Source organism: Pseudoflavonifractor capillosus, assembly GCF_016902575.1.
Taxonomy (GTDB): domain Bacteria; phylum Bacillota; class Clostridia; order Oscillospirales; family Oscillospiraceae; genus Enterenecus; species Enterenecus capillosus_A.
In genome coordinates, this window is record NZ_JACSNZ010000003.1 from 1 (window position 1) to 115,343 (window position 115,343).

The 115,343-nt window shown below is 57.3% G+C and carries 101 protein-coding genes and 1 riboswitch (1 of these 102 running past the window's edge); of the genes, 34 read left to right on the forward strand and 67 right to left on the reverse strand.

Annotated features, from left to right (window positions below; all coding sequences use genetic code 11):
- Positions 1-150: 150 nt before the first annotated feature.
- Together pflB and pflA are read right to left on the reverse strand one after the other, a co-directional pair.
- Positions 151-2,394, reverse strand: coding sequence for a formate C-acetyltransferase (gene pflB, locus H9X86_RS01700; protein WP_204899865.1), 2,244 nt, complete (start codon positions 2,392-2,394; stop codon positions 151-153).
- Positions 2,395-2,408: 14 nt separating this feature from the next.
- Positions 2,409-3,134 (reverse strand): pyruvate formate-lyase-activating protein, encoded by a 726-nt coding sequence (gene pflA / locus H9X86_RS01705; RefSeq protein ID WP_204899866.1) that lies wholly within the window; start codon positions 3,132-3,134, stop codon positions 2,409-2,411.
- A gap of 58 nt (positions 3,135-3,192) precedes the next feature.
- A riboswitch (ZMP/ZTP riboswitch) is annotated at positions 3,193-3,277 on the reverse strand.
- A gap of 235 nt (positions 3,278-3,512) precedes the next feature.
- Between pflA and H9X86_RS01710 the strand changes: the two genes are divergently transcribed.
- The 22 genes from H9X86_RS01710 to H9X86_RS01815 all read left to right on the forward strand — a co-directional run bounded on the left by H9X86_RS01710 (position 3,513) and on the right by H9X86_RS01815 (position 21,321).
- Positions 3,513-5,006: an LCP family protein gene (locus H9X86_RS01710; RefSeq protein ID WP_204899867.1), complete on the forward strand. Its 1,494-nt coding sequence runs from the start codon at positions 3,513-3,515 to the stop codon at positions 5,004-5,006.
- 213 nt (positions 5,007-5,219) lie between these two features.
- Complete coding sequence (locus H9X86_RS01715; protein WP_204899868.1) at positions 5,220-6,728, forward strand: LCP family protein; 1,509 nt, start codon at positions 5,220-5,222, stop codon at positions 6,726-6,728.
- A 59-nt stretch (positions 6,729-6,787) separates the two neighbouring features.
- On the forward strand, positions 6,788-7,606 hold the full coding sequence (locus H9X86_RS01720; protein WP_204899869.1) for a TrmH family RNA methyltransferase: 819 nt from the start codon (positions 6,788-6,790) through the stop codon (positions 7,604-7,606).
- Between the two features lie 296 nt (positions 7,607-7,902).
- Positions 7,903-8,985 (forward strand): hydrogenase large subunit, encoded by a 1,083-nt coding sequence (locus H9X86_RS01725; RefSeq protein WP_204899870.1) that lies wholly within the window; start codon positions 7,903-7,905, stop codon positions 8,983-8,985.
- Between the two features lie 7 nt (positions 8,986-8,992).
- Complete coding sequence (gene hypA / locus H9X86_RS01730; RefSeq protein WP_204899871.1) at positions 8,993-9,334, forward strand: hydrogenase maturation nickel metallochaperone HypA; 342 nt, start codon at positions 8,993-8,995, stop codon at positions 9,332-9,334.
- Positions 9,334-10,002, forward strand: a complete 669-nt coding sequence (gene hypB / locus H9X86_RS01735; RefSeq protein WP_204899872.1) for a hydrogenase nickel incorporation protein HypB — start codon at positions 9,334-9,336, stop codon at positions 10,000-10,002. The genes hypA and hypB overlap by 1 nt, the downstream gene beginning before the upstream one ends.
- The gene (locus tag H9X86_RS01740; RefSeq protein ID WP_204899873.1) at positions 9,999-10,529 is read left to right on the forward strand and encodes a Na+/H+ antiporter subunit E; all 531 of its coding nucleotides are present in this window, start codon (positions 9,999-10,001) and stop codon (positions 10,527-10,529) included. The genes hypB and H9X86_RS01740 overlap by 4 nt, the downstream gene beginning before the upstream one ends.
- Positions 10,526-10,780 (forward strand): monovalent cation/H+ antiporter complex subunit F, encoded by a 255-nt coding sequence (locus H9X86_RS01745; RefSeq protein WP_087231374.1) that lies wholly within the window; start codon positions 10,526-10,528, stop codon positions 10,778-10,780. The genes H9X86_RS01740 and H9X86_RS01745 overlap by 4 nt, the downstream gene beginning before the upstream one ends.
- A gap of 3 nt (positions 10,781-10,783) precedes the next feature.
- Positions 10,784-11,128, forward strand: a complete 345-nt coding sequence (gene mnhG / locus H9X86_RS01750) for a monovalent cation/H(+) antiporter subunit G (protein WP_204899874.1) — start codon at positions 10,784-10,786, stop codon at positions 11,126-11,128.
- A complete protein-coding gene (locus H9X86_RS01755) occupies positions 11,125-11,388 on the forward strand; it encodes a Na(+)/H(+) antiporter subunit B (RefSeq protein WP_204899875.1) in 264 nt (87 codons plus the stop codon). Before mnhG ends, H9X86_RS01755 begins: the two co-directional genes overlap by 4 nt.
- A complete protein-coding gene (locus H9X86_RS01760; RefSeq protein ID WP_204899876.1) occupies positions 11,385-11,762 on the forward strand; it encodes a Na(+)/H(+) antiporter subunit B in 378 nt (125 codons plus the stop codon). The genes H9X86_RS01755 and H9X86_RS01760 overlap by 4 nt, the downstream gene beginning before the upstream one ends.
- Positions 11,746-12,210, forward strand: a complete 465-nt coding sequence (locus H9X86_RS01765) for an MnhB domain-containing protein (RefSeq protein WP_204899877.1) — start codon at positions 11,746-11,748, stop codon at positions 12,208-12,210. The genes H9X86_RS01760 and H9X86_RS01765 overlap by 17 nt, the downstream gene beginning before the upstream one ends.
- Positions 12,207-12,557, forward strand: coding sequence for a sodium:proton antiporter (locus tag H9X86_RS01770; protein WP_204899878.1), 351 nt, complete (start codon positions 12,207-12,209; stop codon positions 12,555-12,557). The genes H9X86_RS01765 and H9X86_RS01770 overlap by 4 nt, the downstream gene beginning before the upstream one ends.
- Positions 12,557-14,485 carry a proton-conducting transporter transmembrane domain-containing protein gene (locus H9X86_RS01775; protein WP_204899879.1) on the forward strand — a complete coding sequence of 643 codons (1,929 nt, stop codon included), beginning with the start codon at positions 12,557-12,559 and terminating at the stop codon, positions 14,483-14,485. The genes H9X86_RS01770 and H9X86_RS01775 overlap by 1 nt, the downstream gene beginning before the upstream one ends.
- Before the next feature lie 14 nt (positions 14,486-14,499).
- The gene (locus H9X86_RS01780; RefSeq protein ID WP_204899880.1) at positions 14,500-15,462 is read left to right on the forward strand and encodes a respiratory chain complex I subunit 1 family protein; all 963 of its coding nucleotides are present in this window, start codon (positions 14,500-14,502) and stop codon (positions 15,460-15,462) included.
- Positions 15,463-15,475: 13 nt separating this feature from the next.
- Positions 15,476-15,925: an NADH-quinone oxidoreductase subunit B family protein gene (locus H9X86_RS01785; protein ID WP_204899881.1), complete on the forward strand. Its 450-nt coding sequence runs from the start codon at positions 15,476-15,478 to the stop codon at positions 15,923-15,925.
- Positions 15,922-16,389, forward strand: coding sequence for a 4Fe-4S binding protein (locus tag H9X86_RS01790; RefSeq protein WP_204899882.1), 468 nt, complete (start codon positions 15,922-15,924; stop codon positions 16,387-16,389). Before H9X86_RS01785 ends, H9X86_RS01790 begins: the two co-directional genes overlap by 4 nt.
- Positions 16,382-18,598, forward strand: a complete 2,217-nt coding sequence (hypF, locus tag H9X86_RS01795; RefSeq protein ID WP_204899883.1) for a carbamoyltransferase HypF — start codon at positions 16,382-16,384, stop codon at positions 18,596-18,598. The genes H9X86_RS01790 and hypF overlap by 8 nt, the downstream gene beginning before the upstream one ends.
- A 14-nt stretch (positions 18,599-18,612) precedes the next feature.
- Positions 18,613-18,831, forward strand: coding sequence for a HypC/HybG/HupF family hydrogenase formation chaperone (locus H9X86_RS01800; RefSeq protein WP_204899884.1), 219 nt, complete (start codon positions 18,613-18,615; stop codon positions 18,829-18,831).
- On the forward strand, positions 18,821-19,912 hold the full coding sequence (hypD, locus tag H9X86_RS01805) for a hydrogenase formation protein HypD (protein ID WP_204899885.1): 1,092 nt from the start codon (positions 18,821-18,823) through the stop codon (positions 19,910-19,912). Before H9X86_RS01800 ends, hypD begins: the two co-directional genes overlap by 11 nt.
- A gap of 6 nt (positions 19,913-19,918) precedes the next feature.
- The gene (gene hypE / locus H9X86_RS01810) at positions 19,919-20,920 is read left to right on the forward strand and encodes a hydrogenase expression/formation protein HypE (protein WP_204899886.1); all 1,002 of its coding nucleotides are present in this window, start codon (positions 19,919-19,921) and stop codon (positions 20,918-20,920) included.
- A 20-nt stretch (positions 20,921-20,940) separates the two neighbouring features.
- Entirely contained in the window at positions 20,941-21,321 is a 381-nt protein-coding gene (locus H9X86_RS01815; RefSeq protein ID WP_204899887.1) for an NADH-quinone oxidoreductase subunit C, read from the forward strand.
- 313 nt (positions 21,322-21,634) lie between these two features.
- On the opposite strand, the gene H9X86_RS01820 is transcribed toward H9X86_RS01815, so the two are convergent.
- A complete protein-coding gene (locus H9X86_RS01820) occupies positions 21,635-21,919 on the reverse strand; it encodes a putative sulfate exporter family transporter (protein WP_204899888.1) in 285 nt (94 codons plus the stop codon).
- Positions 21,920-21,940: 21 nt separating this feature from the next.
- The gene (locus H9X86_RS01825; protein ID WP_204899889.1) at positions 21,941-24,514 is read right to left on the reverse strand and encodes an FAD-dependent oxidoreductase; all 2,574 of its coding nucleotides are present in this window, start codon (positions 24,512-24,514) and stop codon (positions 21,941-21,943) included.
- Between the two features lie 136 nt (positions 24,515-24,650).
- On the opposite strand from H9X86_RS01825, the gene H9X86_RS01830 reads away from it, so the two are divergent.
- Both H9X86_RS01830 and H9X86_RS01835 read left to right on the forward strand, forming a co-directional pair.
- Complete coding sequence (locus H9X86_RS01830; protein ID WP_204899890.1) at positions 24,651-25,502, forward strand: LysR family transcriptional regulator; 852 nt, start codon at positions 24,651-24,653, stop codon at positions 25,500-25,502.
- Between the two features lie 15 nt (positions 25,503-25,517).
- On the forward strand, positions 25,518-25,772 hold the full coding sequence (locus H9X86_RS01835) for a hypothetical protein (RefSeq protein WP_204899891.1): 255 nt from the start codon (positions 25,518-25,520) through the stop codon (positions 25,770-25,772).
- A gap of 63 nt (positions 25,773-25,835) precedes the next feature.
- Here H9X86_RS01835 and H9X86_RS01840 read toward each other — a convergent pair whose 3' ends face one another.
- Positions 25,836-27,101 (reverse strand): MFS transporter, encoded by a 1,266-nt coding sequence (locus tag H9X86_RS01840; RefSeq protein ID WP_204899892.1) that lies wholly within the window; start codon positions 27,099-27,101, stop codon positions 25,836-25,838.
- 88 nt (positions 27,102-27,189) lie between these two features.
- On the opposite strand from H9X86_RS01840, the gene H9X86_RS01845 reads away from it, so the two are divergent.
- Positions 27,190-27,846: a TIGR01906 family membrane protein gene (locus H9X86_RS01845; RefSeq protein ID WP_204899893.1), complete on the forward strand. Its 657-nt coding sequence runs from the start codon at positions 27,190-27,192 to the stop codon at positions 27,844-27,846.
- Here H9X86_RS01845 and H9X86_RS01850 read toward each other — a convergent pair.
- From H9X86_RS01850 to H9X86_RS02015, 34 genes are all read right to left on the reverse strand, one after another.
- Positions 27,824-28,450 (reverse strand): IMPACT family protein, encoded by a 627-nt coding sequence (locus H9X86_RS01850; protein WP_204899894.1) that lies wholly within the window; start codon positions 28,448-28,450, stop codon positions 27,824-27,826. The genes H9X86_RS01845 and H9X86_RS01850 overlap by 23 nt on opposite strands.
- 6 nt (positions 28,451-28,456) lie before the next feature.
- Positions 28,457-29,746 carry a GTPase HflX gene (gene hflX / locus H9X86_RS01855; RefSeq protein WP_204899895.1) on the reverse strand — a complete coding sequence of 430 codons (1,290 nt, stop codon included), beginning with the start codon at positions 29,744-29,746 and terminating at the stop codon, positions 28,457-28,459.
- A 224-nt stretch (positions 29,747-29,970) separates the two neighbouring features.
- Positions 29,971-30,474 (reverse strand): flavin reductase family protein, encoded by a 504-nt coding sequence (locus tag H9X86_RS01860; protein WP_204899896.1) that lies wholly within the window; start codon positions 30,472-30,474, stop codon positions 29,971-29,973.
- A gap of 107 nt (positions 30,475-30,581) precedes the next feature.
- Positions 30,582-30,782, reverse strand: a complete 201-nt coding sequence (gene rpmE / locus H9X86_RS01865) for a 50S ribosomal protein L31 (RefSeq protein ID WP_204899897.1) — start codon at positions 30,780-30,782, stop codon at positions 30,582-30,584.
- 108 nt (positions 30,783-30,890) lie between these two features.
- On the reverse strand, positions 30,891-34,448 hold the full coding sequence (addA, locus tag H9X86_RS01870; protein WP_204899898.1) for a helicase-exonuclease AddAB subunit AddA: 3,558 nt from the start codon (positions 34,446-34,448) through the stop codon (positions 30,891-30,893).
- Positions 34,438-37,719, reverse strand: a complete 3,282-nt coding sequence (locus tag H9X86_RS01875) for a PD-(D/E)XK nuclease family protein (RefSeq protein WP_243416784.1) — start codon at positions 37,717-37,719, stop codon at positions 34,438-34,440. The genes addA and H9X86_RS01875 overlap by 11 nt, the downstream gene beginning before the upstream one ends.
- 124 nt (positions 37,720-37,843) lie before the next feature.
- Positions 37,844-38,905, reverse strand: a complete 1,062-nt coding sequence (locus H9X86_RS01880; RefSeq protein WP_204899899.1) for a glycoside hydrolase family 25 protein — start codon at positions 38,903-38,905, stop codon at positions 37,844-37,846.
- 318 nt (positions 38,906-39,223) lie between these two features.
- On the reverse strand, positions 39,224-40,699 hold the full coding sequence (gene guaB / locus H9X86_RS01885) for an IMP dehydrogenase (protein WP_204899900.1): 1,476 nt from the start codon (positions 40,697-40,699) through the stop codon (positions 39,224-39,226).
- Between the two features lie 58 nt (positions 40,700-40,757).
- Positions 40,758-41,684, reverse strand: coding sequence for a tRNA glutamyl-Q(34) synthetase GluQRS (gene gluQRS, locus H9X86_RS01890; RefSeq protein ID WP_204899901.1), 927 nt, complete (start codon positions 41,682-41,684; stop codon positions 40,758-40,760).
- 58 nt (positions 41,685-41,742) lie between these two features.
- Positions 41,743-42,813: a cell division protein FtsZ gene (gene ftsZ, locus H9X86_RS01895; protein WP_204899902.1), complete on the reverse strand. Its 1,071-nt coding sequence runs from the start codon at positions 42,811-42,813 to the stop codon at positions 41,743-41,745.
- A 213-nt stretch (positions 42,814-43,026) separates the two neighbouring features.
- On the reverse strand, positions 43,027-43,881 hold the full coding sequence (locus H9X86_RS01900; RefSeq protein ID WP_204899903.1) for an FtsQ-type POTRA domain-containing protein: 855 nt from the start codon (positions 43,879-43,881) through the stop codon (positions 43,027-43,029).
- Positions 43,882-43,903: 22 nt separating this feature from the next.
- Positions 43,904-45,157: a UDP-N-acetylglucosamine 1-carboxyvinyltransferase gene (murA, locus tag H9X86_RS01905; protein WP_204899904.1), complete on the reverse strand. Its 1,254-nt coding sequence runs from the start codon at positions 45,155-45,157 to the stop codon at positions 43,904-43,906.
- A 59-nt stretch (positions 45,158-45,216) separates the two neighbouring features.
- Complete coding sequence (gene murG, locus H9X86_RS01910; RefSeq protein ID WP_204899905.1) at positions 45,217-46,326, reverse strand: undecaprenyldiphospho-muramoylpentapeptide beta-N-acetylglucosaminyltransferase; 1,110 nt, start codon at positions 46,324-46,326, stop codon at positions 45,217-45,219.
- 10 nt (positions 46,327-46,336) lie between these two features.
- Positions 46,337-47,563 carry an FtsW/RodA/SpoVE family cell cycle protein gene (locus tag H9X86_RS01915; RefSeq protein WP_346011409.1) on the reverse strand — a complete coding sequence of 409 codons (1,227 nt, stop codon included), beginning with the start codon at positions 47,561-47,563 and terminating at the stop codon, positions 46,337-46,339.
- 62 nt (positions 47,564-47,625) lie between these two features.
- A complete protein-coding gene (gene mraY, locus H9X86_RS01920) occupies positions 47,626-48,612 on the reverse strand; it encodes a phospho-N-acetylmuramoyl-pentapeptide-transferase (RefSeq protein WP_204899906.1) in 987 nt (328 codons plus the stop codon).
- Positions 48,613-48,643: 31 nt separating this feature from the next.
- Complete coding sequence (locus H9X86_RS01925) at positions 48,644-49,192, reverse strand: hypothetical protein (protein WP_204899907.1); 549 nt, start codon at positions 49,190-49,192, stop codon at positions 48,644-48,646.
- On the reverse strand, positions 49,158-51,566 hold the full coding sequence (locus H9X86_RS01930) for a penicillin-binding transpeptidase domain-containing protein (RefSeq protein WP_243416785.1): 2,409 nt from the start codon (positions 51,564-51,566) through the stop codon (positions 49,158-49,160). Before H9X86_RS01930 ends, H9X86_RS01925 begins: the two co-directional genes overlap by 35 nt.
- Positions 51,567-51,703: 137 nt before the next feature.
- On the reverse strand, positions 51,704-52,237 hold the full coding sequence (locus tag H9X86_RS01935; protein WP_204899908.1) for a hypothetical protein: 534 nt from the start codon (positions 52,235-52,237) through the stop codon (positions 51,704-51,706).
- 24 nt (positions 52,238-52,261) lie between these two features.
- Positions 52,262-53,194 (reverse strand): 16S rRNA (cytosine(1402)-N(4))-methyltransferase RsmH, encoded by a 933-nt coding sequence (gene rsmH / locus H9X86_RS01940; protein WP_204899909.1) that lies wholly within the window; start codon positions 53,192-53,194, stop codon positions 52,262-52,264.
- A 3-nt stretch (positions 53,195-53,197) separates the two neighbouring features.
- Positions 53,198-53,614 carry a division/cell wall cluster transcriptional repressor MraZ gene (locus H9X86_RS01945; RefSeq protein WP_204899910.1) on the reverse strand — a complete coding sequence of 139 codons (417 nt, stop codon included), beginning with the start codon at positions 53,612-53,614 and terminating at the stop codon, positions 53,198-53,200.
- A 258-nt stretch (positions 53,615-53,872) separates the two neighbouring features.
- A complete protein-coding gene (locus H9X86_RS01950) occupies positions 53,873-54,385 on the reverse strand; it encodes a hypothetical protein (RefSeq protein ID WP_204899911.1) in 513 nt (170 codons plus the stop codon).
- A 12-nt stretch (positions 54,386-54,397) separates the two neighbouring features.
- Positions 54,398-54,889 (reverse strand): pantetheine-phosphate adenylyltransferase, encoded by a 492-nt coding sequence (coaD, locus tag H9X86_RS01955; protein ID WP_204899912.1) that lies wholly within the window; start codon positions 54,887-54,889, stop codon positions 54,398-54,400.
- Positions 54,890-54,892: 3 nt separating this feature from the next.
- Positions 54,893-55,438, reverse strand: coding sequence for a 16S rRNA (guanine(966)-N(2))-methyltransferase RsmD (gene rsmD / locus H9X86_RS01960; RefSeq protein WP_204899913.1), 546 nt, complete (start codon positions 55,436-55,438; stop codon positions 54,893-54,895).
- 7 nt (positions 55,439-55,445) lie between these two features.
- Positions 55,446-57,266, reverse strand: a complete 1,821-nt coding sequence (gene uvrC, locus H9X86_RS01965; RefSeq protein ID WP_204899914.1) for an excinuclease ABC subunit UvrC — start codon at positions 57,264-57,266, stop codon at positions 55,446-55,448.
- Positions 57,267-57,381: 115 nt separating this feature from the next.
- Positions 57,382-57,645 (reverse strand): HPr family phosphocarrier protein, encoded by a 264-nt coding sequence (locus H9X86_RS01970; RefSeq protein WP_204899915.1) that lies wholly within the window; start codon positions 57,643-57,645, stop codon positions 57,382-57,384.
- Between the two features lie 175 nt (positions 57,646-57,820).
- Positions 57,821-60,205, reverse strand: coding sequence for an endonuclease MutS2 (locus H9X86_RS01975; RefSeq protein WP_204899916.1), 2,385 nt, complete (start codon positions 60,203-60,205; stop codon positions 57,821-57,823).
- Positions 60,189-60,965, reverse strand: coding sequence for a DNA repair protein RecO (gene recO / locus H9X86_RS01980; RefSeq protein ID WP_204899917.1), 777 nt, complete (start codon positions 60,963-60,965; stop codon positions 60,189-60,191). Before recO ends, H9X86_RS01975 begins: the two co-directional genes overlap by 17 nt.
- Entirely contained in the window at positions 60,956-61,459 is a 504-nt protein-coding gene (locus tag H9X86_RS01985; RefSeq protein ID WP_204899918.1) for a GNAT family N-acetyltransferase, read from the reverse strand. The genes recO and H9X86_RS01985 overlap by 10 nt, the downstream gene beginning before the upstream one ends.
- Before the next feature lie 193 nt (positions 61,460-61,652).
- Complete coding sequence (era, locus tag H9X86_RS01990; RefSeq protein ID WP_204899919.1) at positions 61,653-62,549, reverse strand: GTPase Era; 897 nt, start codon at positions 62,547-62,549, stop codon at positions 61,653-61,655.
- 67 nt (positions 62,550-62,616) lie between these two features.
- Positions 62,617-63,171 (reverse strand): hypothetical protein, encoded by a 555-nt coding sequence (locus H9X86_RS01995; RefSeq protein WP_204899920.1) that lies wholly within the window; start codon positions 63,169-63,171, stop codon positions 62,617-62,619.
- 27 nt (positions 63,172-63,198) lie between these two features.
- On the reverse strand, positions 63,199-63,693 hold the full coding sequence (gene ybeY, locus H9X86_RS02000; protein ID WP_346011410.1) for an rRNA maturation RNase YbeY: 495 nt from the start codon (positions 63,691-63,693) through the stop codon (positions 63,199-63,201).
- Positions 63,686-64,696, reverse strand: coding sequence for a PhoH family protein (locus tag H9X86_RS02005; protein ID WP_204899922.1), 1,011 nt, complete (start codon positions 64,694-64,696; stop codon positions 63,686-63,688). Before H9X86_RS02005 ends, ybeY begins: the two co-directional genes overlap by 8 nt.
- 3 nt (positions 64,697-64,699) lie before the next feature.
- A complete protein-coding gene (locus tag H9X86_RS02010) occupies positions 64,700-65,947 on the reverse strand; it encodes a sporulation protein YqfD (protein ID WP_204899923.1) in 1,248 nt (415 codons plus the stop codon).
- Between the two features lie 4 nt (positions 65,948-65,951).
- A complete protein-coding gene (locus tag H9X86_RS02015; RefSeq protein ID WP_204899924.1) occupies positions 65,952-66,227 on the reverse strand; it encodes a YabP/YqfC family sporulation protein in 276 nt (91 codons plus the stop codon).
- A gap of 130 nt (positions 66,228-66,357) precedes the next feature.
- Between H9X86_RS02015 and H9X86_RS02020 the strand changes: the two genes are divergently transcribed.
- Positions 66,358-67,257 carry an RluA family pseudouridine synthase gene (locus H9X86_RS02020; protein WP_204899925.1) on the forward strand — a complete coding sequence of 300 codons (900 nt, stop codon included), beginning with the start codon at positions 66,358-66,360 and terminating at the stop codon, positions 67,255-67,257.
- Between the two features lie 727 nt (positions 67,258-67,984).
- Here the strand turns inward: H9X86_RS02020 and H9X86_RS12975 are convergent.
- Positions 67,985-68,059, reverse strand: coding sequence for a helix-turn-helix domain-containing protein (locus H9X86_RS12975; RefSeq protein ID WP_204899970.1), 75 nt, complete (start codon positions 68,057-68,059; stop codon positions 67,985-67,987).
- A gap of 4 nt (positions 68,060-68,063) precedes the next feature.
- On the opposite strand from H9X86_RS12975, the gene H9X86_RS02030 reads away from it, so the two are divergent.
- Positions 68,064-68,306, forward strand: coding sequence for a hypothetical protein (locus H9X86_RS02030; protein WP_204899926.1), 243 nt, complete (start codon positions 68,064-68,066; stop codon positions 68,304-68,306).
- Positions 68,307-68,451: 145 nt separating this feature from the next.
- A complete protein-coding gene (locus tag H9X86_RS02035; RefSeq protein WP_204899927.1) occupies positions 68,452-70,344 on the forward strand; it encodes a PT domain-containing protein in 1,893 nt (630 codons plus the stop codon).
- A gap of 105 nt (positions 70,345-70,449) precedes the next feature.
- Here H9X86_RS02035 and rpoD read toward each other — a convergent pair whose 3' ends face one another.
- The 3 genes from rpoD to H9X86_RS02050 form a co-directional block, all read right to left on the reverse strand.
- Positions 70,450-71,667, reverse strand: a complete 1,218-nt coding sequence (rpoD, locus tag H9X86_RS02040) for an RNA polymerase sigma factor RpoD (protein ID WP_243416793.1) — start codon at positions 71,665-71,667, stop codon at positions 70,450-70,452.
- A gap of 102 nt (positions 71,668-71,769) precedes the next feature.
- Positions 71,770-73,548: a DNA primase gene (gene dnaG / locus H9X86_RS02045; RefSeq protein ID WP_204899929.1), complete on the reverse strand. Its 1,779-nt coding sequence runs from the start codon at positions 73,546-73,548 to the stop codon at positions 71,770-71,772.
- Positions 73,549-73,582: 34 nt separating this feature from the next.
- Positions 73,583-74,587 carry a deoxyguanosinetriphosphate triphosphohydrolase gene (locus H9X86_RS02050; RefSeq protein ID WP_204899930.1) on the reverse strand — a complete coding sequence of 335 codons (1,005 nt, stop codon included), beginning with the start codon at positions 74,585-74,587 and terminating at the stop codon, positions 73,583-73,585.
- Between the two features lie 129 nt (positions 74,588-74,716).
- On the opposite strand from H9X86_RS02050, the gene H9X86_RS02055 reads away from it, so the two are divergent.
- Entirely contained in the window at positions 74,717-75,643 is a 927-nt protein-coding gene (locus H9X86_RS02055; RefSeq protein ID WP_204899931.1) for an inorganic phosphate transporter, read from the forward strand.
- Between the two features lie 633 nt (positions 75,644-76,276).
- On the opposite strand, the gene galT is transcribed toward H9X86_RS02055, so the two are convergent.
- From galT to H9X86_RS02090, 7 genes are all read right to left on the reverse strand, one after another.
- Positions 76,277-77,767 (reverse strand): UDP-glucose--hexose-1-phosphate uridylyltransferase, encoded by a 1,491-nt coding sequence (galT, locus tag H9X86_RS02060; RefSeq protein ID WP_204899932.1) that lies wholly within the window; start codon positions 77,765-77,767, stop codon positions 76,277-76,279.
- A 16-nt stretch (positions 77,768-77,783) separates the two neighbouring features.
- Positions 77,784-78,773 carry a UDP-glucose 4-epimerase GalE gene (galE, locus tag H9X86_RS02065; protein WP_204899933.1) on the reverse strand — a complete coding sequence of 330 codons (990 nt, stop codon included), beginning with the start codon at positions 78,771-78,773 and terminating at the stop codon, positions 77,784-77,786.
- A 35-nt stretch (positions 78,774-78,808) separates the two neighbouring features.
- A complete protein-coding gene (locus H9X86_RS02070; RefSeq protein ID WP_204899934.1) occupies positions 78,809-80,101 on the reverse strand; it encodes a galactokinase in 1,293 nt (430 codons plus the stop codon).
- Between the two features lie 80 nt (positions 80,102-80,181).
- Complete coding sequence (locus tag H9X86_RS02075) at positions 80,182-81,240, reverse strand: LacI family DNA-binding transcriptional regulator (RefSeq protein ID WP_204899935.1); 1,059 nt, start codon at positions 81,238-81,240, stop codon at positions 80,182-80,184.
- Between the two features lie 444 nt (positions 81,241-81,684).
- Complete coding sequence (locus H9X86_RS02080) at positions 81,685-83,349, reverse strand: recombinase family protein (protein ID WP_243416786.1); 1,665 nt, start codon at positions 83,347-83,349, stop codon at positions 81,685-81,687.
- The gene (locus H9X86_RS02085) at positions 83,336-83,524 is read right to left on the reverse strand and encodes a hypothetical protein (protein WP_204899936.1); all 189 of its coding nucleotides are present in this window, start codon (positions 83,522-83,524) and stop codon (positions 83,336-83,338) included. Before H9X86_RS02085 ends, H9X86_RS02080 begins: the two co-directional genes overlap by 14 nt.
- A gap of 592 nt (positions 83,525-84,116) precedes the next feature.
- Positions 84,117-84,539, reverse strand: a complete 423-nt coding sequence (locus tag H9X86_RS02090; protein ID WP_087399086.1) for a sigma-70 family RNA polymerase sigma factor — start codon at positions 84,537-84,539, stop codon at positions 84,117-84,119.
- Between the two features lie 502 nt (positions 84,540-85,041).
- Between H9X86_RS02090 and H9X86_RS02095 the strand changes: the two genes are divergently transcribed.
- Positions 85,042-85,347, forward strand: a complete 306-nt coding sequence (locus tag H9X86_RS02095; RefSeq protein ID WP_204899937.1) for a carboxylate--amine ligase — start codon at positions 85,042-85,044, stop codon at positions 85,345-85,347.
- A gap of 64 nt (positions 85,348-85,411) precedes the next feature.
- Here the strand turns inward: H9X86_RS02095 and H9X86_RS12850 are convergent, their stop codons facing one another.
- The 8 genes from H9X86_RS12850 to H9X86_RS02135 form a co-directional block, all read right to left on the reverse strand.
- The gene (locus tag H9X86_RS12850) at positions 85,412-88,540 is read right to left on the reverse strand and encodes a restriction endonuclease (protein WP_204899938.1); all 3,129 of its coding nucleotides are present in this window, start codon (positions 88,538-88,540) and stop codon (positions 85,412-85,414) included.
- Positions 88,541-89,090: 550 nt separating this feature from the next.
- Positions 89,091-90,944, reverse strand: a complete 1,854-nt coding sequence (locus H9X86_RS02105) for a site-specific DNA-methyltransferase (RefSeq protein ID WP_204899939.1) — start codon at positions 90,942-90,944, stop codon at positions 89,091-89,093.
- Positions 90,941-91,597, reverse strand: a complete 657-nt coding sequence (locus tag H9X86_RS02110; protein ID WP_204899940.1) for a hypothetical protein — start codon at positions 91,595-91,597, stop codon at positions 90,941-90,943. The genes H9X86_RS02105 and H9X86_RS02110 overlap by 4 nt, the downstream gene beginning before the upstream one ends.
- Positions 91,597-94,254 carry an SNF2-related protein gene (locus tag H9X86_RS02115; protein WP_243416787.1) on the reverse strand — a complete coding sequence of 886 codons (2,658 nt, stop codon included), beginning with the start codon at positions 94,252-94,254 and terminating at the stop codon, positions 91,597-91,599. Before H9X86_RS02115 ends, H9X86_RS02110 begins: the two co-directional genes overlap by 1 nt.
- A gap of 169 nt (positions 94,255-94,423) precedes the next feature.
- A complete protein-coding gene (locus H9X86_RS02120; RefSeq protein ID WP_087399082.1) occupies positions 94,424-95,965 on the reverse strand; it encodes an endonuclease NucS domain-containing protein in 1,542 nt (513 codons plus the stop codon).
- A 216-nt stretch (positions 95,966-96,181) separates the two neighbouring features.
- Positions 96,182-96,676 carry a lincosamide nucleotidyltransferase Lnu(C) gene (gene lnu(C) / locus H9X86_RS02125; RefSeq protein WP_019543803.1) on the reverse strand — a complete coding sequence of 165 codons (495 nt, stop codon included), beginning with the start codon at positions 96,674-96,676 and terminating at the stop codon, positions 96,182-96,184.
- A gap of 23 nt (positions 96,677-96,699) precedes the next feature.
- Positions 96,700-97,737, reverse strand: coding sequence for an IS1595-like element ISSag10 family transposase (locus H9X86_RS02130; protein WP_002837184.1), 1,038 nt, complete (start codon positions 97,735-97,737; stop codon positions 96,700-96,702).
- 47 nt (positions 97,738-97,784) lie between these two features.
- Positions 97,785-98,540: a hypothetical protein gene (locus tag H9X86_RS02135; RefSeq protein WP_204899941.1), complete on the reverse strand. Its 756-nt coding sequence runs from the start codon at positions 98,538-98,540 to the stop codon at positions 97,785-97,787.
- Between the two features lie 151 nt (positions 98,541-98,691).
- Here H9X86_RS02135 and H9X86_RS02140 point away from each other — a divergent pair, with 151 nt between their 5' ends.
- Positions 98,692-99,024, forward strand: coding sequence for a hypothetical protein (locus H9X86_RS02140; protein ID WP_087399097.1), 333 nt, complete (start codon positions 98,692-98,694; stop codon positions 99,022-99,024).
- Positions 99,025-99,076: 52 nt separating this feature from the next.
- Here H9X86_RS02140 and H9X86_RS02145 read toward each other — a convergent pair whose 3' ends face one another.
- Positions 99,077-99,538, reverse strand: coding sequence for an SLOG family protein (locus tag H9X86_RS02145; protein WP_087399080.1), 462 nt, complete (start codon positions 99,536-99,538; stop codon positions 99,077-99,079).
- Between the two features lie 119 nt (positions 99,539-99,657).
- On the opposite strand from H9X86_RS02145, the gene H9X86_RS02150 reads away from it, so the two are divergent.
- Positions 99,658-99,840 (forward strand): helix-turn-helix domain-containing protein, encoded by a 183-nt coding sequence (locus tag H9X86_RS02150; RefSeq protein ID WP_346011411.1) that lies wholly within the window; start codon positions 99,658-99,660, stop codon positions 99,838-99,840.
- A 255-nt stretch (positions 99,841-100,095) separates the two neighbouring features.
- Here H9X86_RS02150 and H9X86_RS12430 read toward each other — a convergent pair whose 3' ends face one another.
- From H9X86_RS12430 to H9X86_RS02170, 4 genes are read right to left on the reverse strand one after another with little or no spacing between them, the layout of a single operon-like run.
- Positions 100,096-102,333, reverse strand: coding sequence for a C40 family peptidase (locus tag H9X86_RS12430; RefSeq protein WP_243416788.1), 2,238 nt, complete (start codon positions 102,331-102,333; stop codon positions 100,096-100,098).
- A 4-nt stretch (positions 102,334-102,337) separates the two neighbouring features.
- Positions 102,338-104,686, reverse strand: a complete 2,349-nt coding sequence (locus H9X86_RS02160; protein ID WP_204899943.1) for a VirB4-like conjugal transfer ATPase, CD1110 family — start codon at positions 104,684-104,686, stop codon at positions 102,338-102,340.
- Positions 104,683-105,024: a PrgI family protein gene (locus tag H9X86_RS02165; RefSeq protein ID WP_204738791.1), complete on the reverse strand. Its 342-nt coding sequence runs from the start codon at positions 105,022-105,024 to the stop codon at positions 104,683-104,685. The genes H9X86_RS02160 and H9X86_RS02165 overlap by 4 nt, the downstream gene beginning before the upstream one ends.
- A 3-nt stretch (positions 105,025-105,027) precedes the next feature.
- Positions 105,028-105,867 carry a VirB6/TrbL-like conjugal transfer protein, CD1112 family gene (locus tag H9X86_RS02170; protein WP_204899944.1) on the reverse strand — a complete coding sequence of 280 codons (840 nt, stop codon included), beginning with the start codon at positions 105,865-105,867 and terminating at the stop codon, positions 105,028-105,030.
- 107 nt (positions 105,868-105,974) lie between these two features.
- On the opposite strand from H9X86_RS02170, the gene H9X86_RS02175 reads away from it, so the two are divergent.
- Entirely contained in the window at positions 105,975-106,244 is a 270-nt protein-coding gene (locus H9X86_RS02175; protein WP_087399074.1) for a type II toxin-antitoxin system Phd/YefM family antitoxin, read from the forward strand.
- The gene (locus H9X86_RS02180; protein ID WP_087399073.1) at positions 106,225-106,539 is read left to right on the forward strand and encodes a type II toxin-antitoxin system RelE/ParE family toxin; all 315 of its coding nucleotides are present in this window, start codon (positions 106,225-106,227) and stop codon (positions 106,537-106,539) included. The genes H9X86_RS02175 and H9X86_RS02180 overlap by 20 nt, the downstream gene beginning before the upstream one ends.
- Before the next feature lie 45 nt (positions 106,540-106,584).
- On the opposite strand, the gene H9X86_RS02185 is transcribed toward H9X86_RS02180, so the two are convergent.
- The 4 genes from H9X86_RS02185 to H9X86_RS02200 form a co-directional block, all read right to left on the reverse strand.
- Positions 106,585-106,929, reverse strand: coding sequence for a TrbC/VirB2 family protein (locus tag H9X86_RS02185; RefSeq protein ID WP_243416789.1), 345 nt, complete (start codon positions 106,927-106,929; stop codon positions 106,585-106,587).
- Complete coding sequence (locus H9X86_RS02190) at positions 106,904-108,694, reverse strand: VirD4-like conjugal transfer protein, CD1115 family (protein ID WP_204899945.1); 1,791 nt, start codon at positions 108,692-108,694, stop codon at positions 106,904-106,906. Before H9X86_RS02190 ends, H9X86_RS02185 begins: the two co-directional genes overlap by 26 nt.
- Positions 108,695-108,697: 3 nt before the next feature.
- Complete coding sequence (locus H9X86_RS02195; protein WP_204899946.1) at positions 108,698-114,700, reverse strand: SpaA isopeptide-forming pilin-related protein; 6,003 nt, start codon at positions 114,698-114,700, stop codon at positions 108,698-108,700.
- Positions 114,701-114,789: 89 nt separating this feature from the next.
- Positions 114,790-115,343: the 3' portion of a stalk domain-containing protein gene (locus H9X86_RS02200; RefSeq protein WP_204899947.1), read on the reverse strand. It continues 298 nt past the right edge of the window; only the last 554 of its 852 coding nucleotides appear in the window; its start codon lies off the right edge, out of view — the gene reads right to left on this strand; the stop codon is at positions 114,790-114,792.

Sequence of the window (115,343 nt, forward strand, 5' to 3'; positions counted from 1 at the left end):
CGGCCTCTTTTCGTGAATCTTTTCTCCATTGCTCCATAAAGCACACCCCCACATCTGATACCATTTTACCAGATGCGGGGATGTTTTGGAAGTTTTTCGACAGTCTGAACCGTCGTACCCCATGGGGTACGACGGTTTTTTGCGTTTTTCTTACACAGACTCGTGGAAGGTCCGCTTGATGACCTCCAGCTGCTGCTCCCGGCTCAGGCGGTTGAAGTTCACCGCGTAGCCGGAGACACGGATGGTGAGGGTGGGGTACTGCTCAGGGTGCTCCATGGCGTCCACCAGCACCTGGCGGTCCAGCACGTTGACGTTCAGGTGGTGGGCACCCTGGACGAAGTAGCCGTCCAGAATGGACACCAGGTTGGTGGTGCGCTCCTGGGCGCTCTTACCCAGGGCGTTGGGGACGATGGAGAAGGTGTTGGACACGCCGTCCTGGCACACGCTCCGGTAGGGGATCTTGGCCACGGAGTTGAGGCTGGCCAGAGCGCCGTTCTCATCCCGGCCGTGCATGGGGTTGGCACCGGGGGCGAAGGGCTCGCCCGCCTTGCGCCCGTCGGGGGTGGACCCGGTCTTCTTGCCGTACATCACGTTGCTGGTGATGGTCAGGGCAGAGAGGGTGTGGCGGGCGTCCCGGTACAGGGGGTGCTTTTTCAACTCGGCGGAGAAGTAGGCGGCGATCTCCACGGCGATGTCGTCCACCCGGTCGTCGTCGTTGCCGTACTTGGGGAACTCGCCCTCCACCTCAAAGTCCACGGCGATGCCCTGCTCGTTGCGGATGGGGCGCACCTTGGCAAACTTGATGGCGGACAGGGAGTCGGCGGCAATGGACAGGCCCGCCACACCGAAAGCGGCCAGGCGCTCCACCAGAGTGTCGTGGAGGGCCATCTGGCTGGCCTCGTAGGCGTACTTGTCGTGCATATAGTGGATGATGTTGATGGTGTCCACATACAGCTCCGCCACATAGGACAGCACCTTCTTGTAGTTGGTCAGCACCTTGGAGTAGTCCAGCACCTCGTCCTCGTCCCGCTGGATGCCGGGCACCACGTGCAGCCCCTTCTTCTCGTCCACGCCGCCATTGATGGCGTACAGCAGGCTCTTGGCCAGGTTGGCCCGGGCCCCGAAGAACTGCATCTGCTTGCCCACAGCCATGGCGGACACACAGCAGGAGATGCAGTAGTCGTCCCCGTACAGGGGGCGCATGACGTCGTCGTTCTCGTACTGGATGGAGTCGGTGACGATGCTCATCTTGGCGCAGTATTCCTTCCAGCCCTGGGGCAGGTTCTGGCTCCACAGCACGGTGAGATTGGGCTCGGGAGCGGTGCCCAGGTTGGTGAGGGTGTGGAGATAACGGAAGCTATTCTTGGTCACCAGAGTGCGGCCGTCAATGCCCATGCCGCCCAGAGCCTCGGTGATCCAGGTGGGATCGCCGCCGAAGAGCTCGTTGTACTCGGGGGTGCGCAGGTGGCGCACCAGGCGCAGCTTGATGATAAACTGGTCAATGAGCTCCTGGGCCCCCTGCTCGTCCAACAGGCCACGATCCAGGTCCCGCTGGATATAGATGTCCAGGAAGGTGGCGGTGCGGCCCAGAGAGGTGGCAGCGCCATTGTTCTCCTTCACCCCTGCCAGGTAGGCCAGGTACAGATTCTGCACCGCCTCATGGGCGTTCTCAGCGGGACGGGTGACGTCGCATCCGTAGCGGCTGGCCATGTGGGTGAACTCCTTCAAAGCCCGGATCTGGGTGCTCACTTCCTCCCGCAGGCGGATGCGCTCCTCGGTCATGGGGCCGTCCAGCTCGTCCAGATCCTTCTGCTTCTCCTCAATGAGGAAGTCGGTGCCGTACAGGGGCACCCGGCGGTAGTCGCCCACCAGGCGGCCACGGCCATAGGCATCGGGCAGACCGGTGAGCAGGCCAGCGGTACGGGCCAGGCGGGTGCGCTTGGGGTAGGCGTCAAACACGCCCTCGTTGTGGGTCTTGCGGTACATGCTGAAGTGGCGCTTGATCTCCGGGTCCAGCTCATAGCCGTACTCATGGAGGGCGGACTCAGCCATGCGCATACCGCCGTACAAATTCACAATGCGCTTGAGGGGGGCATCGGTCTGCAAGCCCACGATGACCTCGTTGTCCCGGTCGATGTACCCAGGCTCAAAGTTGTCAATGCCGGACACCACATGGGTCTCCACGTCGATGATGCCCTTTTTCAGCTCCTCCACAATGAGGGCGTGGGCCTTCTCCCACACCTTGGCGGTGCGGGGGGAGATGGGGGCCAGGAAGCTGTCATCTCCGGTGTAGGGGGTGTAGTTCTTCTGAATAAAGTTGCGCACATTCACCAGGTGGCGCCATTCGCCGGTGTGAAAGCCCTCCCAGGCGGTGCAGTTGACGTCAATGCTCATATGAAGTAACCTCCTTAATCTATGTGGGGAAACGCTTGGTCAAACTTGTTCTGCCATCCGGCCAGGGCATCCTTGGCCAGCGGCTCCACCCCCTCCAGGGGGTAAGGGATCCCTAATGTGTGGTACTTGTGTACCCCCAGGGTGTGGTAAGGCAGCAGCTCCACCCGGTGAACATTCTTCAGGGTGGAGACAAACTCCAGAAGCTCCTGCAAATGCTCGTCCCCATCGGTGAGCCCCGGCACCACCACATGGCGGATCCACATGGGGATGTTTTGGGCCTGTACAGCTGCCAGGAACTTCTCCCATCCCCCGCTGTCCCGGCCTGTCACGGCACGGAAGCCCTGGGGCGAGTGGTGCTTGATGTCCAGCAACACCAGGTCGGTGTGGGAGAGAATCTCTTCATAGTCCCCCAGCCCGCATCCGGCGGTGTCCAGACAGGTGTGAATGCCCTCCCGGTGACATAGCTTCATGGTCTCCACCAGAAAATCCGGCTGCAACAGCGGTTCGCCGCCGGAAAAGGTGACCCCACCGGTGTCTCCGTAGTAGGGCTTGAAGCGGCGCAGCTTAGCTACCAGCTCCTCCGGCGTCATCTCCTTGGCTGCCGCCCCTCCACACGACCAGGTGTCCGGGTTGTGGCAGTACTGACAGCGCAGCTGACAGCCCTGGAGAAAGACCACCGTGCGAATGCCGGGGCCGTCCACCAGCCCCATGCTCTCCACAGAGTGAATGATTCCCTTCATTGTGAACTCCCTTCTTTTTCCAATTTCAGGATAAAGAAAAGACCGACGCACTGAGCCCTTTCCTTGCCCAGACGGTCGGCCGGTTTCACGATCACACTCCACGTGGTCTGTTCCACTTATTTCCGTCAGTTGTATGATCACCGTGGGTACAGACTACTATATCTTGTGGTGTTTGTCAAGGGTCATCTCAATATTTCATTATTTTCCAGTTTTCTTACGTATTTTTAAGAACTTTGGAAGAAGTTGTATCAGAGTTGTAAATTCTTCTTTAATCCCCCAATTTTAGCGTTGTTTGCCGTTGCCTTTTGCTCTAGAGCATACTATAATGGCCCCCACATAGGGGCTGTGTCCCCGAAACAACAAAGGGGAGAACCAGACATGAGAAAACCCAACCCGGCCCGCAGAAATGGGGGCAGAATTGAAACCGTCATCAACCTCCTGGCCCTGGTGCTGTTTGCAGTCCTGGCTGTGGGCTTTGTGGCCACGGCCATTTCCACCCAGTTTCTCACCCCTGCCCTCATTGTCGTACTGATAGCTGTGGTGTGCCTTCTCCTGGTGGGAGTTTTGTTGCTGCGCCGCAGCCGCCGTGGGGCAGTGCGGGCATGCGGCTCGGTGCTGGCCATGGCCCTGTGCCTGGTTTTTGCCCTGGGCATTGGATATATCCGCATTGGTCTCAACACGCTGGGCCGTATCACCTCCACCGACGCCTCCCAGACCTTGACCATGGCCGTCTACGTCAAGGAAGGGGATGACCGAGCGGTGGAGGACGTGTTGTCTGCGCCCTTGGGCATTCTGGCCACCGACCAGGACAACACCCAGGCAGCCATAACAAAGCTGGAACAGGAGTACAGCGTGACCCTGACCACCCAGCCCTACACCAGTCCCGCTGAGCTGGTTGATGGCCTGGAGAATGGCCAGGTGGATGCCATTTTGGTGGCCCAGACCCGCCTGGGCGTGCTGGAAGATATGGAGGACTATGCTCCCATCCTGGCCGGGCTGCGGGAGGTGAAGACCTTCCAGATCCAGCTGTCCGACAACCAGCAGGCCACCCAGTCCGCTCCCCCTGTGGACACTGTCTTTACCGTATATATCAGCGGCAACGACACCCGCAGCAACGACATCAACGACACCCAGCGCAGCGACGTGAACATCATCGCCACAGTCAACCCCAAGACCCGGCAGGTGCTGCTGCTGTCCACCCCCCGGGACTACTTCATCCCCCTGTCCATTTCCGGCGGAGTCAAAGACAAGCTCACCCACGCCGGCAAATATGGCATTGATGTGAGCATGGACACCCTGGAGATGCTCTACGGCATCAATTTGGACTACTACTTTAAGGTGAATTTCTCCGGCTTTGAGGGTATTATTGACGCCCTTGGAGGGATTGAGGTGGATTCCAAGTATGAATTTTCCTCCAAGATCTCCGACCACCCCATCCATTACAATAAGGGCATCAACCACCTCAACGGTGAGGAAGCCCTCTATTATGTCCGGGAGCGGTACTCCTTCCCCAACGGCGACTTCCAGCGGGGCATTCACCAGATGCAGGTCATCCAGGCGGTCATGGACAAAGTACTCTCCCCCACCATCCTCGTCCGGTACGCCTCCATGATGGATGCCATGGCCGACTGCTTCCGCACCTCCGTGCCCTCCGACCTCATTGCAGCCCTGGTACGGGATCAGCTGGGCAACGGCGGGAACTGGAACATTGTCAGCTACTACGTCAGCGGACATGAGGAAAAGCACACCACTTACTCCGCCCCCAAGTCCAAGGCCTCTGTGATCATTCCCAACCAGTCCACGGTGGAGACCGCCAAAAAGCTCATGGAACAAGTGCGAAACGGGGAGGTCATCTCCCAGCCACAGGCATAATCTCACAGGCAGTTTGGTGCGGTACGCCAAACTGCCTGTAACTTCTCACAAAATCCTCAAACTCCTGGAAATTCCCGAATACTTCCATTGCCATTTCACCCATTTTGTACTATAATGTCGAGAGCTATTTCCTGCGGCCCCGCAGACCGCACAGTACACTTTCACTGTCAACCAAACAGAGGAAGATATGTAAAAGGAAGGAATATTATGTTTATGGGAAAGAAACCGAATAAGACCGGCGGCAAGACCCGTGGTTTTGATTTCTACCTCAATAAGGTAGCCCTGGTGGTCTTTAGCGTATTGGCAATTCTCTTCGTGTACACAGCTGTGTCCTCCCAGATGCTCCCCCCCCTGCTCATTGCCCTGCTGGTGGTGGTGGTGGCCATTCCCGTTGCCCTGGTGTGGTGGCTGAGTTTGCGCCGTGGCAAGGCCATGGGACGGGCTGTGGGCTCGGTGTTGGCTATGGTGTTCTGCCTGCTCTTCGCCGTGGGTACCCGCTACATCCAGATCGGCATGGATGCTCTCCACAGCATCACCAAGGAAGAAGCTGAAACTGCTGCCATGTGCGTGTACGTCCGTGCTGACGACACCCGGGAGATGGAGCAGCTGTTGGACGAGACCTTCGGTGTTCTGGGGCTGACCAGCAGCCACACCCAGGATGCTGTCAACCAGCTCAACAAAGAGTACTCCACCTCCCTCACCACCCAGTCCTTCGATGCCGTCACCGATCTGGTGGATGCCCTGAATGATGAAGATGTGGATGCCATTCTCGTGGATCAGGGCCAGCTGAGCGTGCTGGAAGACCTGGAGGGCTACGAGACTGCCATGGACAACCTGCGGCAGGTCAAGTCCTTCCACGTGGAGGTGCAAAGCGACAATACCCCTGTTCCCGACGATGAGTGGGAGGGGGACTCCGTGGTCACTGTGTACATCAGCGGCAGCGACTCCCGGGACAGCAACATCATGGCCACCGGGCGCAGCGATGTGAACATCATTGCCACCATCAACACCGAGACTCACCAGGTGCTGCTGCTCAACACGCCTCGAGATTTCTACATTCCTCTGGCTCGCAGCGGTCCCAATGACCGGCGCGACAAGCTCACCCATGCCGGTCTCTACGGTGTGGATGAGAGCAAGGACACCCTGGCCCAGTACTACGACATTGATATTGACTACTACTTCCGGGTCAATTTCAGCGGATTTGAGGATATCATTGATGCCCTGGGCGGCATTGAGGTGGACTCCAAGTACGCCTTCTCCTCCACCATCTCCGACACCCCCATCCGCTACAACAAGGGTATCAATCATCTGGACGGCTATGAGGCCCTGTACTACGTCCGGGAGCGCTACTCCTTCCCCAACGGCGACTATCAGCGTGGCGTCAACCAGATGCAGGTCATCGAAGCGGTGATGAAAAAGGCCATGTCCCCCTCCATCCTCACCAGCTACACCTCCTTGATGCAGGCGCTGTCCGACTGTTTCAAGACCTCTGTCCCCACAGAGCTCATCAGCTCTCTGGTGCGAAACCAGCTGGCCAATCCCACTCAGGAGTGGAACATCGTCACCTACTACGTCTCCGGCACTGGCTCCAGTGAGTACACCTACTCCATCCCCAGCCAGAGAGCCTACGTCACCATCCCCGACGAGTCCACGGTGGAGACCGCCAAGGATCTCATGCAGCAGGTGGTGGACGGCAAAACCATTTCTGCCCCCCAGCAGTAATTAACGATAAAAATGGCCGGATGCCCCAGCATCCGGCCATTTTCATTGGAGGAATTTTTATGTCTGACATCACTTACATCCATCGACTGGATCACCCCGGTGTGGACGTGTTTGCACGCCTCACCGAGGCCCAGCTCCGCAACCGCCGGGAACCGGAAAAGGGGATTTTCATTGCGGAGAGTCCCAAGGTCATTGAGCGGGCCTTGCATGGAGGCTATGAGCCTGTGTCCTTCCTCATGGAGGAAAAGCACATCACCGGACAGGCCCGGGAGCTGCTGGAACGCTGTCCCCAGGTGCCGGTGTACACCGGGCCCTCGGAGCTGCTGGCCCAACTGACTGGATTCCCCCTCACACGGGGGGTGCTGTGCGCCATGCGCCGCCCCGTTCTGCCCAGCGTAGAGCAGCTGTGCCGCAATGCCCACCGGGTGGCAGTGCTGGAGGGGATCGCAGACCCCACCAATGTGGGAGCCATTTTCCGCTCCGCCGCTGCCATGCACATGGATGCGGTGCTGGTCACCCCCAACTGCTGCGACCCCCTGTACCGCCGCTCGGTGCGGGTGAGCATGGGCACCGTGTTCCAAATCCCCTGGACCCGCATCCCCCAGTGGCCGGAGGGCGGCCTGGAGCAGCTGAACGGCCTGGGCTTTCGCACTGTGGCCATGGCCCTCACCCCCAATGCCGTGTCCATCGAAGACCCCGCCCTGCACCAGGCGGACAAGCTGGCCATTTTACTGGGTACCGAGGGGGACGGGCTGGCCCGCTCCACCATTGCCCGGTGTGACCACACCGTGTGCATCCCCATGTCCCATGATGTGGACTCCCTCAATGTGGCCGCCGCCAGCGCCGTGGCCTTCTGGGAGCTGCGGTACCGCCGGTGATCTCTGTCTGATCTGTAAAATTTCATACAGTTTCACCGGTTTCTTTTGTTACATTCTTGACAACCACACAGGACGGATTTATAATTTTCATCAAGACCTGATGTGGTGGGCCTGTACGTTTTGCCAAAACTCACAAAGTGCGCCACAGGATTTTCCATATGTTTGAAACATCTGGTTGACATTCCTGTGGGTACGTTCTGGGAATTTGGCTGGCGTTACGGGCCTTTTTTGTACATTACAGCGGCAAACCGCTGACACAATCTCAGGCAGTTTTCTGCCAGCTTCGGGAGGTCATTATGAGTTATACCATTCCCATCGGCCCCTACCATCCCGCCCTGGAGGAGCCCATACACGCCCGTCTCACCGTGGACGGGGAGCGCATTACCGATGCGGAAGTCTTTGTGGGCTACAACCACCGGGGCATTGAGCGTCTGGCCCAGGAGCGCAACTTCATCCAGACCCTGGTGTTGGTGGAGCGGGTGTGCGGCATCTGCTCCCACTCCCACTCCCTGACCTATGCGCTGTGCATTGAGCACATCGCCGGCATGGAGGTGCCCCGTCGGGGGCAGTACATCCGGGTCATCATCGAGGAGCTGGAGCGCATCCACTCCCACCTTCTGTGGCTGGGCATCGCCTGCCACATTGTGGGCCATGACTCCCTGTTCATGCAGTGCTGGAACGACCGGGAGGGCACCATGGACATTCTGGAGGCCCTCACCGGCAACCGGGTCAACTACGGTATGAACATCATCGGCGGCGCCCGCCGGGACTTTCCCGACGACCAGCGACGGGACCTGATGGCTGCCATGGATGACCTGGAAAAGCGGATGGGCCCCATCACCCACTGGCTCACCCATGACAAGACCCTGGCCATGCGCACCAAGGGGGTGGGAGTTCTCACCCGGGAGGACGCCATCCGGCTGGGCGCCGTGGGTCCCCACGCCCGGGCCTCCGGGGTGGATATGGATGTGCGCCGGGACGCCCCCTACTCCTCCTACGATGACTTTGAGTTCGCCGTCCCCGTTCAGGAATCCGGGGACGTGTACGCCCGAGTGGTGATCCGTGTGCTGGAAATTTACGAGAGCATCAAGATCATCCGCCAGGCGGTGGACAATCTTCCTGAGGGGCCCATCAACCTGGGCAACAAAATCCCCAAGGTGCCCGCCGGCGAGTTCATCGCCCGCCACGAGGCACCCCGGGGCCACCTGGTGTACAAGGTGGTCACCGACGGCGGGGTGAACAATCACCGGGTGAGCCTCCATGTGCCCACCTTCAAAAATGCACCTACGGTGCCGGTGATGCTGCGGGGCAACACGGTGGCGGATGCAGGCCTGATCGTGGCCTCCATCGACCCCTGTTTCTCCTGCCTGGATCGGTAAGACCGCCATGCACGAACTCGCCATCACCCAGAGCATTCTGGACATTGCGGAAAAGGTGGCCCGGGAACACGGGGCCATACGGGTGCGGGAGGTGCGCATCAAGCTGGGGGAGTATTCCGGCGTGGTTCCCCAGTGCGTCCAGGATTACTTCGACGTCATCAGCCAGGGCACCATCGCCCAAGGGGCGCATCTGGACATTCAGCGTCTGCCGGTGGTGATCCACTGTGAAGCCTGCGGGCAGGACAGCCAGATCGACCGCCGCCATGTGCGTTGCCCCCTGTGCGGCTCCACCCAGCTGAAGCTGATCCAAGGCCGGGAATTTTACATTGAGAGTTTGGAGGTCGACTGATGGAAATCAAAGTCATGCACCAGGTCATGGCCTGGAACGAAGATGTCAGCGAGGCCGTCAAGGAGGAGCTGGCCCAACACCAGGTATGCCTCATAAACGTCATGGGCTCCCCCGGTGCGGGGAAAACCAGCACCATCGTGGCCCTCATAAAGGCACTGCGCAGCCGCTACCGCATCGGCGTCATTGAAGGGGATATTGCCGGACAGATCGACGCCGACGCCATTCACGCCATGGGCATTCCCGTCACCCAAATCGACACCGACGGGGCCTGTCACATCGAGGCCATGAGCATCCAGAAGATGCTGCCCGAGTTTGACCTTGCAAATCTGGATGTCATTTTCGTGGAAAACATCGGCAACCTGGTGTGCCCTGCCGAGTTCAACATCGGCGAGAGCTTCCGGGTGGCCCTCCTCAGCATTCCCGAGGGGGATGACAAGGTGGAGAAGTACCCCCTGATGTTCGCCACCACCCAGGCCCTGGTGATGAACAAGTACGATTTGAAGGATTACTTTGACTTTGACGATATGCGGGTGGAGCGCAACGCCCGGGAGCAGAACCCGGAGGTCACCGTGTTCCGCCTGTCCAATCGGGACGGGGCAGGCCTGGAGGAGCTGGTCAGCTGGCTGTCCGCCCAAATTGATGCGAGAATTGGGAGGTGTCAGGGATGAAAGGCTTTCGTTTCTCCGCCTGGCTGTCCACCGCCATTTTGTGCTTTTTGTTTTGGATGCTGCTGACCTGGTCGGTGGCCCCACGGGAACTGATTTGGGGCGGCCTGGTATCGGTGGTGGTGGCCGCCTTCGCCAGCCGTTTCCTCATTCATAGCCGGGCCTTCTACCTCTACAACCCGGTGCGGCTGATTGTGCTGGTGTTCTACTGCGTGGTCATCTTTTTCTGGGAGGTCATCAAGGCCAACATGAGTATGGCCAAGATGGTGCTCAGCCCCAAACTTAGCTACAAGCCGGGCATCCTCCGCATCCCCGCCGACCCCAAGCTGAAGAGCCACTACGGCCTGGCCATGGTGTCCAACTGCATTACCCTCACCCCCGGCACCATCACCCTGGAGACCGCCCAGGATGAGGAGGGCCAAAACTATTACTACGTCCACTGGATCGACGTGGCGGAGACCGACCGGGACAAGGCCGGGGAAGCCATCAAGGGAACCATGGAACGCTGGATCGGGAGGATTTGGAAATGACGGTATTTTTGATTGGCGCCATTGTGTGCATCATCCTAGACCTGCTCCTGCTCTACCGGGTGTTCCGTGGCCCTACGGCGGCGGACCGCATCTGCGCCATGGACGCACTGGATCTGGTCACCGCCCTGGCTCTGGTGCTCTACTCCCTGCACACCGGGCGCACCATCTATCTGGACATCGCACTGGTGGTGGCTCTGCTGGGCTTTGTCAGCACCGTGTTTGTGGGGCGCTATCTGGAAAGGAGGCTGTGAGAGATGGACGTTGTGGACATTGTCGTTGCCGTACTCATGGCCATTGGACTGTTCTTCGCCTTCATCGGCACTCTGGGCATTTTACGGATGCCTGACGTATTTGGGCGGCTGCAAGCCTCCACCTGTATTTCCTCCATGGGCACCATCTTTGTGGTGCTCTCCAGCATTGTGTACGTGATTACCCACGGCATGAGCGGCTCGGTGGTGGTAAAGCTGGTTTTCATCCTGCTTTTTGTGCTGGGCACCAACCCGGTGTCCAACCACGCACTGTGCAAGGGCGCTTACCGTTCCGCCAAGCCCAACCCGGAGCCCATCATCGACGACTATAAGGAGGATGATCCCCAATGAATGGTACGTTGGTTTTTCTCCTGAACACCCTGGTGCTCTGCGGCATTGTGGCCTCCGCCATCGTGGCGGTGAAGGCCAAAAAGGTCATTGACTCGGTGATCGCCCTGGCGGCCACCGGCTCCTTTGTGGCCCTGGAGTTTGTGCTCTTGCAAGCCCCCGACGTGGCCATCGCTGAGGCCAGCGTGGGAGCCGTGCTGTCCACCATTCTCTACATCATCGCCCTGCGTAAGGTGTACGGCAGAAAGGGGGAGCAGGAATGAGCGGCACAAAAAAGATGGTTTTAGGCCTTACCCTGGCCGTGCTTTTGGTCTGTGGTGTGTGGGCCGGGTGGCGCATGGCAGGCAGTCCCCCCACCTATGACGGCACAGAGGTGGATTTGGTGGAGCTGTACGAAAACCCCAGCTCCTATGACAACACCACTGCTGACGGTGCCGCCGCCATCATGGTCAATGAAAACCTGGAAAAGACTGCTGCCGACAACGTGGTCTTCTCTGTGGTCTTCAACTTCCGTGGCTACGACACCATGGGAGAGAGTTTCATCCTCATCGCCGCCATTGCCGGCTCCCTGGTGATCCTGCGCAAGACCACCCACTCTGGCAAAAAGGAGGAGCACAACCATGAAGAAAACCTATAAAAAGACCCCCATCATCTCCCGGTGCGCCTCCGACCTGTTCCTCCCCCTGGCCTGCGTGTTCGGCTGCTATGTGGTGCTCCACGGCAGCACCAGCCCCGGCGGCGGCTTCCAGGGCGGCGTGCTGGTGGCCAGCGCCATCTTGCTGGTGTTTTTGGGCTACGGCGGCTGGGGTGTCAAGCGCTCCTTCAACGAGCACATGCTCCACTCCAGTGAGACGGTGGCGGAGATCATGTACGTGGTCATCGCCCTGGTGGGTGTGTTCACAGGTCTGAACTTCTGCGTCAACTTCGTCTTTGCCGGGCAGCAGGTGGACACCAGCATCCTCATGAACGATGCGGTGGGCTACCACGTCATGGCGGGCATCACCTGTCTGCTCATTATGATGCTCAGTGTCTTGGAGGACGACAAGGACAAATCCCCGGAGAACAAGGAGGAGGATGCGGCATGATTTTCACCAACTACCTGGTCTGCTTCTTTCTCATTGCCCTGGGCATTTACTGCATGGTGAGTCAGAAGAATCTGTTCAAAATCACCGTGGGCATGGGCCTGGTGGACTACGGGGTGAACCTGCTCATCGTCTCCGTGGGCTTCCACGACGGCGGCACCGCCCCCATCTTCAACATTGCCGAGCTCAATCGCTCCAGCTTCTTTGTGGACCCCATCCCCCAGGCGCTCACTCTCACCTCCATCGTCATCGGCGCTTGTACCACCGCCATGACCCTGTGCCTCATTATCATGCTCTACAAGCAGTATGGCACCCTGCAATCCGATGAAATCAGGAGGTTGAGAGGCTGATGTACGACTTTATGTATAACTTCCCCGTGCTGGCCATTATGGCTCTGTTCCTGGGGGCATTTCTCAACTCCCTGGTGGGCCGGCGCAATGCCAAGATCCGCAACGCCGTGGTGGTTCTCTCCATGCTCACCGCTCTGGTGATGATGCTCAGCCTGGTCAAACCCATTCTTCTGGATGGCGAGACCCTCACCTACTGGCTGGGCAACTGGGAGCCGGTGGGAGACTGGGCCATTGGCATCAGCCTGGAGGTAGACGCTCTGAGCCTGTTCTTCGCCCTCATTGTGGTGGTGGCGGTGTTCGTCTCCGGCATCTACTCCTTCTCTTACATGAGCCACGACGACTCTCTGGTCAACTACTACACCCTGTTTTTGATGCTCTCCGGCTCGGTGCTGGGTCTGGTACTCTCCGGTGACCTCTTCAATATGTTTGTCATGATCGAGATCATGACCTTCACCGCCGTGGCCCTCACCGCATTCCGCAACAACTACGAAGGGGCACTGGAAGGCGCTTTCAAGTACCTGGTGGTGGGCTCCCTGGGCTCTACCAGCGTACTCATTGGCATTGCCCTTCTCTACTCCCAGATGCACACCTTGAATCTGGCCCAGCTGGCCGCTGCGCTGCCTGGATATGACTCGCCGGTGACCATCATCGCCTTTGCCTTCCTCTTTGTGGGCTTTGGCTCCAAGGCCTTTTTGTTCCCCTTCCACCCCCTGGCCGCCGATGCCCACGCTGTGGCTCCCGCCTCCATCTCCCTGATGATCTCGGGCGTGCTGACCAAGTGCGGCGTGTATGGCATCATCCGGCTGTGCTACTGCCTGTTCCAGAACATCCACCAGCCCTTCGTGCAGTACTTTGTCACCGGGGTGGGTGTCATCAGCATGTTCGTGTGCGTGACCATGGCCTTCAATCAGCACAACTTTAAGCGGCTGCTGGCCTTCCACTCCATCTCCCAGGTGGGGTACGTCATCACCGTCATCGGCCTGGGCTCCGCTCTGGGTCTGTCCGCCGGTCTGTTTCACGCCATGAACCACACCATCTTCAAGGGCCTTTTGTTCCTCACCGCCGGAGCCGTGCAGCACGCCACCGGCAGTCTGGATCTGGACGAGCTGGGCGGCCTTTCCAAGAAGATGCCCGGCACCTGTGCTCTGTTCCTCATCGGTGCGGCCTCCATCAGCGGCCTGCCACCCTTCAACGGCTTTGCCTCCAAGTGGATGATCTATCAGGCGGCCTTCCAGCAGGCCGGGGAGACGGGCAACTTCTTCTTCGTGGTGGTGTGTGTGGCCGCCCTCATCACCAGCGTGCTCACCCTGGCCTCCTTCATCAAGGTGGCTCAAAGCGTATTCTTCGGCCAGCTCAACCCCAAGTTTGCCAATACCCGTGAAGTCTCTCTGGGTATGCGCATTCCCATGTGGATTCTGGCCATTCTCTGCATCCTGCCCGGTCTGTTCCCCGAGAAGGTGCAGCAGTGGCTGCTCACCCCCGCTACCCACGCAGCCCTCAATGCCCCTGGATATATTGACGCCGCCATGGGCAACGGCTATGCCGCCTCCTTCGCCCTGCCCGCCTATCAGGCTCAGCCCATTCCCCTGTCTGGAGCCTGGCAGCCTGTGATGTGGCTGCTGCTGCTCATTTCCGTGACCCTGGCCGTGTGTGTCGTGGCCCTGCTGGGCAGCGATGACAAGGCCACCGTGGTCTCTGAAATCGCCCCTGAGGAGGAGGGCGACCCCAAGTATGACTCCTTCTTCTCCGGCGAGGCCAGTGTGTACTCCCAGGTGGGTGGCAGCGACCTGTTCTGGGGCTTTAAGCACAACTGGAGACATTACTTCTCCTTCATGCACAACTGGCACAGCGGTGTGGTCAACGACTATACCCTGTACGGCGCCGCCGCCATCGCCGTGGCACTGGTGCTGTGTGTCATCTTTCTGTAAAGGGGGTACCTGACATGATAAACTTCCTCTGGACCATCTTCCATGTGCTGGTATTCCCCGGCCTGCTCTTCTGTGTGGTGGTGGGCGTGCTGCTGGCAGGGTTAGACCGCAAGCTGGTGGCCCGGATGCAAAACCGGGTGGGCCCGCCCCTGCTCCAGCCCTGGTATGACTTTCTCAAGTGCTGCGGCAAGGAGACCATCATCCCCCGCCATGCCCGGCGCTCCCTCTTCCTGGCCGCTCCGGTCATCGGCTTTGCCGCTCTCATCACCGTGGCCCTGTTCATCCCGGTGTTCTCCTACTCCGTCTACTCCACCTCCGCTGACCTGGTGGTCATCCTCTACCTGCTCACGGTGGTGGGCGTGTCCATGATCGTGGGCGCTGCCGCCTCCGGCTCCCCCTTTGCCGGGGTGGGCCTGAGCCGTGAAATGGTGGCCATGATCTCCTATGAGCTGCCCTTCGTGCTGGTGATGCTGGCGGTGGGCCGCATGGCCGGGGAGGGCACCCCCCTGGGGGTCACCTTCTCCCTCCAGACCATTGTGAACTGGCAGGCCGTCAACGGAAACCTGCTGTTCCACTGGAGCATGATTCCCGCCGCCCTGGCCATGCTCTTTGTCATCCCCTGCGAAATTGGGATGCACCCCTTTGACATCGCCGAGGCGGAGACGGAGATCTGTGAGGGCACCCTGGCCGAGTACAGCGGCCCTCCCGCCGGACTGTTCCGGCTCACCCACTGCGTGAAGATGTACGTCATGTGCGCCCTCTTCTGCGTGCTGTTCCTGGGCGGCATCTCCACCGGGTACGCCGCTTTGGACGCCCTGGTGATGGTGGGTCTCAGCGTGGTGCTCACCTTTGTCACCATGAGCGTGCCCCACGCCGTGTGTGCCCGGTTCAAGGTGGAGCAAGTGTTCAAATTCTACTGGACGGTGGTGGCCGGACTGGCCCTCATCAGTCTCATTCTGGTCTGGCTGGGCCTGTAAGGAGGGACAAGGTATGTTTCAGAACATGATCGACAAGAGCATGGCCAAAAGTCCCTGGATCTTCCACATCAACGCAGGCTCCTGCAACGGCTGTGACATCGAGCTGGTGTCGGTGCTCACCCCCCGGTACGACGCCGAGCGACTGGGCTTCCGCCTCACCGGAACCCCCAGGCAAGCGGACATCGTGGTGGTCAGCGGCCCCGTCACCTCCCAAACCAAAGATCGCCTGGTGCGCACCCTGGCCCAGGTGCCCGAACCCCGTGTGGTGGTGAGCCTGGGCTCCTGCCCCCGGTCCGGCAACGTGTTTAAGGGCAGCTACTGCGTGGACGGCCCTCTGGAGAAGTACACCCATGTGGACGTGTCCGTGGGCGGCTGCACCCCCAAGCCCGAGGCCATCATGGCCGCCCTGGCCAAGGCCGCCGAAATTCTGGCTGAAAAGCGGAAGGAGATGCGTCAGAAATGATTCCCTATCTCACGAAAGCCCTGGGCAATCTCTTCCGCACCCCCGCCACCGAGAAATTCCCCAAGGGAGAGCCCCCTAAGGCCGCCCCTGGCTATCGGGGCCGCATCATCTATCACCCGGAGAGCTGCATCAACTGCGGGCTGTGTATGCGGGTGTGCGCCCCCCAGTGCATGGAGCGCACCATTGAGCCGCTGCCCAACGGCGATCAAAAGATCACCCTCACCTTCGATATGACCAGCTGCACCTTCTGCGGCATGTGTGCCGACTTCTGTTCCCGTCACTCCATCGAGCTTTCCGACGACTATATGATCGTGGGCACCAAACCTGAAGACTTTTTGGTGTCCGGCACCTTCGTCAAGAAGGCTCCGCCCCCCAAGATGACCCCCGAACAGATTGCCGAGCTGAAGGCCAAGGCGGAGGCCGCCAAAGCCGCCAAGGCGGCAGCGGAGCAGGCCAATGGCTGACCTCTCCCGCATCCGCCTGGAGGTGGAGGGACTGGTGCAGGGGGTGGGGTTTCGCCCCACCGTCCACCGCCTCACCACCCAGTTGTCCCTGTCCGGCTTCATCCGCAACACCCCCCAGGGGGCGGAGCTGGAACTGGAGGGGCAACCGGATCAGGTGGACCAATTCGTTCCCCTCTTGCAGCAACAGGCCCCGGTGCTGGCCCGTATTCGCCGGGTCAGCACCGTTTCCATTCCTCCCACCGGAGAGGTGGGGTTTCACATCCTCCCCAGTGTGGGAGAGCACGCCCCGGACACCCAGGTCAGCCCCGACGTGGGCATCTGTGAAGACTGTCTGCGGGAAATGCGCACCCCAGGGGATCGGCGGTACCGCCACCCCTTTCTCAACTGCACCAACTGCGGGCCCCGGTTCACCATCATCCAAAGCATCCCCTATGACCGGGAGCGCACCGCCATGGGGGCATTCCCCATGTGTGAGGATTGCCAAGGAGAGTACACCGACATCACAGACCGCCGCTACCACGCCCAGCCCACCTGCTGCCCCAACTGCGGCCCCACCCTCACCTATCTGGATGGGGCAGGAAAGGCCGTAGAGGGCGACCCCATCCAGCTGGCCCAAGCGCAGCTGAGACAGGGTGGAATCGTGGCAGTGAAGGGGCTGGGGGGCTTCCACCTGGCCTGCCTGCCCCAGTATGCTTCCCTATTGCGGCAGCGCAAAGAGCGGGAGGGCAAACCTCTGGCCCTCATGTGCGCCGACCTGGATGCCGCCCGGGGTCTGTGTCACCTCTCCCCAGAGGAAGAGACGGCCTTGACCAGCTGGCGGCGGCCCATTGTACTGCTGCGCAAGCGTGACCCCGCCCCGGATGTGCTGAGCCACACCCCGGAACTGGGGCTCATGCTTCCCTACACTCCCTTGCACTACCTGCTCATGGAGGGCTTTTCCGCCCTGGTGATGACCAGCGCCAACCCCTCGGACTGTCCCGTGTTCATTGACAACCAGGCAGCGTTGGAAGGGTTACAGGGGATTGCCGATGGTTTTCTCCTCCACAACCGGGACATCGTCACCCGGTGTGATGACTCCCTTCTGCGGGTCTTCCGGGGCAAGGAATATCCCCTGCGCCGCAGCCGGGGCTATGTGCCCCAGCCCGTGGAGGTGTCCTGCTCCGTCCATGGACTTTTGGCCTGCGGAGCGGAACAGAAGGCGGGATTTGCTCTGGGTAAGGGTAAGGACGCCCTTTTAAGCCAGCACATCGGCGACTTAAAGAACATGGAGACCTTGGACCACTACCAGCAGCAACTGCGCCACTTCCGCACCCTCTTCGGGGTGGAGGTGGAGGGGCTGGCCTGTGATCTCCACCCGGACTATCTCTCCACCCAGGTGGCTCACCAGCTCTCCAAAGAGCTGGGTGTACCCCTGACCCAGGTGCAGCACCACCACGCCCACATGCTCTCCTGTATGGCGGACAATGGACTGGGGGGCCCCTGTATCGGCCTTGTGTGGGACGGCACCGGGCTGGGCACCGACGGCACCATCTGGGGAGCGGAATGTCTGGCGGGAGATGCCCACGGCTTCACCCGCCTGGGTTCCATCTCCCCCATTCTCCTGCCCGGCGGAGATGCCTGTGCCCGAGACCCCGGGCGCATCGCCCACAGTCTGCGCTATGCAGCGGGGCTGGATGCAGATTCCCAGGACATGCTCACCCTCCAGCTGAAAGCGGGGCTCAACTGTCCCCCCGCCTCCAGCATGGGACGGCTCTTTGACGGGGTATATGCCCTGCTGGGCGGCTCCTCTCCCGTCCACTACGAGGGGGAGAGTGCCATTCGCCTGGAGCACATGGCCCAGGCAGGGGTCACTGAGGCTCTGCCTGTGGAGTTGGAGACGGTGGACGGGGTGTGCCGCCTGAATACTCCCACCCTCACCGTTGCCCTCCTGGAGCGGTTGAGGCAAGGCCAATCCCCCCACCATTTGGCGGCTCAGTTTATGAATGCCATGGTGGAGCTGGCGGTGCAGCAATGCCGATGCGCCCGGGAGAGTACCAGCTTAGACCGAGTGGTGCTCTCCGGTGGTGTCTTTCAAAATATGTATCTACTGCCCCGCATCCTGGACGCACTGAGCGCCCAGGGCTTGAGGGTCTATCATCACTCCCGGGTGTCCACCAACGATGAGGGGATCGCCCTGGGACAGCTTATGGCCGCCGCAGCCTGGCGGTGAAAGGAAGGATTCCCATGTGTCTTGCCGTGCCCCTGCGGCTCATTGAAATTCACGACAAAGAGGCCGTAGCAGAAGCAAACGGCATCCGCCGCACCGTCCGGGTGGACTTCATCCCCAACCCCCAGGTGGGGGATTATGTGCTGGTTCACGCCGGTTTTGCCATGGAGCGGCTGAAAGAGGAACAGGCTTTGGCCAATCTGAAAGCCTTGCAGGAGGTGGCCGATGCTCTGTGAAGCGGATTTTCGCCGTCCCCAGGGACTGGAACGGCTGGTACAGGCCATCCAAAGCCCAGACCTGCCCCCCATGCGGCTCATGGAGGTGTGCGGCACCCACACCATGGCTTTGGCCCGCACGGGAGTGCGGCAGCTGCTGCCACCCCAGGTACAGCTGATCTCCGGGCCCGGGTGCCCGGTGTGCGTCACCCCGGCGGGGGTCATGGACGAGGTACTGCGGCTGGCCGCCCTGCGGGGGGTCATCCTCGCCACCTACGGGGACTTGATGCGGGTGCCCGGCTCCAAGCCAGGGTTTGATTTAAGGCGGCAAAAGGCTTTAGGGGCAGACATCCAGGTGGTGTACTCCCCCATGGACGCCCTGGAGCTGGCCCAGTCCCACCCCACCAAACAGGTGATTTTCCTGGGTGTCGGCTTTGAGACCACCGCCCCTGGCACCGCCCTGGCGGTGCTGGAGGCCCAGCGGCGGGGAATCAAAAACTTCTCCCTGCTGTGCCTGCTGAAGGCCACACCCCCCGCCCTCCGGGCGTTGCTGGGGCAAGAGGATTTCCGGGTGGACGGCTTTTTGTGCCCCGGCCATGTGGCCACCATTTTGGGGGCGGATGCCTTTCAGTTTCTCCCCCAGGAATATGAAAAACCCGCCGTGGTGGCGGGGTTTGAGGCGGGGGACTTGGTGGCCTCCCTCCACCTGCTCATCACCCAGGTGAAAGACCACACCCCAAAGCTGGAAAACGAATACACCCGGGCGGTGTCCCCCCAGGGCAATCCAATGGCCCAGCAGGTGATAACCCAGGTGCTGGAACCAAAGGACGATACATGGCGAGGACTGGGGGACATCCCCAACAGCGGGTTCGGGCTAAAAGCGGAGTTTGCCGACTTTGATGCCGCCGCCCGCTTTGGCTTCTCCCCAGTTGCCCAGTCCGCCCCCTCCCCCTGTCGGTGCGGGGACGTGATCTGTGGCCGCATTGGCCCCAGGCAGTGCCCCCTCTTTGGCACCGTGTGCAGCCCAGACACCCCGGTGGGGCCGTGCATGGTGTCCGGGGAAGGGGCCTGTGCCGCCGCCTATCTCTATGGAAGGGAATGACCCAGGATGGACCCACAATACATTACCTTAGACCACGGCAGCGGTGGAGGCCGCACCGCTCAGCTCATTGAAGAGCTGCTCCTCCCCGCCCTCAGCAATTCCCACCTGGCCCCCTTGGGGGACGGGGCGCTGCTGGACCTCTCCGGCCCCCTGGCCTTCTCCACAGACAGCTTTGTCATTGACCCCATCTTCTTCCCCGGCGGGGACATTGGCAAGCTGGCGGTGTGCGGCACCGTCAACGATCTTGCCATGTGCGGTGCTATTCCTAAGTATCTGAGCCTGGGCATGATTTTGGAAGAGGGCTTCCCGGTGGAGGACTTGAAGCGCATCATCACCTCCCTGGCCGCCACCGCCGCCTCCTGCGGGGTTCAGGTGGTCACGGGCGACACCAAGGTGGTGGAACGAGGCCACGGACACGGGATCTACCTCAACACCTCGGGCATCGGGGAGGTAAAATGGCCGGGACTCTCCACCCACGCCATCCAGCCCGGAGATCAAATCCTGGTCAGCGGCACCGTAGGCGATCACGGCACCGCCGTAATGCTCTCTAGAAGCGGGATGCTCCAGGGAGACGAGCTCACTTCCGACTGTATGCCTCTGCACCAGCTGGCAGCGGCAGCCCTGTCCGTAGGCGGTGTGCGGGTGCTGCGAGACCCCACCCGGGGCGGTGTGGCCACGGTGCTCAATGAATTTGTGGAGGGCACACCTCTGTGCGCCCAGGTGCAGGAGGACGCCGTGCCGGTGCGGCCCCAGGTGGAGGCCGCCTGCTCCCTTCTTGGGCTGGACCCCCTGTACTGCGCCAACGAGGGCAAGCTGCTGGCGGTGGTCTCTCCGGAGACCGCCCCCGCTGTGCTGGAGGCCCTGCGTGCCACGCCCGGCGGAGAGAACGCCGCCATCATTGGCTCCATCACCACCCAGTTCCCGGGCCGGGCGGTACTGAAAACGTCTTTGGGTGCCCACCGTGTGTTGTCCAAGCTATCCGGCGCACAGCTGCCGAGAATCTGTTAAAAAAGTGAGGGGATGTCACCATGCAGACCAACCAGAAAATTGAGATCACTCCCGAGGAAATTGTACCCACCGCAGAAAAAATGAGGCAGGAGGGGCGACTGCTCATTATGATCCACGGCCACATGGAAAACGACGGTACCCCTGTGGTCACCTATGACTACGACGACGGTCCCAACGTCCTGAGCTACGAGGTGCGGGGCCACGCCACCGTGCCCACCATCTCCCACATCTACGACGCCGCTGCCCAGTGGGCGGAGCGAGACGTGGCGGAGCTGGTACCCATCACCTTTGAGGGGCTGGATTGCAGCCAGCGCCTGTTCATGCCGGACAACCTGCTCAGCGGCGAGGGGCAGATCACCGTCACCCCCCTCAATGTGCTGCGGAACGAGAACAACCTGTAATTTCAAAGCAAAAGGACTGTCAAAAAACAAAAAAGCCATGACAATCTTGCATAGAAAAAGCCCTCGGCAGAGTTTTCCCGCCCGAAGGCGGGAAAATAAATCTTAATCCGTTTTTTTCGGGGACATGCGCATCGAAAAAAACACTTCTCAGCCCGCCAGTGTGGCCTTGGGTCGTCCTTTGACCCAAGGGTGCATGCAGCGGGCTGCAACCCCTCGAAAAAATGCTTGCATTTTTGAGAAGCGTGTCGAACTTTTTCGACACGCTGAAAAGGACTGTGGGACAGAAGCGACGCTTCTGTCCCACAGTCCTTTTTTACTTGTTGTAGGGAATGGCGGCAAAGCTCAGGGTACCGCCGGTGGCGATGATGCCCCAGTTCAAAAACTGCTTGGAGCAGTAGGTGGTGCCCTCTTTGAAGCCCTTGGAAACGCTGGGCACCAGGTTGCAGACGATCATGGTCACCAGCAGGGCCAGCATGGGACCGCCCATGACGGTGGGGTGAAACCACTGGGCCTGGAGGGTGGTGGACTCATTGGCCAGCACACCCACCACAATGCACAGCACAATGGCCAGCCACTTGTGGGTAGTCTCTCTCTTCATGTTTCGTTTCTCTCTCTTAAATTAGCAAGTAGCGCCGCCCTTGACGGTCTTGTTCAGGATGGCATCCTTGTTGATGGTCTGGTGGAGCAGCTTGTCCTCCACGTACTCCATGCCCAGACGGTCGATGGTGTCGGCAAAGCGCTCGCCGGTGATGCCCTCGTCACGGAAGAACAGAATGGCACGCTCCACCACGTCCAGAACCTCTTCCTCGCTGGTGAAGATCTTGCTGAGGGGGTGGCCATGGGCAACCTTCTTGCCCCAGCGTCCGCCCACGTAGACCTTGTAGCCTTCCGTGTACTCCTCCAGAGCGCCGAAGGGGCACTTGCCCTTACAGCGGCCGCAGTTGTTGCACTCGTTGGGATCGATGACGATCTTGCCGTCCACCACCTTGGCGATCTTGATGGGACAGGCGTTCTCCACCTGGCACACCTTGCAGCCACGGCACTTGGACAGGTTCACCATGGGCATACGCTGGCCCACGATGCCCAGGTCGTTCAGGTCGGGCTTGACGCAGTTGTTGGGACAGCCGCCCACAGCGATCTTGAACTTGTGGGGCAGGGTCACGGTGTGGTAGCCCAGGTAGAAGCGCTCATGGATCTTGTCGCTGAGGGAGAAGGAATCCAGCAGGCCGTACTGGCAGGTGGTACCCTTACAGGCCACCACGGGACGCACCAGAGAGCCGGTACCGCCGGTGAGCAGGCCACGCTCGTTGACAAAGTCGATGAGGGGCTGAATGTTCTCGTACTTCACGCCCTGGATCTCCAGAGTCAGACGGGTGGTCATGGTCACCTCGCCGCTGCCGAACTTCTCAGCGGCCTCAATGACAGTGCGGTGCTCGTCAGCGGTGATCTTACCGTTGCGGGTGATGATACGCACGTTGAACACGTCGGGGTAGCGCTTGTCCTGGAGGCAGCCCAGGCCCTTGACCCGCTTGATCTCAGCGGGGCTCAGAGCGGTGGCGGGCACAGAGATCTTCACAGTGTTGATGAAGGCGCCGCCTTCCAGCACACGGGTGTTGGTGTAGCCCAGAGCCTTCAGACGGTTCTGCAGGAAGTAGCCACGCTTGCCCTTGGCACACACCAGCAGCAGCTTGTCGTCCAGGTTGGTGCCCTCGATGGGAGCGTTGACGGTGGACAGATTCACCCAGGTAGCGCCGGGCAGAGTGGCGGCGGGGTGAGCGTCCAGCACACGGTAGTCCTTGGCCTCGCCAGCAGCGTACTGGGCGGGAGTGAAGGTCTCGAAGGCGCCGGACATCTTATTCTCCAGGATGTAGCAGGCCTGGACAAAGGGGTGAATGGCGGTGGAGAAGGGGGGGGCATAGGCAAAGTCCAGGGTGTCGAAGTCGGAAACCTTGGCGCCCATGGCAATGCCGGTGACGGCGATGTCCACCATCTTGTCCACAGCACCGGCGCCCAGCACCTGAATACCCAGCAGCTTGCCGGAGGTCTGGTCGGCGATGAGCTTGGTGACAAAGGAGGAGGCGTCGGCATAGTAGTGAGCCTTGTCGTCGGTGACGCAGGTCACGGTGACCACGTCGTAGCCCTCAGCCTTGGCCTGAGCCTCGGTGAGGCCGGTACGGCCAGCGTTCAGGTCGTCAGCCAGGCGCACCACACCAGTGCCCATGCAGCCCAGATAGGGGGTATCGGTGCCGGTGAGGTTCTTGGCCAGGCAGCGGCCGGTGATGTTGGCGGTGGAGCCCATGGCGGACCACTGGCCCTTGCCGGTGATGCGGTTGTGTACCATGGCGCAGTCGCCCACGGCGTACACGTCATTGAGGTTGGTGCGCTGATGCTCGTCCACCACGATGGTGCCCTTCACCATCTCCAGGCCGGACTCATTGAGGAAGCCGGTGGCAGGACGGATGCCAATGGCCATCACCACCACGTCAGCAGGCAGCACGCCGGCGCTGGTGTCCACACCAGTGGCCTTTTCGGTGCCCACAATACCCTTGAGGGCGGTGCCGGTGCGGACACGCATGCCCTTACCCTGGAGCTTGCGGCGGACGTAGTCGGCCACCTCAGCATCAAAGATGTTGGGCATCAGCTGGTCAGCCATGTCCACCACGGTGACGGACAGGCCCTTAGCCATCAGGTTCTCGGCGATCTCCAGACCGATGAAGCCGCCGCCCACCACCACAGCGCTGCGGCAGTGATTGTTGTCCACGTAGGCACGCAGACCGATGGCATCGTCGGGGGTGCGCATGGTGTACACGCCGGGCAGGTTCACACCCTCCACGGCGGGCACGAAGGGCTCAGCGCCCACAGCCACCACCAGCTTGTCGTAGCCCACGGTGCTGGTCTCCCCCGTGGCCACATTGCGCACGGTGACAGTCTTGGCACCAGCGTCCACAGAAGTGGCCTCCATACCGGTGCACACCTCCACACCAGTCAGGCCCTTGTACTTCTCATGGGTGTTGACGATGAGCTCGTCCCGGGTCTCGATGCTTCCTCCCACATAGTAGGGCAGGCCACAGCCAGCATAGGAAATGTCCTGGCTCTTGGTGTAAATCGTGACACTCGCATTGCGGTCTTCGCGCTTGAGCTTGGCGGCTGCCTTGGTACCTGCGGCAACGCCACCGATTACGATTACGTTCATGGCTAACTCTCCTTTGTTCAATGTTTCGCATATTGATTATAACATACAAGGGGTGTTATAATTGATTCGACTTAATTATACAATGATTCAAATTCTGAATCACCCACTGTACCTACTAAAGAACTGGGGTATGCCTATGCTGGACTACCGAATGGAAACCTTTCTCATCCTCTGTGAGGAGATGAATTACCGGAAAACCGCACAAATTCTACACCTGTCCCAACCCGCCGTCACCCATCACATTCAGTTTTTGGAGCATGAATACGGGTGCAGCCTGTTTTCCTATTCCGGCCGCCAGCTGGTGAAGACCGACCAGGGCCGTGCCCTGGAGGAATATGCCCGCTCGGTGAAGTACAACGATTTGGAGCTGCGGCGCAGTCTCACCAACCGCCACATCACCGAGGTGAAGATGGGGGCCACCAAAACCATCGGCGACTACGTCATCGGCGACCGGGTAAAAAAGTTCCTCACACGGGAGGACTGCTCGTTGTGCCTGGTGGTGGACAACACGGAGCATCTGCTGCAAAGTCTGGAGGATGGACAGCTGGACTTTGCCATTGTGGAGGGGTACTTTGACAAAAATCGCTTCGCCTGGCAGCTGCTGCGCCAGGAGCCTTTTGTGGGTATCTGCCACAAAGGCCACCCCTTTTGCGGACGGAAGATCAGCGTGGAAGAGCTGATGGGGGCCACCATCATCCACCGGGAGGCGGGCTCGGGCACCCGGGCCATTCTGGAGCAAAAGCTCAAGGGGTACAACGAGTCCCTGGATCGGTTCCACCGCCACATCTGCATCAGCTCCTTCAAATTGATTCTGGAGGCGGTGAAGCAGAATCTGGGGGTCAGCTTCGTCTATGAGACCCTGGCAGATAGCGACGAGGAGCTGGGCAAGTTCTGGCTGGATGACGAGCCCATCATCCGGGAGTTCTCCATTGTCTACCAGAAACACACCAACCCCCAGGAGAAAATACAGCTGTTTCTCTACGAGTAAAGGAGGAAATGTCCAATGAAACCCATACCGTTATCCATTGTCTTCAAGCTATTTATTGCCCTGGTTCTTCTGGGGATCCTTCTGGAGATGATTGGGGCTGCCGTGGGCGATACCGTCGGCCTGGTCATCCTGGCCATGGGATGGTTGTCCATGATTGGCGCCATCGTCATCATGGCCCTCTTTTACCGATGCCCTCACTGCGGCGGTTATCTGGGCAATACATGGTACCACGATCGGTATTGCCCCCATTGCGGGCACTATCTTATTTGATAAAAAACCACACAAACGTCAAACCTCCCTCACGCTTTTCAAGCGTGGGGGAGGTTTTCACTCTTACAGATCTCGATTGTACAGCTTGGACACAAACTTCCGGCCCCCCACCATGAACAGCAGGATGGCCGCCACATCCACCGCCTCCAGCAGAAGGATGACGTGGCGCTCATTCATGCCCTCGGCCAGCACACCTGCAACCAGGGTGCCCACCACACCGCCCAGGGAGCACAGCATCTGGAAGGTGCCGTTGAACCGGGCCCGCTTGGTGTCCGGCACGTAGGACTGGGTGGCAGCGATCCGGATGTTGTAGCTGGTGACTCCCAGCACTCCGGTGACGAAAAAGGCCAGGCCCATCAGGGGGATGGGCAGATACAGCTCAAACGCTGAGTTGAAGGCCACCACAAAATACACCATCACCGCAATGCGGAACTTCCAGTTGGTGGGGAAATGCACTTTATAGTGGATCACACCACCGATGAGCCGCCCCACCACCGAGGTGTTGGAGACAATGGCGTACAGGGTCACCGCCGCCACCGGCCACATGGCATACAGCTGGGCATGGTTGCGGAAAAAGGGCAGGTGCAGGGTGCCGCCACCACTTCCGGCGAAGTTGCTCACCGTGAAGTACAAGGTCACGGCCAGCAGCCCCTTTTCCGAGATGATGTAGGACAGCCCCTCCTTGAAATCCACACCGAACTGGCGCAGGACGTTGCGGCTCTGTACCGGAGCAGCCTGGGCCATGTGGGTCTCCTGATAGCGGATGGTGCGCTCAAAGCAGGCGGCAATGAAAAAACTCACCGCATCAATGGCCAAAAGCGGCAGGATGCTCCCCACCCGGTCATAGATGAGGGCTGCAATGGGTGCAGTCATGGCCGCCAGCGGCCAAATCAGACTGGAAATGGAATAGGCCTTGGAAAAGTTACCCTCCGTAATGAGGTTGGGGTAAAAACTATCGTAGGCTACGGAATATATGCTGTTAATGGCACCTGTAACCAGACAAAAGGTCAAAATCAAGGCATAGTTGTACCAGCCCTTCCACATCAGCAAAAACATCAACAGGTAGAGGAAGGCGGACAAAAAGTCCAGCCGATAAATGGCTTTCTTTCGGCTCATCCGGTCCAGATACGGCCCCGCCAACAGGGGCACCACCAGAACAGGCAGCTGAAAACAGATGTTGAATAGCGCATACAAAAAGGTGGACCCGGTGTAGTCCAGCACCATAATGCTCATGGCAAAGCCGGATAAGGTGCTGCCTACCATAGACACCACACTGCCCAGTGTGATGATGGTAAAATCCCGGGTCCACAGTGTAGACGGGGTACTCAAAACTCTCCTCTCTCGCAGAACAATACGATTGGAAAACGCCGCTCCAAGTGGTATACTGTCAGGGTATTCACCAAGGAGGGGTTCTCCCATGAAACAAAGCAAATTACTCTCTCTTTTTTGGGCGGTCATTTTGGCCCTGGTGGTGCTCACCGGCTCCATTGCCGCCCCCATTTTGTGCCGCCCCTTTTACTATGCCCACATCTCCGGTCTGAATCTATCCCAGCGTGTGGGCCTGTCCGAAAGGGAAATTCGCCGGGCCTATGACGAGATGATGGACTACTGCACCGGCGGGGACCACTTTTCCACCGGCATCCTCCCCTACTCCTCCCAGGGTGCCAGCCACTTTGCCGATGTGCGGGGCCTGTTTTTGCTGGATCTGCGCCTGTTGGCGGCGTCCCTCGGGGCCGGGGTGGTGCTCTTTGTCCTCTCCCGGGTGACAAAACGCCGCTGTGCCCCCATCCTGGGCCGTGGCCCCGGCTTTTGGGCGGGCGTGGGGCTGGGCGGCAGCTTCGCCCTGGTAGGTGTCCTGGCATCTCTGGACTTCAACCGGGCCTTTGTCATCTTCCATCAGCTGTTCTTCCCCGGCAAGGACAACTGGCTCTTTGACCCTGCCACCGACCCCATCATCTTCATCCTCCCCCAGGAGTTTTTCCGAAACTGTGCCCTGCTCATCTTGGGGCTGCTGCTGGGTGGATGTATTTTGATGATCGTGTGGGATTTTCTCAGGCCAAAGGCACGGGTCTGAAACTCTCCCCAACTTCCACAGCGGCAAAGCCTCCTGCGGAAATCTCGGTGATTCTCGCCCCGAAGGGCACCTCCTGCCCCTCGGGCAGCAGGGCATGGACGGTGACGTGGTCGGTGTAGTCCACATCCCCCACCACCCCGTCCAGGGCAGTCACTTCCAGCTTCACCCGCTCGAAGTAGTTGTAGGGGCAGTCCACGGTGACTTCCACCCAGCGGCGCACCACCGAAATACCCGACTCATCCAGGGCCATTTTGGAGGCCTGGGTGTAAGCCCGCACCAGACCCCCGGCGCCCAACAGAATACCGCCGAAGTAGCGAGTGACCACGCAGCAGACGTTGGTCACTCCTTCTTTTTGGAACACCCCCAGCATGGGCTGTCCGGCGGTGCCCTGAGGCTCGCCGTCGTCGGAGTAGCGCACTGGCCCGTCCTTGACGATGTAGCACCAGCAGTTGTGCCGGGCGTCGTGGTACTTCTTTTTCGCCCACTCAATGTGGGCCCTGGCCTCCTCCTCGGTGTCCACCGGCCACACGTGGCCGATGAACTCCGAGCGCTTCTCCACCAAAGTGGCCTGGGCCTCACGGGTGGGGATGAGGTATTCACTCATGGCGTTTCAGTCCTCCCAGTCCTCTTTGTGGGGCTGCCAGCCCTCCACCAAAAGGCCCAGTCGCCCGATGGTCTTGGGGGTACACACTGCCACCACGTCGATGGTGTCGGTGTAGTCCACCTTCTCCACCTTACTCTCCCGGTACAGGGTGTCCAGCAGGCTACCCTGGTCATAGGGCAGGTGGATGGTGACCCGTTTGGCCCCGGTGTCCAGGTGGCGGCCAATGGCCTCCAGCAGCTTGTCAAGCCCCGCCCCCGTGCGGGCGGAGATGGTGACAATGTCCTCCCCGTGGGGTAGGATCTCCGCCGGGGCCAGGTCGCACTTGTTAAAGACCTCCAGCCGGGGGGTCTCGGCGGCTCCCAGCTCCAAAATCAGTTTATCCACCACGTCCGCCTGCTCCCGCCACAGAGGGTCGGAGGTGTCAATGACGTGGAGCAAAAGGTCTGCATAGGTCAGCTCCTCCAGGGTGGCCTTGAAAGCGTCCACCAGCTGGTGGGGCAGCTTGGAGATAAAGCCTACGGTGTCGGAAATGAGCACCGTGCAGGTATCCGATATCTCCAGCATCCGGGTGGTGGTGTCCAGGGTGTCAAAGAGGCGGTTGTTGGCGGGAATGTCCGCCCCGGTAAGGGCATTTAATAGGGTGGACTTTCCCGCATTGGTATAGCCCACAATGGCCACCACCGGCACCTCGTTTTTCTCCCGCCGCTCCCGCTGGGTGGCCCGCACCCGGCGCACGTCCTTGAGCTCCGATTCCAGCTTGGCAATCTTGCGGTGGATGTGACGGCGGTCACTCTCCAGCTGGGTCTCACCGGGGCCACGGGTGCCGATGGCACCCTCCTGCCGCTCCAGGTGCTTCCACATACCGGTCAGCCGGGGCAGCAGATACTTGTACTGGGCCAGCTCCACCTGCAAGCGGCCCTCACTGGTGCGGGCCCGCTTGGCAAAGATGTCCAGAATGAGGGCGGCCCGGTCCATCACCGTCACTCCCAGCTCCTCGGTGAGCACCCGCTGCTGGGAGGGAGAGAGGGGGTTGTCAAAGATGACAATATCCGCCCCCAGGGTCCCCACCAGCTCCTTGACCTCGGCAGTCTTGCCCTCGCCGATGAAGGTGCGAGGCTCGGGGGTGGCCCGGTTTTGCAGCACCGTGCCCAGGCAGGTACCTCCGGCGGTGTCCAGCAGAGCGGCCAGCTCCTCCAGGCTCTCCTCGGTGGCGTTCTCCTCACGGCTCAGGCTGGGTGCGTTGAGTCCCACCAGAATGGCACGGTTGATTTCCTTGACTTGCGTATCTTCGAACATAAAAACTCCTTTGAATGGTTACATCTGGACTGTATCAAAAGCCCTCGGCAGAGTTTCCCCGCCCGCAGGCGGGGAAATCAATTGTAATCCCGTTTTTCCCGAGGACATGCGCATCGGGAAAACACTTCTCAGCCCGCAAGTGTGAGGTTTTGCCCTTTCGGGCAAAACCTTGCGCGCAGTCGGGCTGCAATCCCCTCACCAGCGAATGGGCACAAAATGCCCATTCACTGGTGGATAAGGGCCTCCACAATTTCGCCCAGGTACATGGTGTGGTAATCCCCTTCCGGGTACCACTTCTCCTTCACATCTTCGGGGATATAGGAGGGATTCATCCGCTGGGCCATGCGCTTGCGGCACACCAGCACCATCTCCGCCTCCTCAAAGTAAGGGGCATCCCCCGCCCCGGTGGCCACGGTGAAGCCGCACTCTGCCACCTTGTCCACATCTCTGCCGCTCTTGGCTCCGCACAGGGCCAGCTGCTGGCGGTACTCTTTGCCAAAGAAGGAGAGGGTGAAGTACTCCTCCCGGTCCACAAACTCCTTGGTGTACCGCTGGGGCCGGATGTAGGCAATGGCCATGGGTGCGCCCCACAGAATGCCCATTCCGCCCCAGGAGGCAGTCATGGTGTTGCACTGATCCTTGTCCCCGGCGGTGATGAGCATCCACTGGTCTCCGATGGCGGAAAAGACGTTAAAGTCCAGCTCCTTGGGATCCACTTTTTTCAACATGATGGTAGCCTCCTTATTTCTTTGATACTTTCATTATATGCAGCTTTGGATAAAAAGACAAGGAGACGTTGCACATCGCAACGTCTCCTTGAAAGAAACCATAAGATTTAGCCCAAACCGAACTTCTTATTGAAGCGGCTGACACGTCCGCCGGTGTCCACCATCTTCTGCTTACCGGTGTAGAAGGGGTGACACTTGGAGCAGACTTCCACCTTAATGTCCTTCTTGGTAGAACCAGTCTCGATCACGTTGCCGCAGGCGCAAGTAATAGTGGTCTTCTCATAGTTGGGATGGATGCCTTCCTTCATGGAATTCACCTCTTTCTTTCGAAAATAAGTCCAGGAGCATAATAACTCCATGTAAACGCAACATGTATCTTACCACGCTTAGGGAGAAAAAGCAAGGGTTTTTTCAAATTATTTTATTTCCCAGCTGATTTCTTCCCCCAGCGCAAAAAACCACAGCACACAACGGCCCACAGGCAGCCCTAGGGCCTGGGACAGGGCCCGGCTGTACGCCTCCAGCTGGGGACGGTACTCCCTGGCTCGCCCCGTCACGCTCTGAGCCGTCACCCGGTCCGTCTTAAAATCCAGCACAGTCACCGTGCCGTCCTCCTCCACAAACCAGCAGTCCACCACGCCCTGGAGCAGCACCTCTTCCCCCTCCTCCGCCTGGGGATAGTAGTCCACAGCGGGCACCAGCATGGAGAACTTGAACTCCCGCTCCATCTGGGTGGACTCCACCAGCCGCCTACCCAGGGGGGATTGGAAAAAGCTCAGCACCCGTTCCGGCTCCACCGCCTCCCCCTGCTGGGGGGTGATGAACTGTTTGGCCACCAGCCGGGCAATCTCCTCTTGAATCTCCTCCAGGGAGCCTGTGCGGGAAAAGTCCAGGTACTGCATCACCATGTGCAGGGCCGTGCCCTTCTGGGCGGGGGTGAGGGGTTTTGCGCCGTGGAACACCGGACGGCGCAGGGTCACCGTGGGCTTGGCAGGTACATACTCCACCCCGTCCTGGGCCGCCTCACTGTCTTTGTCCCGGCCTTTGAGCTGGGTGGCGGTGAGCTTGGAGGGCATCTGGGCAGACACTCCATGGGGATAACGCCAGGCCAGAGCCTCCTGCCACCCCTGGGGCAGCTCCACACCCGTGGGTACCTGTCCTTGCCCCTGGGGTTCCTGGGTGTGACTGTCCCGGGCGGGAAGAGGTTTGAGCAGCCGAATGTCCCAGCGATACCCCTGCTGGGGGGCACTGCACGGCCGCTGGAGTCCCAGCTCGTCCCACAGGGGCTGGCTGTCCTCCCGGCACAGGGCGGGGGTGAGGATCCACTCCCCCATGCAGGTGGCCCCAGCCATCTGCCGGGGCGGGGGCGGACACTGGGCCTGGGCTGCCAGCCGCTCCAGCCCCAGATTTCTGCCGTTGACCCCCATGAACATCACCAGCTTGTGCTCTGCCCGAGTCATGGCCACATACAAAAGGCGCATCTCCTCGGCAATGAGCTGCTGACTGAGCCGCAAAGCTACTCCATCCCGGGCAATGGTGGGGTAGCGCAGCATCCGCTGTCGATCCACCCGCTTGGGCCCCAGCCCTAATTCCGGGTGGAACAGAATGGTGGAACGGGTGTCCTCGGTGTTGAACTGGTGCTCCAGCCCACATAGGTACACCACCGGGAACTCCAGACCCTTGGAGCTGTGGATGGACATGATACGCACGCCCCCAGCGCTCTCCCCCTCCACGGGGACGGTGAGTCCGTTTTCCGCCATGCGGGTGAGGTGGATGAGAAAGGCCATCAGCCCCTTGTGCCCCCCGGACTCAAATCGGCGTGCCTCCTCGTACAGCCCCATGAGATTGGCCCTGCGGGCTGTGCCCTGGGGCATGGCGGCAAAGATGGCGGGCAGGTCGGTGCGCTGATAGATGTACCACAGCAGCTTGTGGCTGCTCTCCTCCGCTGCCAGGGCCCGCAGCTCACCCAGCAGGGAGAGAACGTCCATACAGTCCTGCTCTCCCCTCTGGGCACCTGCCTCCACCGCCTCATACACCGAGCCGGAGCACCCCGCCCGCAGCTGGGCCAGTCGGTCGGGGGTAAAGCCCAACACCGGGGAGCGAAGCACCGACAGCAAAGGCACATCCTGCCGGGGGTTGTCCACCACCTGGAGCAGGGAGATGGCCACCGCAATCTCGGTGGTGCCGAAAAACTCTCTGCCCCCATCCGCACTCCAGGGGATGCCTGCCTCGTCCAGGGCGGCGGCATAATAGCGCAGGGTGGAGCCGGGGGAACGGAGCAAAATCACCATGTCGTCGGGGCGCAGGGTGCGATCCCCAATGGGCAGTCGCTGCGCCAACAGCTCCTGCATGTGTCTGGCCACCAGCCTGGCCTGCACCATGTCCTTGCCCGCATCCTCGTCCTCGGGCAGCTCCGACACATCCACGCAGCACAGCTGGGTGGCATAGCGGGGGTCGGGCTGCAAGTCCTGCCGACCGTGGCGCAGGGCCTGGTCTTCGTCGTAGTCCAGCTCCCCCACCGACTGGGTCATCACGTTGCGGAAGACAAAGTTGGTGGCATCCAGCACCTCGGGGCGGGAGCGGAAGTTGTGGGACAGGGGGATGGTTCGACCCTGTCCCGGCTCTGCCTCCTCCCATGAAGCAAAGCGGCGGTATTTGTCCAAAAAGATGGTGGGGTCAGCCAGGCGGAAGCGGTAGATGGACTGCTTCACATCTCCCACCAAAAACAGGTTATCTCCCTGGGACAGGGCATCAAAAATGGCGTTTTGCACTCCGTTGGTGTCCTGGTACTCGTCCACCATGATCTCCACGTACCGCTTGCGCCACTCCTTGGCCAGCTGAGAGGGATTCCCCTCCCCATCGGTGAGCAGAGCGGCGGTGAGGTGCTCCCCGTCGGCAAAGTCGATGAGCCGATGGCGGCCCTTCAACTCCAAAAAGGCCCGGTCAAACTCCGCCACCACATCCAGCAGGGCGGTCATGGCAGGGGCAATGGCCCGCAAGTCCTCCATGGCCTCCGCCCCGGTGATGGAAAACCGACTTCCCAGCTTACCAACCTGTTTTTTGCAGGTCTCCCGCAGTCCCTTGGCCCGCTCCTTCAGAGCCTGGTCGCATTCTCCCCGCTTGGCTTTGGGGCGCTCAAAGGCCACAGTGTTCACCGCCTGGGCCATCTCGTCCCAGCCCTGGGCGCTGGCCACCCGCTCCAGCCCTCCGATGGTGGTGCCCAGCGTGCCCCCATAGTTGTTCCATAACACGGGGTCGTCCTCCAGCTCTTTCAGCACCCCTTGCAGGACGTCCGCCCAGTACCGGGCCAGCTCCCGGGCATCGGAGAGAAGCAGCTTGCCCCAGGGGGTGTCCTCCGGGGCGGTCTCTCCCTCCAGGTCAAAGTCCTGTTTCCGCTCCATGAGCCAGTCCAGGGGGCTGGCCTGACTTTGCACCTTGGCATGGATGGCCAGGATCACCGACTCCAGAGTCTGGTCGTCCCGGTCTCCCGCCATGCTGCCGGCCAGGGCTTGAAAACCGGGGTCATGTTCGATGTTGGCATATCGCCCCTCCAGCACCGTCTCCAGAGCCTGGCGGCGCAGCTCCTCCCCGGTGCCCGCATCACACAGGCGGAAGTCCGGGTCCAGCCCCGCCAAGTAGCCCCACTGCCGCAAGAAGTCCAGGCAGAAGGCATCAATGGTACAAATTTGTGCCTGGTAAACCAGGGTGGCATTGCGCCGCAGGTGTCGGTTGTTGGGCTGCTGGGCCAGACGCTGGTGAATGGCGGCGGCGATGCGGTCCCGCAGTTCGGCAGCGGCGGCGTTGGTGAAGGTGATGACCAGAAATCGGTCCACATCCTCCCCCTGCTCCATGCGCTGCATCAGCCGCTCCACCAGCACCCTGGTCTTGCCGGAGCCGGCGGCGGCGGACACCAGCAGGTCACCCCCCCGGTTGTCCACCACAGCCTGCTGCTGGCGGGTGAGTTCAATCCCCATGGTTTCCACCTCCCATACGATCTTCCATCCACTTCCAAAACTCCAAGGCACGCTTGGCACGTCTCCGACGCAGTACGTCCCCCATACACTCCTCAAAATGGCAGGCTGAGCGGAACTCGCACCACTGACAGGCATTGTGGGTGGCATCCCGCCAATAGGGGTCGGCATCAATGTTGCCCCCCGCCACCTGGCTGGCAGCCTCTCTCAGTACCTGGGTGACATACTCGTCCAGCTCCGCCATCTGTGCCTCATTCACCAGGCAGTCCCGACTGCGGGAGGACAGGGGCAGATAGCGATACTTGCCGTCTTCAGGCTCCTCCATGGCGTCGATGACCGCCGGGTCATCCAGCACCAGGCCCTGGCGGCGCAGCTGCTTTTCCTGCTGCTTGGCCACCTCAGCGGGGTCTGTACTCCGGCTGCCGTCCACCAGGGCGGTGCGGGCAGGCACATACAGCACCCCGGCGGGCACCAGCTCCTGATCTCCAAAGAGGGTTTCCCCGTTTCGGCTGAGAGCGAAGAGGTAGAGCAGCATCTGCAAACCCCGTCCGTCCTCCACATCCGCAAAATCAAAGGCCTTTTTGCCGGTTTTATAGTCCACCACCCGCAGGTAGCGTTTCCCCTCATGCTCCCAGCTGTCCACCCGGTCTACAAAGCCGGACAGGCGCAGGGTCATGCCGTCCTGCTCCACCTCCACCGGAGGCAGCTGCTCCCCCCGGCCAAAGCCCAGCTCCAGCCACACGGGGACAAATTGGGAGGCGGACAGCTCCCCCGCCACACTGTCCACCACGGTGAGCACCGACTGCTTCATGCGCTGGAACAGCCAGCGGAACCGGGCGGTCTCGTCCTCCAGCCCCTGGAGCACCTCCTGCTCATACCGATCAGCCGCCTCCTTCGCCAAGGCCCGGCACTGCTCTGGGGCGGGGTGCTGGCCCAGCACCTGCTCCAGCACTGCATGGACAAAGGTGCCGTAGTCGGAGGGTGCGAACTTGGCCCGCTTCCGGGGCTGGGCCTTGAGTCCGAACCGGAGGAAGTGGCAGAAGTGACAGGACTGGTACAGATCCAGCCGGGTGGCGGACATGGGCACCGCTTTCCCGTACAGGGTGCGTACCCCCTGGGGGGAGAGACGGCCCCGCCGCCACTGTCCCGCCTGTTCCAGCCGCTCCACCCGCCCTGCCATGTCCGGCAGCTGGGCAAGGGCCTGGCGCACCTGGGGTACTCCCCCGGATGCCTCCAGGGCGGGGCCCGGGGCAGCCAGACGGCAGGCCACATCGGCCGGGTCGCCCTGTGGGGCAGTGGGAAACAGCTGGGTCAGCCGCTCATACAGGAAGCTGGGGCCCCGCTCCTCCCCCGCTCCGTCCTGCTGGGCGTAGCTGACGTACAGCCCCCCCGTGGGTCGGGCGCAGGTCTCATAGACAATGGTCAGTTCTCGTCTCAGCTGCTCCTCCTGTCGGGCAGCCAGCTCCACCTCCATGGCAGCCAAGGCATCCCGATCCTGGTCGGAGAAGAGCCCGGCAGCGGGGGCACAACTGGGAATAGCATGGGAATCCGCCCCCAGGAAAAAGAGATATTGACACTCCTTGTGGGCCATACGGGGCGCCTCTCCCAAGGTGACTCGATCCAGGGACACCGGAATGGCTCCCACATCATACTGGCTGAGCACCAGGGCAAAGAGACGGGAAAACTCCTCCATCTCCAGCTGGGTATCTCCCAGCAGCAGGGCACACTGCTCCAGCCCCCCCACCACAATATCCCACAGCTGGCGGTACTGGGCGGCGGTATTCAGGTCGCCCCGGCTCTCCAGACTGGCCGCCCGCTCTTCCAATCGTTTGGGCAGGTCAATGTCCTCCAGCAGCTGGTATAGAGCCTGGGCCCGGCCTGCCCCTGTCTGGTCCGGGCACTTGCGCATCCGCTCCAGGGGTGCGATGACCTGGCATCGCAGATGGTCCAGCTCCTCCACCAGGGTGGTGTCCTCCTCCGAAAAGGCGAGCCCGTACCCCTGGGGGTGCATGTTCCAGGGCTTTTTTCTCGTCCACATGCTGCCCTTGATGTTCCAGGTGAGCACATAGTTTTCCAGCTTGTCCCGCTGGGCCTGGGTCAGGGGTGTGAGGTCGGTTTTCAGGTAGCGGAACAGCTCCTCATAGGGGTAGTCCTGGGCCACAGCGGCCAGGGCGGAGGTGACCAGAGCCAGCACCGGGTGGCGCAGCACGTCCTCCATGGCGCTGACATACACGGGGATGCCGTACTGGGCAAAGACGCTCTCCACCAGCTCCCCGTACCCCTCCAGCCGCCGGGGACACACCACGATATCCCGGCAGCGCACGTCTCCTGTGCGCAGCAGAGCCACGATCTCACTGGCCGCCCACTCCACCTCCTGGCGGGGGGTGGTGGCCCGGGCCAGGGTCACAGGGCATTCCCCGTCCCAGGGTGCGGGCATCGGCCCGTACAGGTGCCCCTCCATCCAAGCCAAGGCGGGATGACAGGGGTGAGGCCGTTGAAGGGTCTGCTCCTCCACCCCGCAGCCGCCCTGTCGGGCCAACCGCTTGAGCCGGGAGGCACAGCGCAGAGCAGGTTCAAAGATGCCCTCCGGGTCGTTGTGAGGATCGCACACCAGGGCCACGGTGACGTGGGCCTGAGCCATCAGCTTTTCCAGCACCCGCTCCTCCTGGGGGGTGAAGTCGGTGAAGCCGAACACCGCAATTTCCTTGTCCCTGGTCCACCCAGTCTCCTCCAGCTGCTGGGCCAGCACGTCCAGGCGGCTGCGAGGGTCGGCGGCTGCCTGGGCAGCCAGAGCCTCATAGGCGGCATACAAAAGGCCGATGTCCCGCCACTTGTCCCCCTGCTGGCCGCCCAGCTCCTCCCCGGCCTCCAGAAGCTGCTGGGGCTGCACACAGCAGCTCTTGCACTCGTCAATGGTGGCCAGCACATGGGTGAGGAAGGCGGGCTTGCGGGAGGGGGCACGGTACATGCGCAGCTGAGGGGCACACTGGCGCAGGGCGGCGTACATCAGCAGCATCCGTCCGCCCCCGTCCAGCACCGGGGCGGCGCCGCCCCCTGCCACCTCCCGCAGCCGTCCGGCCAGCCGGGTGAAGGAGAGCACCTCGCAGGTGCGGGACGCCCCGTTGCCCAGCACCCGGCACATGTCCCGCTCGCTCTCGTGGGAGTACTGCTCGGGCACCAGCAGCAGGCGGCGGGGTGCCGGGGACTGTCCCAGCCGCTCCAACAATTCTCTTCGTATTTCCTGCCCGGCCCGGGCATACAATAGGGTGAGCAATCCTCTCACTCCTTCCTGGATTTTCTCCTATTTTATCACAGCCCGCCAGGCTGTGCCACAAAAAACCACCCACCAGACAGGCACATTCCTACTCCGGTGGGTGGTTGCATCTCAGCTTATCGGGTTACTCAAAGGGGGTGAGCAGCAAATTCATGTCCACGCTGCCCTTAATGCCCGCCACCGTCCCCTGGTGGCTGTACTGCCACATATGGAACTGGTAGGGGAAGGTGGGCGTTTGCTGATACTGTGCCAGCCACAGCTGGTACTCTGTGAGCTGGGTCAGGTCAATGCGATCCATCAGCCATGGGGTATTTCCGTAGATCATGGGGTGATAGCCCGCCTGAGCCACCCGCTCACAGAATGTCTGGGTGATCTGGGTGGCCATTTCCACACTCAAATCGTCGGTACGGGCGGTGTCATAGCCGATCTTCTCCAGGTCAAAGACCACAGGATAGGTGATGGAGTGGCCCTTCAAGGCGTTGAGCACATACTCTGCCTCCTCCTCTGCCTCCTCCACGGTGATGGCTTGGGAGAAGAAGTACACCCCCACATCCAGTCCCGCCTCTGCGGCGCCCTGGACGTTGGCTAAAAACTGCTCATCCATCATCAACTTGCCCTCGTCCCCGTAGCCCCGAAAGCCCAGGCGAATCATAGCAAAGTGGATGCCATCAGCCTTCACCGCCTCCCAGTCGATCTCACCGGAGAAGGTAGACACGTCCACGCCCAAAAGAGCCTGGGTGCCGTCGGGAGCGGTGTAGCCGTAGCGCCCATCCGCCTCACTCAGCCCGCTCCAGTCATAGCTGTGCCGGGTGAGGGCCTCGTTGAAGGGGACAATGGTGACACCGTTTTCCCCCATATATACATACTCCTGGGGAAACATCTGCTGGATGAAGGCGGTGGTCAGGCCGTACTGGCTCACCAGAGCCTGGATGGTGGTTTTGGCCACAGCGGAGTATTTCAGCTGCTCCACCTGGCTCCGCAGTCCGTGGAGCCGGAACCCCAGATATCCCACAGCAGCCAAAGACACACACAGCGCCAAACTCAGCGACACCACCAGCTTGTTGGGTCGGTGCTTTTCCCTGCGCTGCACCGGCTGTGGCTCTATGTCCGGCTCACACTCCGTCTCCGGTACTTGGGAAACCTCCTCCGCCTCTTCTCTCTCCTGTTCCAGCATCTGATCCTGCAAGGTTATCCCCCCTTTCTCCCCATTATATTGGCTTTCTCTCCCCGTTGCAACAAAAAAAATCTACCACAGAGGTATTCCTCTGTGGCAGATGCAGACTGTCAAAAACCAACGCCCATGACTTGCACAGGCAAAAGCCTTCGGCAGAGTTTTCCCGCCTGCGGGCGGGAAAATAAATTGGAAGCCGTTTTTCCCGAGGACATGTGCATCGGGAAAAACACTTCTCAGCCCGCCAGTGTGGAATCGGGTCGTCCTTTGACCCGATTATGCATGCAGCGGGCTGCATTTCCTCGAGAAAATGCTTGCATTTTCGAGAAGTAATTATTGGGGGCTGACGGTGTAGTTGGGAGCTTCCTTGGTGATGTAGATATCGTGGGGGTGAGACTCCCGCAGACCGGCGGCGGTGATCTGGGTGAACTGAGCCTTGGTGCGCAGCTCGTCGATGGTGGCGCAGCCGCAGTAGCCCATACCGGCACGCAGGCCGCCCATCATCTGATAGATGGTGTCGGCCACAGGTCCCTTGTAAGGCACACGGCCTTCCACGCCCTCGGGCACCAGCTTCTTGTTGTTCTGCTGGAAGTAGCGGTCCTTGGAGCCGCAAGCCATGGCGCCCAGGGAGCCCATGCCACGGTAGACCTTGAACTGACGGCCCTGGTAGACCTCGGTGTCCCCGGGAGACTCCTCGCAGCCAGCCAGCAGAGAGCCCAGCATGACCACGTTGCCGCCAGCGGCAATGGCCTTGGCAATGTCGCCGGAGAACTTGATGCCGCCGTCGGCGATGATGGGGATGTCGTACTCAGCGGCCACACGGGCGGCGTCGTACACTGCGGTGATCTGGGGCACGCCGATACCCGCCACCACACGAGTGGTGCAGATGGAGCCGGGGCCAATGCCGATCTTCACGCAGTCAGCACCAGCCTCGATGAGGGCACGGGTACCCTCGGCGGTGGCCACGTTGCCGGCAATGAGCTGCACGTCGGGGTACAGGCTCTTGATGCGCTTGACACAGTTGAGGATGTTCTGGGAGTGGCCGTGGGCAGAGTCCAGGCACAAAACGTCGGCGCCAGCCTCCACCAGAGCGGCCACACGATCCAGCACATCGGCGGTGACGCCGATGGCGGCACCCACCATCAGACGGCCCTTCTCGTCACGGGCGGAGTTGGGATAGACCTGAGCCTTGTCAATGTCCTTGATGGTGATGAGACCCTTGAGGCGGTACTCGCTGTCCACGATGGGCAGCTTCTCGATCTTGTGGCGGCGGAGAATCTCACGGGCCTCCTGGAGGGTGGTGCCCTCGGGAGCGGTGACCAGGTTGTCCTTGGTCATCACGTTGTCGATGAGCTGAGACATATCGGTCTCGAACTTCATGTCACGGTTGGTGATGATGCCGATGAGCTTGCCATTGTCGCAGATGGGTACGCCGGAAATCCGGTACTTGGCCATCAACTCATCTGCCTCAGCCAGGGTGTGGCCTGGGCCGAGGAAGAAGGGGTTGGTGATAACGCCGTTTTCACTGCGCTTGACCATGTCCACCTGCTCAGCCTGGGCACCGATGGACATATTCTTGTGGATGATGCCCAGACCGCCTTCACGGGCCAGGGCAATGGCCATCCGGGACTCGGTGACGGTGTCCATGGCGGCGCTCACCACAGGGATATTCAAGGTGATCTTGCGGGTGAGACGGGTGTGCAGGTTGATGTCCGCAGGGAGCACATTGCTCTCAGCGGGGATCAGCAGCACGTCGTCAAAGGTCAGACCCATTTTTACAAACTTATCATTGTACTGAATCTGCGACATTTTACCACTCCTCCAATTTTATATTTATGTCCCATTTTACGCTCTGGGAAAAAGAGTGTCAAGTTGAACCTACAGCGACCGCCTTTTTCGGCACTTTTGACCACTGGAAGCTGGAAATCAACTCCCTGGGTGTGGCACTTTTCGGCATGCTCTGCAAGCCCGCCAGCCACCCAAGCCAGCCCACCAGCTCCTGGGGGGTGTACTTGGCCCGCAAAACCCCCATATCCAAGTCCCGATCCCGCTTGGACAGCCGCCGGCCCTGGGCATCCACCAGCAAGGGCAGATGGTAAAACCGGGGCGGCTCATACCCCAGCGTACGGTGCAGCCATGCCTGGGCGGGAGACGAGGAGAGCAGATCGCTGCCTCGTACCACGTGATTGACCCCCATCAGGGCATCGTCCACCACCACCGCCAGCTGGTAAGCCCACACGCCGTCGGAGCGGCGGACGATAAAGTCCCCGCACTGGGTGTCCAGCTGCTGGGTGTACGGCCCCATGTGGCCGTCGGTCACTGTCACTTTCTCCCGGGGCACCCGCACCCGAAAGGCTGGACGGCGGCCCTGCGCCTCCAGCTGCTGCCGCTGCTCCTGGGTGAGGTGGGCGCAACGCCCGGTGTATACCACCGCCCCGTCGGAAGCGTGGGGAGCAGAGGCAGCCAAACGCTCTGCCCGGGTACAGTAGCAGGGATAGACCAGGCCCAAAGCCTCCAGGCGTTCAAATGCCTGCTGGTAGTAGCGGGAGCGGTTTGACTGGCAGTACTCCGGCTCCAGCCCGCCCTCGTCCCAGTCCAGGCCCAGCCACTGGAGATCCTCCACCAGCTGTCTGGCCTTGTCCAGGGAGCAGCGCTGAGGATCCAAATCCTCAATGCGCAGTACCATGGTGCCACCCTGGCTGCGCACATCCAACCAAGCCAGCAGGGCCGCCAGCAAATTGCCCAGGTGCATTCGTCCACTGGGGCTGGGGGCAAACCGTCCTCGCACCTCCATGTCATCCACCCTTCCGAAAACAGGCAATGCCGCTGCTGGGCAGCGGCATTGCACCTAATTACTTATTGTTCTGGAACAGCTTGAAGATATCCTCAAAGTAGCCGTCCTTGTCGTCCTTTTCCTGGTTCTCCTCGGTCTCCTCAGTCTTGCTCTGACCGGGAACGGGATTGCTCACCCCGCCAAAGCCGGTGGCAATGACGGTGACCCGGATCTCGTCCTGGAGGGTGTCGTCAAAGGCAGCGCCCATCATGAACAGAGCATCGGGATCGGCCACTTCCTTGACCATCTCGGCGGCCACTTCCACCTCGTCCAGACCGATGTCCATGGGGCCGGTGATGTTGACGATGATGCCCTTGGCGCCCTGGATGGAGGTCTCCAGCAGGGGGCTGTTGATGGCCAGACGGGTGGCCTCCTCGGCACGGTTCTTACCAGCGGCACGGCCCACGCCCATGTGAGCCAGACCGGCATCCTTCATAACGGCGGTGACATCGGCAAAGTCCAGGTTGATGAGGCCGGTGGTGGTAATCAGATCGGAGATGGACTGCACAGCCTGGCGCAGCACATCGTCGGCAATGGCGAAGGCATTGGCGAAGGTGATCTTCTCGTCGGTGGCGTACTGGAGCCGGTCATTGGGGATGATGACCAGGGAGTCCACCTTGGACTGCAGCTCCTCGATGCCCCGCATGGCCTGATCCATACGGCGACGGCCCTCGAAGCTGAAGGGCTTGGTGACCACGCCCACAGTGAGGATGCCCCGGGACTTGGCGATCTCAGCCACCACAGGGGCAGCGCCGGTGCCGGTGCCGCCGCCCATACCGGCAGTGACGAACACCATGTCGGTGTTGTCCAGCAGAGCGGAGATCTGATCCTTGCTCTCCTTGGCAGACTCGCGGCCCACGTCGGGGTTGGCGCCGGCGCCCTTGCCGCCGGTGAGCTTTTCACCGATGGGCAGCTTCTGGGATGCCTCAGAGGCAGCCAGACACTGGCGGTCGGTGTTCACAGCGATGAACTCCACACCCTGCATACCCACACGCACCATGCGGTTGACCACGTTGCAGCCGCCGCCGCCCACACCGATTACCTTCAAGGTATCTGCGCTTTTCACCGTAGAATCCATGACAAAAGCCATAAATATGACCCTCCTATATCGAAACAGTTTATGTACATGCCTGCAATGATCCAGACTACAAATCACATTATATTTTAGCTTCTTTTCCCCACGGGGTCAATAGTGAATTGCAAGTTATTTTGCAAAAATTTGTCCCACCCTTTTGGAACTTCCAGCAAACGGATGATGCAAAAAACCTCTGCGCCGCAAACCTGCCGGCGCAGAGGTTTTGATTCAGGGTTCCGGAGTGGCGCTGGCCTGGGGCTCAGCACTGGTTTGGGGCTCGGCACTGGCCTGAGGCTCGGCACTTGGCTGAGCGGATGGCTCCGGCTTGGGATTTTGGACATACACCTCGTCGTCCACCACGGTGAAATCAAAGATCTTGGGCTCCCCTTCCGGGATCTTACCACTGTCCAGAGCCGCCTGGAACAGGTTGAGTATCCGCTGGTAGTCCCCATGGAGGGGGAATTTCAGCAGGTGCATGCCGTAGCTGACTTTCAGTGAGGCCGCAGCAGAGCAGTCGATCTTTGTACACTGGGAGAGTTTATCCGCCTCTTCCAAGGCAGACATGAGCAGAGGAATGGCCTTGGCTTTGGACTGGCTGTCCTCAGCCACCTCCATGGGCGCTCCCGGCTGAGGATCCACTGCCTCAATGCCGGTGATCTCGATGCCTTGGGTCTGCTGAGTGGGCTCCAGAAGATAGCCATCGGCAGACAGAAGCCACTGGCTGCCGCCGCCGGACACCGTGCCCGCCACGGTGCGCTCCACCACCATCAGTGTCGCCTTGTCCGGAAGGGTACGTTGGAGCACCACACGCTGCACATAAGGCAGCTGCTGGCAGATCTGCTGGTTGATGTCCGGCTCCCACATGGTCACCAGATTATCCCCCATTTCAATGCCGGAGGCGGCAATGATGGTCTGGGCATCATAGTGGGCGTTGCCCTGCACTTCTACCTTGTTGACCCGAAAAAAAACCACACAGGCTGTGACCATGGCCGCCGCCACCGCCACCAGAGAGAGCAGTTGATAGAACAATCGAAACCTGCCCCGCCGCTTTTTTTTCGGCGGATGCTTGCGCTCACGTGCCATGCCAATCACCTCTTTGGTAAATTTATCTGCGCTCCATCCGAGCGCCTAGCCGGGAGAACATCTCCTCCAGGCCCTCATAGCCCCGGTCAATATGCTCCAGTCCGGACAGTTCCGTCTCGCCTTGGGCACTCAGGGCCGCTACCGCCAGGGCGCCGCCGCCCCGCAGGTCGGTGGCGGTGACCGCAGCCCCGTGGAGCCGGGGCACACCCCGCACCCACGCCCCGCTGCCCTGAAGCGAAATATCCGCCCCCATGTCTCTCAGGCCCTTCACATGTCCAAAGCGGCGGGAAAACATGTTCTCCTGAAAAATGGTGGTTCCCCGGGCGGTGGCAAAGGCCGCCATGACTGCCGGCTGGGCATCGGTGGGAAACCCGGGATAGGGGGCAGTGGAAATGGGCGGTGCCGCCTTCATGGGGACATCCCGGCTGCGACGAAACCAGATGGAGCCAGGCCCACTGCGCACCCGGCACCCCGCCTGCTCAAACAACTGGAGCACCGTGGACAGGTGTCGCCAATCCACGCCCTCCAGCTTCACCTCTCCCCCAGTGGCCGCTACGCCGGAGAGAAGGGTGGCAGCTACGATGCGATCCCCCAAAATGGAGACCTCACCTCCATGGAGCGTACATCCGCCCTGGATGGTGATGACGCTTCCACCTGCACCCGACACGCTTCCCCCCAGGGCGTTGACAAACTCCTGGAGCTGCACGATCTCCGGCTCCCGGGCGGCATTGACAATGGTGGTGTCGCCCCTGGCTCCCACGGCGCACAGCATGGCGTTTTCCGTGGCTCCCACACTGGGAAAGGCCAGAGACACCACCCCGCCCCGAGGCCGACCCCGGCAGGTGATGTGCCCGTCTTGCTCCTCCACCTCACAGCCCATGGCGGTTAAGGCGGACAGATGCAGGTCAATGGGGCGTGGCCCCAGCTCGCACCCACCGGGATGGGTGAGGGTGGCCTCCCCCATCCGGGCCACCATGGGGCCCAAAAAGATGATGGAGGAGCGCATGGCCTGCATCCGCCCCTGGTCGATGGAGGGACGGCAGACACCGGAGGTGTCCACCACCAAGGTGTCCCCCTGCCACACGCAGCAGCCCCCCAGGTGTTGGAGGATGTCCACGGCGGCGTCCACGTCGGACAGATGGGGACAGTTGCGGATCACCACCGGTTCCCGGGTGAGCAGGCAGCCAGCCAGGATGGGAAGCACACTGTTTTTCGCCCCCTGAACCTGACACTTCCCCTCCAGGGGTCCTCCACCTTGTATGTATATCACACTCATCGAAATGCCTCCCTTTCACGCTTTCCTTGGAGCATTCTATGAAAGGAAGGGCAATGGGGTTAAAGGATTTGCTGCAAAGCCTGGTAAATATCCTCTGCCGCCCGGGGGGTGGCCAGTTCCTTCATGGCCCGGCTCATCTCTCCCCGCCGCTGGGCATCACCCAGCAGTTGGGCCGCCATCTGGTAGATCTGTTCCCCGGAGCAGCTCTTCTCATCCACCAGCTGGGCAGCGCCCCGGTCAGCCAGGACCTTGGCGTTTTTGAACTGGTGGTTGGCTGCCACATAGGGAGAGGGCACCAGCATGGCAGGCTTGCCCATGGCGGTAAGCTCACCCAGGGTGGAAGCCCCGGCTCGGCAGATCACCAGGTCGGCGGCTGCCATCACCGTGGGCATGTTGTCGATGTAGGGGCGCACCTCCTGGTCGGTGACAGATATTCCCCGGCCCTGAAGATGTTCGCTCATGGCCTGGTAGTCCCGGCCAGCGCTGTGAATATAGTGGAAGGGGCGACCATCATGCACCCACTTCTCCACAAAGTTCTCAGTCATCTGGTTCATATATCGTGCGCCCTGAGAGCCCCAGAAGGACACCACCAGGGGCTTGTCATCCTCCAGTCCCAGCTCTCGACGGGCCTGCTCCCGGTTCAGACGGAAAAAGGCCCCCCGCACCGGAGTGCCCGTCACCGCTACTTTTTTGGCGTGGGAGTAGAAGGCCGCCGCCTCGGGAAAGCCCACCATCACCAGATCCACCCGCTTGGACAGCACTCGGGTGGTCAGACCCGGGTAGGCATTGGACTCGTGGATGGCGGTGGGGATGCCCAGACGGGTGGCCTCCCGCACAGCGGGGAAGGAGGCATAGCCTCCGGTGCCCACCACCAGATCCGGCTTGAACTGGTGCAGGATACGGGATGCCTGCCACTGGCCCACCGGCACCTTGAATACGCTTTTGAAGTTATGGCGCAGCACCTTCCAGCTCATCTGCCGTTCAAAGGTGGACACCTTCACACACCGGATGGGATAGCCCGCCTGTTCCACCAGGCGCTTCTCCATCCCCTTCTCCGCCCCCACAAACAGGATCTGGCAACCGGGATGGTATTTTTCAAAGGTCTGGGCCACCGCCAGAGCTGGATTGACGTGCCCTGCGGTGCCGCCGCAGGTAAACAGTACCTTCATGTGTCTCCTCCTACTCTACCTTGGGTGCTACGATCTGCCTGGACACCGCCAGAATCAGCCCCACTTCTGCCAGCTGCACCACCAGAGCGGTGCCGCCGTAGCTGAAGAAGGGCAGCGAGATGCCGGTGGTAGGTATGGCACCGGTAACCACGCCGATGTTGCAGATGATCTGGGCCGCCAGCTGGGTATTGATGCCCACGATGAGCAGGCTGCCGAACCGATCCCGAGCGTGGAGGGCCAACCAATAGCCCCGAATGATGAGCAGCGCAAAGAGGGCAATGATCAGGCAGGCGCCGATCAGCCCCAGCTCCTCACAGACAATGGCAAAGACAAAGTCGTTGTGCTCCTCAGGCAGGAACATGTACTTCTGGCGGCTGTTGCCCAGCCCCAGGCCCAGCAGGCCACCGGAGCCAATGGCGATCTGGGACTGCCACAGCTGGTAGCCGCCGTTTTGCAGATCGCTGAGGGGGTCCAGCCACAGCTGGATGCGGGCGTTCATGTAATCGGTCTGGGTGATGACGAAGGCCAACGCCGTGGCCACCAGGGCACCGCCACCCACGAACCAGTACAGTCGAATGCCCGAGGCGAACAGCACCGCCGCCGCCCCTGAGCACACCAGGATCATACCCGACATATGGGGTTGCAGATATAGCAAAAACAGAATGATGACCAGAATTGTCCCGTAGGGGATCAGCTCCAGCAGGCCGATGTTTTCGGCAAACTCTCCCATCCGTCCCAGGCGGGTACGGCGGTTCCACTTTTTGGGCGGAGCCTTGATCTGGTCCTTGCGTTTGGACAGTCGGGCGGCAAAAAAGAGGATCACCGCCACCTTTACCAGCTCCGAGGGCTGGAAGGAGAAGCCCAAATTCAGCCACCGCCGGGCGCCGTTACTGGAACGTCCCAGAGGTGTAAAGATCAGGATCAGCAAAAAAATACTTCCCAGCAGGGCTGGCACCGACAGCAGACGCCACCGCTGGTAGTCGAACTTGGACACCCCATACATGATGACAATGCCTGCCACAGCGAATTTCAGCTGTCCCATAAAGTAGTAGTAGGGATTTCCGCCGGTGTCCACACTGGCCTCCAGGTTATAGTAGGCGGAGGCATAAGAGGCGGAGAGGAGCATAATCAGGCCGATGGCAGTGAGCAGCAGCACCAGGGCCAGATAGGGCAGGTCCAGCGGGCCGCGGGCCAGCTGCTGCTCTATGGTCAGATCTCGTTTGGCTTTTTTTCGCACTGGTGTGCCTCCTTCCAGAGAAATATGGGGCAAAATTTACGCTAGATGGGAAATCCCCTCACTTATGCGCCGTAGCGGTACATCACGCCGGCAAAAGCCAGCAGGCAGAAGGCCACGGTGATGGCGGCAAATGTGAGTACGATACGCACTTCCGTCCATCCCCCCAGCTCCAGGTGGTGGTGGAGGGGAGCCATGCGGAAGATACGTTTCCCGTGGGTGAGCTTAAAGTACGTCACCTGAATAATGTCGCTCATGGTCTCAGCGATGTAGATGATACCCACGGGGATGAGAACGAGGGGTGCATCCACAGCAAAAGCCATGGCACACACAGCACCACCCAAAAACAGGGAGCCGGTGTCCCCCATAAACACCTTGGCGGGGTAGAAATTGTACACCAGGAAGCCCAGGATGCCCCCGGCCAGAGCGGCGGCAAACACTCCTACGCTGCCCTTGTCCCACCAGGCGGACAGCAGGGAGAAGAAGATGGCCACCGGCAGGGTCACAGTTCCCGCCAAACCGTCCAGGCCGTCGGTGAGGTTGACAGCGTTGACGCTCCCCACCATGACAAAGGCGGCAAACACCAGATACACCGCCCAGGGCAAGGGGATGGTAATGTTGGCAAAGGGGATGTACAAATTGGGCGAGAGGTAGTTGAAGTGGCGCATCAGGGCCAAAAAGGCCACGGACACCGCCAGCTGCAGCAGCAGCTTCCACCCGGCTGTAAGCCCGGTGTTTTCATGCTTGCGCACCTTGGCGAAGTCGTCAATGAAGCCAATGCCGCCGTAGATCAGAGCCAAAACCAGCACGATAAGGGCCGACCAGTCTCCCTGGGCCATATCCTGCCAGCAGAACACCAGCACCGCCACGGTGATGCCCACCATGAACATGATGCCGCCCATGGTAGGAGTCCCCTGCTTGGTCATATGCCAGTTGGGGCCGATTTCTTTGATGGACTGCCCCGCCTTCAAGGCTCGGAGCACGGGAATCAAAAACTTCCCCACCACCGCTGTGACCAAAAAGGCGGTGGCCGCCGCTGCTAAACTCATCATGGTTTCAAAACCTCCACACTCTCTTTTGTATCTACGCCAAACTCAAACACTGGGCCGCCTGGTGCAGGGGCATTCCCAGCGCCACCGCCGTGGCCAGTGCAGCCAGGCTCTCATATAGGCCGTTCTGGCCCTGGGGCGCCCGCACCCGCAACAGGTCGTTATGGGTCAGTGCCTCAAATTCCACTCTTTTGTGGCGCAGGCACACATTCTTTGCAGTCAAGTCCGCCTGGGGCCGCCCATCGGAGTAGGCAAACACCCTGCCCTTCATGGCTTGGGCGGTGCGCCGTCCCTCGCCATCGTCCAGGGCCACCACCGTCACATGGGCCTTCTGGGCCAACTCCCACCGGGCCACAGCACAGGGGGACAGGGTACGACGATCCCGTGGCTCGAAGTTTTCCACCACCACGGCCTGGAACCGTTCCCCTTCTCTCTGGCCCATAATAGCCTCATAGGGCGTCAGCTCCACCACCTGCGCTCCTGTCAAACGGCGCAGCAGGCTGGCCGTGGCGGTGTTTTTCCGTCCAACCACGGCAATGGGGTCTGTGCTACTGATCGGCGTAGTCGATAACACTGCTAACAAACCTCACTTCCACCACCGTTCCCGGTGCTACCTGTGTTCCGGAGGCGATGCTCTGGCTGAGTGCCTCCATGGCACTTCCGTCGCTGGTCACGCCGGTGGCCCGCAAAAACAGGCCCATCTCCTCCAGTGTATTCTTGGCCTCCGAGGGGCTCAATCCGCTCACATCGGGGACTGTGATCTTTTCTGTGGGCACTTCCTCCCCCAGATACAAGATCACGGTGGAGCTGCCGGGAATGGTCACACCGCTCTGGGGCAGCTGCCCGGTGACGGTGTTGCCGCTGCCCACCGTGCGGCAGCGGATGCCACGGTCGGTGAGCATGCCCTTGGCCACGGTGAGCTCGTAGCCGGTGACATTGATCATGGTGGTGTCGGCGGCCTCCAGCTCACCGGTGGTATACTGCTTCTCCACACCCATGTAGTCCAAAATATCCGCAATCAGCTGACCTGCCAGCGGAGCGGCAATGTTACCGCCGCTGATATAGGTGCCGGAAGGGGTATAGTTGGAGTTGGGAGAGGATCGCTCCGGGGAGTCAAAGGCCAGCAGCACCAGCACCTTAGGGTTATCCACAGGGGCAAAGCCCATGAAGGAGCAGATCAGGTTGCCCGTGGTCTCGTCTCGCTTCTGGGAGGTACCCGTCTTACCGCCGATGCGGTAGCCTGCCATGTAGGCATTGCGGCCCGATGCCTTGGGCTGGGCCACCACTTTCTCCAGCATGGTGCGTATGGTGGAAGAGGTCTCCTCGCTGATCACCTGACGCTTTTCCTGCACCTGATGATAATAGACGTTGTTGCCGTCGTCATCACTGACAGACTGCACCAGATAGGGCTGGAGCATGTGGCCGCCGTTGATGACTGAGGCAAAGGCGGTGGCCATCTGGATGGGGGTGATCTTGAAGGTCTGACCAAAGGAAGCGGTGGCCAAAGAGGTTGCAGCGTAGATGCTGGTGAAGAACTCCTCTCCCCCGGGCCAGAACACGCTGGTGCCCTCACCGTACAGGTCAATGCCGGTGGAGTCAAAGAGTCCATAGCTCTCCAGGTAATCCCAGAACATCTCCGGCCCCATTTTGGCGGCGATCTGCATCATGGCATCGTTGCATGAGTTCTCCAGCACCTGGCTCACCGTTTGATCCCCGTGTCCTTCCTTCTTGTGACAGGTGATGAACCAGTCCCCCACCTGCTCACCGCCGCTGCAGTAAAAGTGGTCGTCTTCGGAGATAATGCCCTCCTCCAAAGCGGCGGCCACCACCAGAGGCTTGAAGGTGGAACCGGGCTCATAGGTGTCGTTGAGGGCCTTGTTGCGCCACTGCAGGTTGAGAGCGTCGCTGGCTGCCTTCTGATATTCCTCACTGTCGGCGCCATACTCCTCAGCCAGGCTCTTGAGCTGATCCAGCAGGTTATGGTCAATGACACTGGCGTAGTCGTTGGGGTCAAAGTTGGGGCTGCTGGCCATCCCCAACACCGCTCCGGTGGAGGGGTCCAGGGCAATGCAGAAGCCGCCGTTTTGCACGTTATAAGTCTCAATGCCCTCAGACAGAGTCTGCTCCAGCATGGATTGAATGCTGCTGTCCAAGGTCAGGTGCAGGTTGCCGCCATTTTCTGCGTCAATGTACTCCTCATAGGAGGAGAGCATCTCGGTGCCCACACCGGTCTTGGAGGTCACCACACGTCCGGTGGCGCCGGACAAAACGTCCTGGTACAGGGCCTCTATGCCCTGGGCGCCCACCTTCACGCTGCCGCTGTCCTCGGTGAAAGCCATGAAGCCCAGAATATGACTGCCCACTGCCGAGTAGGGATAATACCGCTTGCTGGAAGGGGCCAGATAGAGCATGGAGGAGAGTCTGTTCTCGCTGATGAAGGTTCGGATCTCGGCGGTGTCTTCCTCTTCCATCTCCTTGACCAACACGTCATAGGCGGAATCGGTGTATTCAATACGCTTCCACAGATTATCCTCATCCAGACCCAGCAGCTCCACCAGGCCGTCCACGATAAGCTCCCGCTTTTCCTTCACCGCCTTTTGGTAGGCGCTCTCATCCAGGTTACCCGCTTCATCCTTGTAGTTCTCTTCTTTCACAGAAGCCAGAACGTCTCTGGGGGATAGAATGAGCTGGTAGACGGTGCCGGAGCGGGCCAGGGTGCGGCCCTGGCTGTCGTAGATGGTGCCACGTCCGGCATTGACCGCCACATCCCGGGTCTGCTGGTTGGCGGCCCGCTCTTCCCAGTAGTCATGCTGGAACAGCTGCAGCTTCACCAGCTGTGCCACCAGCGGCACAAAAGCCAGTACCCCTACCACCCCAAGAAGAAAGATCGTGCGGCGGAAGAGGCTTCGGTTCCCTTGGCCGGACATGCGGCCTGAATTCTGTTTGGGTTTTCCCATGAGACATTCGCTCCTATTTTGCTGTTTGACAGGGCGGCGCATCGGGACAAGAAGGGCGTAAGAAACCAATCACTGTTTTCTTACGCCCCTCATCTTCTCTATGTCCGCATTTCATTGTATGTGTTCTGGGGCGGCCATTATGACAGTACGCCGCTCAGAAATTCCTCGATTTGGCGAATCAGGCCGGAGACACCCTGCCGGGCCTCCTCATAGTACACAACGCTGTCTCCCTGGGAGAGATCCAGGTAGACCGTCTGGCCTGCACCCGCCTCCACCATGGAACCGTCAGCGGTGAGCTGCCGCTCCAACGCCGTCAGGTCAAAGGTCTTTTCATACTGGGCCATCAGTGTTTTTTTCTCTTCCTGTAGCTCAGACAGGGTGGAGCGCAGCTCCACGGTCTGGGCATTGACGGCGGCCAGCTGGGCGCTGCCCATCACCAACAGAAATGCACAGGCAATGGCTGCCACAAATCCCACAATGGTGAAGGGAGCCACTGCACTCTGGGCTCGTACCTGAACCTGAGGCCGGGTAGCCACCCGCTCCCGGGGCTGCACCCGGGGCCGACGGGGTTGCTGGGCACGTCTGCGCTCCTTGGGCTGAGCGGCGCTGTCTACCTTGTAAGCCACATTGCCATAGGTGGCATATTGTCTGACTTTGCGCTGGGTTGCCATAGTGAATATCTCCTTTATCTTAACTCACAGCTTCTCAGCCACACGCAACTTGGCACTGCGAGCCCTTGGATTCTCTTCTAGTTCTTCTGGGGCTGATACGATGGGCTTCTTCCCCACCAAACGCACTTTGGGGGTCTTGCCACACACGCACACCGGAAAGTCCGGGGGACAGGTGCAGCCCTTAGACCATCCCGCATAGGCGGTCTTCACCAGCCTGTCCTCCAACGAGTGGAAGGAAATGATGGCCAGCCGCCCGCCGGGGTTAAGCAGGTCCAGCGCACCCTCCAGCATCCGCTCCACCTCGCCCAGCTCATCGTTGACAGCGATGCGGATGGCCTGGAAAGAACGCTTGGCCGGGTGCTGCTTTTCTCTGCACGCCTTGGCCGGCATGGCGCTGCGAATGAGGTCCGCCAGCTCCACCGTGGTCTTGATGGGGGCCTTGGCCCGCTCCCGCACAATGGCGGCGGCGATGGGGCCGGAATACCGTTCCTCTCCGTACTGCCACAAAATGCGACGGAGTTCCTCCTGGCTCCACCCGTTGACCACATCATAGGCGGTGAGGGGGGCGGACTGATCCATCCGCATGTCCAGCGGGGCGTCCTGCAAATAGGAAAAACCACGGGCTGCCTCGTCCAGCTGCGGGGAGGACACGCCCAGGTCAAAAAGCATACCGTCTACGCCGGGTATTCCCAGCTTGTGGAGGATCTCCCCCACCTGACTGAAGTTCCCACGCACCAGAGTGACCCGATCCATGAGCCCTTCCAATCGGGCCGGCGCCGCCTCCAGGGCGGCTGCATCCCGGTCAATGCCGATGAGGCGACCACGGGTCAGGCGCTTGGCAATCTCTCGAGAGTGCCCCGCCCGGCCCAATGTACCGTCCACATAAATGCCCTCCGGCTTGATGTTCAGGCCCTCCAGACACTCGTGGAGCAATACGGATTTATGTGTGTATTCCATGGATCAAATCCCCAGTCCTTCCAGCAGTGCCGCAATGTGCTCGGGATTGAGCTGCTGCTCGGTCTTGGCCTTCCAGTTCTCTGCGCTCCAGATCTGGGCCCGGTCGTTGTTGCCGGTAATCACCACATCCCGATCAATCTTGGCGTAGTCCTTCAAATAAGAGGGCACCTGAAATCGCCACTGCTTGTCCGGCTCACACAGCTGGGCGGAAGCGAAAAACACATCCATGGAGGCTGCCTGCGCTGTGGTCAGGTTGGCCACACGCTCTTGGAGCTTGTTCCACGCAGCCATGGGGTACAAGGTCAGGTTCTCCTTCACCCCCACAGCCAGGTAAAACTGGGAGCCCAGCTCCTCACGGAGCTTGGCGGGCACAATGAGACGACCGGCGCTATCAAGACTATGCTCGTAGGTGCCCGTCATCCCGATTCCCTCCATTTCACTCCAATTCACTCCAATGTATTCCTAGTATACATCCCTCTGTGTGAAATTGCAAGGACTTTTTTCTTGGAAAAATATGAAGTTTTCATGTATATTTTCATGGATTAAGCCACTTATTTTTTCTCTATTAGCAAAATAACTCACTTTTCGAGCTGTTATCAATCTTTACCAGTCCACATTGGAGTAAAATGGAGGATCGCAGAACGTGCATCATTCTGCGATCCTCCATTCAAATCACTCTTATTGGTCTGCCTCAGCGTCATAGGCGCGGTTGGCAGATGTGGAGCCGCTGGACATGCCCAGAGCCTCCCGGAACTTGGCCTGGACCCGGCGCATTTCGGTGTGGGCTTCGCCCAAAGCCTCCTCAGCCCGGCGCATCACGTCATCGCAGTACTTGTTGGCTGCCATGCGGATCTCTTTGGACTTCTGCTCAGCCTGCGCCGTCATCTCAGCGGCGTTCTTGCGGGCTGCGGCTGTGATCTCGGTCTCGCTGATGAGGCGGCGAGCCTCGTTCTCCGCCCGCTTTTGCAGCTCCTCTGCCTCACGCTTGGCACCGGACAGAAGCTCGTTGCGGTTGTTGAGCACCTTGCGGGCCTCAGCCAGCTCTACGGGCAGCTGGGCCTTCACATCCTCGATGAGATCCAGAGCCTTGTCCCGCTCGATGATGCACTTCTCCGAGCTCAGGGGCGCATTCCGGGCCTCATCCACCATATCAAACAGCATATTCAGCAATTCTTCCACTGGAGTTGCCATGGTTATTCCTCCTTACCGTTCCAGAGCTTCATTCACCCTGTTTTGAACCTGTGTAATAATCTGTCTCGGGACAAAATCCGAAAGGTCTGCCCCGTATCGTGCCATTTCCTTTACCACAGTGGAACTGAGGTAGGCGTACTTGGGACTGGTGTACAAAAACACGGTGTCCAGCTCCTTATACAGCTTGGCGTTGATCATAGCCATTTGAATCTCCGACTCGTAGTCGGACACCGCCCGCAGGCCCTTGACCACCACCTTGGCCCCGTGCTCTCTGGCGTAGTCGGCCAGCAGCTGCCGGGAGCAGTCCACCTTCACATTGGGCAGCTCTTCTGTCACCTTCTCGATGAGGGCCACCCGCTCTTCGGGGGTAAACATCCCGTTTTTGCTGGAATTGACCATCACACACACGATCAGCTCGTCAAAGATGGCGGCCGCCCGCTTGATGATATTCAAATGCCCCAGCGTGACAGGGTCAAAGCTGCCGGGGTAAATGGCTCGTTTCATGGGTCACACACTCCTGCGGTATAGGGTCAGCTTGATCTTCCCGTACCGGTACTCCCGCCCCTTCTCGTAGGGGGCCGCAAGCTCCGGCAACACAGCATCTGCTGGAGACTCGCATACTATTATACCATTTCTCGACACAATGTCAATCGCCGTCATGGATTCCAGGGCACGTTTTATGCAATCAGAGGCATAGGGCGGGTCCAAAAACACCAAATCGTACGGCCCCTTGGCGCTGGCCAGGAAGGCATCAAACTCGGTCTGGTAAAAGGCAGCCCGATCCTCCAGTCTGCAAGCCTTCACATTGTCCCGCACAATGGCCATGGCAGCGGGAGCACGATCCACAAAATCGCACCAGGCTGCCCCCCGGGACAGGCACTCAATGCCCAGCTGTCCGGTGCCGGCAAACAGATCCAGCACCCTTCTGCCGGGAATATCAAACTGGATGATATTGAACAACCCCTCCTTCACCCGGTCGGTGGTGGGGCGGGTGTCCATACCGGGCAGCTCCTTGAGGTGTTTTCCCCGGGCAGTCCCTGTAATCACTCGCATGGGAAATTCACTCCTTTTGAAAATAGTCGTACACCGCCTGTGCGGTGTTGCTGGGCACCACTTCTCTCAGCTGCTCCAATGTAGCCTCCCGGATGGCTTTGATGCTCTTGAAGCCCTTGAGCAGCGCCGCCTTACGGGTGGGGCCTACACCGGGAATCTCGTCCAGCACCGAACCCTTCATCCGCTTTCCCTGGCGAGAGCGTAGAAATTCAATGGCGAACCGGTGGGTCTCCTCCTGGATGCGGCCAATGAGGGCGAAGAGGGCCTGATTTTGCTGCAAGCCCATCTCCTGCCCCGCTGCGTCCACCAAAGCCCGGGTGCGGTGGCGGTCGTCCTTGACCATGCCGAAGATGGGGATGGACAGTCCCAGCTTGCTCAGGGCGGACACCGCCGCCCCCACCTGGCCCACGCCGCCGTCCATCAGCAGCACGTCGGGCAGCTCGCCGAACTTCTCGTCCCCGTCCAGATAGCGCTGGAACCGCCGTGTTATGACCTGCTCCATGGAGGCGTAGTCGTCGGCGTGTTCCATCCCCTTTAGAATAAAGTGGCGGTAATCTCGCTTCAGCGGTCTGCCGTCCACATGCACGGTCATGGAGGCAACAATGTCTGCATTGCCGCTGTTGGAGATGTCAAAGGCCTCCATCCGGTGGGGCGGCTCTGGAAGCCCCAACAGCCTGCCCAGAGCCTCCATGAGTTTGGAGGTGCGCTCCTGAGCGGTGGTGGCCCGCTGCACCTCCTCGGCGGCATTTTGGTTGGCCATGGCCACCAGTTCGGTTTTCCCGCCTCGCTGGGGGGTGAGCAGTTCCACCTTCCGTCCCACCGCCTGGGTGAGCATCCGGGCCAGTTCCACCTGCCCGTCAAAGTCCACAGGCAGAAGGATCTGCCGGGGCAGGGCCTGTCGCCCCTGGTAATATTGGGCGGTGAGGGTGGCCACGCTCTCCCCCACATCCTCCTCCATGGGCAGAGGGAGGAGCTGCCAGTCCTTGGCTGCCAGTTCCCCATCCACATAGTGGAGCACCACAAAACAGCTCTTGGCCTCCCCCCGGTGATAGCCCACCACGTCGGTGTCCGCCAGAGAGCCCACCACCGCCTTTTGCCGTTTGGCCAGCAGCTGCACCGCCCGGATGCGGTCCCGGTACTGGGCCGCCCGCTCAAAGCGCAGATCTTCGGCGGCCTGCTCCATCTTCTCTGTCCACTCTCCCACCACCTGATCCAGCTTGCCCTCCAGCAGCTGCACCGCCTGGTCAATGCCCAGTCGGTACTGGCTCTGGTCCATGTCCGGTCGGCAGTAGCCGTCGCAGGTACCCATGTGGAAGTTGAGGCAAGGCCGTTCCTTGCCGATGTCCCGGGGAAATTTCCGCCGGCAGGTGGGCAGGCGCAGGGCAGAGAGCAGCGCATCAATGATGCCCTGGCTGGCCCCACGGGTGCCGTAGGGGCCAAAGTAGCGTGCTCCGTCCCGGGCCACCTTGGTACTCAAAGAAAAGCGGGGGTACTCCTCCTGCACACTCAGGCGGATATAGGGGTAGCCTTTGCTGTCCTTGAGCAGGATGTTATACCGGGGCTGATGGCGCTTAATGAGGGCGCACTCCAGCACCAGAGCCTCAAACTCCGACTGCACCACGATCACATCGAAGTGGTGGATCTGAGCCACCATGGCCCGGGTCTTCTCGTTGTGGCGGCTCTGGTCCTGGAAGTACTGGCTGACCCGGTTTTTCAGTGCCTTGGCCTTGCCCACATAGATCACTTCGCTGGCGGCGTTTTGCATGATATATACCCCCGGCTTTAAGGGCAGTCCGTGGGCCTTGTCCCGCAGCTCTTCAAAGGTCATACATACCCTCCCATAGGAAACAAAACAGGCGTGGTTCTTCTTTTGGGGGAAAGCTGTACTTTCCCAACAGGATGAAAAAAAGCGCCGCTGTGAGCGGCGCTTTTATCTGTCTGGCTTACTCAGAGAAATCGGAGTTGATCAGCTCCACCAGAGCGTTCACTGCGTCCTCCTCGTCGGGGCCGTCGGCGATGAGGGTGATGGCAGTGCCCTTGACGATGCCCAGAGAGAGCACGCCCAGCAGGCTCTTGGCGTTGACACGGCGGTCCTCCTTCTCCACCCACACGGAGCTCTTGAATTCGTTGGCTTTCTGGATAAAGAAGGTGGCCGGACGAGCGTGCAGACCAACCTGATTGTTCACAACAGTCTCTTTCGTTACCATAAGAGGGTCCCTCCATATTCTTGGATTGGGGGATTGACTTCCCGCGCTTTCCCCGAAAATATTTGCATTCCTAGCATATCAAATTTGGATGGTATCGTCAACAGCATTTTGAACAAATCGCAGGGGACAGTTTGGTGAAAAGCACCTCTGTTCCACTCGATCTGTCCCTGTTGGCCTACCTCAGGGTGGCGATGGTGACCCCGTCTTCTCCCTCTCCGTAGGCCCCGGGCCGGGCAGATTTCACATATCGGCTGTGCTTGAGGTGCTCCCGCACCGCCTTTCTCAAAGCTCCCGTACCCTTGCCGTGGATGATGGTCACGGTCTCCAGCTTGCCCATAAGGGCATTGTCCAAAAATTGATCCACAGCAGCCAGCGCCTCATCCACCATCATGCCCCGCAGATCCAGTTCCGCCTTGGCAGCAGCGGCCCGGAAGGGGCGGGTAACAGCGGCCTTGCGGGCCTTGTCCTTCTGGCTCTGCTTGTGCCGGACGGTGGCCTCCTCCAGCACCCGCACCTCCTCTTGCTTGGCCTTCATCTTCAGGATTCCGGCTTGGAGCTGCAACGTGCCGTCCTTGTTCACCCCCACCACCTGGGCCTGGGTGCGGGTTTTGAGCACCTCCACCATATCTCCCATCACCGCCGGACGGGTGGGGGCGGGGGACTCCATGTCTTGATGGTCAGCGCCCAGGGCGTTTTCCGCCTCATTGAGGGTGCGGCGCAAATCGGACCGCTGCTGGTTGTCGTCCACCCATTCCTTGGCCTTCTCCTGGCGGCGTCGCATGGCATTGAGTTCCTTAAATACCGCATCGGCAGTGTCCCGGGCCTCCTGGATGATGGCTCGGGCCTCAGCCTGGGCCTTCTCAGTGGCTTTTCGCCGCTCCTCCTCGATGCGTTCCCGGTAGCGGTCTGCCTCGGCCTTGGTGCGCTCCATATCCCGGCGCAGCTCCTGGGCCAGCTCTTTCTCCTTCTCCATGGCCTGACGCTGCCGCTCCAGCTGGCTGATGACATCCTCAAAGCGGACGTTTTCCGCATCGATCCGCTCCGCCGCCCGCTGGATGATGTAGTCAGGCAGTCCCAGGCGGCGGGAGATGGCAAAGGCATTGGACTTGCCGGGAATACCGATGAGCACCCGGTAGGTGGGGCCCAAGGTGTCCACGTCAAACTCGCAAGAGGCATTTTCCACCCCTTCGGTGGTCATGGCGTACACCTTCAGCTCCGCATAGTGGGTGGTGGCTGCCACCCGGGCCCCCAGCTGACGGGCGGACTCGATGATGGCGGCGGCCAGGGCTGCGCCCTCCACCGGATCGGTGCCAGCCCCCAGCTCGTCGAAGAGCACCAGAGTGGTATCGTCCAGCTGCTCCAGCATGGCCACGATGTTGGTCATGTGGGAGGAGAAGGTGGACAGGGACTGGTCAATGGACTGCTCATCTCCGATGTCCGCCAGTACCGCCGAACACACCCGGATGGTGGAGCCGTCCATGGCGGGGATGTGGAGGCCACACTGGGCCATGAGGGTCAAAAGGCCCAGCGTCTTCAAAGTCACCGTCTTACCGCCGGTGTTGGGGCCGGTGATGACCAGCGTATCAAACTCTTTGCCCAGATACAGGTCGTTGCGCACGGCGGTTTTCGGGTCCAGCAGGGGGTGACGGGCCTTTTTCAGCTCGATGAAATCCCCCAGCACCGGCTCCATGCCCCCCATGTGGGTGGACAGCTTGGCCCGGGCAAAAATCACGTCCAGGGCGATGAGGGTACGGTAGTTGTCCTCGATGCCCTCCCGGAATCCGGCGCAGTCTGCGGACAACTCCGCCAGAATGCGCTCGATTTCCTTCTGCTCCTTCATTTGCAGTTCTCGCAGCTCATTGTTGGCGTTGACCACCCCCATGGGCTCGATGAAGAAAGTGCCGCCGGAGCCGGACACGTCGTGGACCAGGCCGGGGATCTCGTTTTTGTGCTCGCTCTTCACCGGCACCACGTAGCGGCCCCCACGCATGGTGATGATGGACTCCTGCAAATACTTGGACTGGTTGGAGGAGATGAGCCGGTTGAGCACATCCCGCACCTTACCTGCCGCCGCCCGAATATGGCGGCGGATGTCCGCCAGCTCCGGGGAAGCAGAGTCAGCGATCTCGTCCTCGCTGAGGATGGAGCCGCTGATCTTCTCCTCCAAAAATCGGTTGGGGGACAGGCTGTGGAAATAGCCGTCCAGCACCGTCTTTTCGGTACTCTCCCCCACCCCGTACTCCCGCACAGAGCGGGCGCAGCGCAGCACCTGAGCAATGTCCAGAAGCTCCCGGGTGTTCAGGCTGCCGCCCCGGTCTGCCCGCTGCAAAGCAGCGGACACTGGGCGCACCCCGGAAAAGGAGGGAGTGCCGTGCTTGACCAGCATTTGAAAGGCCGCTGAGGTCTGCTTTTGCAGCCGGGCCACATCGGGCACCAGGGTCTGGGGCCGTACCTTGCGGCACACCTCTTTTCCCTCCTCCGTCACCGCCTCGTCGGCCAGCATAGCCAGCACCCGGGGCAGCTCCAGGGTCTGTATGGATTTTTCAAGTAGTTCTGTCATATGTCGTTGTCTCCATGGTCAAGGACTTATAAAAGTCCAGGGTATGAAATCCTCGTTCCAGTTGGGTCATGAGATAGGCCTCCGAGGCCTGGGCCAGCCGCTCCAGGGAGTTGTCATCCACGGAGAAGGAGAACAGCCGCTTGGGGTTGCCCCACACAATGTGACGCAGCGCCGCCACACCCGCTCCGGTCAGGGGCATGGATACCCCGTCCCCCAGCTTCTCCCGGCAGCTTTTACAGTGAAGCATTCCCTCTCTCAAATGGATGCAGGGCTCCTCCGGCCCTTCGCAGCCGCACACCCCGCACTCCCCCACCATGGGCTCATAGCCCGCCAGGGCCATGGCCTTCCACTCAAAAGCGGTTTTCACCAGCTTCAGCGGTACCGCCATCTGGTCCAGGGCGTGGAGGGCGTTGAGGGTCAGGGAGAGCAGCTCCGGTTCGGGCTGCTCCTCCTCACACAGGGTCTCGGTGACTTGGGCAAAGTAGCTGCCCAGGGCCAATTTATCCAAGTCCTCCCGCACCCCACGGAATGCCCGCTGGGTGGTGGCCTCCCGCACCAGCCAGCGCCCCCGGTGCTGGGAGAGGGTGAACTCCCCCCAGGTGAGCAGCTGGCAGGCAGCGGCAGTGGCGTCCTTTTTCTTACGCACCCCCCGAGCGGACAGGGTGAGTTTCCCCTGCTCCGGGGTGAGCACCGTGAGCAGCTTATCCGACTCCTTGTATTCCACTTCCCGCAGCACCAGGGCTGTGGTGGTCAGGTACATGGTTTCGCTCCTTCCGGCTGCCAGGCGTACAAAATGTCTCCCGGGTGCTCCTCCCCCCAGCAGTTGATGGGCTCCCGCTGTGTGGCGGCAAATCCACAGGCCACATGAGTGGCAATGGAAGCGGTATTCTCCGGACCAATGAGGCTGAACAGCTCCTGGGCCCCTTGTTGGGTGAGCAGCTGTTGGGTGTGAAGAAGCAACTGCTTGGCCCGGCCTTGGCCCCGGGCCTGGGGCGCCGTCTCCAGAGCCTCCAGATACCAGACTCCCGGTGCACTCTCCACGCAGCGCAGGCCACTGACCCACGCTCCGTCTATCTCCTCCACCAGCACCATCCGGTCAGAATGGGTGACAAATTCCTTCAAAAAGTCCTCGTAGGCCCGCTCCATGGCCTGAGGTGACTCAAAATGGCGAGCCAGTTGGGCCATGGACTCCCGGTACAGTTCCATCTGGCCCTGAACCACCCACGGCTCCACTTGGGTGATGCGTTTGAGCATGTGTGCTCCCTTCTTTCTCTATCCCCGGACGCTCCCAGCGGGTCATCAGCCACGCCTCAGGCAATCCGGTCTTCCAAAACAGTTCCCAGTTTCCATAGCTCTCCACAGGTCACATCCCCTTTCTACCCTTAGGGTGAGAGGGGATGTGGTGGTTTATGTGTGGGAATTTCTTCAACAAGATGCAAGCATCTTGTTAGTCCTCGGTATAACCAAAGTTATGGATGAGATTGATATTATCCCGCCAGTTTTCTTTGACCTTCACCCAGGTCTCCAGGTACACCTTGGCGCCCATAAAGGCCTCCATATCTTCCCGGGCCTGGGTGGAGATCTTCTTGAGCATGGAACCTTTTTTGCCAATGATGATGCCCTTGTGAGACTCCTTCTCACAGTAGATGGTGACATGGCAGTCGATGATGTCGTCGTCCCGCTGGGTAAATCGGGTCACCTCCACGGCGGTGCCGTGGGGGATCTCCTGATCCAGGTTGCGCAGCAGCTTTTCCCGCACGATCTCCGCCATGATCTGCCGCTCGGGCTGGTCAGTGACCACGTCGTCGGGGAACAGCTGAGGCCCTTCGGGGATCCAGCCGGAGAGCAGGGTGAGCAATTCTTCCACACCCTCCCCGGTTTTTGCGGAAATGGGCATCACAGCGTCCCATTGGTAAGCCTGACCGTATACGGCCATGACGGAGAGCAGCTTCTCCTTCTCAATGGTGTCGATCTTATTGATGACCAGCACGGCGGGCGCGCCCAGAGCCTTGATGCGGGCAATAAGCTCCTGCTCGGCGGGGCCGATGCGATCCACAGGCTCCACCAGCAGCATCACCCCGTCCACGTCCGCCACCGACTGACGCACCACCTTCACCATGTAGTCACCCAGGCGGGTACGGGCCTTGTGCAGGCCGGGGGTGTCCACAAAGACGAATTGGGTGTCACCCCGGTTCAAAATGGCACAGATACGGTTGCGGGTGGTCTGGGGCTTGGAGGAGACAATGGCGATCTTCTCCCCCACCAGAGTGTTGGTCAGGGTGGACTTGCCCACATTGGGGCGGCCCACAATGGTAATAATTCCGCTTTTCTTGATTTGTGACATAGTAGATGATCCTCAACTTTCTTTGGTATCGGCATTGAACAATGGCCGTTTATATTTGGAAGAGAGGTTACCCTTCTCTTTCCCACATAATATAGAAATCCCGCCGTCCGTCCCCCTTGCCGTAAAAGCTCAGGTCATAGGTTCCGGTGCGGCCTTGGGCCTCCACCACCACACGCAGGGTGGGAAAGCCCTCGGGAATGTCCTGCTGCACCAGCATGGCCACCGGGTCCGTGCCGCTGGTGGTGTGGATGTCCTCCACCCCGGTGACCTCTCCCGTGTCATAGTCATAGGTCAGCTGCTGCAAGGTGATGGTGCTCCCCGGCAGCTTGGGCAGAATGAGCATATACTCCCCGTACTCCTGGTCGGGGAATACCTGGTCTACGTTTTTAGCCAGTTCCAACTCCTCCTGGGTGGGATTCATAATCACCACACCCAGAATGCTCTCTCCCGCCAGGGCATCAAACACCTCTGTTTGTCCCATGGGCTCCGGAGTCTGAATGGGCTCCAGGATGGTCACCTTCTCCTCAGTGGTCACTTCGGTTTTGGTCACAAAGGCCGTGCACCCGGTGAGAAGCAGTCCGGCGCACAGGGTGGCAGCGGATAACATCAGCAATTTCTTCATGGTGCATCCTCCTTTTTTCTGTCCTGGTCATCGAGTCAGACCGACAACCTCCATGATGGCATCTTCTCTGGCCCGCATCTGGACCTTCTGCTCTCCCTCATCCAGATGGTCATAGCCCAGCAGGTGGAGCACCGAGTGCACCACCAGGTAGCTCAGCTCCCGCTCCCGGCTGTGGCCGTACTCCTGGGCCTGCGCCGCCACCCGCTCCAGGGACAGGGCCATATCACCCAGAGGCACACAGCCGCTGTCCGGGTCTGCCCAGTCCGCCTGGGGCTTCTCCCCGGGGGTGAGGTCAAACATGGGGAAGGAGAGCACGTCGGTGGGGCGATCCACTCCCCGCATCTCCACATTGATGGCGTGGATGCCCTCATCGTCGGTAAGCAGCACGTCAATTTCGCAGGGCACCTCCACCCCCTCCTCCGCCAGAGCGGTGGCGATGGTGGAGCGGATCAGCTGGCAAGTGGCCTCACTGTCCGCCCCCTCCACCTCGGCGGAGATGGAGATCTCATGTTCCTCAGCCACGGGACTTCCTCCTTCCCTGCTTGTCGCTCCCCTTATCCTTGGGGGGCTGATTGGTGTGATAGTAGTCGTCATAGGCCTTGATGATGCGCTGGACGATCACATGGCGCACCACATCCTGGTCGGTGAGGGGACAGATGGCGATGTCCTCCACCCCCTGGAGTACCCGCATGGCCTCCTTCAAGCCGCTGGTCTTGTCAGCGGGCAGGTCGATCTGGGTCACGTCGCCGGTGATGACCACCTTGGAGCCAAAGCCCATACGGGTGAGGAACATTTTCATCTGCTCCCTGCTGGTGTTCTGGGCCTCATCCAGGATGATAAAGCTGTCGTCCAGGGTGCGGCCACGCATATAAGCCAGAGGAGCCACCTCGATGTTGCCCCGCTCCAGATACTTCTGGTAAGTCTCCGCTCCCAGCATGTCAAACAGGGCATCGTACAGGGGGCGCAGGTAGGGGTCTACCTTGGACTGCAAGTCACCGGGCAAGAAGCCCAGCCGCTCCCCCGCCTCCACCGCCGGACGGGTGAGGATGATGCGGTTGACCTGCTTTTCCCGGAAGGCAGCCACCGCAGCGGCCACCGCCAGGTAGGTCTTACCGGTACCGGCAGGGCCAACGCCCAGGGTCACGGTGTTATTTTTGATGGCGTCGATATATTTTTTCTGGCCCACGGTCTTGGCCTTGATGGGCTTGCCCTTGGCGGTGACACATACCACGTCCCCGGCCAGCTGGGCGATCTTGTCCTCATTGCCCGCCCGCACCAGCTCGATGATATAGCGGACATTTTGCTGGTTGATGGGTTCTCCCTTGGCAGACAGGGAGAGAAGGCCCTGCACCGCCTTCACCGCCCACATCACGGCCTCTCCGTCCCCGGAGATCTTCAGGCTGGACTCCCGGTTCACCACCGTGACCCCCAACTCCTGCTCGATGATGCGGACATTCTCGTCAAAGAGGCCGAAGAGATTGATGGCCTCTTCCATCCGTTCAATGCTGATGGATTGCTCTGTCATTTGTTAAGATTCCTCCCCATCTTGGGTTTCCGGTTCTGTGTGCCCGGTCTCCCCGGGCCGTTCCACGGTGCGGCCGATCTGCTCCCGGCACTCCGCCGCCAGAGTCACCACCAGGGTATCTCCCTCCACACGGGTGACGTAATCCTGTCGGAGGATTTCTCCCTGTCCCTCCTCCAACAGCCGCTCCAACCGTTGCTCAAGCAGTTGTTTCAGCAGTTCCTCCCCCAACTGGGGATCCACTGCCTGCTGCTCCACCGTATAATTGCGGTAGGTGGTGGTGGTCCAGGACACCGGCCAGGTGTAGCCGCCCAGTTCCAGATACTCTGTACTGGTTATTTTACCATACCCTTCTGGGAAAATGCTACTGTTTTTGAAAAAATCCAGCTTCATCCCCCCAATGGTCAGGCGATAGCTGGTCTTTTTCTCCTCACCCCACACCTTTGTGGGTACTGTCAGGGGCAGTCGCTCCTCCAGGGTGCGCCAGGTGCGGGCGGTCACCGTGCCCGTGGCATGTACCACCAGATCTCCGGCATAGGGCTTGTCGATGTTTTGCTCGTAGAGGGGAATGGTGCCGCTGATGAGCACCTCACCCTTGGCCACGATGTCTCCGTCCACAAATTGCGCCTGGCCTGCGGAAGTTTGGATGTCCTCAATGATGCCGTCGGCGGTGGCCACAATGTCCGCCGGGGTGGACTGATCCAGCAACTCCGGTTTCTCCTCCGCCTCCTCCACCTGCACCACCACCCGGGTGCCGTAGACGTTGATGGCCATAAACGACAGTTCCGGCAGGGCTGTGAGGGCCTCATTTGCCACCTCCCGCTGGGAGATGGAGGGGGCGTAGGCCCCAGGGCGCACCCCCAGCCGTTCCAGCTGAGTCAAAATAACGGCAGAGGGCACCGTCTCATTGCCCACCACCTCCACCACAAGCACAAACCGGCTCAGCACACTTACCGCCAGCAGGCACAGCCCCAGCCCCAGCATAAACCCCCACCGTTTGGACAGCCGTTGCAGCTGCGCCAAGCCGCCCCGGCGGGAGAGCACCTCCAGGGTACACCCGCACCGCTGGGCCAGCTCCTCCAGCTCTGATAAGTCTGCCAAATGCACCCGCACCTGCACCGTGTGGGCGTCCAGCCAGCGCAGATGCCAAAATCCCCGGCGATATTGGGCACACAGGTTGAAAAATCGTTCCGGAAACGCCCCGGTGATCTGGAGCACCCCGTATCCAAAGAGCAAGTTGAACCATTTCTTCATGTCCTCACCTCGTCAGCTCCACCGACGTGATGCGCCCGGTGATGAGCAGCTGGGTGGGGTTCATGGCCCGCAGCTCCAGCCCCTCCCCCCGCACCATCACCAGCAGCTTGCCCGCCGAGATGTGGATCTCCTCCGGCCCGTAGGCCAGAATGCCCCGGTGGGGCTCCATGCGCAGTTCACCGTCCCCAATCAGCTCCAGCCGTGGCAGCCCTGCCAACACATCCCCCGGCACATCCAGCATCCGGGAGGCCCGCTCCAACAGGCTCTGCTTCTTCTCCATGTCCATCACCTCTGGAAACTCTATGAACAAATGTCCCAGCACTTGCCTGTCCCACCGGGATTTCCGTGGACATTTGGTCCCTGTTGTGATAGAGTATAGAAAAATGTGAAGAAAAGGCGGTACAACATCCATGCAACATCAAAGCCCCAAATTTCGGGACAAGAGCCGGGAGCCCAGCTACACCGTAGCGGAATCCACCACCCTGCTCCCCTTCCTGCTCTCCACCCTCAAGGGAAAGAGCCGCAACAATGTCAAATCCCTGCTCTCCCGCAAGCTGGTGACCGTGGACGGCCGTCCCACCTCCCAGTTCGACACCCCCCTCAACCCCGGACAGGTGGTGACCATTCTCTCCGTGTCCGCTCCCCGCCAGGAGGCCCTGCCCTTCCCCATTCTCTTTGAGGATGAGCACCTGATTGTGGTCAACAAACCTGCCAAGCTCCTCAGCGTGGGCAACGAGAAGGAAAAGGTGCGCACCGCCTACCACATGGTCACCGACTATGTGAAAACCCAGCACATCGACAACCGGATCTTTGTCATCCACAGACTGGATCGGGACACCTCCGGGGTGCTGATGTTCGCCAAGGACGAGGCCACCAAGGAGTTGTTCCAGTCCCGCTGGAACGACATCATCACCCGCCGGGGCTACCTGGCAGTGGTGGAGGGCACCCCCCGTCCCGAGCAGGACACCATCCGCACCTATCTGGTGGAGACCAAGACCCACATGATCTTCTCCGGCGACCCCGGCCCCGGGGCCAAGGAGGCCATCACCAATTACCAGGTCATCAAGTCCGGCTCCGGCTACTCTCTGCTGGATATCTCCATTGACACGGGGCGCAAAAACCAGATCCGTGTCCACATGAAGGAGCGAGGCTGTCCCATTGCCGGGGACAAGCAGTATAATGCCCGCACAAACCCCATCGGGCGGCTGTGCCTCCACGCCAATGAGCTGTCCTTTGTCCACCCTGTCACCGGACAGCCCACCACCTTCAAGGCCAAGATGCCCCGGGACTTTAACCGGGTGTTCCGATAAGCAAAAAAACATGGATGCAGCGTGTTCTGCATCCATGTTTTTGATTTTGCAACGCACTGACTGAGGGTGCCCCTCTCCAAGGGGGCTGGGTTCACCATGCCAGCCTGGCAAGGGGGACGCGCTCCGCTGGGGTCCATTTTGACCGGGCAAAATGGACGAAAACCCGCCAAAGGAGGGGCCTTACCCCTCCTTATGGAATCCACCCCGCTGATCGAAGGCTGTGCGGAGCTGCTTTCCAGACCGGGCCGAAGGGCGTATTCCATACAAGCAAGACAAACATTCCATCCCACTCAGTAACGGTTGGAATGATACGTCACTCTACCGATTTCGGCCCTACTTGTGGTGCACCCGGCCGACAGCGGCCGGGCGGAGGCCGCTACCCCCAGATTTGAGGGCCTGGTGGGTTGCAGCGGTTTCCTGCTGCGGAAAGCCAGGGTATCGGCGGCTGAGAACAGCCGCTATGCCGGAAAAAGGCCCGGATCAGGGAAACCACCCAGTCCCTAGGGCCAGCTGCCATGGTAGCCTGGTGTAGTGGCATCAGCAGGAGCAGCAGAAGACTATCCGGGCCGTGAGGCATGGGACGCATTGCCACCCTGTACCGGCGGGGTGGATTCCACAAGGCGGGGGAAGGCCCCGCCTTTGGTGGTCTTTGGTTCCTTTCTGGCAGCAGAAAGGAACCCCCAGCGGGGAGCGTCCCACCCAGGCAGGCAAGCCTGAAAGTCCTTACTTACTTGGGTGCATCCCCTTCATCTGGAATATACTCCACCAAATCCCCCGGTTGGCAATTCAAAAGGAAACACAACTTAGTGCGAGCCTATCTTCAGGGAGAGATGGACGGTTTCGGTTATGACGACAGCGTATACCCACTCCTGGAGTCCGTCCCACTCCGCTTTGCCATTTCCAAGCGCAACCAGTGGATGGTACAGCGATCTGATGTGGTGGTGGCCTACGTCACCCACGACTGGGGCGGAGCTGCCACCACCCTGCGGTATGCCAAGGGCAAAAAGAAGGAGATCATCTTATACACCAACAAGGCAACCGCAAATTAGCATAGAAAACCAGAAACACCCCTTGTATTGCCCGTCCAAAAGTATTATGATTTTACCATAATCCCCCTGCAAGTGTTTTGCAGGGAATACGCCGGATGCTGGAATACTGTATTCCTCCTCCGGTAACGAGAAGGAGGTTTTTGCATTGAAAAGGAAAACATGGGTTTCCCTGTTGGTAGCTGCCTGCCTGATGATTTCTGCCTTGCCGGCAACTGTCTTCGCTGCGGAAACTGAGCAGCCCGACACCAGCGGGGTCATCAGCTATACGCCAGAGGTGAACGGCCAGTATTATTGGGAGCCTGTGGCTGTGAAGATGGGCGAGAGCGTCACATTGAGCATCAACGATGTCACCCTGGATGACCAGCCCGTGGAGGCTGACCGGGTCTCCTATGCGTGGAGCTCTCGTTCGGACGGCTCTGATTATGTCCCCATCCCTGAGGCCACATCTTCGTCCTATCAATTCAACTACACTGGTGTGAATGCGTATCAATGCACCGTCACCGTGGATGAAACCAACTCCGCTGTCATGGAGTTCCAGCTGAAGGAAAACACACTCACCGTTTCCGGTACCTCCACCCCTGCCTCCCAGTTGGATGATGAGGGCTACTACTATCAGATTTTCAACACCTCCGTGGGTGATCCCATCACCCTGACTGTGAATGCCGATTCCACCCTGGAAGACGCCAACCTGACCTATACCTGGACTCGCACCCTGCTGTATAGCGGCGAGATGCCCCAGGTGTTGGACAATGACACCAATACCTGTACCTTCCAGAAAAGCGCAGGCGTTGAGATGTATGTCTGCGAAGTCAGCGACGGCAACATCACCGAGTATGTGTCCTACCAGGTCTATCCCATGGACACGCTCACCGTAGCTCCCATCATCAACACCACCACTCCCCAGCCCTTTGAGTGGGGCTATATGTATGTTGCCAAAGCTGGAGAACAGGTGACCATGAATGTGAATGCCGCCTCCACCAATGGCCAGGTGAGCTACCGCTGGACCTCCAGCGATATGGCGGGTCAGGAAACGGAACTTGGCACCACCAGCTCTCTTACTGTCACCAAACAGGACAACGACACCCCTGCGGATGCCCAGATGTATAACTGCTACATCCAGGACGGCAATGAGGTTCGGATGGTTGGTTTCATCCTGTTCAGCATTGACCCCTATCAGGTGACCACGGAGGTACAGGCCCAGGATGGTGTCCCTCAGCTCACCATTGACAACAGCCCTGAAGATCTGTCCAATAGTCTGATGCAGGAAGATCTCAATGAGCTGCGGTTTGGAGCCACCGCCCAGGTTACCCTCACCGTGGAGGAGCAAACCGCTCCTGATGCCCAGGAGCTGGAGAAAGTCACCCAGGCCCTGGACGCCGGAAGCCAGATTGGTGCCTATCTGGATCTGACCCTGTCCAAGAAGCTGACTGCCGATCCGTCGGCCACCGTGCTTTCTGAACTGGCCGCCCCCGTCACCCTGGAACTGGCCGTCCCCCAGGAGCTGGTCAACGACAACCAGGATGTCACACGCAGCTATGAAATCGTGCGAGTCCACAATGGCCAGGCCGAGACCCTTCCCTGTTCCTATGATGCCGCCACCGGCACTGTGAGCTTTGACACCGACAAGTTCTCCACCTATGTGCTGGCCTACAAGGACACCACAGAGTGCAGCCATACCCATACCCAGATCGTGGGTGCCAAGGATGCCACCTGTACCGCCGAAGGGTATACCGGCGATACCGTGTGTAAGGACTGCGGCGCAGTGGTGGCCAAGGGCACTGCCATCGCCAAGCTGCCCCACAGCTATCAAAACGGCGTGTGCACTGTGTGCGGGGCTGCCCAGCCTGCAACCGAGCCTACCGCTCAGCCCACCAACCAGCCCACTGCTCAGCCCACTCAGTCCGGCACTCAGGCCCCCGGCGTGCCCCCCACCGGCGATTCCAACAACATGATGGTTTGGATCGTGGTTGTGGTGGTCTGCGCCGCCGCTTTGTTGGCTGTCACCGTTTACGTGCGCCAGAAAAATAATCGCAAGTAATCCAGCTGTCCATACCGTGGACGCACAGGATAAATAAGCCGCCCCAGCGTTCTTCCCATAAAGAACGCTGGGGCGGCTCTTTGTTTCGTATTCAGGCCGTCTATCTTAGCTCAAAAAGTCCTTGAGCTTCTTGGAGCGGCTGGGATGGCGCAGCTTGCGCAGGGCCTTGGCCTCGATCTGACGGATGCGCTCACGGGTGACGTTGAACTCCTTACCCACTTCCTCCAGGGTGCGGGTACGGCCGTCCTCAATGCCGAAACGCAGCTTCAAGACCTTCTCCTCCCGGGGGGTGAGGGTGGACAGCACGTCCACCAGCTGCTCCTTGAGCAGAGTGAAGGAAGCGGCCTCGGAGGGCTCGGAGGCGTCCTCGTCGGGGATGAAGTCACCCAGGTGGCTGTCCTCCTCCTCGCCGATGGGGGTCTCCAGGGACACAGGCTCCTGGGCGATCTTCAGGATCTCCCGCACCTTCTCCACCGGCATGTTCATCTCGGCGGCAGTTTCCTCAGGGGTGGGATCGTGGCCCAGCTCCTGGAGCAGCTGACGGTTGACCCGGATGACCTTGTTGATGGTCTCCACCATGTGCACAGGGATGCGGATGGTGCGGGCCTGGTCGGCAATGGCACGGGTGATGGCCTGACGGATCCACCAGGTGGCGTAGGTGGAGAACTTGTAACCCTTGGTGTAGTCGAACTTCTCCACCGCCTTGATCAGGCCCAGATTGCCCTCCTGGATCAGATCCAAAAACAGCATACCACGGCCCACATACCGCTTGGCAATGGACACCACCAGACGCAGGTTGGCCTCGGCCAGCTTCTGCTTGGTGCGCTCACCGGCACGGATGGCCTTCTCCAGCTCCTGGCGCACCTCGTCGGGAATCTCCTCCCCAGAGGCCTCCAGCTCGCTGAGCTGCTCCTTGGCAGCAGCACCAGCACCCATGGTCTGGGCCAGCTCGATCTCCTGATCCGGGGAGAGCAGATCCACCTTGCCGATCTCCTTGAGGTACATCCGCACGGGGTCGTCAATGGCGAAGGAATCCACCAGGGTGTTGGGGTCTACCAGCTCCTCCTCGTTGAACTCCTCCATGTCCTCGGCGGGGGGCATCAGGTCCTCCTCGGAAAGAATGGGCATCAAATCGTCCTCACCGGCGGCATCCACCCCCAGATTCTCCATGATGTCGTACATCTTGTCCATCTGCTCGCTCTCCAGGTTCATGGACTCCAGCACTTCCATCATCTCGCTGGAGGACAGTTTGCCCTTCTTATAGCCGGCATCCACCAGCTCCACCAGGCGCTCGCCGCCCTGGATGCCATCCACCAGCTTCATCAGCTCAGCCTTGGCGCTCTCGAATTTCTCCTTGCTGACCATGCTGATGCCCGATGTCACCTCGGATTTTTTTCCGTTTTTCTTCTTTTCACTCATGGGTCTTCATCCTCCGTAGCTTTTTTTCTGTTTGAGTAAGTCTCTGAGTTGGGCCAAGTCCTGGCCGCTGTGTATGTCTGCCTTGCGGTGTTGCGCAAGGATGGTTTGCTTATAGTCGCTCAGGGCTGCCTGGGCGGTGTGCATGGGCTGGGGCTGCTGCACCACCGACGAGAGATGATCCATCTCCTCGGGGGTAAACACCCCGTCCAAAGCCGCCAGGGTCACCGGCTTGCCCTCCTGCCACCGCCGGCGCAGCAGCCCGTAGGCCCTGCCCAATAGAGGGGCAGAAAAGTCGGACTCCTGCAAGTCCTCCAGCTGGGCAAAGTAGCTGCCGTCCAGCAGCACCACCCGCAGTACCCCCTCCTCAGCCAGAGCTGAGCGCACATTGGTGTAGCGCAGCTCCCGCTGCTTGGGCTGGAGGGTCTGGGTGGGGGTAAGACTGCGCCGCTCCTCCTGCCGCCTGGCTTGTCTGCCCTTTTGGCGGCGCTGCTGCTCCACCTCTTGGGCCATGGCCTCCCGGCTGATTCCGGCGGCATCGGCGGCTCGGTTGCCATAGATCTCCCGCTCCACCGGGCTGTTCAGTCCCGCCACCAGACCGGCTGCGGCCTGCAAGTACTGGGCTTTTTGGTCGTCCTGGCTCAGATCAAAGCCCTGGCGCACCTCCTCCAGGCGGTATTCCACCGAGTTGGCGCAGCCTTGGAGCAGTCCTTCAAATACCTCAGGGCCTTGGTGCTTGATGAAGTCGTCGGCATCCTGCTTCACCAGCTGGCCGCTGTCGTCTCGCCGTCGGGGCAGCTGGAGCACTTTTACACTCAGCTGGGAGCCTTTCAGCAGAGCAATGGCCCGCTGGGTGGCATCCACCCCCGCATTGTCGTTGTCGTAGCACAGCACCAGCTCCTGGGTGTACTTCTCCAGGATCTTGATGTGCTCCTCGGTGAGGGCGGTGCCCATGGTGGCAATGGTGTTGTCAAATCCCGCCTGGTGCAGGGTGATCACGTCAATATTGCCCTCCACCAAAATCATGTTGGGCCGCTTGGTGTTTTTGGCATAGTTGAGGCCGTACAAAATCGACCGCTTTTTGAAGATGGCGGTCTCCGGAGTATTCAAATACTTGGGGGTGGAGTCGTCCATGACCCGGCTGGTAAAGCCGATGACATTGCCCCGCACGTCGATGACGGGCAGCATCAGGCGGTTGCGGTACTTATCGTACACCCCGCCGTTTTTTCCCGCCACAGCCAGACCCGCCTCAATGAGATCGGCCTTGTCATACCCCTTCTCCCGCATGGCCAAAATGAGCCTGTCCCAGGCATCAGGAGCAGCACCCAGGCCAAACCGGGCGGAAAATTTGGGGCTGATGCGCCGCTTCTTGGCAATATACTCCGCCACCCGCTGCCCCTCGGGCTGGGACAGCATGGCACGGTAGAACCGGGCAGCTTCCTTATTCAGTTCCAGAATGCGCTGACGCTTCTCCCGCCACGCTCCATTGGAGTTGTCCTCAGGCACCTCCATTCCCGCCTGGGCGGCCAGCTTTCGCACCGCCTCGGGAAAGGGCAGGTTTTCCACCTCCATGACAAAGCGCACGGCCCCGCCTCCCTTGCCGCAGCCAAAGCAGTGGAAAATCTGCTTGCTCTCGCTGACCGAGAAAGAGGGGGTTTTCTCCCGGTGGAAGGGGCACAGGCCCCAGTAGTTGCCCCCCTTCCGGGTGAGGGGGACGTAGGCGGACACCACGTCCACAATGTTGAGTCTGCTGCTCAGCTCGTCCAAAAATTGTTCCGGTATGGCCATGGTGCCACCTCCATTCTAGCCCAAAATCGTCCTTTTATTTCACCATCCACCGCATGGGGATGAACAGTTCTTCAAATTTCTCCACGGCATAGGCGTCGCTCATGCCGGCGATGTAGTCGGTGACCGCCCGCTCCACGCCCTCTCGCACCAGAATGTCCTGGTACTCTCCGGGCAACTGGTCATGGTGCTTGCAGTAGTACTCAAACATATGACAGATCATGTCCTCCGCCTTGGACTCCTCCCCCTTGGCACGGGGATTGAAGTATACCGCCTCGAACATAAAGTTTTTCAGCTCCGCCATGGCCTTGGCCACTTCCGGGGACTGGTGAATCTCCATCCCCTCCTGGCTATGCTCCACAATGTCCAGCACCAGGCGCTCAATGCGCTCCCCATGGGTGTAGCCCAGCACCTGGGAGATATGCATCGGGATATCGGTGGGGTAGATGATGCCACCCCGCATGGCGTCGTCAATGTCATGGTTGATATAGGCGATCTTATCAGCATATCGCACCAGCTGCCCCTCCAACGTCTCCGCCATGGGGCCGGTGGTGTGGCATAGAATGCCACGGCGCACCTCATAGCACAGGTTCAGCCCAGCGCCGTCCCGCTCCAGCCGATCTACCACCCGCAAGGACTGCTCGTAGTGGCGGAAACCACCCTCCACCATGCGGCTTAAGGCCCGCTCTCCGGCGTGGCCGAAGGGGGTATGGCCCAAATCGTGGGCCAGGGCGGCGGCCTCGGTGAGGTCTTGGTTTAAGCGCAAAGCCCGGGCCATGCTCCGGGCAATGCCTGAGACCTCCAGGGTGTGGGTCATGCGGGTGCGGTAGTGATCCCCCTCGGGCTGGAGGAATACCTGGGTCTTGTGCATCAGCCGCCGAAACGCCTTGCAGTGGATGACCCGATCCACATCCCGCTGGAAACAGGTGCGCATGGGACAGGGAGGGATGTCCACCGCCCGGCCTTTGGACTCAGCCGCAAGGCAGGCGCGGGGAGAGAGGATTTGTCGCTCCAACTCCTCGGCATAGGTACGAATTTCCATTTGCACCCCTCCTTCACGATACTTCCTATGACTGTATACTCTATAACTGTACGGAATCCTTCTTTTTTTGAAAAATTTTTTCATACACCGGATGTCCCCTCCATAGGGTATCCCAAGGAGGGATGTCTCATGACTCAATCCATCACCTTGATGCTGTTGGTGCTGTGTGTCATTTTGGTCAACGGCTGGACGGACGCCCCCAACGCCATTGCCACCGCCGTGGGCTCTGGAGCCATGTCCTTCCGTCCTGCTGTGGCATTGGCCGCAGTGTGCAACTTTGCAGGGGTGACGCTGGCCTGTCTTCTCTTTCCCGCCGTGGCTGCCACCATGGAACATCTGGTGCGCTTCTCCTCCCCTGCCGCCACCCGAGCCGGGCTGTGCGGGGCGTTGCTGGCGGTGATCGTATGGGGTGTGGCGGCGTGGCGGTTTGGGCTGCCTACCAGCGAGAGCCATGCGCTGCTGGCAGGTCTGTCCGGCGCTGCTCTGGCCCTGGGAGCGGAGATCCAGCCCTCCGCCTGGGGGGCAGTGGCGGCGGGGCTGATGCTCTCCCTCCCCGCAGGAGCGGTTACCGGGCGGGTCATCTGCCGTAAACTGGCCGGCATCCCCCACAACCCTATGTTCTGGCAGCGCTTCACCGCCGCCCTCACCGCCTTTCTCCACGGGGCCCAGGACGGGCAGAAGTTTTTACCCCTGCTGCTCATGGCCTATGGGGTCAGCGCCACCCAACCGCCCCTCTCATTTCTCTTTCTCACAGCTGCTGTCATGGCCCTGGGCACCGCCTTGGGCGGAAAGCCCATCGTGGAGAAGATCGGCCATGAGCTGGCACACCTCACCCCCACCCAGGGGTTGTCTGCCGACCTGGCCACCGGGGTTGTGCTGGGTGTGTGCTCCCTGTTGGGTCTGCCTGTGTCCACCAGCCACGCCAAGGTGGCCGCCATCTGCGGGGCATCGTCCCGACCCCAGCGGGGGGTGGTGGGTCAGCTGCTTTTGGTGTGGGTGCTCACCTTCCCCGCCTGTATGGGGTTGGGGTATGGGTTTGCCCTCCTGTTGAGGTGAGGGCAAACCCGGGATGGGAGTTTGTTCTCCTACCATTTCCATATCCTAGGCTTGCCAACCTGGTGGTATACGCTCCGCTGGGCCCGATTTCTCAGCGATGAGAAATCGGGGAAAGAATCGCCCAGGCTTTCCCCCTGGGAACCCCCTGGGGTACTTGGGACAGGTGCCGGAGCAACCCATACCGCCGCTGAGGTATTGGGACAGCCTGTGCTCCTTGCGCCGCTGCCGCTGATGCCTACGAAGTAGCAGTGCAGTTTTTCTTTGGCAAAAGCGTCGGTGCATGGCAGGAACTGTCATCTTACACCCAACACCGGCCCTGTGCTTCTGAGGCAGGTGTTATCCAACCTGGGAAGTCGAGCGGCAGCGGATGCAGCGGCACAGGAGTATCAGCTTATCCCTGGGCCGGTTGGCGTTTATCCAGAGCCATAGGTCTTCTGACCCAAGGGAGGTTCTTAGGGGGGAACGCCCTAAGCGGGTTTTTCCCCGATTTTTGTCCGCTCAAAAATCGGGCCCAGCGGAGCGTACTTGCCAGGCTGGCAAGTGTGCACAAGAGACGTGGTGGAAAGTCAGGCTCCCCAGACAGCAAAAGATCCCGAAGCCACAACCGCAGCTTCGGGATCATGTTTTGTTGTCTTACACCTGTGCGATGAACTTGAGGAACTGCTCTTTGCCCTCGGGGGTACGCTTATACACGCCAGCGTGCTCCAGCACCTTGGCAAACACCAGGCCGGTCTCGTACTTGACGATGTCCCAGGCGTTGTCCTGGTTGATGTTCTCGTACTTGGCCTTAAAACCCTCAGCCCAGTCGGCGTGCTTGGCGGTGGCCTCGTCGGCCCGCAGATCGCCGCCATTGGCCAGGCAGTCGGCCACCTGGGCCAGCTCCTGCTTCAGACGGGCGGGGAGAACGGCCAGACCCATGACCTCGATGAGGCCGATGTTCTCCTTCTTGATGTGGTGCAGCTCCTGGTGGGGATGGTACACACCCAGAGGATACTCCTCGGTGGTAATGTTGTTGCGCAGCACCAGATCCAGCTCATACTTGCCGTCCCGCATCCGGGCAATGGGGGTGATGGTGTTGTGGGGCTCCCCATCGGTCTCGGCAAAGATGAAGGCAGCCTCGTCGGTATACCCTCTCCAGCTCTGCAAGATCTTGTCGGCCAGATCCACCAATCGCTCCGGATTTTCACTGGAGATACGGATGACGGACATGGGCCACTTAACGATACCGGCAGCCACGTCCTCAAACCCGGCGAAGGTGACGGGAGTCTCCACGGGAGCGGTGGCCATGGCGAAGGTGTAGCGTCCGCCCTGGAAGTGGTCATGGGCCAGGATGGAGCCGCCCACGATGGGCAGGTCGGCATTGGAGCCCACGAAGTAGTGGGGGTACTGGCGGACAAAGTCCAGCAGCTTTCCGAAGCAGGCCCGGTCGATCTTCATGGGGGTATGCTCCTGGTTGAAGCAGATGCAGTGCTCGTTGTAGTACACATAAGGGGAGTACTGCAAGAACCAGGGGGAGTTGTTGATGGTAATAGGCACAATGCGGTGGTTCTGGCGGGCGGGGTGGTTCACCCGTCCGGCATAGCCCTCATTCTCCGCACACAGCTGGCAGCGGGGATAGTTGGAGGCGGGGAGATTGCGGGCAGCGGCAATGGCCTTGGGGTCCTTCTCCGGCTTGGAGAGGTTGATGGTGATGTCCATCTCCCCGTACTCGGTGTCCGCCTTCCACCGCACGTCACGGGCGATGCGGTCCCGGCGGATGTAGTTGGTGTCCTGGGACAGGGTGTAGTACCAGTCCGTGGCCTTCTCCGGGTCCTCCTTGTACAGAGCCTCAAACTTGGCCCGCACCTGGCTGGGACGGGGGGTGAGCACACCCATGATAGCGGTGTCAAAGAGGTCCCGGTACACCACAGAGTTCTCGGTGAGCACACCACGGGCATAGGCATCGTCCAGCAGCTCATCCAGCACAGCGGCCAGGTCGATGTCCCCCCACTCCTGTCCGGGGTCGGTGTAGCTGTCCAGCTTCAGAACCTCCAGCACCGCATTGGTGGCCCAGGTGGTCTCACAGGGCTCAATGAGTCCGGTGCGGACGGCGTAAGTAATCAGCTTGGAAATGGCCTCGTTCATCTCTCGTGCTCCTCCCTTAGTCCTCGTAGCCGTGGGGATGGGCCTTGTGCCAGTTCCAGGCGGAGGAGACGATGGTGTTCAGATCGTCATACTGAGGCTTCCAGCCCAGCACGGTCTTGGCCTTCTCAGAGGAGGCAATGAGCTGGGCGGGGTCGCCGGCCCGGCGGGGTGTGACCTCAGCGGGGATGGGATGGCCGGTGACGGCACGGGCTACCTCGATGACCTCATTGACGGAGAAGCCCACGCCGTTGCCCAGGTTGAACACGTTGTTCTCGCCGCCGTTCATCAGGTAGTCCAGAGCCAGGATGTGGGCCTGGGCCAGGTCGGTGACGTGGATGTAGTCCCGGATGCAGGTACCGTCGGGAGTGGGGTAGTCGTCGCCAAAAATGGAGATCTTCTCACGCTGGCCATTGGGCACCTGGAGGATCAGGGGGATCAGGTGGGTCTCGGGGTTGTGGGCCTCGCCGATCTTGCCGGAGGCGTGGGCGCCGCAGGCGTTGAAGTAGCGCAGAGCCACATAGCGCAGGCCGTGGGCCTTGGACACCCAGCTCATCATGTGCTCCATGGACAGCTTGGTCTCACCGTAGCAGCTGGTGGGCTCAGTGCGGTCGGTCTCCAGAATGGGCACCGACTCGGGCTCGCCGTAAGTGGCGGCGGTGGAGGAGAACACGATCTTGTCCACCCCGTGGGCCACCATGGACTGGAGCAGCACCATGGTGCCGTAGAGGTTGTTGTCATAATACTTCAGGGGGTTAAACATGGACTCGCCCACCTGAGAGGAGGCGGCAAAGTGGATGACGCCCTCGATGTCCTCCGCCTGGAACAGGGTGTCCAGGGCGCCCCGATCCCGGATGTCCAGCTGATAGAAGCGAGCCTTGGGATGCACCGCCTCCTTGAACCCGGTGAGCAGGTTGTCTGCCACCACCACATCACGGCCAGCGTCGATGAGTTCATAAACAGTGTGGGAACCGATGTAACCAGCTCCGCCCAGAACCAAAATTGCCATAAGAATACGCTCCTTTCCTATCCTATACCCTAAATTTAGCACACAACGGCACCGCCCACGGCACGCACCGTGAGCACATGGCAGCTGCCCTCGCCCAGCACAGACTCCACCTGGGCCTTAAAGCCGTCCAGCATATCCAGAGGCACGAAGGCCTGGATGGTGCCGGCAAAGCCGCCGCCGTGGACCCGGTAAGCGCCCCGGCCCTGGAGGGCATGGGCGGCGGTGGCCAGAGCCACAGCCATAGCCTGCTCCGCCACGGCTCCGGTGGGGGCAATGTTCTGTAAGTACATCCAGGAGGACTCCCCGGACTGCTGCACCACCTTCAGGAAGGCGTCAAAGTCGCCCCGCTCCAGAGCGTCCGCCTCCTGAGCCACTCGGGCATCGTCGGCGAAGAAGTGCAGCGCCCGCAGCACTGCCCGGTCCCCCACCTTCTTGCGCAAGCCGGGCATCTCTGCCCAGATGCGGCTCTCGTCCACTTCCCGCAGCACTTCACAGCCGAAGTACTGGGCCACCGCCTTCATCTCCTGGGGAATGGCGGCGTACTCAGCAGTGAGGTCGGCGTGGTCCGCCCCGGAGTCGATGATGCACAGGGCGTAGCCGTACCCGGCCAGATCCACCTGGATGGGCCGCACCACAGGGTTGGCAGTGTCGGCAAAGTCGATGGCCACCGCCCCGCCCACAGAGGAGGCGGTCTGATCCATCAGCCCGCAGGGCTTGCCGAAGAACACGTTTTCCGCATACTGGCCGATCTGGGCGATGGTCACCGCGTCCAAGGCGTCCCCACACGCCAGGTGGTTGAGGATGACCCCGATGGTCACCTCGCAGGCGGCGGAGGAGGACAGGCCGGAGCCGGGCAGCACCTTGCTGGTGGCATAGGCGTCAAAGCCCACAGGGGTGTAGCCCCGCTGGGCGATGCCGGCGGCCACGCCACGCACCAGGGCGGCGGTGCTCTCCTGCTCCCCGTCCACAGGCTCCAGGTTGTCCAAGTTGACCTCCACCATGTGCCAGCCCTCGGACATGAATCGGATGGTGTTGGTGCCGTTGGGGGCAGCACACACCAGGAAATCCAGATCCACAGCAGCCGCCAGAACCCGGCCACGCTGGTGGTCGGTGTGGTTGCCGCAGATCTCGGTGCGCCCGGGGCCAGTGTACAGGCCCACGCCCTCCCGGTTCCCGAAGAGCTTGACGAACTCCTCTGTGACATGGATGCTGCGCTGCAGTCCCTCCTCCACAGATTTTCCGCCGTCGTGGATGTCATACACCCGTGCCAGATCTCCGGCCAGCTGGCCCGCCTTCAGCTCCTCCAGGAGCTTGTTGCAATCTCGCATTTCCTTTCACCTCGTATTTTGATTTGTACCCAAAGTATATATTTATTTTAGTAAAAATTCAACCAATTTTTTCTCACTTTTTATTCTTCGTTGCCTTGCACAAATTCCGGGGCGAAAGTTGTGCTCTTTCGCTCAATCATCGTGGGCGGCACCACCACTTTCAAGGGAATCGTCCGCTCAGCCTCCCGACCAGGCAGAGGCACCCTTGCCCGCAGCAGGTCCAGGGCGGTAATGGCCATCTGCTCCACATGGGCGGAGATGGAGGTCAGGGGGGGATCCACCAGGGCAGAACGGGGGGTGTCATTGAAGGACACCACGGAAATCTGGCGGGGTACCGAGATGTCCAGCTCCCGCATGGCCCGCACAGCTCCAATGGCCACCTCTTCGTTGGCTGCCACAAAGGCAGTGGGCCGTTCCCCGCCACGGGACAGGAATTGTTCCACCGCCTGGGCCGCTTCGTCGGTCTGCATGGGGCATTCCAGCAGCCATTCCTCCCGCAGGGTGCCCCGCAGCTGCATCTGCTCCACAAAGAGCTTGCGCCGGGTCTCCAAGGCCCGCTGGCGCAGGTCATCGTACTTCCACTCGGGGCCGATGAAGCCAATTTTCCGATGTCCCAGCTTTTCCAGGTGCTCCAGAGCCAGGGAGATACCCAGAGAGTAGTTGAGCACCACCGAATCATGCTCGCTCTCCCGGGGTGAGGAGTCCACAAACACCAGGTTGGGGGATAGGGTGGACAGGGAGCGGATCTGATCCGGCTCAAACAGGCCAATGGCAATGATGCCGTCCAGCTTCTCCCCTCCTGTGGGAACCACAAACTCGCTGCCCCGATTTTCCAGGGGCACGGCGGTATAGCGCTTGTCCAGGCAGCGCTGGCGCACAAATCCGCTCAGGTACAGATAGTAGGGGTCGTCCAACTGCTGCACCGGGGAGAGCATTTCCGCAATCCCCACCCGCAGTACCCCCTTGGGTGTACGGCCTCGTCTGCTTTTTGTCTGGGAATAGTTGAGCCGTCCCGCCTCTTCCAGTACCTTTCGGCGAGCCTCCGGAGTGACGGACAGATGAGGGTCTCCGGACAGGATCCGGGAAATGGTGGCAGGCGAATATCCGGTGCGCTGGGAGATCTCCTTGAGCGTCGCCATGGGCTTCTCCCCCTTTCATTTTGGTAAAAATTATTCTATCATTATTTTCGCCAAATAGCAATCACCTTTTCCAACAGTTTTTATGCACTCTTTTCTCTTTGGAAGCCATAGACACCTGAGCTGCCAAGGCACATGTCCAAGCCTATGCAGCAGACCCTTCGGTCATGCTCGTCCAACCCGGGTACAGAAGGGACAGGTTAAGCCCACCAAAAGTGCTTATCATTGGCCATTGAGGACAAATAAGGACACGCTGATGGTGCATACACTTCCCCATGGAGGTGGTGACCATGTGGACGGCATGGCTTTTACTGATGCTCAACGGGCTGTTCTTCACCCTGCGTCTGGCCAACAATACCGGCTCCTTCCCCCCTGCCCTGAGCCGGGAGGAGGAGCAGGAGTGCTTGCAGCGCATGGCAGAGGGGGACAGCGACGCCAGAGACAAACTCATTGAGCACAATCTGCGCCTGGTGGCACACATCGTAAAGAAGGACTATTGCAAAGGACTAATTCGCCCCGTTGAAAATGGACTGAAGCCCGTTGCCCCAGTCTCAGATAGACCTCTAAATAGATTTGCTTGTCATTGCTTTGCTCCAGCACCACAATATGATCCAGAATCGTTGCCACAACTTCAGAGTGAATCCCGTTTGTAAAATCCAGTTCCTCCCAGAGTGCTTTTTCCAGCGCTTCGGCATTTATCTCCGTTCCTTTTTGGACTTGCTCCTGCTGTTGCAGGGTCGCCTTTTGTTCCTCCAGGGCGGAGATCTGGCGGTTGAATCGGTCATTACGCACCTTGAACTCTGAAAGGGTAATGGCATCCGCCATGCTCAGCTCCAGCAGCTTATCTTTCTTCTCCTCAATCTGGCCGATCTGCACCTCAATTCGCCCGATCTGCGCAGAGTAGTCCACGCTGTTGTCGGTTTCCCCGATACTGTTCAGCACCAGCCGGATGATCTGTGCTTTCTCTGTTACCACTTTTTGAAACAGGTCTGCTAAAACGAGATCTACTTCATCGCTGCGAACAGACGGCAGGCTGCATGCATCCTTCCCTTTCTGGCGGTACATTTTGCATCGCCAGAACTCCCGCACACCCTTTTGGGTTTTGAAGGACTGTCGTTGGAGGCTGGTGCCATGGATACCGCAGACGATCTTTCCGCTGTATGCATAGCGGTTATGGTAGCTGGTGGATTTTGTCCGAACCTCTCTGCTGCGCTGCTTGAAGATGGCATTGGCACGATCCCACAATTCTTCCGAGACAATGGCCGGGATATTGGGGTCTGGATACATGACCCATTCGCTTTCCTCCAAAAAGGCTTTCTTCTTGGTACGATAGTCCAGCGTCTGGGTTTTGTTCCCACAGTACCACCCCTTGTATTTGGGGTTGGTCAGCATGTGTTTGATGGTAAGCTGATTGAACTCATTGCCCAGCAGACTGGTGTGTCCCCGCCGGGTCAGCTCCTGGGCGATTTTTCGGATTCCATACTTGCCGGTGGCGTAAAGTTCAAAAACGAGCTTCACCGCCTCGGCCTGTTCCGGGATGATGGTCAGTTTGCAGTCCTTCTTGTCATAGCCCCACAGTCGGTTGTTGCCCAGCACATGGCCGTTCTTGATGGACTGCCGAAAGCCAAATTTCAGGCGTTCAGACAGCTTCCGCACCTCATCCTGGGCCACGCCTGCCATGACCACCAAACGAAACTCGCTGTCGGTGTCCAGAGTGTTGATGTTGTCGTTCTGAAAGAGGACACCTACATTGGCATCCAACAGCTCCTGTGTATACTGGATGCTGTCCAGCGTACTTCTGGAAAAACGGGAAATCTCTTTGGTGATGATGAAATCAAACAGGCCCCTGTGGGCATCGTCAATCATACGCAGAAAACTCTCCCGCTTATAGGTACTGGTGCCGGAAATACCTTCATCCACATAGCCTTGCACGAATGTCCAGTTTGGGTTTTTCTGAATGAACTCCGTATAATACTGAACCTGGTTTTCCAGGCTTCCTTGCTGTTCCACCTTTTCCGTGGATACACGGGCGTAATATGTAACCCGCAGGGGCAGGTCATAGATTGACCTGCCCATTCGCATTTGCTCTCGCAGCTTTCTAATAGTCATCATGCCGCTGATCCTCCTTTTGGTTTTGTAAAGGTTTATCCTCAGCATAATGGGTAAAATGCTTTCTGTCAAAAAACCGAGAGCAGCTGGCAGAGAGATAGAGATCTTCTGAGATCATATTCCGCTGCCACAATCGTTTCAAAAGAATCAGCCCAACCTCACGGTCAATCTCATTCATGGCCAAACCTCCTCTCGTTACCTTATGCAATCCGGGCAAACGCTATGATGTAATTGCTTTCAAAGTCACATGAACGCACTGGCAACTTGCGCTGCCAGTGCGTGGTATCTGACTTTGAATATGATGGTCATACTCGTCGCCACATTTATCGAACCCCTGGCGAAGTGGGAACATGGCAGGTTGTCCGTGGCGAGGACGATTCATAACTCCACAGCGTCGGTCGGGCCGTGCGCCGCAGGGTTCCCCCTCTTACGTGGGAGGCCACCGTTTGGAAGTACCATTATATCTGTGCTGCACTCCTCCTGAATGTGCCATAGGCATCCAGGCGTATCGCTTATAGATCGCTCTTATCGGCATATCCGATGGTCATGGCGGTAAACGAAAGATTGCATTGGCACAGTGACGTACCTGCTCATGCTGCCGATATTCCATTATCAAGGTTCACCGAGAAGTAAAAACCCCTCTACTAACAAGGACATCTGGAGGCCAAAAGTACACCCAAAACAGAAAAATTTCTCAATAAAATTTTTGACAAATTACGCACATTCGGCATTCTGTTTGACCGTAATGAAGTAATCTCGTTGAGCGAATGTTAATCCTGCAACAGGATTTCTTTCAGCTTTTGTTTTCCAAGCATGATGCTTTTGCGAACCGCCGATTTATAAACTCCTTCTGCCTCAGCAATCTCGTCCAACGTCATATCCATGAAGTAGTAAGCGTAAATCCGCTCTGCCTGCTTTCTGGGGATAGAGCGCAGGGCCTTATAAAGCGCCTCATTCTGAATGTGCTTTATCGTTTCATCCTCCGGCCCAGGCTGATGATCTGCGATATGCGCTTCGATACCAGGATCAGAATCCAAAGACACTACGTCCCCATTGCGAGTTCTGCGCTTTTCCAGTGCCTGCTCTGCCAGTCGGTACTCCTCAAATACAGCGTCAATCTTATAGGAAACAGGATATTCGGAATATGTAGAATCCAGATGAGGATATTCTTTTCTCAAATCAATAAATTTCATAGTAGCAACTCCTTTGAAATGTTTTGGAAAATTCAAAGGAGCCGCTACGGGTATGCGGCTATGGAGGGCTGCCAGTGCGCTATGAACCAATCACAACGCAAATAAAAAAAGGCATATCGAATCTCATCGTTTTTACGACAAAATTCGATATGCCTGACACAGACAAGTTCCTGAGAGCCTGGTCTGTCAAATAAAAAAAGAAAAGAGGATTTTCTATTCCGTTTTGGGAGACGGCTTAGAAAATCCTCTTTACCATACCGCTGGTTATGCAGTTGTTTTGCTTTAACAAGAACAGCACACTGGCATCACTCTTTCTGTAAACTTTTAGTATATCATATAGTTACGGTCGAAAGAATGATAACACAGTCGGAAGGTCGAAATTTGCTGACAAATGGAAAGAAAATGGTATTTTTACTGAAATTAGGTTTAATTCATATTGCGTTTCCTACGCTCCCACGCTAAAATGATGGCAGACAGAACAACAGGAGGAGGTTTGAGCGACATGAAATATCTTCTGTACCGATCCCCTGGAAGCATAGAGAAGGCTGTGACAAAACACGAGCTGGTGGCCGTGGAATTTGGCACGGACATCTACGAAGTCACGGAGGCGCTGATTAAAGCAGCGGCCCAAGACCTGGCAGGAATGCCAGAATACGAAGGATGCCAAACTGCTGCCTACGCTCCGGAACCGTTAAAGCCGTTCCGTAAGGTCAAACGCTACGACTACGAGATGATGGGTATTGTCTATCCTGCTCATGGGGATGAAAATATCTTGATCGACTATGGAGTTGCAGAAAAACCTGAATAAAACACAAAAAGGGAAACCCGGATTCAGTCCAGGTTTCCCTTTTGCATTGTGTCATAATTTCTATTTACAGCCGCTCACGCAGCTCCGTCCAGCTGGTGGCAGTCTCCAGCTCCACACCGGCGTTGAGTGCTTTGAAATGCTCCTTGCCGCAGTGGATTTTCAACTGTTCGCTGGTTTTCAAGTGCATAAAGCTGGTGTCGCCCTTGGTTTCCAGAACGAAGTACAGCTTTTCCTCGCCATTCTTGTTGAGATACACAGCCCAGTCGGGGTTGTATGTGCCGATGGGGGTTTCAATTTTGAATCGGCTGGGAATCTTGAAGAACATCTTCACATCTGGGTCGTTGTCCAGGGCCACCGCCACCGGCTTTTCTACGGTGGAGCTGTCGTAAACCACATAGTCATAGACGCTGTGTTCTACCTTGACAGCGTTCCGATCCAGGTTGGCAAGCAGTTCGGCGGTGTCGAAGATCTCCTGCACATAGTATTCCTGCCCGTCCAGCTTCACATATCGAATGCCATCAATGGCCAAAGCGTGACGGTGGTTGCGGATCAGTTCCACGGCTTGCTCCAGAAATGCCTCCGGGTTGTTGAGAAAGTCCCCACACCGTCCGCTCTCCACCAGAATCCGGTTGACGGTAGCCGGGGTCAGCAGCGTTTCATCGCTGATGGCGGTAATGATGTCCGGCAGGGCCTGATAGTCGTTGGCAATATCCATCGTCCGCATTTCCCGTTCCATGTGGCTGATACCGGACTGCTGGATGTAAATATCGGCAGTCTGGGACACCAGACGGGTCTTGGGGATATGAGGCATTTCCTGAAAGGCTTTGACGCAGTTTTTCACCAGCTGCTCCGTGTCAATGCTCACCCGATAAGCGGTTTTCTGCTTGATCTTGCTCCACAGCTCCAGGAACTCCGGGGAGAGCATGACCTGTTTGTTGAGCCGTACCACCACATCACGGGAGGCATCCCGCACCGGGGGCTTCCGGTCAGCGTTGGCGATAATCTGCTCAAACCGCTCTCTGGCGGCTTCATATTTTTTCGGCAGGTCAAGGGTTCCGTTTTTCAGGGCGTTCTTCATGGTGTCTTTGACCTTGCCGGTGCTGGTGATATACCCCTTCTGCTCAAAATGCTCCAGCAGCTCCGTGGCTTCCTCGTGGGTGACGGTATGTTCCTCCACGACGGTTTCTGTGTAGGTGGTTCCGGCCAGGGATTCCACCGCCACCGGCTGCGCCTTTTCGATAATGTCCTGCACCACTTCCTTGATCGGCTCCAGAGCCTTGGGCAGTTCAACTTCTTTCGGCTTGACCACAGTTGCCACCTGACCGGCCTCGTTGACCACACCAGCGGTTTTCAGGGCCTCCACCACCGCCTGGGCCTGTTCCGTCGTGACCTGCTTCTCCACGTCCCGACGGGCCTCATAGACCATGCCGGAAAACAGACTGAGCTGGAGAACACCAAACTTGACGCCGGTTTCGTCCTCGATCTCCTTTTGGAGGGTGGAGGCAAACTCGGAAAAGCTCTCGTTGGCCATGACGTGAAGGACGTTGATGTTCTTGTCCTCGATGCGTTCGCCGTCCTGGTTGACGCACAGTCGCAGGCCACGGCCCACCTTCTGACGGCAGGTAAAGGTGGACTTCTGCTCAATCAGAGTGCAAACCTGGAATACGTTGGGGTTGTCCCAGCCCTCCCGCAGCGCCGAGTGGGAGAAGATGAACCGCAGCGGACACTCAAAGCTGAGCAGCCACTCCTTGTCCCGCATGATGGTGTTATAGGTATCATCGTCGGCCTGGGTATCGCCCTTGGTGTCCTTCAGACGGCCTTTCTTGTCCTGGGAAAAATAACCGTTATGTACCTTGCTCACGTCCGTGGTGAACCGTTCCTGAAGGACGGCATATTGGGGTTTCGCCATCAGCTCCTGGTAGCACGCCTCAAACATGGTGGCATAGATACCAGGGGTGCCGTCCTCATGGCGGTACTTGTCCACCTTGTCGATAAAGAACAGGGACAGTACCTTGATGCCCTTCTCCAGATACCGCAGCTCTTTATCCAGGTGGGTTTCGATGGTGCGCCGGATCTGAGCCTTCTTGACGATGTTCTCGTCTACGTCACCAATGGCCTTGCCCAGCTTGACCTCCTGGGTATTGCCAAACTCAATATGCTCAAAGTCAGGAGTGCAGTCAATTCCAGCGACGGTGTAGCCCTCGTACAAGTCCCGTTGCCCGGACAGCAGGTACAAATCGTCACCCGGCTTGACGGTCACGGCCTTGCGGGTCACGGCTCCGGTCTTTCCTTTCACATCCAGTTCCACCCTGGCCTTAAAGCCCTTGTCGTTGCTGACGGAAAGCAGCCGCACATAGGCTTGGTTGAAGCCGCCGGCAATCTGATTGGAGGATACGGCAATCTGCTTGACCAGCCCCATTTGGTAGGCATCTACCGGGGTCAGACGGTAGAGCAGATTGATTTTTTCTCGGTGAGTAGCGGAGTACCGCAGCACACACAGGGGGTTCAATGTGGCAATGGCTTCCTTGGCCTTGGGGGTGTTGTCTACGCTCTGGGGTTCGTCAATGATGACAATGGGGTGGGTATTCTGGATGAAGCCCATAGCCGTTTCGCCGTTGAGCCGATCCTGGGCCTGGTTGATGATGTTCTCCGCTTTCTTGAAAGCGTCGATGTTAATAATCATCACTTCAATGTTGGAACTGGTGGCGAACTGCCGCACATCGGACAGCTTGGCAGAGTTATAGATGAAGTACCGGCACGGCACATTGTCATATTGCAGGCCAAAATGCTCCTTGGTAATTTCAAAGGACTTGTAGACACCCTCTCGAATGGCCACCGACGGCACCACAATGACAAACTTGGTGAATCCGTACTTGCGGTTCAGCTCAAAGATAGTCTTGGTGTAGACGTATGTCTTGCCGGTGCCAGTTTCCATCTCGATGCAGAACTGACAGTCCTCCGCTGTGGAGGTCAGAGGCAGGTTGTTCCGCTTCTGGACGGCGTGCATATTGGCGGTCATTGTCTCCTGGTCGATGTAGAGGGCGTTGCCCTGGCCCATTTCCGGGAGAAGGGATGTCTGCCGTTCATCTACCACGGAGAAGGTGCTTTTGGTTTTCTCCTGCCCGGTAAACAAATCCACCACAGCGTTGACCGCCTGGGTTTGGAAGTCCTGGGACTTGAATTTTAGTTTCACTGTTGATCCTCCGATTTAGGGAAAAGTCCTCGCTGGACATTATCGCTAATCAGCATTTTTATATGATCTATTTGAGGAATTCCGTGCTGAAATCTTCGGTTGCACCTTACACACTTTAGATAATCACAAAAATCGTCGCCATACACCAAAGGTGAACCACAATAATTGCATACCGGATGTAGGTCATCTACATAATATCTTCCAAAAGAATCTCGACGCCATTTCCACTCCCAGTTCCAACCGTTAATACTGTCTTTTTGGTATTGTATCCATAAAGGATTCGACTGCTTATAATTCTTAGCGTTGCCAATCTTAAATAGGATGAACAGTATTCCTATAATAATTACCATTGCAACTACTATCCACCAAACTTTAATGTTGAATTGGAGGAAGGAAGTTACACAGTTTATTATGAAGGATAAAATATTTTTAGCAGTGCTTAGAAGTTGCCTGTTCTTTACCATATCGTAAAGCACTGTCAATATAAAGCTGAGGATAACTGGGATAATTGCAACGATAACAGGATGTTTTAGAAGCCTTTTCATTTTTCTTACACCAACTTTAATTCAATCCCATGATCCCGCAGGATGTAGTAGGCATTGGCCATGGCGGTATCGTCGGCAAAGCTGTCACGGGAGATAATGATTTTCGCCGGGGCGTATTCGGTCATTTGCTCCACGTCCTCCGGCTGCACGTCCTCGGCCAGACAGATCAGCAGCAGGCAATCATCGCCCACGCCATAGACAGTCTTGTTGTTGATGGAGAACGGGGTCACGGAGTAGGTCAGCGGCACACCCAGCTTCAGCATGATTTCATAGATCATATCCAGGTCCGTGCGCTCCGGCTTTACTCGGTGGATCATGGTGTTCATCCGCTGGTATAGCAGGTCAAGCTGCTCATCCTCAATGGGGGTAGCGTCCCAGGTTTTCAAATTGGAGGTGTCCAGCTTAAAGACACGGAAGCCCACGTCCAGAGAGTGCTTGTCCTCATCCATGGTGACTTGGGTATGTTCCTCCAGAATTTTCTTTCCGGCCCGTCTGATTCGCTCCTTGCCGATCTCACAGATATTCTTGTACCCGGCCTTGTACGCCTCGCTCTTTTCGTCGCACAGTTCGGGGAGCTGCACCAGTATAAAGCGCCGGTTGCCGCCGTCCTCGGCGTTGAGTTGCATCACTGCATGGGCTGTGGTAGCGGAGCCAGAAAAGAAATCGAGAATGATGTCATCTGTGTTAGACGCTTGGGATATTACTTGCTTAATAAGCTCGACTGGCTTTGGAAAATCAAACAGATACCGATTGAACAATCCACCAATTTCCTTGGTTGCAGTATTTGTGTAAGCACCAGTGCTGAAAATAGACGAAAAACCAGGGAGATTGTCGGACAGCTCATGCAAGAATGATTTTTTGCGTGGACGCCCATCTGGGTTATCGGGCCAGATAATCCTTTCTTCTTGAATAAGCCGATTCATAGTGTTCCGATCATACCGCCAGCCTTTTTCGGGACAACCGTAGTTTCTACCATCTGCGGGATTGATTAAATCATAATGCAAATTTGGACGTGCATCAGCGGTAGCCAGGCCCACCATATTAGCGCTTGTCCAGGGGCCACGGGGGTCGTTATCGGGATTCTTGTATTGTTCTATTTTTCTGTCAGTCCCACGGAATACCCGATGTCCGAATTGCTTCGTATAACACACGATGTACTCGTGGTCTATTGAAACACCAGTAATATTACGATTGTCTTTATTCTGCCTACTTTGCCAAACAAATTGAGCTACAAAGTTTTCTTCGCCCAAAATTTCGTTGCACAGCTTTTTGAGATTATCAATCTCGACATCATCTATTGAAATGAAGATGACACCATCATCCCGCAGAAGATTTGCCGCCAGACGTAGGCGAGGATACATCATATTAAGCCAGTTGGTGTGATAGCGCCCCATGGTTTCCGGGTTGCTCTTGGTGGTCTGTTGGGTCACTTCCTTGTACCGTGCCATGGGATCGGCAAAATCATCGGCATAGACAAAATCGTTGCCGGTATTATACGGTGGATCAATGTAGATCATCTTCACCTTGCGATAATAAGCCGTTTGTAGCAGCTTCAAGACCTCCAGGTTGTCGCCTTCAATATAGAGGTTCTGGGTGGTATCCCAGTCCACACTTTCCTCCCGGCAGGGACGCAGGGTACCGGTGGATCGCTTCTGAGCCAGCCGCAGGCAGTCTGCCTTGCCCTTCCACTCAAACTTGTATTTTTCAAAATCGTTGTCGATGTACTCGCCGCACAGAGAAAGCAGCTTGTCAATGTCCAGCTTGCCCTCGCTGACGCACTCGGGGAATACCGAGCGTAGCTTGTCCAGGTTGGTTTGCTCTATGTTCATGGAAAACCCGTCCATTGTATGCTCAATCATTTTCCTTGTCCCTCCAAAACTCGTTCCTTCTCACATTCCAGATATTTTTGAGTAATTGAAACCAACCGTTTCCGAAATGATACAAGATTTTCTGCCGCCAAAAGGAATTGTCTTATATGTGTATCTCTGTATTCCTTCGCAGCATCTATGGCATCAGAGGCGGGCACAACACCAGTCAAATCTTCTTTGCGCTCCAACACTTTTTTATAGGCAGACAGAAATCCATCTGGGTCTCGCAATCCATTGGAACATAATTCCGCAACTGAATTGCTAAACCTGACTTTATCTGCAACCGCCAATGAATCATCCAAGATAGTACAAAACTCTTGAAAAAATTGATTTTCATTACTGAGAAGCAACTTTATTTTGTAGTGTGCCGTCTCCAGCAGATGATACCGTTCATATATTTCTGCATCTTTTCCTTCGTACTCTTCCTCGTTTAAGGCCATAAAGCTTAGCCAATGAGCGTCAAGCATAGAAATATATTGAGAAACATTATCAGTGAGCTGAACATACCGACGCTCATAATCTGCCATGCGAAGATTATACCCTTGCGACTGCCGTTGATTGAAAAATGCTGTCACCAAGTTTGCTCCAGCAAGCACAGCAGTAATAATAATTCCAATTAAAGTTATAATATCAGCAGTTTCCATTAAATATTTCTCCGTATTGCCACTACAAATTCCCGTTGTACCTTTGCCGTCAGTCTTTCTTTGTCGGCAAAGGCTTTTATTTTTTCTTCCAGCTCCATGTCAAGCCGCATGGCGTCAAAGAACTGGTTCTCCTGCCGCTTCATGTACTCTTGGCGTAGCTGGTTGATTTTCTTCTGCGTAGCCAGCCGTTTCAGCCGGTCGCCGGTGACGGCCTCCAACTCCGCCTGTGCCTGCTGCACCTGGCTGTCCAGAGTGTTCAGCTCACGGCTCAGTGCCGCCTTATCAGCCGATACCTGTTGCTTCATCCGTTCCATTTCCTCGGCCTGGGCCGGGGACAGGCGCTCCAGCTGTGCCGCCAGCAGCGCCTTTGTCGGCACCAGATCATCCAGCGGGTGGGGACGGCTGCTCCCCTTTAACCAATGGGGAGATCTCCGCTCATCCTCGGTGTAGCCCTCCACCGGCAAGTCCAGGATGCTGCGGCAAGCTGCATCGTCCATGGCCTTGCCGCTCTCCGTCAGGCCGCACAGCACGGCGTGTTCTGTGCGGCTGGAGCCGGATACCAGAGTGACAGTATAGAGGGCAATCCGGCACGGCTCCGGCACCGTTGGGATGGTCAGGATGCCCTCGTTGGCACTCTCCAGCTCATGGAGAATCCCATGGCCTATGATGCTGGAAAGGGTAAGCTGCCCGGACTTGGGCTTGAAGTCCTTTGCCATGCCGTACACCTTCTGACTGCGATAGGGCCGGTTCCGGCTCCCCGTCCAGTAGTAGAACAGCACCGGCAGCTCCCGGTACTCCGTGGCCGTGATGGTACGGCTGGCTTCGTCGATGACAAAATGGCAATCGTCGTTCTTTTCATTGTAACGGTTAAAGAACCATTTGGCAATCTCCCAAAGGTCGTTGTTCAGCTCCTGCCCACGGCGGTTCACATATTTGGGGTTGATCTTCACCTTGTCAGCCAGTTCCTTGGTGAAGGTGGTAAACAGAATATCCTCCGCTGCGGAGACGGTCTGCCGGTTATCCTCCTCGTGGGCATCCAGGGTCTGGCGGTATGCCTGCTCAATCTGCGCCCTGGGCCGCAGCCGCTGGGCAATGACCGGAAAGGCCGCTTTTACATCATCGGTAAAGCCGCCCAGCACGTCATCGGTAATGCCAAAGACACCGTCGGTCACCAGCATCCGCTTGTTGACCAGCTCCAGCTTGCGGACGTCGGCAAAGTTGTTCTTGTCGATAAAGGCCACGGACAGCACATCGTTTTCCTGGCCCAGCCGGTGGCAGCGGTCGATTCGCTGCTCCAGCTTCAAGGTGTTGTACGGCAGGTCGTAGTGGATGATGAAAGCGGCCTCCTCCAGATTGAAACCCTTGGCACCGTTGTCGGTGGAAATCAACACATCGCCGTCCTCTTTGAACTGGCGGATCACGGAGTAATCGGCGCTGCCGTTGTAGGCCAGGGTGCGGTACTGGCCGGAAAGAAGATTCTGGAGCATCTTCTGGGTTTCCACGCTTTCGGTGAAGATAACGGACTTCCGTGCGGCTCCCGTTTTCTTCATCAGGGAAAACCCCTGTTTGAGAACAGCCAGCAGCTCACTGGCCTTTGCATCCTGTGGGATGCTTTCTGCCACGGCCTGAATCTCTTGCCATTGGGTCAGCTCCTCCGCTGCGTTCTCCAGCCCCTGGAGCCGCTTGACGATGCCCTTGATGGTTTGCAAAATCGCCGCCGTAGAGGAACCCAACAGGCCCAGCAGCCGTAGAGCCAGGTCATATTGGTTCATTTCAGGAAAGGCTCTCTTTTCCGGCTGGTTGATGTAAGCATACAGCAGCTCATAGAGCTGCCGCTCCGTCTTGCTGGGGGTGTACTCCACGGTCAGCAACACACGCTCTGTCACCTTGGCGTAGTGCTTGGCCTGGGAGCGGAGGGTGCGGAAACAATAGCGGCTGACCTGTTCGCTGAGTTCCGGGTAGTTCTCCGGTCGGCGCAGATACCGGGCCAGAAACTCTTTTTCTCCCGGCAGCAGCGTTTCGTCGATGAACCAGATCAGGCCGTACAAGTCCATAATGTTCTTTTCGATGGGGGTGCCAGTCAACAGCAGCTTGAAGGAGTCTCCGGCGATCCGCTTGAGGGCCTTGGCCTGTTTGTTGTCCTCCTGGTAGACTGGAGAGAGGGCATTGGCCTCTTCAAACACCGTCAAGTCCCAGTTGACCACCTTTGCGGCCTCCTCGTTGTCGGCAGCAAAATCATAGGTGGTGATAACGATGGCATCCTGGATAAAGGCGTTGGGATGGTCGGGGGCGCTGTGGGCCTGCCATTCTTTGCGGCTGGTCAGAACCACATAGGGAACGGTATAGAATCGCTCCAGCATTTCCGTCCATTGGTGCAGCAGGTCGGCATTGGGAATGACCAGCAGAATCCGGCTGTATCCCTCCAGCCACTTTTGATTGATGACCAGCATGGCCTCATGGCTCTTGCCCATACCGGCTTCATCGCACAGGACAGCTCCCTTTTGATAGGGAGAACGCAGGGCAAAGCTGGCCGCTGCAATCTGGAACGGATAGATTTCAATATCCGATGATGCAAAGACCGGGATGAACCGCTCATCCTCCGGTAGCTGCTCCAACAATCGAGCCTTGTAATAGGCATGAAACGGTGTTTGCAGCATGGCATTATCCCCTCCTTTGTCCCTGCATTCTTTTTGTCTATTATGTCAGATTTTAGGGGAAAAGGCAATGTATGAAACAGATAAACGGGAGCTGCCCAATAAGCAGCTCCCGTTTATCTGGGCAGTGCTATTCAGTGAAAAACTATGCGAAAAGAGGAGCTTTTAAGTTTCAAATTTCAGTATAGGAAATGCTATACTCAAAAAGACGCATTTGCGAATCCTGTTTGACTTTTCTTTTAAGTTCAGAAGTAGGACTGTTCAAACATATAAGGCCGTAAACGTGTTGTCCAGACTTTGCAATATCCGCTTCAACCCATTCGATATATGTTTTGGTTTGCGCATAAGCATCATCATAACCGGAATCTTTTTTTAGCTCAATCACATAAAGGTCGTTATTATTATCCGTTGCTAAAATATCAAGTCTACCTGTACGAAGAATAAATTGCCTGCCGTACACGCCCCTTTTTTGATAGACCTTTAGTGGAAGGCCAAAAACCGGAATGCCCTGTTCCATTCTCTGAATTAGTTCATCTTCAAGAAGTTTTTCACTGGTAAATTGATGCTTTTTTATTCCTATGTTGATCGTGGAAGTGTCTACTGTGCTATCTTGAGAATCTGTATCGACATCACACTTTTTTGTTGCCAGGGGACGTTCAATCCGAGCAATAAGTTGTTTTGACACTTTGTATCCGCTTTTCTGAACGAATTCTTTTGCCTTGTCTGGTTGAACTAATGCCAAATAAGTACGAACGAGATTGTTTGCTGCAAAGCGTATATCTCTTTTCTCAGATAAGCATTTACAAAATACATCTTCAGCATCATGGTATTTCTTCTGCTTAAACAGACAATAGCCCAGGTTATTCAAGGCGTTTTCTGCCCCTGGAAAAACTTCTAATGTTTTCCTGTAATATGCTTCTTCTAACTGATAGTTGCGCTTTTTCCCATAGCACCAAGCCATCCAAAAGTAAATGTTATCTGTATAGAATATTCCTACACGATCTTCTACGTCCTCATATTGTTCTAAATACGATAGAGCGTTGCTCCACATTTGCATATTGTAATAAGTGTATCCCAATAATTCTTTTGCCAAATATATATCGCTGTTAGTTTGCAACACTCGTAATAACGCATCTGCAATATCTTCATTTTTTGCCCCGTAATAAACGCTTTCCAATGCCTCACACATTTCTGGAATACCTATACATACGCCGGGTCTATCGAGCAGTTCTCGCAAATAACTCCACATTCCAGGAATGCCTTCTTTTAGCGGTAAGACCAGACAATAAATAAAGTCTGAGCATGACATTTCTTCATCTTCAGCCAAATAACGCTTTATCTTTGCAGGAACATACTGTGCGAGCCTTTCGTTAATTGCTCCAGATTTTCCGGTAAGTAAGTCAATTACTGCAAAATATATTTGCTTGATGGGATCACCATTCGATAATCTCATAACAGAATTTCGGTATTCGATAAAGCAGGGATCTTTCAGAACATCGTATTTCATTAGTTCTGAATATCTGAGATACCCCATTGTCAAGCTATCTAAAAGCAAGTCACAATATTTACTCTGCAAATCGTCATGTAATACAGGGGGGGCAGATATTATAACATTTCGGCATTTTTGAAAATTGGGTTCCTTAGAAAAATCAAGTTGGTCATATACCCGGAAAAGCTCGTTTTGATAATGAATAAGTTCCATAGAATCTGCCATATTTAAGTTCCTCCTGACAGCATTGTTGACTTTTATATTATAGCATATCATGTAGCTTTCAGGTGGGAAAATGTGAATATAGACCCCACGGAAATATAATTCCGTAGGGCCTAGTGAAGTAATACTTATTTTTTAGGCTATGTCACAACAAACAGTTGATAAATAGCCATTTTTATAGGGGAGTATCAGAACTCCCCTACAAACTGTTATTTGCAGTTATCTATACTCATTTGGAATTTCGATATGAAGTGTCTCACACAATAACTTCACATCATGTGCATCATTTTCATCAAACTCGTATCCCAGATGGAACATTACTTGACTATATGGTTCAATACAGGAAACCTCTATTTCCTCAATTCTTCCTTTACCCGAAAAAGTTTCTACCGGAAAACAATCCCCATCATAAAGAATTTCACCTTCGTCCGTATATTCAAAACAATGCAAATCAATAATTCTGTTTTTCAAATCTTCCCATACAGTATGGTTCAATGTTGTATATTCCATCTTAATCTCATAAAAGCCATTAGCTTTCATTATTTCTATAAAGTTCTGATAATCGTTCTTTTCTACAAAAATGTCAATATCATTATGGGCTCTTGACTGATATCCAAGAAGAGCATCTACACCCCAGCCACCATCAAGAAAGACTTTAATCTCCGCATCTATTGCAAATTGAAGAATCTGTTTTACATCTGTTATATTGACCATCTTATCATCTCCACAAATTCTAATTAGGCGACCAGAGGAACTGCTGGTCTGTTTGATAAATCTCTGCATTTAGCAGTTTTCAATGTTGCCAAAACAAAAGTTAAGAAGATGTTCCTTTTCTCCATGTCGCTTTCTTTGGCGTAATTTACAAGGTTATTCCACACAAGATAGTTGTTCAGATACTTGGTAGAAACACCGTTAAAGCCACGCATAAACCTCTTTAGCTGGCTATGGTAGCTATTGATATGTTGGATATTATAAATGCCTTTCTTGGCTTTGCCAGTCTTTAACTGCACAAGGTCAATGCCATTGGCATTTGTAAATCTCACATAGGAGTTCATCTTGTCCGTAACAAGAGTGGAATTGGTCTTAATCCTACCATCATAAATATGATGTAAATCTCTTGTAGAAACTCTACCAGTATTCGTAATCTTGGAGATAGACAAGCCATTCCTATTAACCGCACAAGGAACACATACCTTTTCTTGGGACAAGCCTCTGATATGTGTAGAATGACCACGCTTATGAGCCTTGCGTGGCATAGCAAATGTCTTACTCTTGCTATGATTGCCCTTGTACGAGATGGCGAAAAAAGTTTCGTCAGCCTCAATAATGCCGTCAAGGGTAACATCGTCTGCCATATTCTGAAGTGCATCCAAAATCTTGTGTCTCCAAAGGAATGCGGTGTTTCTGTGAATCCCACAAGCAACAGCAGTCTTACGAATGGATAAGCCATTCATCATACAATCAATGTACTGCTCCCACACGGACAAGTCTTTTCTTGTACCAGACACAATGGAGTTCGTAGCAATCACGAAGGACTTGCCACAATCCTTACATACATATCGCTGTGTGCCATCTTTACGATGACCATTGCGAACCACATGGATACAGCCACAAAGAGGGCATACACGACCATTTGCAAAGCGTTCCTTTGCTACGAAATCTTCAATATTCAAAGACTTTACAAAGGCAGGACTTAAAAGCATTGTTTTAAGGCTTTCCTGCTCTGCGACAGTCAACTTACCGATAATATCTAATGCGTCTTTGATAGTAGGCATATCCAATTACCTCCTTCGGTGGTACTGTTTCTTACTATTATTATACGCTATTTCTCGTCAAAAATCAACCATTTGTTGTGACAGAGCCATTTTTTAAATGAAACATATCCAAAATGATATTGGGAATCTGAAATCGTTTGTTTCAAACTACGTCCCGTACTTGTTATTTTTAGCATTTCGGCGGTGATCTGCGTTTCAGGTTGAATGTGGGAGAGTTTTAACCAAATTCTTGCAAGTTCTCCGTGAAATTCATCAGGGTAGTTTGTACTATCTGGGCAGGACACAGGGGCCTTAGCTGAAAAAATCTCCTCAATATTTGCTGAAAAAGCAATGTCGTTGTCGTAATTTTCATTATTGATCGCAAAAAGAATTCGAACAGGTTTCCCGGATTTAATCTTATCGTTATACTGTTTTACTCGAGCATCACTCATCCCAAAAAAGAGAGATTGCGTAGAAAACCATGTATAACCTCGCTTCGCTTCATCTTGGATATACACCGCTATCGTTTCTTCACCATCTAGGAGATTTCCGCTAGATGAGGAGAGTCCCAATTTCATGAAGATAAAATCAGTATCGTTAATCTGGAGATCATCACGATCAGCAATCATAGTTTTCACCTCTTCTACATGAAGATATTTTTTCTTCAATTTTAGATAAAGATCCTCATCTTTTGCCAACATATACATTTCTAGGACATCGTTGAGAGCCGCAGTTTTAGTAATGCCCTTTTCTGCAACAAATTCACTAAAAATATCTTGGACGGTATCAGATACTGTGATTGTCATATAATTCTGTCTACCCATTAACATCCCCCTCATTTGTACCATATAGCCGATAGAGTATCTTATAAGGAGAATGTACCATATTCCCGGTAGAGTGTCAAGGGAGGAATTCGTACACTTATTGAAACAGGGGTCTTTATGTGATATATTGATTAAAAGGCAGGTGATTTACATGTCCGATACCGAAAAGAAAAGAGTGCGCCGGACAACCGAGGAGCGCATTGCTGAGGTCAATGCAAAAATCGAAGAACTCAACGGGCAAATCCAGAGTCTTGAGGAAAAAAAGCAAGAAGCTGTTACAGCCTACAATGATCGCATTGCCAAGGTGATGGACAGGATCAAGGGACTGGAAAAGCAGAAAGCGGCGATCCTGGCCCCTAAGCCCCCTCGCAAGCCGAGAAAGACCAAGAAGGAGAAAATCCAGGACTTAATGAAGCAGGCACAAAGGGCCGGTCTGAAGCCGGAGGAGATTGCTGAGCGCCTGGGACTTACCATCCAAGAGTAGTAAAAAATGGAGCCTGTTGCAGTTTGACCGCAACAGGCTCCATTTTACATTTTTATATTTTTATCAGCCGGACTTCCTTGCCGAGCGTATGTGCCTCACGCATGGTGAACAGTGTCCCTCCACGCTCCCGGCCATCATAGACAGCAATTACTCTATGGGCCTGCCCCGCCATATAACGGTTCCGCTGCATGAAGCAGGAAGGTATATAAGTCTGACATACCACCTTGATACCATCGCAGGCTCGTAGCAATTCATGGAATCTCGTGTCTCTGGTTTTCAGTCTGCCTGCATACGGGATTGCAGCTTCCAGGCTCAGCTCTGGATGGCGCTTCTTTTCTTCGGCTACAATCGCCGCAAATATTAAGTCAGTGCCATCGGCAAAGCCGGAAATAAAACGGGTATATCCATCGTCAATCGCCGTCTGGACTTCCCGCCGGAGTTCTTGCTCCACATAGGAAATACAAGCCGCAGAAATAATTCGGTGGCCCGTCACACAGCAAGTCTTTTCGGCCATAATATCCGCTCCTTTTTATTTTGATAACCGATTTTGGTTAATATGATTATATACCATGTTCGGTTAATATTCAAATGAAGGGGGGCTTATATATTGTGATTTCTTATGAAAAATTATGGATGACTATGAAAGAACAGGGAATCACGCAATATGCGTTGATAAAGAGATTCGGTATAAGCCCTGCGCAGATTACACGTTTGAAACGGAATGAGAGTGTAAGTACGCATACGATTGAAACATTTTGCAGAATCCTCGATTGTAGAGTTGAGGATGTTATGGAGTATATTAAAGATGAGCTATAAGAAAAAATGGGGGCGATATGGCAATCAGCCATATCGCCCCCAGAGTTTATCCAATTAAAAGTCTCCGTGCCTGTCCACCGCTTCTACACCTGCGGTTAAGGATATACCAAGCCGCTTCTTTCCACTCCCGATCTGAGTAGGCTGTAATATCAACTTCTTTAAGCTCCGAGAAATGTCGGTCAGATTTCGGGAGAAATCTTAAGTCAGAAATATAGTTGCACTGTTTCTGTTGGGCAAGCAGCTCTAAAAGTTCCATTAAGTACCTCCATAAAAAACTGGCCTACCGATGGAGGTAAATCCCTCTTGGCCAGTAATGACCACGTTGTTATAGCCGCTGGCACAGTGTAGGATCAGGACATTGCCGCTCTCATCCCAGCCGCAGACGATGCCCACATGGGTATCCTCCGGATAAAAGACCAGATCACCGATCTGCGCCTCGGCCCAGGTGATGCTGGTGCAGTAGCCATGCTGGGACATGGCTCCACCGCCGTGGCCGATGATGTACTCACCGCCTGTGGCATTGTAAAACACCCAGTCCACAAAGCCGGAACAATCCAGACCGTAGGGTCGGTAGGTGCCGGTGGTGCTGCTGCCTGCCGCTGTGACCTCCGTGATCCGTCCCCAGCGGCTGTCCCAGCCCAGGACAAGGCTCTTGCCACCCCAGAAGTAATTCACCTTACCTACCAAAGAACAGGCTGCACGGATGACTGCCTCACGCTCTGGAGACAAATCTTCCGGCAGGTTCAAAAGAACGTCCTTTGCATCGGCGGTCACGTCCATCAGACTGCCGATCAAGTCCTCCAGCATTTCTCGCTCCTCCAGCAGTTCCTGAAGCATTTCGAGCTGCTGGTCTGTGAAGCCATATTCTGCCGCCATTTCCTCGGCGGTTTTGCCGGTGATGGTGATGTGCAGCACTCGCTCCGTGTACCCATCGTCGGCTCCTTCACTGCTTTCCGGGTGTTCTATTTCCTCTACCTCATGGGAAATTGTGGTCATATCCCAAAAGACGGCCTCCAGGCGGTCAATACGGTTCTCATCCAGTGTGACCACATCCGTGGCATCTATCTCATTGCTGCCGGCAACCTTTACGGCAAAGACGGCAAGCACTTCTACCCAGTCCGCCCCGGCTCCTTCCATCACAACATCATCGTAAGTATCGTCCGATTGCAGTTCCTCCAGGGTTGCATTGTAAGCGTAGTTGACCTGGGCCACGGCAACAGACACCGGCACCCCCTCCTCGCTTCCACCACCCGCAAAGAAAATACCAAACGGGGATGCGGCAATAGCAGCGACGAGTATTAGACAAAGCATTACAATAAGAAGAACAATACCGCCGCCAGCAGCCAGGATGCCTTGCACCGCTGCCGCCGCAGCTCGTCCAACGGCCATTGCAAACCGCATGGCAAGTTTTCCGGCCTTTGCCGCTGCCACCTTTGTCTGCTGGGCCGCTTTCCTGGCCATGGCCTTTTGCGCTTTCTGTCGGGCTTTCTTTTGGGTAAGGGCCTTGGCCCGTTGTGCCGGAGACACCTGCTTCTGGGCAACCTTACCGCCCTTGGCCATTGTTTTCCTCTTTTGAAGGACTGTCCCCGTTTTGGGCCGATTGCCGTCTGCTTTTACCGGGCGAATGGACTTGCTGCCGGTTTTCTTGCCCAGAACCCTGGAACTGCTTTCTTTGGCGGCTGGTAGATCGGGTACTGCTCCCCCTCTGCGGCCCTGAGAAATCTGCGCTTCACCTCGCAAGGGCTTTGTAATCGTACCGCCTTTTCCACCATCCACACCAGCAGAGGGGGCTTTGCCGTTCACGCAGCCGTTTTGTTGGGCAGAGTCCATCAAGTGCGCCTGATCCCGTGTAAGGAACTTCTTCTGCTGCACCTGCTGTTCCTTCGTCTTTTTGGCATCCTGTATGGCCTTCTGCTTTCCTAACGCCTTTCCACGTTCCCCTGTATGTTGTGTTTCTGCATGGTGGTTTGCCCTATCGGTTGTGGAAAATCTGGTGGATTCTGTGGATGAATTTTGCCCATAGTATTGTGAGGGGGCTGCGGATTCACCCTGACTTTCGGGGATGACGGTATGCCCACTCCCATCGCCATCCACAGGCGATGCGTTGGATGAGGTGGGCGGGACAGTTTGCTCAGCCGCTTCATTCGGTGCCGGTGCGCTGGATTCTGCCGGGGAAGTCTGCTCACCAGGCGGGAGCTGCGGTTCGTTTTGCGGTGGAGTGTCTTTCTTTTCGGCTTTTTTGCGCTGCCGCTGCTTGATGAACTCGTGTTTGGCCTTCTGCTTGATGGCATCACCAGCAGTTCTCGCCACACGCTTGCCACCGCCTTCTACTTTGTCCGTAGCATAACGCACCGGGTCTTTCTGGCCCGGTGCGTTGCGTTCTTTTTGCTCTTGGTATTTCTCTTTGATGATGGATTTGGCCTCCCTGGGGATAAACCCTGCGGCTTTTGACTTTGGCTTTTCCAGGGAGCCTTTTTTCTTAATGTCGGCCATGGCGTTATCCCTCGCCCGGACGGGTACTCATCAAACGGTACAACTCTGTGTCCTTGGGAAAATCGTTGATAAGAGGAACAATCGAGCTGCCTACTTTAATCAAACCGTGGCCTACCGGGGAGTTATTGACATAGGCCATTTGTGTATCTGAAATTTTCAGAATTTCAGATAGCTGCTCTTGATCCTTGGCTGCCTGATTGAACATCAGCATAAATTCACTGTTTCCAAACATGAACTTTCCACGTTCGGATTCCAGGCACTCCTCTACATTCTGGGTAATGCCAGTTAGCATTGCACCGTACTTACGGAATCGCTTCCAGCATTTGTAGAGGAACTCCGAACTGTACTGGTTGATTCTGTTCTGTCCTCCGCCTCCGCTGGCGGCAAAAAACAGATAAATCTCGTCAATATAAACATGGGTATATTTGCCTTTTCTTCGGTTGCGAATGACACGATTGTAGATTGCATCCAGCATCACCAACAAGCCAACCGGCTTCAATTCCTCGCCCAGTTCATGAATGTCAAAGCAGAGGAGCCGGTTATCCGAGTTGATATTGGTCTGGTGGGCAAATACGTCAAGGCTACCCGTGGTAAACAACTCCAGAATCAAGGCAAGCTGTTCAGCACCGGGTTCCACCTGACGCTTCAAATCGTCATAGAGGTCTTTCAGCGTGGGGGGATCGCCCCGGAAGTTTTTCAGATATTGCCGATAAATATTGCCAGCGCAGCGGTCGATAATCGACTTTTGCCCCGGCTCAATTCGTCCCTCTGCCAACTGCTCAAAGAGGGACATAATAAAACCACTTTTCAGTTTCAGTGGGTCTTGGCCCTCATCGTATTCATCGGAAATGTCCATAGCATTGATATAGCTGCCACCGCCCGTATTGGAGATTACAATGACTTCACCTCCCATGGCGTTCACAAGTGGGCCATACTCTCGCTCAGGATCGACAATGATAATATCATCGTCGGTATTCAATGCTACGGAGGCCATTTCCTGCTTTGCTGCCATAGACTTACCGGAGCCGGAAACACCAAAGATAAAGCCATTACCATTCATGAGCGTTCTGCGGTCGCAGATAATCAAGTTGCCCGAAACGGCGTTTCTGCCATAGTAGATACCGCCGGTATCCATGATTTCCTGTGCCTTAAAGGGCATGAGAACGGCGGTGCTTTCCGTAGTCAAGCTGCGCAAGGAATCAATCCGCTGCAACCCATAGGGAAGCACGGTATTGAGGCCGTCCTCCTGCTGGAACATCAGATTCGAGATTGTGCAGCCGTGGCTGTTGCCGATAGAAACCAGGGATTCGGTATCTTGCTCCAACTGTTCCATGTTATCCGCAAGATGCGTAATCACGACTTGTGCCAGAAGAAGGCTCTGATCCCGCTCTGTGACGTCCGTATAAAGTTCTTCAGTCTGGTCTTTCAGCTGACGCAGGTGATATGGAACCGAGGCATTGAAATTATTGTGTTCCACCTGACGCTGTGTGTTACGGGTAATATCGGATTCAATGGCCATCAATCTTCGCTGAATTTCCTTGACTACCTCATCCGTAGGAATCGGCAGCAGGTTAATCGTCACCATCATGTTGCGAGGCAGATCGGCAAGGTCTGTAATCATGCGATCTCGGATGAAATTCGCATACTCCCGGATGAAAAGGACACGGCCCACCTGGTTGCCCACCTCATAATGATCGTTGCGGAACAGCATATAGTCCGGTGCAATAGAATCCCGTACATCTATTCCGCTTTCCGTAATACGATCATAGTCAAAATAGAACTGCGTCTCGGAGGGACGGAAGAAATCGTGGAACAGACGCATACGTTCTGCCACTGTGATTTCTGCCACTTTTACATCCAAGCGGCCAAGGTAGGTTTTGAGATCGGTTTCCGCTCGCTGAAAAAAGGAACGGGCTTCCTTTACCGTCTTTCTCTCCACGGAGATGGTAAGATACTTTTCTTGGCTGATATTGTTGCTGCTTTCCGCAGCACTGGTAAGAATTCCATTATGCTCCGTGCGATAATGATCTCTCCCGTCCCCTTTCATTTTCATCAGCAGGTTTTCCTCAAACTCTTGCTGATTCATGGTACGGTTATATAAGGTGATTTTTACCTGTGTACGGGCAGGCAGTGCATTGATGAAGGCGCAGTAGAGCAGAAAGAGATATTCCTGCATCTGTTTCCCGGCAACGGCATAGTTAATATCAAAAAATCGCCAGGTCTTGGAGTAAAGACCGGCGACTTCAAAAATCCCATCCTTATGCACTTTTTTGATGGGGATAGATTGCTGGACGCTGCGGGGAATAAAAAACTTTTCGTGGTTGGGGTTTTTCCCCTTAAAGGGTTTAATCATTTTTTCTTTCCCTCCTGTTGCGTGGTCTTCGGGATATAGCTGTTTTCAGACTTCCAGACACGGTGATTGGACAGCAAGAAGCAGGATTTGAACCACACCCAGGCGAACTTCTCCAACTTCATGCCGTTATACTGGAAAAAACCAGCCACGGCCAAGGGAGCAGCGCCCAGAATACAAATCCAGCTCACCGATTCCCGGCCCATAAATCTACTGAGCAAGGCATACAAGCCAACCGCCGTGCCTACGGCCAATGCAGAGCAGACAAACTGCCGCATGGTCAAGCCGAAAAAAATGGTTTCCTGATAGGTCAGGATTTCTTTGTTGATCTTAATTTCCATGCGTCACACTCCAAACATTTCTTTTGCGATGCGGTCGGCAGCTTTCACCAAACCAACCAGCACCAAAAGATTAAAGATGGTTTCGCCAAGATAGCCCCAGACTTGCGTGATGACTGCTGCTTCGGCGTCGATCACAGGTGTGCCGCTGGAGACATAGGCGGTAAAGATGATGCAGGCCAGCACCACCACGGCTCCCTCCATGCACACACCAATGTAGCTTTTGAGAAAGGACTTGCCGATAAAAGATGTGCTTTCTCCCGCAAAGGAGGATAGGGCTATGGGGGAAAGGGCCGCATACATATAGAGCTTAAAAAAGCGTCCATAGACTGTGAGAATCATAATGAAGGCCAGCACCGTGATAAAGAGACTGCCCAGCAGCGTGACCAGCCAAAGCGGGATGCTCTCCAGGAAGCCCAGGCTATTGATGGCATCTATCATTTCCGTTGGCATAGTAATGGAGGCTCCATCGGCACCGCCGACACTGCCTGCTGCGGTCGCCACAATACCGTTGCACACCGCAAAGATTTTCGTCAGAAAATCCATGCCGTAAGTAATGGCCACCTTTGCCAATACAAATTGGATCAGGTGGCGCACCACATATTCCGGTCGCTGAAAATCCCGGAAGCTGGCAGCACTCCGAAAGAGGCTAATGGCGAAAAATAGCACCAGCAAGCCATAGCCGATGGCCTGCATCCCGCCGTTGATGGTGACAATGGTACTCCAGATTGTGCCGCCTTTGAAGGTTTCCGGGGATTGTGTCAGCAGGCCCCACAGTTCCTCCATTTTGGTGTTCCATGTGGTAAAAGCGTTTTGAAGGTTGTCTACAACCCAGTTGTTGTCCAAATTGATTCACCTCCAGGTGAGTTTTCGATGGGATCAGGTTGTCCGCCGTCTTGATAAAATGGCGTAATTGTGATAAAATATAGCCACATCAGAAAGGGGGCTTTTCTATGTTGGATATTCGTCCGGTTTCCGATTTGCGCAACAAATTCAGCGAAATTGAGGAAACAGTCAAGGGTGGTCAGCCGGTTTATTTGACCAAAAATGGCTACGGCTCCATGGTGGTACTCAGTCTGGAACAGTATGCCGCTTTGACCGATGAAGTGGAGCTGCGCCTGGATGAAGCTGACCGGGCTGCGGCAGCAGATACCGTCCGCTATACAGAGGAAGAAGTGTTTGGCAGAGTGAGGAGTCGGCTGCATGAACGGAAAGCACTATAAGCTGCGATTCTTGCCGCTATTTGAAGAAGATTTGTCAGGCATTGTGGATTATATTGCCTATCGCCTGAAGAATCCCATAGCGGCTGACCAGTTGGTGGATGCCGTCCAGGAGGCCATTCGGGAGCGAACTACCTGTGCGGAAGCCTTTGAACCATACCACTCCGCCAAAGAACGCCAGTATCCGTACTATCGGATTTATGTAAAGAATTATGTGATTTTCTACGTTGTAATTGGCGATGTCATGGAAGTGCGCCGCATCCTCTACAATCGTCGGAATATCCCGGAGCATATCTAAAGGAGCAGCCGGTCTGTCGGAATGGCAGACCGGCTGCTTTTTCTCTTAGATAGCGCCGATGGTGGTGAGAATCTCCTTGGCAAAGGCGATCATCAGCCCACCAAACAGGCACAGAAAGCCCTGGGTACGCTGGCTGGCGTCATGGGACTGGATGCTCATGCCCACCTGGACAACACCCCAGCCCAGGATGATAACACCAATGGCCTTGATGATGTTGAAAATAAAGTCGGACAGGCTGTTGACGATGGTCAGAGGGTCAGAACCAGCGGCCATAGCAGGCACCGTGCAAAGGGTCATAGCCAGCATCGTCAAGGCTCCGGCGAAATAGTGCCGTCTGGCTCGGCGGTTCAGGGTGTTGGACTGTTCATTCTTCTTCATCAGCTTTTTCATGTTCGGATTCCTCCATTGTTTCAAATTGATAATCGTCCAGAGAACGAAAATCGTAGGGCAGATCGGATACCTCAAATTTGGTGGGCAGGCTCTTATGGACATAGGGCGCTGCGCCGCCGTCCTCCGTCAGCTTGATATTGGGGTGCTTCATGAGGTCGTATTTCTTGTCCAGCACAGGGCGCTCACCACGGATGAGCAGAATGGAATCGTTGGTATCCATTAAACGAATTTCCTCTTGCATCATCAGCTCACGGCCTGCCTGCTGATAGTTGGTAGAGCTGGAGCCGCTGTGTCCACGGGTCAGGCCACGGGTGCGGGTGTCCAGCGTCTCTTTGCCCAGCAGCTTGCTCATAAACTCCAGGGAGGTCGGCTCATTGCCGCCACCTAAAAACAGGAGGGTATCACAGTTGCCGATGATACTCTCCCATTCCTTCTCGTAGATGTTTTTGATCTGAGCGATATTCTGAACAATGATGTTGAGACTGATATTGTAGCTGCGGCAGGTAGCCAGGATTTTAGGGTAGCTGTCCGGCTGGGCAACATTGGCCCATTCATCCTGAATGACACGCACCGGAATCGGCAGTTTACCTTTATACTTCTCATCCGCCACCCGGTACAGTTCCTGAAAGCATTGGGTATAGAGCATACCCACCAGGTAGTTCATGCTGCCGTCCGCCACAGGGATGACACAAAAAATAGCCCTCTTGCGTTCGCCAAGAGAGCCAAAGTCCATATCATCCCGGAAGGTCATAGCTGCAAATTGGGGCATTGCCAGTGCCGCCAGACGAACAGCAGCAGAGACAAGGATGGTCTTTGCGGTCTTGCCTGCGGCCTGCTTGAAAATTTTGTACTGGTGGACTGCAATGTGGTCTGGTTTGTCGTATTCCAGCTGCAAAAAGAGCCGGTCTAAGGGGCTTTGGTATTCCTCGTCCTCCTCTCTTACCTGCGCACAAGTTAGCAGGTAGGTAATCATTTCAAGGTTTTGCTCATACGGCGGAGCTTCATGGAGCAGATAGAGCATCAGGGCAGAATCCAGTGCAATTTCCGCTTTTTCCCAGAAGGGGTCAGAGTTATTGGCGTTCTTTGGAGTGGTGTTGCGGATCAGATTGTCCATCAATTTCAGCACATCGGCCTCGTTGCGGATATAGGCAAAGGGGTTATATCCGTCCGATTGGCTGGGGTCAATCAGGTTGAACACCACGATTTCATATCCCATTTCTTTGAGCAGATTCCCGGAGGAACGCAGCAGCTCCCCCTTCGGATCAGTAATGATATAGGAACAATTTGCGCTATAAAGCCATGGTTTTGCCACGAACCGGGTCTTACCGGAACCGGAGCCGCCTACCACAACAATATTGAGATTACGGCGGTGCTTGTAGCTGTTAAAGTTGATACTGACATTCTGCGTCAGGATGACATTGGATAAGGGGTCTTTGGCATCGGCGTACTTCTTGCAGAGGGCCTTGGGGTCGCCCCATTTGGCGGAGCCATACTCCTCCCCCGGTCTGCGGTTTTCACTGGAGGTGTAGTAGAGGCCAATGCCACAGCCATAGCACACCAGACAGATCAGCACAACCTTCATGGAATGTGGCTTCCACTGGATGGAGAACGGATGGGCGAACTGCCCGGAGAGCCGTTCCGTCAGGGTAAACAGGTTCATGCCATCTTCATAGGCGGTGGCAATCAGCAAAGCGGCCCAAACCACCAGAATGGACAGTGCCGCCCACAAAGGGGCGGCACTGCGAAAACTCTGATTGCGCTTCACGGCTTAGTACCCAGTCTTGGGCAGGGTCGTGATGGTTTTGGCGTAAACCTTGGTCACCCAGCGGCTTACAGCCTGAATCCACTGACCATTGTAGACACCGCCCACATCAGCCACATTGACAATGCTGGAGCCATTAGCAAGGCCACCCACCACATTGCCGTGGATATAAGCAGTTTCTACTTGCCCAAAGCCGCCCTTGACGGTGCCGAACACGAACATAATCTCGGTGACACGCTCGTTAGAGGCAAGGCCCAGGGCCGCAGGACTGGCTTCCAGCACATAGTTCTTTGTGGTGGAAAGGCTGTCAGCCAACGTCTGATAGCTGTCCTTCAGATTGGTCTTGTAGACGATCTTATAGGAGAGTTGCTGGTTGTAGGTGCCGGTAACTACCTTGGAGAGCGACACCTGACCGGGCAGCGTATCTCTCCAATAGAAAGAGGAAAGCGGCACGGTGGAGGTGTTGCCAATGCCGGTGATGGTGTACTGGATGGGCTGGTTAGGCATGACCTCGGCATAGCCAGTCTTTTTGATGGCTACGCCTGTGGATACGCTGTTGTCCTCCACCTCAAATGTCACGATCTGGCCTTCGTAGTCCAGATATGCGGTCAAGACAGTGGGATTGATGGCGTAGTAATCGGGGGCCTGTACCTCACGGATGGTATAGCGGCCCAGGGGCAGGAGCTTGGATACCGCTCTGCCGTTGTAATCGGACACGATGGTGTCCACGACATTACCGGCCTTGTCGTAGATTTCAAACACGGCCCCTTCCAGCAAAGTCCCCGCAGGCAGGGCGTTGATGGGGTTATCGTCTGCGGATTTCTTGATGATCTGGATCTGTCCCATGATGGGGGTGTTCTCCCACTCCACCAGGGTTGTCTCACCGGATTTTACATAGACCGTTTTGCGCTGCGTATCCAGGATGTAGCCCTCGTTTTCCAGCTCACGGAGATAGTATCGTCCGGTTTCCAGATTCTCGATGTAGACGTAACCCTGGTCATCGCTGGTGTACTGGCCTACGGGGTTGTTGCTGGCGTCATACAGCAAGAAGGTCACGCCGTAAATGCCCTTGCCGGTGCTGCTGTCGGTCTTGTGAATGAGAATACCGGAGAAGGCTTTATTGGTGACGGTCAGCTTGCTGGTCTTGCCCTCCTTTACCTCGAAGTAATGGGGAGTGTCATCCAGCTTATAGCCGTCCGGGGCTTCAATCTCCACGGCATAGTAGGCTCCGTCCTCCAGGGAGAGGAACACCCGGCCATTCTTGTCCGTGGTCACGGTGTCCACCAGGGCATCATCCATCTTGCGAATTTCAAACGTGGCATTGGCCAGCCGCTCTGTTTTGTCCGCTTCGTCTACCTTGATGATCTCCACGCCGCCCACCGGATCGTTGTAGAAAGTCAGCTCCTGGGTGTCGTTGGGATTGATAACCACCGTCTGGGTACGGGTTTCCTCGTGGATGGTGTAGCCCTCAATGGTTTGGGTTTCTGTCACTACAATGGTGCCGGTCAGTCCAGACAGAATGATCTGTCCGTTCTTGTCCGTGGTGTAAATGCCCTTGCTGGACAGAGTACCGCCCTCGGCATCCACATAGGAGCCGTCCGAGTAGGTCAGCTTAAACTCTACGCCCTCCAGGGGAGCCTTGGTGACAGAATCCAGCTTATTGATGATGAGATTGCCCTTGGGCTGGTTGAAAAACTCCAGGGTATATGTCTGGTGATCCTTGATTTGGATGGTCTTGGGGGTATTGTCCAGCAGGTAGCCGTCCTTGGGCTTGACCTCCTGAACCACATAGCCACCCGGCTCCAGGTCGGGGATGGTGATATAACCATTTTCATCGGTGCGGAACTCACCGTTGGACGTACCGACTACGGCCCCGTCCGTAGTGGTCACTTTGAAGATTACCTCGCTGAGCGGTTCCTTGGTTACGCTGTCCATCTTCTTGATGACCAGCCCACCCAGGGGTTCATTGGCGATGGTGACTTCTTTGCAGCTGCCGCTTTCCACCTTAACGGTCTGAGCGGTGCCGTTGAGCAGATAGCCCTCTGCGGCCTTGGTTTCGGTGATGGAGTAGCAGCCAGCAGGGATATTGCTCAACTTGATTAGGCCGTTGGCGTCGGTGGTATAGGTACCTGCGGGATACTCACAGCCATTGCACCCAGCGATTTTGAACTGCACACCGGACAGAGGCTTACGAGTTACGCTGTCCACCTTGGTGATCAGGAGACAGCCCTGGGGGGTGTTGCGGAACTCCAGGGTGACGGTCTGCCCTGCCTTGATGGTGGCCGTCTGGGGGGTATCATCCAGCTCATAGCCGGTCTTGGCTCTGGTTTCCTTGACTACCAGGGTAGTACCGGGGTCGATCCCCTCAATGAGAATCGTACCGGCGCTGTCAGTGACGAACTTGCCGTTGGCGTCGCCCACCACCGTGCCGTCTGCGGTTGTAACCATGAACTCTACATCGCTAAGCGGCTCATGAGTTTCACTGTCAATTTTCTTAATCAGCAGGCTACCTTTGGGGCTGTTCCCAAAATAGAGCTGCACCACATCCTGTTCCTTGCCGGAGATAAAAACGGTCTGGGGTGCGGTGTCAATGACGTGGCCATTCGGACTGGCCAGCTCCTCCACAACGTAGGTGCCTGCCTCCAGGCCAGTGACGGTAAAACTGCCATTGGCGCTGGTCTTATAGGTACCGATGACGGTGCCACCGCTGCCGGAGGTGCCGCCCAGGTAGCGCACCTGGAACACAGCGCCCTCCAGGGCCTCGCCAGTGACGGAATCGTATTTCCAGACTACCAGAGCGGACAATGGGGTGTTCTCAAAGATCAGCTGCACACCTTTATCATTGTCCACATATATGATCTGCTCGGAGGGGTCACGGAGGGCATATCCGGTAGGCGGATCAACTTCCACTACCTTGTACCAGCCGGTATCCAGCTTGTCCAGATAGATTTCACCGTTTTCATCGGTGTAATAGAAGTTCTGATCCAGCTTTTGGAACGTGCCGTCCTCGGTGTTGTCCTTGGATACCCAGAGTTCAAACTTGGCCCCCTTCAGAGGGTTGCCGGTGACTGAATCAATCTTCTTGATGGTCAGGCCCGGCTTCTTTTCGTTTTCAATGGTAATTTCGGTAGTCTTACCGGGCCGCAGATAGACCTCATGGGGCGTGGAGTCCAGGATATAACCGTCCGGGGCCTGAATCTCGGTGACGATGTAGTATCCCTCATCCAGATGGATGTTTTCTACGGTAATAGAACCGTCCGGGCCTACGGGGAAGTCTCCGATCTTCACGCCTGCCTTGGTCTTGACCTCAAAGATGGCTCCTGTCAGGGCATTGCCGTTGATGTCCACTTTGTGGATGGTCAGTGTGGGGCGCTTGTAGTTCTGGAACTGCACCGTGGCATCCCGATTCGGCTCCAACGTCACCTGTTGGGGGGTGGTGTCCAGGATATAGCCCTCCGGGACACTCTGCTCGGTGACGGTGTAGACACCGGGCAGCAGGTTCTCAATGGTTACGGTACCGTCCTCGCCGGTGGGTTCCGTAGTGATGGTGGGGCCGTCGGCATAGTTCAGCGTGAAGGTCACGCCGGGGATGGGTTCGCCGGTGTCCTTGTCCGTTTTGCGGATGGTCAGATTAGGCCGCTTATCGTTTTGGATGGTAATGGTAGAGGTCTGTCCAGGGAACAGCTCTACATGGTATTCGGTAGGGTCTAAGATGTGGTCGGACACGGTGGCGGTTTCCTTGACGGAGTACACACCCGGCTCCAGGTCGGCAATCAGAATCTCGCCCTGGGCATTGGTGGTACGGTCAAGGTAGTGGCTCCCATCTTCGATTTTAGCAATGCGGAAGGTAACACCAGCCAGCCGGGAACCGTCTGCACTGAGCTTAATCAGCTGGAAAGACGGCTTGATGGAGTTGGTGAACACAAATTGAGCATCCTCGTTGGGGTCAAGCTGGATAATACGCTGGGCCTCGTCAATGATGTAGCCAGGGCAGGACTTCTCCGTCACCACATAGGCCCCAGCGGGCAGATGAGACAGGTCGATCTCGCCGTTTTCATCGGTGGTAAACTCCTCCGGGCCGTAGTCCCCCGCCACCGATTTGATCTCAAAGACCGCATTGGGAATGACCTTGGAGGGGTCAGCAGAATCCACCTTAATGAGCTTCAGGCCGGGTTTCATGTCATTAAAGAAGGTCAGCTCTTTAATGCCGCTGCCAGCTTCCAGTTCCACCGACTGGGGGGTGGTGTCCAGAATATAGCCATCGTCGCCGGTATCCACTTCAACGGCACGGTAGGTTCCAGGCTCCAGGTTAGTCAGGAGAATCTCGCCAAACTCATCCGTGCGGAACGTACCCAGGCTTTCCTCATCCTTCCACACTTCAAAGGTTACTCCGGGCATGGCCACATAGTTTTTGCGGTCGTATTTGATGATCCGCAGGCCGGGTAGTTCTTTGTTGATGATGGGGAATGTGGTGGTTTCACCGGCGACTACGGTTGTGGTATAGATGGTATCATCCAGTTCCCAGCCAACAGGGGCCGACGTTTCCTGAACCCGATAGGCTCCAGGCTTGATTTCGGTGAAAATGGCACAGCCAGCGGAGTTTGTTGTGGCTGTATAGGTCTGTCCGCTCTCAATGTGTTCGATGGTAATGACGGCTCCCGGCAGATTCATACCCGTGTCAGACTTTTTCTCAATTCGCAGACTGCCATAGGGGTCATTGAAAAATGTGACCTCCGCCACCTCGTCATAGACCACAGTGACATTCTGGGCAGGTTGCTCACTGATGAGATAGTGCTGGGGGGCCTGACGCTCAATCACAGTATAGTTGCCGGTATGAAGCAGGGGGATGTAGATTTCGCCATTGCCATCTGTGGCAAAGGTTCCGATACTGTCACCCTCCGGCCCTATGACCTCGAACAGCGCACCAGCAAGGGGCAGCTCGGTTCCGGTTTCATATTTCAGAATCCGCAGGCCGGTGCCTTCGGGATCATCGTTAGGATCGTCGGTGTAGTTACTGTACGCAGACAAATCCATAGTAACGGTGGGGTCGGTATCTACCACATAGTTCTGCAAGTTGCCGTAGATGTCTGTTTGCTGGCAAATAGCGTAGAACACCGCATACTTGTAAACGTCCGTACTGAAGGACAACTGCACACTGCCGGTTTCGCCCTGGATGCTCTCTACCGGATACAGCACCTTAAACTGACCGGCATAGCCATCGCCGGTGCCTTCGGTCGTAATGGTGGTAATATCCTGATTGCTGAGATTCACAATCCGAGTGCCTTCCGGGACGGAGTCGGGGTCGGTAAAAGCTACATTGACTGTGTAATCGCACACCCATGTTTTGCTCCAAAAGGTGAAGATCTGCTGCTTATACTGCTTGCCGTCTACGGTGACGGCGTATGCAGTGTCACGATCCGGGGTACAGGTGACATTGGGAGAAAGAATCTCTGTCCAGCTTGTACCTCTAGCATAAATGTCCTTTGCAGCGGCAAGGATTTTCTGCCCTCGCTGAAGCTCCTCGCCGGTCAGGGAGGGATTGATCTTGACATTGTTGATATTCCAATTACTCAGCAAGTAACACCACAGGGCAATTTTGGTGGCGTAGTATCCCTGGTATTTATTTTCCAGGCCCAGCTCACCCAGGCTGCGGGTCGGATAGCCATTTGCGATAATGCCCATGATTTTGGGGTCGCTGGTCTTTTCTTCCGCAAGATATTCAATGCTTTCCCCCACTCCAACGGTTTGCGGGACACCGGGGGTCGTTGGATTCACACAGTATGCGGGAATTTCTCTGACCACGCCCTGGGCGTTCTGGTACTTGTAATAGGTGTAGATCAGGGTCTGCACTCTGCCATTAACGGACAGATAGGACAGCTTCGTGCCGCCGTTATAAATATCAACCTCGCCCAAGGCTTCTTCTACGCTACTGGCAGCAGAGGCAAAGCCGGTACAGAGGCTCAGCAATGTAGCGATGCACAACAGAAGTGCAATCAGTCTCCGTGTCATGGTATGACCTCCTTGTTTGAATAGCAAAGACGCCCGATGCAATCGCATTGGGCGTCTTTATTATGGTGGATATAAAGTTGAAAATCAGATTAGATTTGGTGCATGATATTGTATTCTGTGCGCTGGAAAATGCCGTCCTTATATACATCCCACGCTTCCATCAGATAAGTTCCGGGAGGGCAGGAGTTGAATAGATTGGTAATCTCTGTGGCTCTCCAGGGCCAGAATGCCTGCGGAGTAGTCCCCATGGGAATGGTGAGTGAGATCTTCACCTTGTCATTTCCGCTGGGATGGAGTACGGGCTTGCCGTCCATCCAGGTTTCGGGATTGTCCCCAATGGCATTGTAGAGTGTATATAACATCCGGCGGGTTTCGTAGAGATTGCGGACATAGAGATAGTCTTGACCGCCGCTGTTATACCGACGAACCTCCGGGGCCGGTAGTTCCACCTGGGGCATGAGGCTCCAGTCACAGGTGGCCGTGGGCAGTTCGGGGAGAGGGCCGTCCTGGAACATATTCTTATCCCAGCGGCTCACATCCGTAATCGTGTAGGTAGAACCGTCATCGCAGAGGATCTGGTCGCCCACTTTGGGTTGGTATCTGGAGCCGGTTGCTGCTGCTGCGTGATACGGATCAGTGGCAG

Bases quoted from the DNA above. Each gene is read 5' to 3' on its own strand.
- H9X86_RS02015 (WP_204899924.1), bottom strand. From the start codon at position 66,227: ATGGAGAAGAAGCAGAGCCTGTTGGAGCGGGCCTCCCGGATGCTGGAT.
- H9X86_RS02010 (WP_204899923.1), bottom strand. From the start codon at position 65,947: ATGAAGAAATGGTTCAACTTGCTCTTTGGATACGGGGTGCTCCAGATC.
- H9X86_RS01935 (WP_204899908.1), bottom strand. From the start codon at position 52,237: ATGGCAACCCAGCGCAAAGTCAGACAATATGCCACCTATGGCAATGTG.
- rpmE (WP_204899897.1), bottom strand. From the start codon at position 30,782: ATGAAGGAAGGCATCCATCCCAACTATGAGAAGACCACTATTACTTGC.
- H9X86_RS02180 (WP_087399073.1), top strand. From the start codon at position 106,225: ATGAACGGAAAGCACTATAAGCTGCGATTCTTGCCGCTATTTGAAGAA.
- H9X86_RS01985 (WP_204899918.1), bottom strand. From the start codon at position 61,459: ATGCTCAAACGCATCACCCAAGTGGAGCCGTGGGTGGTTCAGGGCCAG.
- uvrC (WP_204899914.1), bottom strand. From the start codon at position 57,266: ATGACCTTTGAAGAGCTGCGGGACAAGGCCCACGGACTGCCCTTAAAG.
- H9X86_RS12430 (WP_243416788.1), bottom strand. From the start codon at position 102,333: ATGGCCGACATTAAGAAAAAAGGCTCCCTGGAAAAGCCAAAGTCAAAA.
- galT (WP_204899932.1), bottom strand. From the start codon at position 77,767: ATGAACGAGGCCATTTCCAAGCTGATTACTTACGCCGTCCGCACCGGA.
- rpoD (WP_243416793.1), bottom strand. From the start codon at position 71,667: ATGAAGCTGGTGGATGGCATCCAGGGCGGCGAGCGCCTGGTGGAGCTG.
- H9X86_RS01720 (WP_204899869.1), top strand. From the start codon at position 6,788: ATGTCTGACATCACTTACATCCATCGACTGGATCACCCCGGTGTGGAC.
- ftsZ (WP_204899902.1), bottom strand. From the start codon at position 42,813: ATGGCTTTTGTCATGGATTCTACGGTGAAAAGCGCAGATACCTTGAAG.
- hypF (WP_204899883.1), top strand. From the start codon at position 16,382: ATGGCTGACCTCTCCCGCATCCGCCTGGAGGTGGAGGGACTGGTGCAG.
- H9X86_RS02070 (WP_204899934.1), bottom strand. From the start codon at position 80,101: ATGCGAGATTGCAACAAGCTCCTGGAGGAGCTGAAGGCGGGCCAGCTG.
- H9X86_RS02120 (WP_087399082.1), bottom strand. From the start codon at position 95,965: ATGGCAGATTCTATGGAACTTATTCATTATCAAAACGAGCTTTTCCGG.
- rsmD (WP_204899913.1), bottom strand. From the start codon at position 55,438: ATGCGAGTGATTACAGGGACTGCCCGGGGAAAACACCTCAAGGAGCTG.
- H9X86_RS01785 (WP_204899881.1), top strand. From the start codon at position 15,476: ATGTTTCAGAACATGATCGACAAGAGCATGGCCAAAAGTCCCTGGATC.
- H9X86_RS02140 (WP_087399097.1), top strand. From the start codon at position 98,692: ATGTCCGATACCGAAAAGAAAAGAGTGCGCCGGACAACCGAGGAGCGC.
- H9X86_RS01815 (WP_204899887.1), top strand. From the start codon at position 20,941: ATGCAGACCAACCAGAAAATTGAGATCACTCCCGAGGAAATTGTACCC.
- H9X86_RS01745 (WP_087231374.1), top strand. From the start codon at position 10,526: ATGACGGTATTTTTGATTGGCGCCATTGTGTGCATCATCCTAGACCTG.
- H9X86_RS02150 (WP_346011411.1), top strand. From the start codon at position 99,658: ATGACTATGAAAGAACAGGGAATCACGCAATATGCGTTGATAAAGAGA.
- H9X86_RS01800 (WP_204899884.1), top strand. From the start codon at position 18,613: ATGTGTCTTGCCGTGCCCCTGCGGCTCATTGAAATTCACGACAAAGAG.
- H9X86_RS01740 (WP_204899873.1), top strand. From the start codon at position 9,999: ATGAAAGGCTTTCGTTTCTCCGCCTGGCTGTCCACCGCCATTTTGTGC.
- H9X86_RS01760 (WP_204899876.1), top strand. From the start codon at position 11,385: ATGAGCGGCACAAAAAAGATGGTTTTAGGCCTTACCCTGGCCGTGCTT.
- H9X86_RS02090 (WP_087399086.1), bottom strand. From the start codon at position 84,539: ATGAAATTTATTGATTTGAGAAAAGAATATCCTCATCTGGATTCTACA.
- H9X86_RS01775 (WP_204899879.1), top strand. From the start codon at position 12,557: ATGTACGACTTTATGTATAACTTCCCCGTGCTGGCCATTATGGCTCTG.
- hypB (WP_204899872.1), top strand. From the start codon at position 9,334: ATGGAAATCAAAGTCATGCACCAGGTCATGGCCTGGAACGAAGATGTC.
- H9X86_RS02185 (WP_243416789.1), bottom strand. From the start codon at position 106,929: ATGAAAAAGCTGATGAAGAAGAATGAACAGTCCAACACCCTGAACCGC.
- H9X86_RS02165 (WP_204738791.1), bottom strand. From the start codon at position 105,024: ATGGAAATTAAGATCAACAAAGAAATCCTGACCTATCAGGAAACCATT.
- H9X86_RS01845 (WP_204899893.1), top strand. From the start codon at position 27,190: ATGAAACAAAGCAAATTACTCTCTCTTTTTTGGGCGGTCATTTTGGCC.
- hflX (WP_204899895.1), bottom strand. From the start codon at position 29,746: ATGTTCGAAGATACGCAAGTCAAGGAAATCAACCGTGCCATTCTGGTG.
- mnhG (WP_204899874.1), top strand. From the start codon at position 10,784: ATGGACGTTGTGGACATTGTCGTTGCCGTACTCATGGCCATTGGACTG.
- murA (WP_204899904.1), bottom strand. From the start codon at position 45,157: ATGAGTGTGATATACATACAAGGTGGAGGACCCCTGGAGGGGAAGTGT.
- murG (WP_204899905.1), bottom strand. From the start codon at position 46,326: ATGAAGGTACTGTTTACCTGCGGCGGCACCGCAGGGCACGTCAATCCA.
- H9X86_RS01765 (WP_204899877.1), top strand. From the start codon at position 11,746: ATGAAGAAAACCTATAAAAAGACCCCCATCATCTCCCGGTGCGCCTCC.
- era (WP_204899919.1), bottom strand. From the start codon at position 62,549: ATGTCACAAATCAAGAAAAGCGGAATTATTACCATTGTGGGCCGCCCC.
- H9X86_RS01770 (WP_204899878.1), top strand. From the start codon at position 12,207: ATGATTTTCACCAACTACCTGGTCTGCTTCTTTCTCATTGCCCTGGGC.
- H9X86_RS02075 (WP_204899935.1), bottom strand. From the start codon at position 81,240: ATGGCGACGCTCAAGGAGATCTCCCAGCGCACCGGATATTCGCCTGCC.
- H9X86_RS01715 (WP_204899868.1), top strand. From the start codon at position 5,220: ATGGGAAAGAAACCGAATAAGACCGGCGGCAAGACCCGTGGTTTTGAT.
- H9X86_RS02145 (WP_087399080.1), bottom strand. From the start codon at position 99,538: ATGGCCGAAAAGACTTGCTGTGTGACGGGCCACCGAATTATTTCTGCG.
- H9X86_RS02005 (WP_204899922.1), bottom strand. From the start codon at position 64,696: ATGACAGAGCAATCCATCAGCATTGAACGGATGGAAGAGGCCATCAAT.
- hypE (WP_204899886.1), top strand. From the start codon at position 19,919: ATGGACCCACAATACATTACCTTAGACCACGGCAGCGGTGGAGGCCGC.
- H9X86_RS01900 (WP_204899903.1), bottom strand. From the start codon at position 43,881: ATGGCACGTGAGCGCAAGCATCCGCCGAAAAAAAAGCGGCGGGGCAGG.
- H9X86_RS01850 (WP_204899894.1), bottom strand. From the start codon at position 28,450: ATGAGTGAATACCTCATCCCCACCCGTGAGGCCCAGGCCACTTTGGTG.
- hypA (WP_204899871.1), top strand. From the start codon at position 8,993: ATGCACGAACTCGCCATCACCCAGAGCATTCTGGACATTGCGGAAAAG.
- H9X86_RS02020 (WP_204899925.1), top strand. From the start codon at position 66,358: ATGCAACATCAAAGCCCCAAATTTCGGGACAAGAGCCGGGAGCCCAGC.
- addA (WP_204899898.1), bottom strand. From the start codon at position 34,448: ATGGGGATTGAACTCACCCGCCAGCAGCAGGCTGTGGTGGACAACCGG.
- H9X86_RS02080 (WP_243416786.1), bottom strand. From the start codon at position 83,349: ATGATGACTATTAGAAAGCTGCGAGAGCAAATGCGAATGGGCAGGTCA.
- H9X86_RS01970 (WP_204899915.1), bottom strand. From the start codon at position 57,645: ATGGTAACGAAAGAGACTGTTGTGAACAATCAGGTTGGTCTGCACGCT.
- H9X86_RS01820 (WP_204899888.1), bottom strand. From the start codon at position 21,919: ATGAAGAGAGAGACTACCCACAAGTGGCTGGCCATTGTGCTGTGCATT.
- H9X86_RS01790 (WP_204899882.1), top strand. From the start codon at position 15,922: ATGATTCCCTATCTCACGAAAGCCCTGGGCAATCTCTTCCGCACCCCC.
- H9X86_RS01830 (WP_204899890.1), top strand. From the start codon at position 24,651: ATGCTGGACTACCGAATGGAAACCTTTCTCATCCTCTGTGAGGAGATG.
- H9X86_RS01995 (WP_204899920.1), bottom strand. From the start codon at position 63,171: ATGAAGAAATTGCTGATGTTATCCGCTGCCACCCTGTGCGCCGGACTG.
- H9X86_RS01725 (WP_204899870.1), top strand. From the start codon at position 7,903: ATGAGTTATACCATTCCCATCGGCCCCTACCATCCCGCCCTGGAGGAG.
- H9X86_RS02195 (WP_204899946.1), bottom strand. From the start codon at position 114,700: ATGACACGGAGACTGATTGCACTTCTGTTGTGCATCGCTACATTGCTG.
- H9X86_RS01835 (WP_204899891.1), top strand. From the start codon at position 25,518: ATGAAACCCATACCGTTATCCATTGTCTTCAAGCTATTTATTGCCCTG.
- H9X86_RS02055 (WP_204899931.1), top strand. From the start codon at position 74,717: ATGACTCAATCCATCACCTTGATGCTGTTGGTGCTGTGTGTCATTTTG.
- dnaG (WP_204899929.1), bottom strand. From the start codon at position 73,548: ATGGCCATACCGGAACAATTTTTGGACGAGCTGAGCAGCAGACTCAAC.
- H9X86_RS02050 (WP_204899930.1), bottom strand. From the start codon at position 74,587: ATGGAAATTCGTACCTATGCCGAGGAGTTGGAGCGACAAATCCTCTCT.
- H9X86_RS01860 (WP_204899896.1), bottom strand. From the start codon at position 30,474: ATGTTGAAAAAAGTGGATCCCAAGGAGCTGGACTTTAACGTCTTTTCC.
- H9X86_RS01780 (WP_204899880.1), top strand. From the start codon at position 14,500: ATGATAAACTTCCTCTGGACCATCTTCCATGTGCTGGTATTCCCCGGC.
- H9X86_RS02115 (WP_243416787.1), bottom strand. From the start codon at position 94,254: ATGCTGCAAACACCGTTTCATGCCTATTACAAGGCTCGATTGTTGGAG.
- coaD (WP_204899912.1), bottom strand. From the start codon at position 54,889: ATGAAACGAGCCATTTACCCCGGCAGCTTTGACCCTGTCACGCTGGGG.
- hypD (WP_204899885.1), top strand. From the start codon at position 18,821: ATGCTCTGTGAAGCGGATTTTCGCCGTCCCCAGGGACTGGAACGGCTG.
- H9X86_RS02160 (WP_204899943.1), bottom strand. From the start codon at position 104,686: ATGATTAAACCCTTTAAGGGGAAAAACCCCAACCACGAAAAGTTTTTT.
- rsmH (WP_204899909.1), bottom strand. From the start codon at position 53,194: ATGGAATACACACATAAATCCGTATTGCTCCACGAGTGTCTGGAGGGC.
- H9X86_RS01975 (WP_204899916.1), bottom strand. From the start codon at position 60,205: ATGACAGAACTACTTGAAAAATCCATACAGACCCTGGAGCTGCCCCGG.
- H9X86_RS02135 (WP_204899941.1), bottom strand. From the start codon at position 98,540: ATGGGTAGACAGAATTATATGACAATCACAGTATCTGATACCGTCCAA.
- H9X86_RS02095 (WP_204899937.1), top strand. From the start codon at position 85,042: ATGAAATATCTTCTGTACCGATCCCCTGGAAGCATAGAGAAGGCTGTG.
- H9X86_RS02130 (WP_002837184.1), bottom strand. From the start codon at position 97,737: ATGCCTACTATCAAAGACGCATTAGATATTATCGGTAAGTTGACTGTC.
- gluQRS (WP_204899901.1), bottom strand. From the start codon at position 41,684: ATGGAGGTGCGAGGACGGTTTGCCCCCAGCCCCAGTGGACGAATGCAC.
- H9X86_RS02110 (WP_204899940.1), bottom strand. From the start codon at position 91,597: ATGGAAACTGCTGATATTATAACTTTAATTGGAATTATTATTACTGCT.
- H9X86_RS01950 (WP_204899911.1), bottom strand. From the start codon at position 54,385: ATGGCAACTCCAGTGGAAGAATTGCTGAATATGCTGTTTGATATGGTG.
- H9X86_RS02175 (WP_087399074.1), top strand. From the start codon at position 105,975: ATGTTGGATATTCGTCCGGTTTCCGATTTGCGCAACAAATTCAGCGAA.
- H9X86_RS01825 (WP_204899889.1), bottom strand. From the start codon at position 24,514: ATGAACGTAATCGTAATCGGTGGCGTTGCCGCAGGTACCAAGGCAGCC.
- mraY (WP_204899906.1), bottom strand. From the start codon at position 48,612: ATGATGAGTTTAGCAGCGGCGGCCACCGCCTTTTTGGTCACAGCGGTG.
- pflA (WP_204899866.1), bottom strand. From the start codon at position 3,134: ATGAAGGGAATCATTCACTCTGTGGAGAGCATGGGGCTGGTGGACGGC.
- pflB (WP_204899865.1), bottom strand. From the start codon at position 2,394: ATGAGCATTGACGTCAACTGCACCGCCTGGGAGGGCTTTCACACCGGC.
- H9X86_RS02085 (WP_204899936.1), bottom strand. From the start codon at position 83,524: ATGAATGAGATTGACCGTGAGGTTGGGCTGATTCTTTTGAAACGATTG.
- H9X86_RS01945 (WP_204899910.1), bottom strand. From the start codon at position 53,614: ATGACGGGCACCTACGAGCATAGTCTTGATAGCGCCGGTCGTCTCATT.
- H9X86_RS01710 (WP_204899867.1), top strand. From the start codon at position 3,513: ATGAGAAAACCCAACCCGGCCCGCAGAAATGGGGGCAGAATTGAAACC.
- H9X86_RS02105 (WP_204899939.1), bottom strand. From the start codon at position 90,944: ATGATTGAGCATACAATGGACGGGTTTTCCATGAACATAGAGCAAACC.
- galE (WP_204899933.1), bottom strand. From the start codon at position 78,773: ATGGCAATTTTGGTTCTGGGCGGAGCTGGTTACATCGGTTCCCACACT.
- recO (WP_204899917.1), bottom strand. From the start codon at position 60,965: ATGTACCTGACCACCACAGCCCTGGTGCTGCGGGAAGTGGAATACAAG.
- H9X86_RS01755 (WP_204899875.1), top strand. From the start codon at position 11,125: ATGAATGGTACGTTGGTTTTTCTCCTGAACACCCTGGTGCTCTGCGGC.
- H9X86_RS01930 (WP_243416785.1), bottom strand. From the start codon at position 51,566: ATGGGAAAACCCAAACAGAATTCAGGCCGCATGTCCGGCCAAGGGAAC.
- guaB (WP_204899900.1), bottom strand. From the start codon at position 40,699: ATGTCGCAGATTCAGTACAATGATAAGTTTGTAAAAATGGGTCTGACC.